90 protein-coding genes and 3 pseudogenes (1 of these 93 running past the window's edge) are annotated in these 115343 nt (G+C 72.9%); 49 read left to right on the top strand and 44 right to left on the bottom strand.

Features of this window, described 5'->3' with window-relative positions:
- Together ACFYX4_RS15560 and ACFYX4_RS15555 are read left to right on the top strand one after the other, a co-directional pair.
- Positions 1–624: the 3' end of a type II CAAX prenyl endopeptidase Rce1 family protein gene (locus ACFYX4_RS15560; RefSeq protein WP_389332037.1), read on the top strand. The gene continues 786 nt to the left of window position 1, outside the view; the window shows 624 of its 1410 coding nt (coding positions 787–1410); its start codon lies beyond the left edge, outside the window; the stop codon is at positions 622–624.
- A gap of 44 nt (positions 625–668) precedes the next feature.
- Positions 669–1805 (top strand): M23 family metallopeptidase, encoded by a 1137-nt coding sequence (locus ACFYX4_RS15555; RefSeq protein ID WP_389332034.1) that lies wholly within the window; start codon positions 669–671, stop codon positions 1803–1805.
- A 13-nt stretch (positions 1806–1818) separates the two neighbouring features.
- On the opposite strand, the gene ACFYX4_RS15550 is transcribed toward ACFYX4_RS15555, so the two are convergent.
- The 7 genes from ACFYX4_RS15550 to ACFYX4_RS15520 form a co-directional block, all read right to left on the bottom strand.
- Positions 1819–2745: a GNAT family N-acetyltransferase gene (locus ACFYX4_RS15550; protein WP_389332031.1), complete on the bottom strand. Its 927-nt coding sequence runs from the start codon at positions 2743–2745 to the stop codon at positions 1819–1821.
- Between the two features lie 103 nt (positions 2746–2848).
- On the bottom strand, positions 2849–4048 hold the full coding sequence (locus ACFYX4_RS15545; protein WP_389332028.1) for a protein kinase: 1200 nt from the start codon (positions 4046–4048) through the stop codon (positions 2849–2851).
- Positions 4048–4839, bottom strand: coding sequence for a PP2C family serine/threonine-protein phosphatase (locus tag ACFYX4_RS15540; protein WP_389332025.1), 792 nt, complete (start codon positions 4837–4839; stop codon positions 4048–4050). Before ACFYX4_RS15540 ends, ACFYX4_RS15545 begins: the two co-directional genes overlap by 1 nt.
- The gene (locus tag ACFYX4_RS15535) at positions 4836–5600 is read right to left on the bottom strand and encodes a VWA domain-containing protein (protein WP_389332022.1); all 765 of its coding nucleotides are present in this window, start codon (positions 5598–5600) and stop codon (positions 4836–4838) included. Before ACFYX4_RS15535 ends, ACFYX4_RS15540 begins: the two co-directional genes overlap by 4 nt.
- Positions 5601–5675: 75 nt before the next feature.
- On the bottom strand, positions 5676–6938 hold the full coding sequence (locus ACFYX4_RS15530; protein WP_389332019.1) for a hypothetical protein: 1263 nt from the start codon (positions 6936–6938) through the stop codon (positions 5676–5678).
- Positions 6935–7393: a hypothetical protein gene (locus ACFYX4_RS15525; protein WP_389332016.1), complete on the bottom strand. Its 459-nt coding sequence runs from the start codon at positions 7391–7393 to the stop codon at positions 6935–6937. Before ACFYX4_RS15525 ends, ACFYX4_RS15530 begins: the two co-directional genes overlap by 4 nt.
- Complete coding sequence (locus tag ACFYX4_RS15520; RefSeq protein WP_389332013.1) at positions 7383–8339, bottom strand: serine/threonine-protein kinase; 957 nt, start codon at positions 8337–8339, stop codon at positions 7383–7385. Before ACFYX4_RS15520 ends, ACFYX4_RS15525 begins: the two co-directional genes overlap by 11 nt.
- A 486-nt stretch (positions 8340–8825) precedes the next feature.
- Between ACFYX4_RS15520 and ACFYX4_RS15515 the strand changes: the two genes are divergently transcribed.
- Positions 8826–9554, top strand: a complete 729-nt coding sequence (locus tag ACFYX4_RS15515; protein WP_389332010.1) for an FAD binding domain-containing protein — start codon at positions 8826–8828, stop codon at positions 9552–9554.
- 85 nt (positions 9555–9639) lie between these two features.
- Here the strand turns inward: ACFYX4_RS15515 and ACFYX4_RS15510 are convergent, their stop codons facing one another.
- Positions 9640–10872 carry a DUF6745 domain-containing protein gene (locus tag ACFYX4_RS15510; RefSeq protein ID WP_389332007.1) on the bottom strand — a complete coding sequence of 411 codons (1233 nt, stop codon included), beginning with the start codon at positions 10870–10872 and terminating at the stop codon, positions 9640–9642.
- Between the two features lie 18 nt (positions 10873–10890).
- Positions 10891–11217, bottom strand: coding sequence for a hypothetical protein (locus ACFYX4_RS15505; protein WP_389332004.1), 327 nt, complete (start codon positions 11215–11217; stop codon positions 10891–10893).
- A gap of 184 nt (positions 11218–11401) precedes the next feature.
- On the opposite strand from ACFYX4_RS15505, the gene ACFYX4_RS15500 reads away from it, so the two are divergent.
- Genes ACFYX4_RS15500 through ACFYX4_RS15475 form a run of 6 tightly spaced genes read left to right on the top strand, consistent with a single transcriptional unit; the run spans position 11402 to position 18332 of the window.
- Positions 11402–12361, top strand: coding sequence for an STM4015 family protein (locus ACFYX4_RS15500; RefSeq protein ID WP_389332001.1), 960 nt, complete (start codon positions 11402–11404; stop codon positions 12359–12361).
- 11 nt (positions 12362–12372) lie between these two features.
- A complete protein-coding gene (locus tag ACFYX4_RS15495; RefSeq protein WP_389331998.1) occupies positions 12373–13566 on the top strand; it encodes an STM4014 family protein in 1194 nt (397 codons plus the stop codon).
- 7 nt (positions 13567–13573) lie between these two features.
- Positions 13574–14389 carry an STM4013/SEN3800 family hydrolase gene (locus ACFYX4_RS15490; protein WP_389333004.1) on the top strand — a complete coding sequence of 272 codons (816 nt, stop codon included), beginning with the start codon at positions 13574–13576 and terminating at the stop codon, positions 14387–14389.
- Complete coding sequence (locus ACFYX4_RS15485) at positions 14386–15723, top strand: STM4012 family radical SAM protein (RefSeq protein WP_389331995.1); 1338 nt, start codon at positions 14386–14388, stop codon at positions 15721–15723. The genes ACFYX4_RS15490 and ACFYX4_RS15485 overlap by 4 nt, the downstream gene beginning before the upstream one ends.
- Before the next feature lie 10 nt (positions 15724–15733).
- The gene (locus tag ACFYX4_RS15480; protein ID WP_389331992.1) at positions 15734–16648 is read left to right on the top strand and encodes an STM4011 family radical SAM protein; all 915 of its coding nucleotides are present in this window, start codon (positions 15734–15736) and stop codon (positions 16646–16648) included.
- A 28-nt stretch (positions 16649–16676) separates the two neighbouring features.
- Positions 16677–18332 (top strand): CHAD domain-containing protein, encoded by a 1656-nt coding sequence (locus ACFYX4_RS15475; protein ID WP_389331989.1) that lies wholly within the window; start codon positions 16677–16679, stop codon positions 18330–18332.
- Between the two features lie 109 nt (positions 18333–18441).
- Here the strand turns inward: ACFYX4_RS15475 and ACFYX4_RS15470 are convergent, their stop codons facing one another.
- The 5 genes from ACFYX4_RS15470 to ACFYX4_RS15450 all read right to left on the bottom strand — a co-directional run bounded on the left by ACFYX4_RS15470 (position 18442) and on the right by ACFYX4_RS15450 (position 26107).
- Positions 18442–20505, bottom strand: coding sequence for an RICIN domain-containing protein (locus ACFYX4_RS15470; protein ID WP_389331986.1), 2064 nt, complete (start codon positions 20503–20505; stop codon positions 18442–18444).
- A 152-nt stretch (positions 20506–20657) separates the two neighbouring features.
- Positions 20658–22700: a beta-galactosidase gene (locus tag ACFYX4_RS15465; RefSeq protein ID WP_389331983.1), complete on the bottom strand. Its 2043-nt coding sequence runs from the start codon at positions 22698–22700 to the stop codon at positions 20658–20660.
- Positions 22701–22779: 79 nt separating this feature from the next.
- Positions 22780–24114, bottom strand: coding sequence for an ABC transporter substrate-binding protein (locus ACFYX4_RS15460; protein ID WP_389331980.1), 1335 nt, complete (start codon positions 24112–24114; stop codon positions 22780–22782).
- A gap of 114 nt (positions 24115–24228) precedes the next feature.
- Entirely contained in the window at positions 24229–25176 is a 948-nt protein-coding gene (locus ACFYX4_RS15455; RefSeq protein ID WP_389331977.1) for a carbohydrate ABC transporter permease, read from the bottom strand.
- Positions 25177–25180: 4 nt separating this feature from the next.
- Entirely contained in the window at positions 25181–26107 is a 927-nt protein-coding gene (locus ACFYX4_RS15450; protein WP_389331974.1) for a carbohydrate ABC transporter permease, read from the bottom strand.
- Positions 26108–26500: 393 nt separating this feature from the next.
- On the opposite strand from ACFYX4_RS15450, the gene ACFYX4_RS15445 reads away from it, so the two are divergent.
- Positions 26501–27490 (top strand): LacI family DNA-binding transcriptional regulator, encoded by a 990-nt coding sequence (locus ACFYX4_RS15445; RefSeq protein WP_389331971.1) that lies wholly within the window; start codon positions 26501–26503, stop codon positions 27488–27490.
- A 76-nt stretch (positions 27491–27566) separates the two neighbouring features.
- Here the strand turns inward: ACFYX4_RS15445 and ACFYX4_RS15440 are convergent.
- A pseudogene (locus tag ACFYX4_RS15440) lies at positions 27567–28217 on the bottom strand (lysophospholipid acyltransferase family protein); the annotation flags it as partial.
- 216 nt (positions 28218–28433) lie between these two features.
- On the opposite strand from ACFYX4_RS15440, the gene ACFYX4_RS15435 reads away from it, so the two are divergent.
- From ACFYX4_RS15435 to ACFYX4_RS15395, 9 genes are all read left to right on the top strand, one after another.
- A complete protein-coding gene (locus ACFYX4_RS15435) occupies positions 28434–28610 on the top strand; it encodes a hypothetical protein (protein WP_389331968.1) in 177 nt (58 codons plus the stop codon).
- Between the two features lie 222 nt (positions 28611–28832).
- The gene (locus tag ACFYX4_RS15430; protein ID WP_389331965.1) at positions 28833–29150 is read left to right on the top strand and encodes a hypothetical protein; all 318 of its coding nucleotides are present in this window, start codon (positions 28833–28835) and stop codon (positions 29148–29150) included.
- Positions 29151–29269: 119 nt separating this feature from the next.
- Positions 29270–30910, top strand: coding sequence for a phosphoglucomutase (alpha-D-glucose-1,6-bisphosphate-dependent) (gene pgm / locus ACFYX4_RS15425; protein ID WP_389331962.1), 1641 nt, complete (start codon positions 29270–29272; stop codon positions 30908–30910).
- A 111-nt stretch (positions 30911–31021) separates the two neighbouring features.
- Positions 31022–31870 carry a PP2C family protein-serine/threonine phosphatase gene (locus tag ACFYX4_RS15420; RefSeq protein WP_389331958.1) on the top strand — a complete coding sequence of 283 codons (849 nt, stop codon included), beginning with the start codon at positions 31022–31024 and terminating at the stop codon, positions 31868–31870.
- A gap of 59 nt (positions 31871–31929) precedes the next feature.
- Positions 31930–32961 carry an MASE1 domain-containing protein gene (locus tag ACFYX4_RS15415; RefSeq protein ID WP_389333001.1) on the top strand — a complete coding sequence of 344 codons (1032 nt, stop codon included), beginning with the start codon at positions 31930–31932 and terminating at the stop codon, positions 32959–32961.
- Positions 32962–33106: 145 nt separating this feature from the next.
- Entirely contained in the window at positions 33107–34822 is a 1716-nt protein-coding gene (locus ACFYX4_RS15410) for a cellulase family glycosylhydrolase (protein WP_389331955.1), read from the top strand.
- A 271-nt stretch (positions 34823–35093) separates the two neighbouring features.
- Positions 35094–36650, top strand: a complete 1557-nt coding sequence (locus tag ACFYX4_RS15405) for an MFS transporter (RefSeq protein WP_389331953.1) — start codon at positions 35094–35096, stop codon at positions 36648–36650.
- Positions 36651–36864: 214 nt separating this feature from the next.
- Positions 36865–39141, top strand: coding sequence for a catalase (locus ACFYX4_RS15400; protein WP_389331950.1), 2277 nt, complete (start codon positions 36865–36867; stop codon positions 39139–39141).
- Between the two features lie 99 nt (positions 39142–39240).
- Positions 39241–39714 carry an MSMEG_6728 family protein gene (locus tag ACFYX4_RS15395; protein WP_389331947.1) on the top strand — a complete coding sequence of 158 codons (474 nt, stop codon included), beginning with the start codon at positions 39241–39243 and terminating at the stop codon, positions 39712–39714.
- A gap of 54 nt (positions 39715–39768) precedes the next feature.
- Here ACFYX4_RS15395 and ACFYX4_RS15390 read toward each other — a convergent pair whose 3' ends face one another.
- The 8 genes from ACFYX4_RS15390 to ACFYX4_RS15355 form a co-directional block, all read right to left on the bottom strand.
- The gene (locus tag ACFYX4_RS15390; protein ID WP_389331944.1) at positions 39769–40461 is read right to left on the bottom strand and encodes a class F sortase; all 693 of its coding nucleotides are present in this window, start codon (positions 40459–40461) and stop codon (positions 39769–39771) included.
- A gap of 196 nt (positions 40462–40657) precedes the next feature.
- Positions 40658–41260, bottom strand: a complete 603-nt coding sequence (locus tag ACFYX4_RS15385) for a hypothetical protein (RefSeq protein WP_389331941.1) — start codon at positions 41258–41260, stop codon at positions 40658–40660.
- Between the two features lie 272 nt (positions 41261–41532).
- Entirely contained in the window at positions 41533–42447 is a 915-nt protein-coding gene (locus ACFYX4_RS15380) for an oxygenase MpaB family protein (protein ID WP_389331939.1), read from the bottom strand.
- Between the two features lie 101 nt (positions 42448–42548).
- Positions 42549–43238, bottom strand: a complete 690-nt coding sequence (locus tag ACFYX4_RS15375) for a hypothetical protein (protein ID WP_389331936.1) — start codon at positions 43236–43238, stop codon at positions 42549–42551.
- Positions 43235–44944: a serine/threonine-protein kinase gene (locus tag ACFYX4_RS15370; protein ID WP_389331933.1), complete on the bottom strand. Its 1710-nt coding sequence runs from the start codon at positions 44942–44944 to the stop codon at positions 43235–43237. The genes ACFYX4_RS15375 and ACFYX4_RS15370 overlap by 4 nt, the downstream gene beginning before the upstream one ends.
- Before the next feature lie 131 nt (positions 44945–45075).
- Entirely contained in the window at positions 45076–45660 is a 585-nt protein-coding gene (locus ACFYX4_RS15365) for a hypothetical protein (protein WP_389331930.1), read from the bottom strand.
- Positions 45661–45766: 106 nt separating this feature from the next.
- Complete coding sequence (locus tag ACFYX4_RS15360; RefSeq protein ID WP_389331927.1) at positions 45767–46051, bottom strand: zinc-ribbon domain-containing protein; 285 nt, start codon at positions 46049–46051, stop codon at positions 45767–45769.
- 114 nt (positions 46052–46165) lie between these two features.
- The gene (locus tag ACFYX4_RS15355; RefSeq protein WP_389331924.1) at positions 46166–46780 is read right to left on the bottom strand and encodes a TetR/AcrR family transcriptional regulator; all 615 of its coding nucleotides are present in this window, start codon (positions 46778–46780) and stop codon (positions 46166–46168) included.
- A 148-nt stretch (positions 46781–46928) separates the two neighbouring features.
- On the opposite strand from ACFYX4_RS15355, the gene ACFYX4_RS15350 reads away from it, so the two are divergent.
- On the top strand, positions 46929–47915 hold the full coding sequence (locus ACFYX4_RS15350) for an alpha/beta fold hydrolase (RefSeq protein ID WP_389331921.1): 987 nt from the start codon (positions 46929–46931) through the stop codon (positions 47913–47915).
- A gap of 47 nt (positions 47916–47962) precedes the next feature.
- Here ACFYX4_RS15350 and ACFYX4_RS15345 read toward each other — a convergent pair whose 3' ends face one another.
- Positions 47963–48487 carry a peptidoglycan-binding protein gene (locus ACFYX4_RS15345; protein WP_389331918.1) on the bottom strand — a complete coding sequence of 175 codons (525 nt, stop codon included), beginning with the start codon at positions 48485–48487 and terminating at the stop codon, positions 47963–47965.
- 139 nt (positions 48488–48626) lie between these two features.
- Here ACFYX4_RS15345 and ACFYX4_RS15340 point away from each other — a divergent pair, with 139 nt between their 5' ends.
- Entirely contained in the window at positions 48627–49613 is a 987-nt protein-coding gene (locus ACFYX4_RS15340) for an ArsR/SmtB family transcription factor (protein WP_389331915.1), read from the top strand.
- 16 nt (positions 49614–49629) lie between these two features.
- On the opposite strand, the gene ACFYX4_RS15335 is transcribed toward ACFYX4_RS15340, so the two are convergent.
- Together ACFYX4_RS15335 and ACFYX4_RS15330 are read right to left on the bottom strand one after the other, a co-directional pair.
- Entirely contained in the window at positions 49630–50259 is a 630-nt protein-coding gene (locus ACFYX4_RS15335) for a hypothetical protein (protein ID WP_389332998.1), read from the bottom strand.
- A 271-nt stretch (positions 50260–50530) separates the two neighbouring features.
- The gene (locus ACFYX4_RS15330; protein WP_389331912.1) at positions 50531–53662 is read right to left on the bottom strand and encodes a tetratricopeptide repeat protein; all 3132 of its coding nucleotides are present in this window, start codon (positions 53660–53662) and stop codon (positions 50531–50533) included.
- Between the two features lie 264 nt (positions 53663–53926).
- On the opposite strand from ACFYX4_RS15330, the gene ACFYX4_RS15325 reads away from it, so the two are divergent.
- Entirely contained in the window at positions 53927–54376 is a 450-nt protein-coding gene (locus ACFYX4_RS15325; protein ID WP_389331909.1) for a DUF2690 domain-containing protein, read from the top strand.
- Between the two features lie 77 nt (positions 54377–54453).
- On the opposite strand, the gene ACFYX4_RS15320 is transcribed toward ACFYX4_RS15325, so the two are convergent.
- The 4 genes from ACFYX4_RS15320 to ACFYX4_RS15305 form a co-directional block, all read right to left on the bottom strand.
- Positions 54454–55581, bottom strand: a complete 1128-nt coding sequence (locus tag ACFYX4_RS15320) for an ABC transporter ATP-binding protein (RefSeq protein WP_389331906.1) — start codon at positions 55579–55581, stop codon at positions 54454–54456.
- Positions 55574–57343 (bottom strand): ABC transporter permease, encoded by a 1770-nt coding sequence (locus tag ACFYX4_RS15315; protein ID WP_389331903.1) that lies wholly within the window; start codon positions 57341–57343, stop codon positions 55574–55576. The genes ACFYX4_RS15320 and ACFYX4_RS15315 overlap by 8 nt, the downstream gene beginning before the upstream one ends.
- Before the next feature lie 29 nt (positions 57344–57372).
- Positions 57373–58500, bottom strand: coding sequence for an ABC transporter substrate-binding protein (locus ACFYX4_RS15310; RefSeq protein ID WP_389331900.1), 1128 nt, complete (start codon positions 58498–58500; stop codon positions 57373–57375).
- A gap of 180 nt (positions 58501–58680) precedes the next feature.
- Positions 58681–59661: a Bug family tripartite tricarboxylate transporter substrate binding protein gene (locus ACFYX4_RS15305; RefSeq protein ID WP_389332995.1), complete on the bottom strand. Its 981-nt coding sequence runs from the start codon at positions 59659–59661 to the stop codon at positions 58681–58683.
- 224 nt (positions 59662–59885) lie between these two features.
- Here ACFYX4_RS15305 and ACFYX4_RS15300 point away from each other — a divergent pair, with 224 nt between their 5' ends.
- Both ACFYX4_RS15300 and ACFYX4_RS15295 read left to right on the top strand, forming a co-directional pair.
- Positions 59886–61520, top strand: coding sequence for an ATP-binding protein (locus ACFYX4_RS15300; RefSeq protein ID WP_389331896.1), 1635 nt, complete (start codon positions 59886–59888; stop codon positions 61518–61520).
- The gene (locus tag ACFYX4_RS15295) at positions 61517–62191 is read left to right on the top strand and encodes a response regulator (protein WP_389331893.1); all 675 of its coding nucleotides are present in this window, start codon (positions 61517–61519) and stop codon (positions 62189–62191) included. The genes ACFYX4_RS15300 and ACFYX4_RS15295 overlap by 4 nt, the downstream gene beginning before the upstream one ends.
- 30 nt (positions 62192–62221) lie before the next feature.
- On the opposite strand, the gene ACFYX4_RS15290 is transcribed toward ACFYX4_RS15295, so the two are convergent.
- The 3 genes from ACFYX4_RS15290 to ACFYX4_RS15280 form a co-directional block, all read right to left on the bottom strand.
- Positions 62222–63700: a glutamate--cysteine ligase gene (locus tag ACFYX4_RS15290; protein WP_389331890.1), complete on the bottom strand. Its 1479-nt coding sequence runs from the start codon at positions 63698–63700 to the stop codon at positions 62222–62224.
- A gap of 430 nt (positions 63701–64130) precedes the next feature.
- Entirely contained in the window at positions 64131–64385 is a 255-nt protein-coding gene (locus tag ACFYX4_RS15285) for an EF-hand domain-containing protein (RefSeq protein WP_389331887.1), read from the bottom strand.
- Between the two features lie 48 nt (positions 64386–64433).
- A complete protein-coding gene (locus ACFYX4_RS15280; RefSeq protein WP_389331884.1) occupies positions 64434–64934 on the bottom strand; it encodes a DUF6629 family protein in 501 nt (166 codons plus the stop codon).
- A 276-nt stretch (positions 64935–65210) separates the two neighbouring features.
- Between ACFYX4_RS15280 and ACFYX4_RS15275 the strand changes: the two genes are divergently transcribed.
- The 4 genes and pseudogenes from ACFYX4_RS15275 (at position 65211) to ACFYX4_RS15260 (ending at position 68329) form a co-directional block, all read left to right on the top strand.
- On the top strand, positions 65211–66707 hold the full coding sequence (locus ACFYX4_RS15275; protein ID WP_389331881.1) for a glycoside hydrolase family 6 protein: 1497 nt from the start codon (positions 65211–65213) through the stop codon (positions 66705–66707).
- A 13-nt stretch (positions 66708–66720) separates the two neighbouring features.
- Positions 66721–67185, top strand: a pseudogene (locus tag ACFYX4_RS15270) (HIT family protein); the annotation flags it as partial.
- Between the two features lie 54 nt (positions 67186–67239).
- Complete coding sequence (locus tag ACFYX4_RS15265) at positions 67240–67611, top strand: VOC family protein (protein WP_389332992.1); 372 nt, start codon at positions 67240–67242, stop codon at positions 67609–67611.
- A gap of 217 nt (positions 67612–67828) precedes the next feature.
- Positions 67829–68329, top strand: coding sequence for a GNAT family N-acetyltransferase (locus tag ACFYX4_RS15260; RefSeq protein WP_389331878.1), 501 nt, complete (start codon positions 67829–67831; stop codon positions 68327–68329).
- A gap of 9 nt (positions 68330–68338) precedes the next feature.
- Here the strand turns inward: ACFYX4_RS15260 and ACFYX4_RS15255 are convergent, their stop codons facing one another.
- A complete protein-coding gene (locus tag ACFYX4_RS15255) occupies positions 68339–68755 on the bottom strand; it encodes an ATP-binding protein (protein ID WP_389331875.1) in 417 nt (138 codons plus the stop codon).
- Positions 68756–68918: 163 nt separating this feature from the next.
- Here ACFYX4_RS15255 and ACFYX4_RS15250 point away from each other — a divergent pair, with 163 nt between their 5' ends.
- The 6 genes from ACFYX4_RS15250 (at position 68919) to ACFYX4_RS15225 (ending at position 73728) form a co-directional block, all read left to right on the top strand.
- Complete coding sequence (locus ACFYX4_RS15250) at positions 68919–70160, top strand: aminotransferase class V-fold PLP-dependent enzyme (RefSeq protein ID WP_389331872.1); 1242 nt, start codon at positions 68919–68921, stop codon at positions 70158–70160.
- Positions 70161–70221: 61 nt separating this feature from the next.
- On the top strand, positions 70222–71016 hold the full coding sequence (locus ACFYX4_RS15245; RefSeq protein WP_389331869.1) for an MEDS domain-containing protein: 795 nt from the start codon (positions 70222–70224) through the stop codon (positions 71014–71016).
- Entirely contained in the window at positions 71013–71969 is a 957-nt protein-coding gene (locus tag ACFYX4_RS15240; RefSeq protein ID WP_389331866.1) for an anti-sigma factor RsbA family regulatory protein, read from the top strand. Before ACFYX4_RS15245 ends, ACFYX4_RS15240 begins: the two co-directional genes overlap by 4 nt.
- A gap of 106 nt (positions 71970–72075) precedes the next feature.
- Positions 72076–73059 carry an alpha/beta fold hydrolase gene (locus ACFYX4_RS15235; RefSeq protein ID WP_389331864.1) on the top strand — a complete coding sequence of 328 codons (984 nt, stop codon included), beginning with the start codon at positions 72076–72078 and terminating at the stop codon, positions 73057–73059.
- Between the two features lie 82 nt (positions 73060–73141).
- Positions 73142–73366, top strand: a complete 225-nt coding sequence (locus tag ACFYX4_RS15230) for a DUF2945 domain-containing protein (RefSeq protein ID WP_389331861.1) — start codon at positions 73142–73144, stop codon at positions 73364–73366.
- Positions 73363–73728, top strand: a complete 366-nt coding sequence (locus ACFYX4_RS15225) for a DUF3140 domain-containing protein (protein WP_389331859.1) — start codon at positions 73363–73365, stop codon at positions 73726–73728. Before ACFYX4_RS15230 ends, ACFYX4_RS15225 begins: the two co-directional genes overlap by 4 nt.
- A gap of 90 nt (positions 73729–73818) precedes the next feature.
- Here the strand turns inward: ACFYX4_RS15225 and ACFYX4_RS15220 are convergent, their stop codons facing one another.
- The 4 genes from ACFYX4_RS15220 to ACFYX4_RS15205 form a co-directional block, all read right to left on the bottom strand.
- The gene (locus ACFYX4_RS15220; protein WP_389331856.1) at positions 73819–75537 is read right to left on the bottom strand and encodes a multicopper oxidase family protein; all 1719 of its coding nucleotides are present in this window, start codon (positions 75535–75537) and stop codon (positions 73819–73821) included.
- 229 nt (positions 75538–75766) lie between these two features.
- Entirely contained in the window at positions 75767–77284 is a 1518-nt protein-coding gene (gene glpK, locus ACFYX4_RS15215; RefSeq protein ID WP_389331853.1) for a glycerol kinase GlpK, read from the bottom strand.
- 71 nt (positions 77285–77355) lie between these two features.
- Positions 77356–78201 (bottom strand): MIP/aquaporin family protein, encoded by an 846-nt coding sequence (locus ACFYX4_RS15210; RefSeq protein WP_389331850.1) that lies wholly within the window; start codon positions 78199–78201, stop codon positions 77356–77358.
- 176 nt (positions 78202–78377) lie between these two features.
- Complete coding sequence (locus ACFYX4_RS15205) at positions 78378–78851, bottom strand: DUF6924 domain-containing protein (RefSeq protein WP_389331847.1); 474 nt, start codon at positions 78849–78851, stop codon at positions 78378–78380.
- A 42-nt stretch (positions 78852–78893) separates the two neighbouring features.
- On the opposite strand from ACFYX4_RS15205, the pseudogene ACFYX4_RS15200 reads away from it, so the two are divergent.
- Positions 78894–79183: pseudogene (locus ACFYX4_RS15200) on the top strand (hypothetical protein).
- A gap of 320 nt (positions 79184–79503) precedes the next feature.
- Positions 79504–79716: a hypothetical protein gene (locus tag ACFYX4_RS15195; protein ID WP_389331844.1), complete on the top strand. Its 213-nt coding sequence runs from the start codon at positions 79504–79506 to the stop codon at positions 79714–79716.
- A 7-nt stretch (positions 79717–79723) separates the two neighbouring features.
- On the opposite strand, the gene ACFYX4_RS15190 is transcribed toward ACFYX4_RS15195, so the two are convergent.
- The 3 genes from ACFYX4_RS15190 to ACFYX4_RS15180 all read right to left on the bottom strand — a co-directional run bounded on the left by ACFYX4_RS15190 (position 79724) and on the right by ACFYX4_RS15180 (position 85694).
- Positions 79724–81226: a family 43 glycosylhydrolase gene (locus ACFYX4_RS15190; RefSeq protein ID WP_389331841.1), complete on the bottom strand. Its 1503-nt coding sequence runs from the start codon at positions 81224–81226 to the stop codon at positions 79724–79726.
- On the bottom strand, positions 81223–84483 hold the full coding sequence (locus tag ACFYX4_RS15185) for a discoidin domain-containing protein (RefSeq protein ID WP_389331838.1): 3261 nt from the start codon (positions 84481–84483) through the stop codon (positions 81223–81225). The genes ACFYX4_RS15190 and ACFYX4_RS15185 overlap by 4 nt, the downstream gene beginning before the upstream one ends.
- 182 nt (positions 84484–84665) lie before the next feature.
- Positions 84666–85694: a LacI family DNA-binding transcriptional regulator gene (locus tag ACFYX4_RS15180; protein ID WP_389331835.1), complete on the bottom strand. Its 1029-nt coding sequence runs from the start codon at positions 85692–85694 to the stop codon at positions 84666–84668.
- A 202-nt stretch (positions 85695–85896) separates the two neighbouring features.
- Here ACFYX4_RS15180 and ACFYX4_RS15175 point away from each other — a divergent pair, with 202 nt between their 5' ends.
- From ACFYX4_RS15175 to ACFYX4_RS15150, 6 genes are all read left to right on the top strand, one after another.
- Positions 85897–87222, top strand: a complete 1326-nt coding sequence (locus ACFYX4_RS15175) for an ABC transporter substrate-binding protein (RefSeq protein WP_389331832.1) — start codon at positions 85897–85899, stop codon at positions 87220–87222.
- A gap of 85 nt (positions 87223–87307) precedes the next feature.
- Entirely contained in the window at positions 87308–88273 is a 966-nt protein-coding gene (locus ACFYX4_RS15170) for a carbohydrate ABC transporter permease (RefSeq protein ID WP_389331829.1), read from the top strand.
- 31 nt (positions 88274–88304) lie between these two features.
- Positions 88305–89126, top strand: a complete 822-nt coding sequence (locus ACFYX4_RS15165; protein WP_389331826.1) for a carbohydrate ABC transporter permease — start codon at positions 88305–88307, stop codon at positions 89124–89126.
- 84 nt (positions 89127–89210) lie between these two features.
- Positions 89211–91133, top strand: a complete 1923-nt coding sequence (locus tag ACFYX4_RS15160) for a glycoside hydrolase family 127 protein (RefSeq protein ID WP_389332989.1) — start codon at positions 89211–89213, stop codon at positions 91131–91133.
- Between the two features lie 46 nt (positions 91134–91179).
- A complete protein-coding gene (locus ACFYX4_RS15155) occupies positions 91180–91752 on the top strand; it encodes a hypothetical protein (protein ID WP_389331823.1) in 573 nt (190 codons plus the stop codon).
- A 90-nt stretch (positions 91753–91842) separates the two neighbouring features.
- A complete protein-coding gene (locus tag ACFYX4_RS15150; RefSeq protein WP_389331820.1) occupies positions 91843–92292 on the top strand; it encodes a hypothetical protein in 450 nt (149 codons plus the stop codon).
- On the opposite strand, the gene ACFYX4_RS15145 is transcribed toward ACFYX4_RS15150, so the two are convergent.
- Positions 92231–94486, bottom strand: coding sequence for an FUSC family protein (locus ACFYX4_RS15145; protein WP_389331817.1), 2256 nt, complete (start codon positions 94484–94486; stop codon positions 92231–92233). The genes ACFYX4_RS15150 and ACFYX4_RS15145 overlap by 62 nt on opposite strands.
- Positions 94487–94725: 239 nt before the next feature.
- Between ACFYX4_RS15145 and ACFYX4_RS15140 the strand changes: the two genes are divergently transcribed.
- From ACFYX4_RS15140 to ACFYX4_RS15120, 5 genes are all read left to right on the top strand, one after another.
- Positions 94726–95298 carry an MSMEG_1061 family FMN-dependent PPOX-type flavoprotein gene (locus ACFYX4_RS15140; protein ID WP_389331814.1) on the top strand — a complete coding sequence of 191 codons (573 nt, stop codon included), beginning with the start codon at positions 94726–94728 and terminating at the stop codon, positions 95296–95298.
- 140 nt (positions 95299–95438) lie between these two features.
- Entirely contained in the window at positions 95439–96365 is a 927-nt protein-coding gene (locus ACFYX4_RS15135) for an ABC transporter ATP-binding protein (RefSeq protein WP_389331811.1), read from the top strand.
- Positions 96362–97342, top strand: coding sequence for an ABC transporter substrate-binding protein (locus tag ACFYX4_RS15130; protein ID WP_389331808.1), 981 nt, complete (start codon positions 96362–96364; stop codon positions 97340–97342). The genes ACFYX4_RS15135 and ACFYX4_RS15130 overlap by 4 nt, the downstream gene beginning before the upstream one ends.
- Before the next feature lie 4 nt (positions 97343–97346).
- Complete coding sequence (locus tag ACFYX4_RS15125; RefSeq protein ID WP_389331805.1) at positions 97347–99413, top strand: iron ABC transporter permease; 2067 nt, start codon at positions 97347–97349, stop codon at positions 99411–99413.
- A gap of 229 nt (positions 99414–99642) precedes the next feature.
- On the top strand, positions 99643–100632 hold the full coding sequence (locus ACFYX4_RS15120; RefSeq protein WP_389331802.1) for an expansin EXLX1 family cellulose-binding protein: 990 nt from the start codon (positions 99643–99645) through the stop codon (positions 100630–100632).
- Between the two features lie 27 nt (positions 100633–100659).
- On the opposite strand, the gene ACFYX4_RS15115 is transcribed toward ACFYX4_RS15120, so the two are convergent.
- A complete protein-coding gene (locus tag ACFYX4_RS15115; protein WP_389331799.1) occupies positions 100660–101457 on the bottom strand; it encodes a hypothetical protein in 798 nt (265 codons plus the stop codon).
- A 170-nt stretch (positions 101458–101627) separates the two neighbouring features.
- Here ACFYX4_RS15115 and ACFYX4_RS15110 point away from each other — a divergent pair, with 170 nt between their 5' ends.
- Complete coding sequence (locus tag ACFYX4_RS15110) at positions 101628–114119, top strand: amino acid adenylation domain-containing protein (RefSeq protein ID WP_389331796.1); 12492 nt, start codon at positions 101628–101630, stop codon at positions 114117–114119.
- 35 nt (positions 114120–114154) lie between these two features.
- Here the strand turns inward: ACFYX4_RS15110 and ACFYX4_RS15105 are convergent, their stop codons facing one another.
- Positions 114155–114586, bottom strand: a complete 432-nt coding sequence (locus ACFYX4_RS15105) for a DUF2809 domain-containing protein (RefSeq protein ID WP_389331793.1) — start codon at positions 114584–114586, stop codon at positions 114155–114157.
- A 431-nt stretch (positions 114587–115017) separates the two neighbouring features.
- Here ACFYX4_RS15105 and ACFYX4_RS15100 point away from each other — a divergent pair, with 431 nt between their 5' ends.
- Positions 115018–115218, top strand: coding sequence for a hypothetical protein (locus ACFYX4_RS15100; RefSeq protein WP_389331790.1), 201 nt, complete (start codon positions 115018–115020; stop codon positions 115216–115218).
- Positions 115219–115343 lie beyond the last annotated feature (125 nt).

Raw genomic sequence — 115343 nt, 5'->3', positions numbered from 1 at the left:
AACCTGTTCGCCTTCGGCGTCTCGGCCGCCGTCGTCGACGGCCTCAAGAGCGAGGACACCGCCGCGGACGCCCCCTGGGAGTACGTGCTCGTCGACGTCGCCGGCATCGCCGTCTTCGCGGCGATCGTCCTCTGGCTGGCCCGCCGCAACCCGCCGACCAGCACCGCCCAGCCCCCGCCCCCGGCACCCGAGTTCCCGCCGTACCCGGCCCCGTACGGCCACCCGCCGTACGCCCACACCCCGGCCCCGGGCGCGTACGGCCCGTACGGGCCCCCTCACGCCCCGGCCCCCGGCTACCCGACTCCCGGCTACCCGGCCTCCGGCCACCCGACTCCCGGCTACCCGGCCTCCGGCTACCCGGTCCCAGGCCTCCCGGCCCCGTACCCCGGCCACTACCCTGCTCCCCACCCGGGCCACCACCCTGCTCCCCACGCCGGACACCAGCCGCCCCCGCCCGCCGGTCACCATCCCGCACAGCATGGGTGGCACCAGCCGTCGCCGCAGCCCGCGCCGCGCCCCGGGGATCAGCCGGCCTCGGAGGGCCGCGTGGGCGGGGGGAATCTGCCCCCGGAGACAGGGGGTTCTGCCTCTCCGGACGATGACGGCGGATCCGCTCCGCGTTAACGTCCGGCCGTGAGCAACCGCAACTCCCCCCGACGGCCGGTGGCGTGAGCGACGACAGCACCGTCGAGGCCCGGCCGCAGGCACCGCACGACGACAGCCCCGAGGCACCGCAAGGCCCGCCCCCCGCGCGGGAATCGACCCCGCCGCCCCGCAAGTCCCGCCGTGGCGCGGGCCCCTTCACCCTGTTGGTGCTGCCGGGCCTGCTGACCCTCTCCGCGGTGGCCGGCGTCCTCGCCCTGACGGGCGGGCTGCCCGTCGACGTATCGCCGGGCGCGGACTCGGGCACGAGCGCGGCGGGCGGCGTCAACGACACGTACGGGCCCTGGCTGCGCAAGGCCGCCGCGGGCTGCACGGTCGTCACCCCGGCCCTGCTCGCCGCGCAGATCGACCAGCTCTCCGGCTGGCGCGACGACACCGGCGCGTCGGGCGAGCAGGGCATCGCCGGCTTCACCGACGCCGAGTGGCGCAGCTGGGGCCGGGACGACGACGGCAACGGGAACTCCTCGCCGCGCGATCCCGCCGACGCCGTCATGGCGCTGGGCCGGAAGGACTGCTCCCTCGCCCAGAAGGTCACCGACCTGCGCACCGAGGGCACGGTCACCGGCGACCTCGTCGACCTGACCCTCGCGGCGTACGCGGTGGGCACGGACACGGTGCTGCGGGCCGGACGCGTCCCGGACGGGGCGCTCACCTACCTCGCCGAGGTCAAACGGCTCCTGCCCCGCTACGAGGTCTTCGACAAGGAACCCCCGAGCGAGGCAGGACCGGCGAGCGCCATCCTCGCCGCGCCCGTGACCGCCCTCACCGTCACCAGCCCGTACGGCTCGCGCCAGCACCCCCTCACCGGCGTGACCAAGCTGCACACCGGCGTGGACTTCGCCGCACCCCAGGGCGCTCCGGTGACGGCCGCGCGGGACGGCCGGGTCGTGTTCGCCGCGATGACGAAGGCGTACGGCAACCGTGTCGTCGTCGACCACGGCACCATCGAGGGCAAGCGGCTGGAGACGACGTACAGCCATCTCTCCGCCCTGGACGTGACCGTCGGGCAGAGCGTGCGGACCGGGACCCTCGTGGGCCGGGCCGGCTCGACCGGTCTGTCCACCGGCCCGCATCTGCACTTCGAGGTCGTCTACGACGGCTACTACGCCGATCCGCAGCCCTGGCTGGGGACCGGCGGCTGAGCGGGCCGGCCGTTCACCGCAGGACGGCCTCCCAGGTGTCCACGGCGTAGTGGACGGTCATCCCGTTGCGGGCGTACAGCTGCGGCGCGCCGGTCTCGTTGGAGGTGTCGACGCCCAGGCCCACCGTGTCCCGTCCCCGGGCGGCGAACGCGGCGAAGGCGTGCCCCAGCAGGAGCCCGGCGAGGCCGTGCCCGCGGGCCTCGCGCAGCACGCCGAGGCTGCGGATCCAGCCCATGGCCTCGCGGTCGTCGCGCGCCATCAGGAACCCGGCGTCCGCCAGCTCGTCCGTGTCGACGATCCACACCAGCGACCGGTCGAGGCCGGTCCCGTCGATGTCGTGCAGCCACCGGTCGTAATCGCGCGGCTGGAAGTCGAAGTGCTCGGCGAACGTCGCCTGGTACAGCTCGTGCACGCGCCGCAGGTCCGCCTCCGAGGCGCAGGTCCTGATCCGTACGCCCTCGGGCAGCTTCGGCGCCTGGTCCGCGACGGCGTCCACGGCCCGGCGCAGCACGTGGTAGCGCCGCACGACGGACCAGCCGCGCGCCCGGATCAGCTCGGTGTCGAGCGTGGGCGCCACGTTCAGGTGCAGATGCACCACGGCCCGCTCGGCCCCGTTCTCCCGGGCCTTGCCCAGCGCACGGGCCTCCATCGCGTCCAGGAGGAGCCGGCCGGCCTCCTGGTGCTCGGGCAGGACGTAGTGGTCGATGTCGACGCGCTCGCCGTCCGACTCGTCCCACAGCAGCCCGTAGGCGACCAGACGGTCCCCGTCGAAGGCGAGCCAGGAGTCCCGCGTCAGATCGGTCTCGGGGTGTTTCAGATCCGCCTCGACGGTGTGCAGGTCCGTCTCCGGCCGGCCTATCTCGATCGTGTCGATGGCGTTGAGCAGGTCGGTGACGGCGGGCGCGTCGGTGAGCGTGGCGGGGCGCAGGACGTAGGACATGGGGTCAGGGTCGGGGGAAGGGCGAGCGGCCGCAACGGATTTTCGGCGCGGGCCTGTTGGGGAGCCGGCTGAACGGGTCGGCTTCGTGGGTCGGGTTCGTCGGTCAGGCGAGGGCCAGCACCAGGACGCCCAGCGTGAGCAGGACGAGGAGCGCGCACAGCAGGAACACGGGTGCGGCGCCGGCCGGGACCGGCGTGGGGTCCGGTGTGGGGGTCGGCGGCGGCGCGGCCCCGGGCGGCGGCGGGGCGGGCGGGTGCGGCGGCAGCGGCACCGGGGTCGACTCGAACAGGTCCGGGTGGCGTTGCGCGATCCGCTCGCACCAGGGGCAGGCGGCGAGGTGGGAGGCGTACGTGTGTTGGGTGCGGACGCCGCACGACGACACCGTGGTCCGGGTGGTCTCCAGCGCCTCGAACCACTCGACCGCGGTGGGCCGGGCCGCCGGGTCGGACGGCACGGTGGTGAACGTCCGCCGCGCCAGCGCGAACAGGGCCGGCGGAAGGACGCCCGGCGGCACGGTGCCCCGCGGCACGACGACCCGCTCGGGCTGGTTGACGTACGAGACGCCGCCGGAGATACGGCTGCGCATCGACACGCTCACCGAGCCGGCGTCCTTGGGGTGGCCCGCGAAGGGATGGGTGCCGCCGGTGAGGAGCTGGAACACGCAGACCGCCAGCGCGAAGCTGTCGCCGGCCCGCGTCGCCGTGCCCCGGGTGAAGCGTTCGGGGGCGCTGTAGGCGGGGGTGTGCATCTCCGACGGGTAGTGGGTGCCGTCCTCGGGGTCGACGAAGGCCATGGAGTCGCAGTCCAGGAACGTCACGAAGCCGTCGCGGTCCACGACGATGTTCCGGGCCGAGAAGTCGCCGACGACGATGCCCTCGCTGTGCAGACGGACCGTCAGGTAGGCCAGGTTCCAGGCGACGCCCAGCAGGAAACGCCAGTCGAGCTCGGGACGGAACCACGCGGCCCTGCTCCGCCGGTCGAACAGCGCCGCGAGCGGCACGTGCGCCGGCTGGTCGAAGCGCTGCATGGCGTAGCCCACGACCGCCCCCTCGGCGTCCCGGGCGAGCGCCGCGGGCCAGGCGAGTTCGGCGGCCTGCCGGCCGTCGGTGGCGCGGCCGGTCAGCGGCGACATCCGGATCATGCCGGCCAGTCTGCGCCGCTGCTCCGGGCCGGGAGCCTCGTGGTAGATCTTCACCACCCGGCGCGGCGTGCCGACGACGGCGTGGACGGCGGCCTGTCCCCCCGAGGCCAGCGGCTCCTCCTCCAGCTCGGTGGGCTCACCGTCGACGTAGACCTGGAGCATCAGCTTCTGACCGCCCTGATGAGCGTCTTGTCGTCGGCGTTGTCCGCGGCCAGCCGCCGCGAGCGGAGCAGCCGGGCCAGTTCGGCCGCCTCCTGCTCGGCGGGCACCTCGGGCCGCTCCATCGCGCCGAGCACCTTGGACACGAAGGCGTGCCTGGCGCGCCGGTTGTCGTTGCCGGGGAACTCCACGGCCGCCTGGGTGAGTCCGTCGGTCGACAGCAGGATCCCGGTGATGCCGTCGTCGACCACGCAGGCGGTCTCCAGCCGGTCGGCGGCGTCCTCGGAGGTCACGAAGAAGGCCTCGTTGCTGTACTCGCTGACCGGGGCCGGCTGGGGCAGCAGATGGAACTGCGGCTCACCGCCCGAGAACCCGGCGCGCAGCATCGCGAACCCGTCGCCGACGCTGAGGTAGCCGAGCCAGTGCGGGGTGTGCACGACGACGGTCAGGGTGGTGGCGTAGTCGTCGGGCCGGGGCCGCGCGTACCGCAGGAACTCGGCACGCAGAGCGGTGAACCGGCCGCGCAGGAACGCCCGCACCGCCCGGGGCTCCCGGGGCAGCGAGGCGGAGGACAGGAACGACACGGGGGCGAGGTCCACGGCCAGTTGGGCCCCCTCGCGCGACATCCGGCGGCTGCCGGCCCCGTCCGCCACGGCGAGCAGGAAGGTCTCGGGTCCGGCCCGGTGGCAGACGAAGGCGTCCTGGCAGGGCATGTTGTCGCTGCGGTGCCGGTGGCCGGGCACGCTCAGCCCGTGCAGCCGCCACGGCTCCGCCGACGGCGTCGTGGCGCTCACCGGTTGTGCCACGCGGACCGCTGGGTGGTGAAGCGGGCGAAGATCTTCTCGTAGATCTCCTCGCCATCGCCCTTGTCCTGCGCCCCGGCGCTCGCCGACATCATCTGGAGCACCTGGCGGAACGGGAAGCCCTGGAGCCGGGCGTAGTACTTGGGGGCGATCGCCCGCAGCACCTCCTCGCCGCGCGGGGTGATCCCGCCGACGCCGATCGCGAACAGCCGGAACTTCTTCTTCGCCTGCTGGTCGGCGAGGAGCGGCACGACCTCGCGCCAGTCGTCGGTGAGACGGCCCTCGCTGGTGGTGGGCTGGCCGTCGGTGATCAGGCAGATCTGCGGGCGGTAGTAGAGATGGCCGGCCTCGCGCAGCGCCGACTTGCGGGCCGCCACCAGCCGGACGGCGGTGCGCAGGGCCTCCGTCATCAGGGTGACGCCGCCGGCCCGAAGGTGCGGCGCGCTGAACGAGTGCGCCGCGACGAAGGCGTTGGGGTCGGCCGGGTCGGACAGCACGGTCGTGCCCCGCCAGGCGCACACCTCGCGTCCTCCGAAGGTGATGAGGGCGACCTCGACGCTGTGGGCGAGGTTGACGTCGGTGCTCAGATCACGCACCCACTCCTGCAACGCGTTGTTCAGCATGGTGATGGGCGCGTCGGCCATGGACATCGAGGTGTCCAGGCACAGCACCAGCGGCTGCCGCTGGGCGTTGCCGTCGGTCACGATGTCGTCGTAGTAGAGCGGAACACTCTGCGAACGGTCGTCGGGCATGGAAGTACCTCTGTGGGTCGCTGGCGCGGTGGTGGCCGGTGGCCGGTGGCCGGTGTCCGGTGGCCTGGGGCCGGGTCAGGCGTGCGGGTCGTCCTCGGCCGTGCGGTGGTCGTGCACGGCCAGTTCACCGGTGCTGTGCCGCACGACGTACACGGGGCTCCCCGGCGGCGGGGGTTCGCCGGGTCCGCCCCAACCGGCCCGGAACAGAAGGCCGTCGACGTCCACGTAGCCCTGCGGGCGGAGGGCGGTGCGGACGGTGGCGGAGTGGTGGGGGGTGGTCGGGGCGGGGGGTTTCTGCGGGGCTGCTGTGGGCTGTGGGGCGGTGGGAAGCGGCGCGGGGGGCTGGGGTGCCGTGGGACGTGGGGCGGCGGGCGTCTCCGGGACGGTCACCGGTCGGCGGTGTTCGTTCGGGGCGGGGCTCGGTGTGGACGCCGACGCGGACGCCGTGGTCGCCGCCGTGGTCGCCTTGGTGCTCGTGCCCGTCGGCGCGGCCCGGGGCGGTGACTCGGCCGGGGCTCCGGTCCTTCGGACCATGAGGCCCAGCGTGGCCACCAGGCAGACCAGGACCGCGCCGACGACGAACAGCACGGCGAGCGCGTCGCCGGACGGGTCGTCGGCGAGGTCCGCCGGGGGCGCTCCGCCGCTGTCCGCGTTGCCGCCGGCGCCGTCGTCGCCGTTGTCCCCGTTGTCGCCGGGATCTTGTGGGGCGGTGGCCCGGTCCGGTCCGGCGGTGAACAGGGAGGTCCGGGCGTCCTGGGCGAGCCGGCGTTCCACGAGGTCCGCGCCGCTGCGGGCCCGGTTCCGGACGGCTTCACAGAAACCGTCGGGCGGGCAGCCCGCGAGGTCGTTGAGCCGCTCGTGCTCCGACGCCGTCAGCGGGCTGATCGTGCTGTGGGCGCCGACGATGCGGTGCGAGGCCAGGGCCAGCAGCAGGGTGCCGCCGGACCCGGTGCGCACGCCGTCCGGGACGATCACGACGAGTCTGTCGCGCAGCTCGGGCACGGCGTCCGCGACCGCGTCCAGACCGCCGTTCTCACGCAGGAACTGGGGCGCGGACACGGTGACGACGATGGACCGTTTGCCGCGCGCGGCGGCGTCCCCCCAGCACAGCACCGTCTCGGTGAAGTCGCTCGACGCGCACCCGGCCGCCGCGAACGCGGTCACCGCGGCGGACGGCTGCGGAGGCTCCGGCTGCATCGCGCCGGAGGGCGGCGCCGAGCCGAGGAGCAGCGACGGGACGAGCAGCGCGGCGCTCAGCAGCAGCCGGCGTACGACGGACCGGGGCGACCGGGGCGACCGGGGCGACCGGCGGGGCGGCGGGGGTGCGGGACGCGTCACAGGCGGAAGACCTCGCGGCATCGGGCGAACATGGTCACGGCCTGGTCGACCCAGCCGGACGCGATCGCGTCGAAGTCCTGCTGGCTCATCCGGCACGACAGGGGCAAGGTGCACACGCCTCCCAGATGCGGCCGGGCGCCGCGGACGTTCCAGACGGACAGGGTCGGGGTCAGCTGCTCGGTGTTCCAGGCGTTGGCCGCCGCCGCGCCGCGCGCGAGTTCGCCGGGCGCCAGACTGCGGCCGTTGGTCATGAATGCCACCAGGAAGCGGCGTGAGGTGGTGAGGCGGACCTCCAGGTCGTCGGGCCCGGCCGGGCGGCGGGTCACGCCGAGCGTCATGTGCGTGGACTCGTCGCGGACGGCCATCCCGCTGCCCGAGGCCCAGCGGTTCGCCAGCCGGTTCCACTCGCTGTCGAGGAGGAAGTGGGCGGTGCGGGCGTCGTGTTCAGCGGTCATGGCCGGCCGCCTCCAGGAGGAGGGCGTCCGTCAGCCCGTCCGCCAGCAGGGCGTGCGCGTTGCGGGCGAGGGCGACGGTGGAGTGCTGGGGCTGGGGCAGCCACAGCGTCGGGGCGTGCCGGTCCGTACCCGCCCTGCCCGTATCGGGCCTGGCCGGATCCGGCCTGTCCGTGTCCGCCCTGTCCGTGCCCGTCGGGCGGCGGCCGAGCGCGTCGAGCAGTTCGGCCGGGGTGGGCCGTTGCCCCGGGCGCTTGGCCAGACAGGCGGTGACCAGGACGCGGAGCCCGTCCGGCAGCGACCGCACATCGGGCGGGGTGTGCACGATGCGATAAAGGAGCTGGGCATTGCTTCCGTCACCGAAAGGGCTGCGCTCGCCGGCGGCGAAGGAAAGGACCAGCCCGAAGGAGAACACATCGCTCGCGGTGGTCGGCGCGCTCCCGGTGATCTGCTCCGGGGACATGAAATGCGGAGTGCCCAGCAGGGCCCCCGGATCGGTCAACGGCGGAAGGTCCGTCACATGGGCGATTCCGAAGTCGATGACGCGTGGACCCGCCGCGTCCATGAGCACGTTGTGCGGTTTGAGATCGCGGTGGACGATTCCGGCGGCATGGATGTCGAGCAATGCCTCGGCCAGTCCGGCCCCCAGCCGCCGTGTCTGTGCGTGGCTGAGGGGGCCGTTCGCGCGGACGGTCTGCCACAGGGAGGGACCGGGGACGAAGACGGTGGCCAGCCACGGCAGTTCGCAGTCGGTGTCGGCGTTCACCACCGGGGCGGTGTACGCGCCGTTGACCGCGCGGGCGGCGCTCACCTCACGGGCGAAGCGGCGGCGGAAGCGCGGCTCCTTGGCGAGCTCGGGACGGATGACTTTCACGGCCACGGGCCGGCCGCCGGGGCTGTGCGCCAGATAGACGGAGCCCATACCGCCCTGACCGAGGAATTGCGCCACCTGATACGGGCCGATACGCGTCGGAATTGTTCTCTGGTCCACGAGTGTCCGGTCCCCCCGAGTGCGTTCACACCTGAATTCCGCGTCACAGCAAGCGACTTGGCGGGTGGGGTGATGAATACCCGCCCAGCCTAGCCGCGTTGGCCGGATTCCTACCCAGCGATACGAAAAGAAGGAAAAGGGGACGGGGGCGTGCGGAGGTGCGGGGGAGCGCATTCTCCGGGGCGCGGCAGCCCCGAGCGCGTATACGAAAATGAGCACGGCCCGTGATCTCGCCCGTGCGGAGCCGTGAACGGGGTTGCCTCGTCACGGACTTGAGGCTCGGGCCGCAGGTCTGCGGGCCGTGTGGCGGGGGCGCATGAATCGGACGGTGAGCCCTGTATGCGCCCCCGCTCGGCTGGGGAGAATCCTTTCGTCAGTGATCATGCGGCGGACCGTGCACCCGGGTGCTGACCGCCGACGTACAGGGAAGGCAGGTCGGTCGTCGTGTGGTTGCGTCTTCCCACCTCCGTGTCCGAAACGCAGGAGTTCCTGGCGGCCGGGGCCGTGCCGATAGGCGGGGCCTCACTCGTGTGGGCGACGTGGCAGCGTGACGGCTTCCCCGAGCAGGCCGTGTCGCTGCGCGAACTGCCGGAGGCCAACGTGAACGGCCCGGGAAAGCTGGGCGCGGCCGTCGTGCTGAGCCGGATCGGGGAGGACGCGCCGGAGGTGCTGCGGAAGGCCGCGGCCACGGTGGGCACCGGGGCCGTGCGGCGGACGGCCACGGTCGGCGGCAACATCGTCGGAAGCACCCTGCGCTGTCTGCTGCCCGCGGCGCTCGTCCTGGACGCCCGGGCCACGGTGCTGGAACCCGACCGCGTCTACGAGACCGATCTCGCCGAACTCGTCGCGAAGCGACCCCTCCTGCTGCACCTGACGTGGAACGACCCGGAGGTGAGCGGCTATCGCAAGCTCGCCGGCGAGGCGGGCGGCCCGCCGCCTTTCGTCGTGGCGGCAGCCGTGCACGCCGACGCCGACGCCGAGAGCGGGCGACGCCTGCGGATCGCCGTCCGCGACGGCTACGAGGTGCTGAGCGAGAGCGCCCCCTGCGAGGGAGCGGCCGAGGACACCGTCGCCGCCCTGCGCCGCACGGACCTGGGCGCACTGGACCCGACCGCCTGGGAGGCTGTACGCGACCAGGTCACCGAAGTCCTCACCCGCCCGTCCGCGGCCTGAACCCGGCCGGGGCCTGAACCCGTCCGCGGCCTGAACCCGTCCGCGGCCTGAACCCGGCCCGGCCGCGGCCGGGAATCCGGCTCCCTCACGTCTCCTGGAGCGGCGCGTACGCCTCCCGTTGCAGGCCGAACGTCCAGGCGACGCCCTCGCGGGCCGTCGTCGTGGACGGCGGGACGCGCAGCCAGTACGTGCGCCGGCTTCCGTCCGGCTCCGGGGTGGAGTTGAGCACCTCCACCATCACGACGGGCTCGTCGCCGAGGAGGTCGATCCGCCAGAGCGTGCCCGTCTCGTCGCGGTGGAGGGGGCGGGCCCCGGAGTCGGCGAGGTAGCGCTCGTAGCCGTAGTGCTCCAGCATCACGCGGCGCAGCTCGGCGTTGTCCTCGTCGCGGATCCGCTGCGGGGTCAGCGTGCGCAGCTCCGCGAGGAAGGCGCCGGGGACCGGCATGCCGCGCCAGGCGTGCAGGGCGAAGCCGTCGGGGTAGGCGAGCGCCGGGCCGTCGCCGCGGTCCAGGCGTCCGGCCTCGTCGCGGTGGAGCGCGACGGGGCGTTCGCACACCACCGCCACCTCGGCGAACGGCCACCACCACCCGGCGTTCCGGGACACCTCGGCCAGTCCGGCGAGCGGCCCGTCGTCCGTGGGGAACGCGGCGAGCCAGGGCGCGTCGTGCTGCCCCAGCACCGCTTCCAGCAGGAGCAGCCGGGTCTGCACCTCCTGTGCCCGGTCCTCGGCCAGCTCCTCCAGCACGCCTTGGCGGATCCGCGCGACCAGGGCCTGCGTGGTCTCCCACAGCCGGCCGCCCGTCGCCGCCCAGTGCGCCGACCAGCCGGCGGCGCCCAACTCCTCGTGCAGCCGCCGCCGTTCGAGCGCCCAGGGCGCGGTGCGGACCGACTCGCGGACGCTCGGGCCCCTGTCCTCCAGACCCCGTATCAGGGTCACCGCCGCACGCGGCGACTCGGCCCACACCACCCGTCGCGGCTCCGCGAGACCGGCCTGCCGGTAGGCACGGCGGACGCCGGCCTCCGCGCGCGCCCGGTCGGCGGGCACGGCCGCCGCCGCGCACGCCCGCCAGAACCCGACGCCGCCCCCGGCCACGCCCTCACCCCCCGACCCCGCCGCCTCGTCCACCACACCCGCCCGCTCCGCCACCGCTCGCCCCTCCACCCCTCGCCCTTCCGACACGCCGCCCAGCCCCTCCGACACCCGCTCCTCCGACACCCGCTCCTCCGACACCCGCTCCTCCGACACCCGCTCCTCCGACACCGGCCCCTCCGACACCCGCTCCTCCGACACCGGCTCCTCCGACACCCGCTCCACCATCACCCGTTCCTCCACCCCTCAGTCCGCCACGATCCGCACCGACCCCGGCACGTACTCCCGCTGCCGGATCACCCGGTACCACCCCTTCGGGAGGGTGATGGCCGCGTGCTCCTCGTGGACCACCCGGCCCCCCTGCGGCAGATGCAGCAGGAACGGCCCGAACGGCCCCGGCTCCCGCACCAGTTCACCCGGTCCGACGACCGCGTGCGCATGCCCGGTGACCTCGCCCAGCGCCAGCACGAGCCGCCCCCGCGCGTCCCGCCGCTCCTTCGGCGCGGCGGCGACATGCGAAGGCACCGCCTCCGCCGCCACGGGCACGATCAGCACGTCTCCCTGCCGGTACACGGCAGCCCTCCCCTCCGGCCGGCGCACGGCGCACCGGCCTCATGACGTCGACCGTAGGACCCCCCACTGACAACGGCCCGGAACCAGGCTCCGCAACCCCGCCCCGCCCCCGGCGCTGTCAGTGCCTGTTGGTAGAACTGCGGTCACCACGGAACGCACCCTCTTCCTCCACAGGAGCAGCCGCATGACCATCGGTGAACACCTCTCGGCGCTGTACCGGCTGCCCGCCCGCACCTTCCCCGGCCCCGACGCGCGGACGGACGACCTGCCCGAGGCGGACGCCGTCGCCTGGCGGATCACCAGCGACGTGTACGACGCCGACGAGAACTGGACGGACGCGTTCGCCCGTTTCTGCTCCGTCGTCGACACCACCCGGGTCCGCGCGCTGATCGTCGGCGCCTGGCAGGAGGCGTACGAAACGGAGCCGTCCGACGTCGTCGAGGCGCTGCTCGCCGCCCGGGACCGGTTCCCCGCCCTGCGGGCGCTGTTCGTCGGCGACATGGTCGGGGAGGAGTGCGAGATCTCCTGGATCAACCAGACCGACGTCACCCCGCTCCTCGACGGCTTCCCCGAGCTGGTGGAGTTCGGCGTCCGGGGCGGTTCGGAGCTGCGTTTCCCGGCCGTGAAGCACACCGGCCTGCGTAAGCTGGTCATGCAGACCGGCGGACTGCCCGCCGAGGTCGTGCGCGGCGTCGGCGCGAGCGAACTGCCCGCGCTGGAGCACCTCGACCTGTGGCTCGGCACGCCCGAGTACGGCGGTGACAGCGAGGCGGCCGACCTGGAGCCGATCCTGTCCGGCGACCGTCTGCCGCGGCTGCGCCATCTGGCCCTGCGCAACAGCGAGATGCAGGACGCGGTCGCCGCGGCCGTCGCCGCCGCGCCCGTGGTGGCCCGGCTGGAGGTCCTGGACCTGTCCATGGGCGTCCTCACCGACGAGGGCGGCGCGGCCCTGCTGTCCGGCCAGCCGCTCACCCACCTCAAGAAGCTCGACCTGCACCACCACTACCTCAGCGAGCCCGTCCAGGAGCGGATCCGCCAGACCCTGACGACCGAGGGCGTCGAGGTCGACCTCGACCGCGACGACGCCGACGAGGACGAGGAAGACGACGGCACGGTGTGGCGCTTCGTCGCCGTGGGGGAGTGAACCCGACGACCGTGCGCCCACCCACCGGCGGCCCCCCCGCCGCGCCCCGCTTCGCCGTCGTGGGCAACCCCGAGAACCGTCGTGTCGCCCTCTTCGCCGACGCGGTGCGCGCGGCGGGACTGCCCGCACCACGGGTCGTCCCCTGGACGGACGTGCTCCGCGACGGCGGGGCGGAGTTCGACGCCGAGGAGGTCGTCCGCGTCGACTCGCCGGGCGAGAACGCCGACGTCGACCGGCTGCTGCGCGGCGCCCCCGACCCCACCCGGGTCGAGGGCTCCGCCCGCTGGTACGCCGGGTTCACCGCGGCGCTGCGCGGCCTGCGCGGCGGCGTGCGCCTCGACGACCCGGACGACCTCGCCGTGCTGTTCGACAAACGCCGCTGCCACGCCGTGCTGGACGCGGCGGGCGTACCGGTGCCCGCCTCCCCGACCTCCGGCCCGCTCGGCGCGCCGGTGCGGGGCTGGGACGACGTACGGGCGCTGATGCGGGAGCACCGCATGCCCAGGCTCTTCGTCAAGCCCGCGCACGGATCGTCCGCGTCCGGAGTGCTCGCCGTGGAGTCGGGCGGCGCGGGCCGGATCCGGGCGACCACCTCCGTCGAACTGACGGCGGACGGCCGCCTCTTCAACTCCCTGAAAGTGCGCCGCTACGAACGGGAGGCGGACATCGCGGCCGTCGTCGACGCGCTCGCCCCGGACGGGCTGCACCTGGAACGCTGGCTGCCGAAGGCCTCCCAGGAGGGCCGCGCCGCCGACCTCAGGGTCGTCGTCGTGGCCGGCCGGGCGACCCACGCCGTGGTCCGCACCAGCCGCTCGCCCATGACCAACCTCCACCTCGGCGGCAGCCGGGGCGACCTCGAGGCGGCCCGGCGGGCCGTCGAGGCGGCGGGCGCCCGCTGGTCCGACCTGCTCGGCGTGTGCGAGCGGGCCGCGGCCTGCTTCCCGCGCACCCTGTGCGTCGGCGTCGACCTGCTCCCGGCGGTCGGCTGGCGCAGGTCCGCCGTCGGCGAGGTCAACGCCTTCGGCGACCTCCTGCCCCGCCTCACCGGCCTCCCCGGCAGCGGCGCCGAGGGACTCGACACCTACGCCGCCCAGGTGGCCGCCGTACTCCGCGAGCGGCACGGAACAGACCGGCACAGCGCTGACCGGCAGAACGCGGACCGGCAGAGCGCAGACCGGCACAGAACAGGAACTCCCCATGCCTGAGCCCGACATGAACGAGATCGTCGGCAGCCACGACCTCCTCCTCGTCACCCTCGACACCCTCCGTCACGACGTCGCCGTCGAACTCGCCGAGGCCGGCCGCATCCCCAACTTGGCCCGCCATCTCCCCGGCGGCCACTGGGAGAAGAGGCACGCCCCGGGCAGCTTCACCTACGCCTCCCACCAGGCGATCTTCGCGGGCTTCCTGCCCACCCCGGCCGAACCCGGCCCGCACCCGCGCCTGTTCGCGGCGAGCTTCGCCGGCAGCGAGACCACCGCCGACGGCACCTTCGTCTTCGACACCCCGGACCTGGTCTCCGGCCTGGCGAAGGCCGGGTACCACACGGTGTGCGTCGGCGGAGTGGGCTTCTTCAACAAGCAGGGCCCGCTCGGCTCGGTGCTGCCCGGCCTCTTCCACGAGTCCCACTGGACACCGGAGTTCGGCGTCACCTCGCCCCACTCCTTCGAGAACCAGATCGCCTGCGCCGAGCAGGTCGTCCGCGAACTCCCCGCCGAACAGCGGCTGTTCCTCTTCGTGAACGTCTCCGCCCTGCACCAGCCGAACTGGTTCCACCGGCCCGGCGCGACCCGCGAGGCCGGCGACAGCCGCGCGACCCACGCCGCCGCGCTGGAGTACGTCGACCGGCACATCGGACGGCTGTTCGCCGCCGCGAGCAGCCGGCGCCGCTGCTTCGCGATCGTCTGCTCCGACCACGGCACCGCCTACGGCGACGACGGCTACACCGGCCACCGCCTCGGCCACGAGTCGGTGTGGACCGTGCCGTACGCCCACTTCTTCCTCGACCCCGCCGAGGCCGCCCGATGACCACCGCCCAACTCACCAACCCCTACCAGCACTACGTCTACGCCTACCCCCACAAGACCGCCTACCGCGGGCTCCCCGACCGCCCGACCCTGCGCTCCCTGTGGGCCGAGGAGCCCAAGAACGCCCTCTCCCTCTACCTGCACATCCCGTTCTGCGAGGTCCGCTGCGGCTTCTGCAACCTCTTCACCCGCATCGGCGCCCCCGACGGCCTCACCGGCGCCTACCTGGACGCGCTCGAACGGCAGGCCACCGCCGTACGGGAGGCGCTCGGGGACAGCGACGACGTCCGGTTCGCCACGGCCGCCTTCGGCGGCGGCACCCCCACCTTCCTCACCGCCGCCGAACTCACCCGCCTCGCCGACATCGCCGAGCACCGCATGGGCGCCGATCTGCGCGCCGTGCCCCTCTCGGTGGAGGCCTCACCGGCCACGGCCACCGCCGACCGGCTCGCCGTGCTGGCCGAGCGCGGGACCACCCGGCTCAGCCTGGGCGTGCAGAGCTTCGTCGACTCCGAGGCGCGGGCCGCCGTACGCCCGCAGCGGCGCGCCGACGTCGAGGCGGCCCTCGCCCGCGTCCGCGACGCCCGCATACCGGTCCTCAACATCGACCTCATCTACGGCATCGACGGCCAGACGCAGGACACCTGGCGGCACTCGCTCGACGCGGCCCTCGCCTGGCGACCCGAGGAGCTCTACCTCTACCCCCTCTACGTCCGCCCCCTGACCGGCCTCGACCGCCGCCGCACCGGCCCCGACCCCGCCTGGGACGAGCAGCGGCTGCGCCTGTACCGCGCCGGACGCGACCACCTCCTCGCGCACGGCTACACCCAGCAGTCGATGCGCATGTTCCGCCGCGCCGACGCCCCGCCCCAGGGCGCGGACGACTACGCCTGCCAGACCGACGGCATGATCGGCCTCGGCTGCGGCGCCCGCTCCTACACCGCCGGCCTGCACTACTCCTTCGACTACGCCGTCGACATGCACGAGATCCGCGGGATCATCGACGACTATGTGTCGCGGCCCGCCGCCGACTTCGCCCGCGCCGAGTACGGCCGGCGCATGGACGCGGACGAGTCCCGCCGACGCCACCTCCTCCAGTCCCTCCTCCAGGCCGACGGCCTGCCCCTCGACGACTACCGCGCCCGCTTCGGCGGCGACCCCGCCGACGACTTCGCCCCCGAACTCGCCCGCCTCGCCGACCGCGGCTGGCTCACGGACGACACCCCGGGCGTCCTCCGGCTCACCCCCGCGGGCCTCGCCCACTCCGACGCCATCGGCCCCGGCCTGTTCTCCCCGGCCGTCCGCGCCGCGATGGCCGCCTACGAGAGGAAGTGACCGTCCCGCCATGGACCTCACCCTGCTCTACCGCGGCCCCCTCGCCTCCTGCGACTACGACTGTCCCTACTGCCCCTTCGCCAAGCGGCGCGACACCGGCCACCAGCTCCGCGCCGACCGCGCCGCCCTCGAACGGTTCGCGCGCTGGGCGGCCGGCCAGACCGGCGACCGGCTGTCGATCCTGTTCACTCCCTGGGGGGAGGGCCTTGTTCGCTCCTGGTACCGGCGCACCCTGGCCGAGCTGTCCCACCTGCCGCACATCCGCCGGGCAGCGATCCAGACCAACCTGAGCTGCCGCACCGACTGGCTCGCCGACGCCGACTCCGACACGCTGGCCCTGTGGTGCACCTACCACCCCGGCCAGACGCCCTACGACCGCTTCCTCGCCAAGTGCCGCGACCTCGGCGAGCGCGGAATCCGCTTCAGCGTCGGCGTCGTCGGCTTCCCCGAACACCTTGAAGCGGCCCGCCGGCTGCGGGACGACCTGCCCGAACACGTCTACCTGTGGATCAACGCGGCCGAGGGGCACACCTACACCGACGCCGAGGCCGAGACCTGGACCGCCCTCGACCCGCTCTTCCCCTACAGCCGCCACCCGCACGCCAGCGCCGGCCTGCCCTGCCGCACCGGCGACTCCGTGATCTCGGTCGACGGCGACGGAGCCGTCCGCCGCTGCCACTTCGTCCGCACCCCGCTCGGAAACCTCTACGACGGCTCCTACCGCGCGGCCCTGCGCCCCCGCCTCTGCCCGCTCACCGTCTGCGACTGCCACATCGGCTACGTCCACCTGGAGACGCTTCCCCTGTACGACGTCTTCGCGGGCGGCGTCCTGGAGCGCGTACCGGCTGCCGTACCGACGGCAGTACCGGCCGGCGGGCCCGTTGACCTGCCGTATCCCGTGCGCGGCGGCGTCACGGAGGTTTGATTCGGCGCATTGTGTCAACCGGGGAGATATGACGCAGTCGACGCGGGAGACGGAACGGAAGTACGAGGTGCCGGACTCGGGCGGCTTCCCGACCCTGTCCGCCCTGTCCGGCACGGACCCGGGCAGGAGCGGAGGCAAGGGCAAGGGCAGCGGCAAGAGCGCAGGCAAGGGCAAGAACGCCCCGCGCAAGAACGGCGCGCGCAAGAACGGCGCGGGCAAGAACGGGGGCAAGGGAAGGGCGGCCCAGGCCCCCTCGCTCGTCGACGGGGGAGCGCACGACCTGGACGCGGTGTACTGGGACACCGCCGACCTGCGGCTGACCCGCTCCGCCGCGACCCTGCGCCGCCGCACGGGCGGCTCCGACGCCGGCTGGCACCTGAAGCTGCCGCTGATCGGCGACACCCGCGAGGAGATCCGCGCCCCCCTCCAGGACGACGTGCCCGACCAACTGCGCGAACTCGCGCTGTCCCGGACCCGCGGGGCCCGCCTCCGGCCCGTCGTCCGCATCCGCTCGAAGCGCTCCGTGCGCGACCTCGTCGACGCCGACGGGGCGGTCCTCGCCGAGGTCGTCCTCGACCGGGTGGAGGCCGACTCACTGCGCCCCGAGGGCGGCCACGCGTCCTGGGCGGAGCTGGAGGTCGAGACGGTCGCCGAGGACGGCGACCCCGCCCTGCTGGACCGCGTCGACAAGGCCCTCGGCGAGGAGGGCTTCTCCCGCTCCGAGGCCCCGTCCAAGCTGGCCCGCGCGCTCACCGAGACCGCCCCCGAGGCGGACCGCGCCCCCCGCGGCCCGGCCGACCTGCCGTCGGGCACGGCCGGCGCGGAGCTCCACGCCTATCTGGCCGCGCAGGTCCGCGCCCTCGTCGAGCTCGACCCGTCCGTACGGCGCGGACTGCCGGACTCCGTGCACAAGATGCGGGTCGCCTGCCGCCGGCTGCGCAGCAGTCTGCGCTCGTACCGCTCCCTGGTCGACCGGAAGGTCACCGACCCGCTCCGGGCCGACCTGAAGTGGCTCGGCGGCGAGCTGGGCGCCGAACGCGACCAGGAAGTCCTGCTGGGACGGCTGCGCGAGGGCCTCGACGGCCTGCCCGGCGAACTGGTCCTCGGGCCCGTCTCGGCCCGCCTCCAGGCCTGGGACGTCACCAGGTCGGCCGAGGCCCGCGAACGCACCCTCGCCGCGCTGTCCTCACCCCGCTACGTGGCCCTCCTGGAGGCGCTGGACCACCTCACCGCCGACCCGCCGCTGCGGGCCAAGGCCTCCGGGAAGGCGAAGAAGGCCCTGCCCAAGGCGCTCGGCAAGGAGTTCGACCGCTTCGCCGGACGGGTCGACCGTGCCCTGGGCACACCGCCGGGCCCCGAACGCGACGCCGCGCTCCACGAGGCCCGCAAGGGCGCCAAGCGCCTGCGCTACGCCGCCGAGGCGGCCCGCCCCGCCCTCGGCAAGCCCGCGAAGCGCCTGAGCAAGAGTGTGAAGGCCGTGCAGCAGACGCTCGGCGACCACCACGACAGCGTCGTCGCGCGCGACGCCCTACGCCGTCACGCGGTGGCGGCCCATATCGCCGGCGAGCCCGGCTTCACCTGGGGCCTGCTGTACGGCAGGGAACAGGCCACGGCGGCCGTCCACGAGGAGACGCTGCCGAAGCTGTGGCGTGAGGCGGCACGAGGCCGCCCGCGCGGGGCCTGAACCACACGACAGGGCCGCGCCCGCACCGGGGGACACACGGTGCGGGCGCGGCCGTCTCAGGTGGTCGGCCGGCGTTGTGGACGCCGGCTCAGGGGCCGTCAGCAGGCGGTCAGGAGGCGTTCGTCCCCTTCGCTGCGTTGGTCACGTCCGTCACGTCCGTCACCCTCCACCGCTGGTTGGCGCCGGAGTTGGGCTGCCAGGTCGTGACGGCGGCACCCTCGTTCGTGGCCTGGCCGCCGACTTCGAGGACCCGGCCGGACGCCGGGTTCACCAGGGTCCAGGTGCCGTCGCCGGTGGTCGACAGGACCCACTCGGTGGCCGCGTCGCGTACGCCGGTGTCGGGCTCCACCACCGGGACGTTGTTGCGGACGGCGAGCCGCTTGCCCTGCGCCGGGTTGGCGAACACGTACCGCTGGCGGGCGCCGTCGGTGTCGCCGTAACGGGCGTCCAGCCGCCACTGCTGCGCGACGGAGCCGTTCGCGGTCCCGATGACCAGGCCGGTGCCGTTGGCGGCGACGGTGACCGCCTTGCCGCTCTGGACGCCGGTCAGCGTGTAGGTGCGGTCCTCGCGGATCAGCGGGGCGTCCTTCGCGGCGTCGGAGACGCCGGTCACGGCGAAGGTGGTCACCGACTGGGCGGGCACGGTGAAGGAGGCCTTGCCGTCGCTCACCTCGACCGGGGCCTTCCGCTGAAGCTTGCCGTCGGCGGAGGTGACGACCGGGGTGACGGTCGCGCCGTCCCTGACCTTGCGGAACTTCGACAGGTCGAGGGTGACCGTGCGGGCCTCGGTGGTGCTGTTGACGTGGACGAGCGAGAGGCCCTTGCCGTCAGCGGTCACGGCGGCGGCGCTGGAGGCGTCGTCGACCTTGATCAGCCGGTCGCCGGGCTTGATGAAGTGCGTGAAGTTGCGCGCGGTGTCGAACTTCGTGTTCGTGTAGATCGGGCAGGTCTCCAGCGTGTCCGTGGAGGTGCAGCTGAACGGCATCTGGATGGAGCCCCAGTTGCCGCCCTTGGCGGACTCGCCGCCCGGCTTCATGTTGTCGTAGTCCTCGACCGGCTGCCAGAACACCCAGGCGGTGGGCTCCAGTTCGCGCAGGTCGTCGACGATCCGCTGGGCGAGCCCGAGACCCGGCCGCATGTCGGTGAAGCTCTGGCCGTCGCCCCAGTCGCCCTCGACCTCGCTCATCCACAGCGTCTTGTCGGCGGCCTTGGCCTGGTCGCGCACGGTGGTGCGCTGCCCGGTGCCGTAGGTGTGGACGTTCATCTGGTCGACCAGATCGCGCGACGCCTGGGAGTAGGCGTTCCAGTTCTGCGCGAAGATGCTCGGGTTCGTCTCGTCCATGGCCGAGATCTTCGCGTTGGTCTTCACCTTCCTCAGCGCCGGCTCCAGCGCCGCGAGGACCTTCTCCTGGAGCGCGGGCCCCATGTGGGCGCCCTCCTGACGGCCGCCGACCGGCTCGCCGTCCGCGCCCAGACGGGTGCTCCAGTAGTTGGTGTTCGGCTCGTTGAACGGGTCGACGGTCTTGACCTTGATGCCGTGCGCCCGCTCAAGCCGCTTCGTCGCGCCGGCCATGTAGGCGGCGAAGTCGTCGACCGACTCGGTCTTCAGCTGGTCCGTCGTGGCGTTGAAGCCGCCCGAGACGTAGCCGCTCACGGTCATGAACCACGGCGGGGAGTTGCTGAACGTCTCCCAGTGGGTGATGTCGTTCTTGATGCGGTCCACCCACCAGCGCTGGGTGGCGTCGGCGTCCTTGTTCCAGTCGGCCGGGTCGTCGGCGCTCCACCAGTCGGTGTCCTCGCGGGTGGTGCCCTCGGGCGCGTTCCACCAGCCCTCGACCGCGCCGCCGGCGCGCAGGTAGTCCTTGACGTCGGGGGCGTTGCCGCCGCCGACGTTGTAGCGGGCGATGTTCAGCGCGAGGCCGTCGTCGTCGAAGAGGAGCTTCGCCAGCTTCTCGCGGATCGCCGGCGGGTAGTCGCCGGTGGCGTTGGCGAACCAGACCAGGCTGGTGCCCCAGCCCTCGAACTTCTCCTGCTGGTACGACGGGTCCGGCTGCACGGTGACCGAGGAGGCGGCCTCGGCCTGCGCCGGGACGCTGAGCAGTGCGGCCCCGGTGGCCAGGGCGGTCAGCGCTGCGGCCCCGAGGGACCGTCTGCTGCGGGTACGGCGTGCCATCTGTGCTCCCAACTGCGGTGCGGTCGCTGCGTGGGCCCCTCCCGCAGTCGGAGCGGGAGGGGATGGCCCCCGGCGCGGACACGGGTGGGCGCCGTCGCCGGGGAGTCATGGGTCGTGCGGGTCTGTGCGGGTGGTTCGGCCGAGCGAGTGGTTCAGCCGAGCGGGCGGCGCAGTACGGCGACCTGGCGCGGGCCCAGGACGAGGGCTCCGCCCTCGTCGGAGGAGCCGAGCAGGATCTCGCCGTCCAGGCCGGTCACCGGCACCGTGTCGTCGGTGCGGTTGACCAGGAACAGGAAGCGCTCCGACGCACCGCGCCGGACGGTCAGCTCGACCCGTCCGCGCACGTCGGCCGGCAGTTCGCTGCGCACCCCGGCCGGCTCCAGCAGCCGCGGCAGCAGCGGGACCAGTCCGTCGACGCCGAGACGCGTGGAGACGTAGGAGGCGGAGCCCCGTTCGGTGACCCGCCGGGTGACGGCGGGCCGGCCGGCGTGCACGCCGCTGCGGTAGCGGACCAGGACCTCGGTGTCGGCGTCGGCGTCGATCTGGTCGGTCCACAGGGTGCCCGTGCCGCCGTCGTCCAGCTCCACGCTCTGCCCGGCGAGCAGCGGCCCGAACTCCTCGACGCGGATGCCGAGCAGCTCGCGCAGCGCGCCGGGGTAACCGCCCAGCCAGACATGGTCGTTCTGGTCGACGACGCCGGAGAAGTACGTGGTGACGAGGTGGCCGCCCTGCTCGGCGTAGCGGGTCAGCTCCTTGGCGAGCTCGGCGGGCACCACGTGCAGCACCGGGGCGATCAGCACCTGGTGCCGGGACAGGTCGGCGCGGGTGGTGACGAGGTCGGCGCGGACGCCCAGGGCGAGCAGCGCCGAGTACCAGTCGAGCGCCTCGCGCCGGTAGTCCAGCAGGGCGGTGGGGTGGGAGTCCTGCTCGCTCGCCCACCACGACTCCCAGTCGTAGAGGATGCCCACGGCGGCGGACTCTCGCTCCGAACCGGCCACCGGGGCAAGGGACTTGAGCGTCGCGCCGAGTTCGGCCACCGCGCGGAACACGTCGCTGTCCGCGCCGGCGTGCGGAACCATGGCCGAGTGGTACTTCTCGGCGCCCGCCGCCGACTGCCGCCACTGGAAGAAGCACACCGCGTCCGCGCCGTGCGCCACGTTCAGCAGCGAGTCGCGGGCCAGATCGCCCGGACGCTTCGCCACGTTGACGTGCTGCCAGTTGACGGCGCTGGTGGAGTGCTCCATCAGGAACCAGGGCCGGCCGCCCGCGATGCCGCTGACCAGGTTCGCGGAGAAGGACAGCTCGTCGCGGTCCTGCGGGCCGGGGTGGACGTAGTGGTCGTTGGAGACGAAGTCGATCTCCTCGGCCCAGTCCGGGTAGTTCATGCCCTTGGTGCCGCCCATCACCATGAAGTTGGTGGTGACCGGCACGTCCGGGGTGAACTCCCGCAGGATGTCCCGCTCCGCCCGCAGATGCTCCTTCAGCGCGTCCGAGGAGAACCGCTTGAAGTCGAGCTGCTGGGTCGGGTTGGGGTGCGAGGCGGCGAGCCGCGGCGGCAGGATCTGCTCCCAGTCGCTGTAGCGCTGCGACCAGAACGCCGTCCCCCAGGCGTGGTTGAGGGCGTCGAGCGTGCCGTAGCGGGCGCGCAGCCAGACCCGGAAGGCGCGGGCCGCGTCGTCCGAGAAGTCGTAGATGTTGTGGCAGCCCAGCTCGTTGGAGACATGCCAGGCCACGAGCGCCGGATGGTCCTTGTAGCGGTTCGCCATCTCCCGGACCAGGCGCAGGGCGTGCTCGCGGAAGACGGGCGAGGTGGGCCGCCAGTGCTGGCGCGCTCCCGGCCACAGCGTCTCGCCGTTCGCCGTCACCGGCAGGATCTCCGGGTGGGCGGTGGTCAGCCAGGGCGGCGGGGAGGCGGTGGCCGTGGCCAGGTCGACGCCGATGCCCCCCGCGTGCAGCAGGTCCATGACCTCGTCGAGCCAGCCGAAGTCCCACTCCTCGGGGCCCGGCTGGAGGCGCGCCCAGGAGAAGATCGCGACGGACACGACGGTGACGCCGGCCTCGCGCATCAGCCGGACGTCCTCCTCCCACACGTCCCGGGGCCACTGCTCGGGGTTGTAGTCGGCGCCGAAGGCCAGACGCGGGGCGGGGTCACCGTCCGCCCCGCGCAGCATGCGGGACTGGAGGGTGGAGATCATGGCGGTCCTTCCGAAGGTGGTGCGCGGGGGCGGCGCGGCCTGTCTGCCGCGCCGCCCGGCGGGTCCTGCTTGGCGGCTGCTACTCGACGGTGAAGCCCTGTTCCTTGCCGTACTTGACGGAGGCGTCCTGCCAGGCCTTCAGACCGTCCGTCAGCTTGGCGCCGCCGACGTAGGCCTTGCCGACGGTGTCGTTGAAGATCGAGTTGGCGTACTGCTGGAAGGGCAGGTACGACCAGTCGCTCGCCACGTTCGCGGCGGAGTCGGCGAAGATCTTGTTCGCCTCCTGCCCGCCGAAGTAGTCGAACTTGGTGGACTGGAACTCGGTGGACTGGAGCTCCGCGGTGGTCGCCGGGAACGCGCCCTGCTTCACCCGGGTCTTCACGCCGTCACCGGCGTTGGCGTACTCGACGAAGGCGTAGGCGAGTTCCTTGTTCTTGCCGAGGGCGGGCAGGGTCAGCGAGCTGCCGCCGTTCTCCGCGCTCGCCTTGTCGCCCTTGGTCCAGGCCGGCATGGGGGCCGCGCGCCAGTCGCCCTTGGCGCCCGGGACGCCGGTCACGAAGTTGGCGGGCATCCAGGCGCCGGTGGCCAGGGTGGCGATGGTGCCGTCGCCGAGGCCCTTGTACCAGTCGTCGGTCCAGCCGTTGATGGGCGAGAGAAGCTTCTCGTCGATCAGCTTCTGCCAGGTGTCGGTGTACTTCTTGGCGCCCGCGTCGGCGAAGTCGACCTTCACCGTGGTGCCGTCGACCTTGTAGGGACGCGAACCGGCCTGCCACAGCATGCTGGTGGTGAAGCCGGCGTCGCCGGCGTCGTTGGCGATGTAGACCTTGGGGTCGGCCTTGTGCAGCTTGCGGGCCGCCTCGACGTACTCGTCCCAGGTGGTGGGGACGGCGACCTTGTACTTGTCGAAGACCGTCTTGTTGTAGAACAGCGCCATCGGGCCGGAGTCCATCGGCAGGCCGTAGACGGCGTCGCCCTCGCTCACCGCGTTCCACGGACCCGGCGTGTACTTGGAGGCGAGCTTGTCGGCTCCGAAGGACTTGATGTCGGTGAGGCCCTTGGTGAGGGAGTACTGGCTCACCGCGAAGTACTCGACCTGGGCGACGTCCGGCACGCCCTTCTCGGCCGAGATCGCGTTGGACAGCGCGGTGTAGTGCTTGTCGCCGGAGCGCTCGCTGACCAGGTTGATCTTGACCTTGGGGTACTTCTTCTGGAAGTCGGCGGCGACCGTCTTCAGCGTGGGCTCCCAGGCCCACACCGTCACGGTGCCGCCCTTCTCCAGGGCGGCCTGGATGTCGCCCGCGGAGACGGCCTTCTGGTCCGAGCCGTCGTCGGAGCCGCCGCAGGCGGTGGCGCCCAGGGCGAGGGTGGAGAGGAGGGCTATGCCGCGCAGCAGGCGGCTTGTCCTTCTGTGCATGGAGGTGCTTCCACTTCTTCGTGGTGGGACAGGTGAGGGTGAGTGAGGGGGGTGGTGCGCGTTGTGGGGCTGAGGGGGCGGCCGTGGGGCCGCGGGGTCATTCCGGCCGCGGGGTCACTCCTTGACGCTTCCGGCGGCGAGACCTGACTGCCAGTACTTCTGGAGCAGCAGGAAGGCGGCGATCAGCGGCAGGATCGTGAGCAGCGAACCGGTGATCACCAGGTTGAAGATCACGTCGCCGCCGATCGTCTCGGCCTGGGAGTTCCAGACGCTCAGGCCCAGGGTCAGCGGGTACCAGTCCGAGTCCTTGAGCATGATCAGCGGCAGGAAGTAGTTGTTCCAGGTGGCGACCGTGGTGAACAGCAGCACGGTGACGATGCCGGGGGAGAGCAGCGGCAGCGCGACCGTGAAGAAGGTGCGGGCCTCGCCGGCCCCGTCGATGCGGGCGGCTTCCAGGAGTTCGGTGGGGATGGCCTCGGCGGCGAAGACCCACATCAGATAGAGGCCGAACGGCGAGACCAGCGAGGGGATGATCACCGCCCACGGGGTGTCGGTGAGGCCCATCTTGCTGAACATCAGGAACGTGGGCACCGCGAGCGCCGTGCCCGGCACGGCGACGGCCCCGATGACGACCGCGAAGATGCCGCGCTTGCCGACGAAGTCGAACTTCGCCAGCGCGTAACCGCCCAGCACCGCGAGGAGGGTCGCGCCGCCGGCGCCGAGCACCACGTACATCAGGGTGTTCAGCAGCCAGCGCGTGAACACGCCGTCGTCGTACGTGAACGTGTCGCGGATGTTGTCCCAGAGGGCGAAGTCGTCGCTGAACCACAGCCCGTTGGAGTCGGCCAGACCGGCCTGCGTCTTGGTGGCGTTGACGGCCAGCCAGATCAGCGGCACCACGGTGTAGAGGACGACCAGCGAGGTCAGCACCGTCAGCAGCACGCTGCGCCGGGGCTTCCCGGCGGTGTGCCGGCGCGGGCCGCGCAGCCGGGGCGTGTTGCCCGAAGTGCCGGAGGACTTCACGGGAGTCGCGGGGGAGGCGGTGGTGAGAGGGGTGCTCATCGGGTCACGCTCCCTTGCGCATGCCGCGCAGCTGCACGACGTAGGCGATCACCATGGTGATGAGGCCCATGATGATGGCCACCGTCGCGGAGTAGTTGTGCTGCTGGCCGTTGAAGGACAGCGAGTACGTGTAGAAGTTCGGCGTGAAGTCCGTCGTGATGGCGTTGCGCGCCAGCGGACGCAGGATGTTCGGCTCGTTGAAGAGCTGGAAGCTGCCGATGATGGAGAAGATCGTCGCGATGACGAGGGCGCCCCGGATCGCCGGCAGCTTGATCGCGGTGATGACGCGGAGCTGACCGGCGCCGTCGATCTCCGCGGCCTCGTACAGCGAGTGCGGGATGACGCGCAGCGCCGAGTAGAAGATCAGCATGTTGTAGCCGACGAACTCCCAGGTCACGATGTTGCCGATGGAGGCAAGGACCAGGTCGGGGGAGAGCGGGTCGGGCAGGGTGACGCCGAACGCGCCGTTGATGTCGCCCACCAGGCCGTACTTCGTGCCGTACATGAAGCCCCACATCAGGGTGGCGACCACGGCGGGCACCGCGTACGGCAGGAAGATCGTGATGCGGAAGAAGCTCTTGCCGTAGAGCCGGCCGCTGTCCAGGGCCAGGGCCACCAGCAGGGCGATGCCGAGCATGATCGGCACCTGGACGGCGAGGAAGAGCGACACCCGGCCGAGGGCGGCCCAGAACTGGTCGTCCTTCAGGGCCTGCGTGTAGTTGTCCAGTCCGACGAAGGTGGTGCCGCCGATGAGCTGGTCGCGGAAGAGGCTGAGGTAGATCGAGTACACGATCGGGGCGAGGAAGACCAGGGCGAACACGGCCACGAACGGGCCTATGAAACCCCACCCCGCCCACGAGCGTCGGTCCCGTCTCGCCGGGGGAGGCGCCGGCCGCGGTTCCGCGGCTGCCGGCGGTTGCAGCGTCGTCATGTCGTTCCTCGTTCGTCCCGTGCTGGAGCCCGCGATGCCGCGCCCACCTGCTGTGCGGCACCGCCACGATGTTTACGCAAACATCAGCCGCCGCAATGCGGCTATGGCCTGTTATGTTTACGTAAACATCTGATGGCGGCATGTCTACACTGCCCCGATAACCATGGTCAAGGGTCCTCAGGGGACACCATGGAACCCACGGTGAAGAAAGGTCGGCTGCGCGTGGAGATGGCTGCAAGACCTCCGGCGAACGGAGCGGGGGGGCCGGCGGGCGGCGCTGCGGGGTCGGCTGGCGGTGCTGCGGCGTTGGCCGGTGGTGCTGCGGGGCCCGTCGGGGGTGAGTCGCGGGGAGTCGGGCGGCGGGGGCGTGGGCGGGGGCGGGCGACTGCCTCCATGGCGGACGTGGCCCGTCTCGCCGGGGTGTCCTCGCAGACCGTCTCGCGGGTCTCCAACGGCTACGCCGGGGTGAACGAGGAGACCCGGCAGCAGGTGCTGGCCGCGATGAAGGAGCTGGGCTACCGCCCCAACAGCGCGGCCCGCGCCCTCAAACGCGGCGAGTTCCGCACCATCGGCGTCATCACCTTCACCCTCTCCACCACCGGAAACGTCCGCACCCTGGAGGCCATCGCCACCTCCGCCGCCGCCGAGGGGTACGCCGTGACCCTGCTCCCGGTCGCCGTCCCCACCCAGGACGAGGTGCGCGGCGCGTTCTCCCGGCTGGAGGAGCTCGCCGTCGACGCCGTGATCGTGATCATGGAGGTGCACCTCCTCGACGCGGCCACCGTCACCCTCCCCCCGCACGTCCAGGTCGTGGTCGTGGACTCCGACGCCGGCAGTCACTACACCGTCGTCGACACCGACCAGGCCGGCGGCACCCGCACCGCCGTGCAGCACCTCCTCGACCTCGGTCACACCACGGTCTGGCACCTGGCCGGCCCCGAGGGCTCCTTCGCCGCCCAGCGCCGCGCGGACGCCTGGCGCGGCGCCCTCACCGAGGCGGGCCGCCCCGCGCCGCCCGTCGTCCGCGGCGACTGGTCGGCGGAGTCCGGCTACCGCGCCGGCCTCGAACTCGCGGCCCACGAGGACTGCACCGCCGTCTTCGCCGCCAACGACCAGATGGCCCTGGGCCTGCTGCGCGCCCTGCACGAACGCGGACGCCGCGTCCCCGAGGACGTCAGCGTCATCGGCTTCGACGACATCCCCGAGGCGGGCTCCTTCCTCCCCCCGCTCACCACCCTCCACCAGGACTTCGCCGAGGTGGGCCGCCTCTGCGTCCGGGCCGTCCTGCGCAAGATGCGCCGCGACGCCCCCGAACACGGCACCACCCTCGTGCCGACCCGCCTGGTCCTGCGCAGCAGCACGGCCCCACCGCCGGCGGGCTGACCCGGGCGTCTCGGACGAGCTGCGTCTCGGACGACCTGCATCTCAGGCGAGCCGCGTCTCGCACGAGCTGCGGTTCCGCCTCCCGCTCGCCGACCGCCCGGGCCGCCGTCCGCCACGCCACCGTGACGGCCTGCCGGGCCGCCGCCGTGCCGGTGTGCGCCTCCGTGGGCAGACGCAGGGGCGCGCCGATGTGGACGTGGCAGCGGGGGCGGCGTACCGGCGCGGTCAGGACGCCCGCCAGCTGCTTCGCCGTCGAGCCCGAGGAGATCCGGCGGGCGCCGACGTGCCCCACGGGCACCACCAGCGCGCCGGAGACCTGCGCGAGCCGCGCGAGCCCGGTGCGGAACGCCTCCGGCGGGCCGGGGGTGGCGTCCAGGCGCTCCGGCAGCCCGCCCTCACCGTAGAGCAGCACGTGCCGCCCGCCCGCGAGCGCCTCCGCGGCGGCGTCGAGCGCGTGCGCGGCGCGCGCCGACCTGCGGTGCACCGGGATGTGCCCCTCGCGGGCCAGCGCCCGGCCGAGCACCGGCACCCGCCAGAGCCCCGCGGCCGCCATGACCACCGGCTCCACGCCCAGTCCGCGCAGCGCGCTCAGGACGACCGCGGGGTCGGCCAGCGAGTCGTGGTTGGCGGCGAAGATGGTCCCCGCCGACAGGCGCATCCTCAGTTCGCTGGTCACGGTGAGGCGCCCGAAGAGGGGCACCAGGACGGAGGCGGCACGAGTGAGCACGACGGGGCCTTTCCGCTCGGGGCGAGGAGCCCCACGGTCTCGTCGGGGCGATGTGTGCCTCAGTCTCGCGGCCACGGCCCGCCCGCGCCTGAGTACGGCTACTCAGGATCCCGGCCAACACAGCGCGTACTCAACCGTGTTCACGGCCCGGTCGGGGGCATGCGGGGAACAAGGAACCGACAGTGCACCCCCACCCCCTTCGAAGGGACGGACATCTTGCTGGCCATCATCGCGGCGGTGGCGTTCTTCATCGCCTTCCTGATCAACGCGGCGGAGATCTCGACCAACGACGCCTTCACCTCGACCAACATCATGCTCATCGGCCTGACCCTGCTCGCCCTCCACGTCGCCGGCATCGGCAGCGGCTGGGCGGTGCGCGGCCGCAGACGGTGAGAGCGGCGGGGGGGGGGGGGGGGGGGGGGGGGGGGGGGGGGGGGGGGGGGGGGGGGGGGGGGGGGGGGGGGGGGGGGGGGGGGGGGGCGGGGCGCCCCCCCCCCCCCCCCCCCCCCCCCCCCCCCCCCCCGCCACCGGCGGCGACGGGCGTTCCGCGCCGCCCGTACGGCACTTGGGGCGCGAATCTGGGTACGCGGGAGAAGATCCGAGGAAAGGACCACCATGACGACCTACGTGATCACCGTGCCCGGCACCTTCACCACCGGCATCGAGGAGGACACCCGAGCGCACCTCAGCCGCAGTCTGCGCCCGGCCGACCCGCACCGCACCCGGATGGGCAACTCCGAGGACCTGGACGCCCTCACCGTGAACGAGGACGGCACCTTCACCATCCGGCTCACCGTCGAGGCCGACAGCGTCCCCCACGCCGAACGGGAGGCGCACGACCTCGCGGGCTCCGCCCTGCGCGACGCCGGTCTCGACGACGCCAGCGCGCCGCTGGGGCCCGCCGTCGTCACCGGGATCGACTCCGAGGTCTGAACCGGGAGGCCGAACGGCGTCCCCTCCGGTCCGGCCGGCCGACCCCCCTCGCGTGCATCCGCCGTGACGAGGAAAGATGAGACGGCGAGCGACGGATCAACCATGCGGAGGAACGGACCATGCAGCACGAACGAGCGGGTCGGCCGGCCGGCCCCGAGGACCTCGTCGACGTCGCCCGGCTGGTCACCGCGTACTACGCGCTGCACCCCGACCCGGCCGACCCGGCGCAGCGGGTGGCCTTCGGCACGTCGGGGCACCGGGGCTCCTCCCTGAACACCGCGTTCAACGAGGACCACATCGCCGCGACCAGCCAGGCGATCTGCGAGTACCGCGCCGCCCAGGGCACCGACGGCCCCCTCTTCCTCGGCGCCGACACCCACGCCCTGTCCGAGCCCGCCCGGGTCACCGCCCTGGAGGTGTTCGCCGCCAACGACGTGACGGTGCTCATCGACAGCACCGACGGCTACACGCCCACCCCGGCCGTCTCGCACGCCATCCTCACCCACAACCGCGGCCGCACCACGGGCCTCGCGGACGGCGTGGTCGTCACCCCCTCGCACAACCCGCCCGCCGACGGCGGCTTCAAGTACAACCCGCCCAGCGGCGGCCCCGCCGGCTCCGACGCCACCTCCTGGATCCAGGACCGCGCCAACGACATCATCACGGCCGGCCTGAAGGACGTACGCCGCATCCCCTACACGCGGGCGCTCGCCGCCCCGGCGACCGGCCGCTACGACTTCCTCGGCACGTACGTCGCCGACCTCCCCGCCGTCCTGGACCTCGACGCGATCCGCGCCGCCGGCGTCCGCATCGGCGCGGACCCGCTCGGCGGGGCCTCCGTCGCCTACTGGGGCCGGATCGCCGAGGAGCACCGGCTCGACCTCACCGTGGTCAACCCGCTCACCGACCCCACCTGGCGGTTCATGACGCTGGACTGGGACGGCAAGATCCGCATGGACTGCTCCTCGCCGTACGCGATGGCCTCCTTGATCGACCAGCGCGACCGGTTCCGGATCGCCACGGGCAACGACGCCGACGCCGACCGGCACGGCATCGTCACCCCCGACGCCGGCCTGATGAACCCCAACCACTACCTGGCCGCCGCCATCTCCTACCTCTACGCCCACCGCGAGCGGTGGCCCGCGGACGCCGGGATCGGCAAGACCCTGGTCTCCTCCTCGATGATCGACCGGGTCGCCGGGGACCTCGGCCGCCGTCTCGTGGAGGTGCCCGTCGGCTTCAAGTGGTTCGTGGACGGCCTGGTCGACGGCTCGCTCGGGTTCGGCGGCGAGGAGTCGGCCGGCGCGTCGTTCCTGCGCCGCGACGGCTCGGTGTGGACCACCGACAAGGACGGCATCATCCTGGCGCTGCTCGCCTCCGAGATCACCGCAGTCACCGGCAAGACCCCCTCGGAGCACTACGCCGCGCTGACCTCCCGCTTCGGCGAGCCCGCCTACGCCCGCATCGACGCCCCGGCGACCCGCGAGGAGAAGGCGCTGCTCGCCAAGCTGTCGCCCGCGCAGGTCACCGCCGACACCCTGGCCGGGGACCCCGTCACGGGCGTGCTCACCGAGGCCCCGGGCAACGGCGCCGCCCTCGGCGGCATCAAGGTGACCACCGACCACGCCTGGTTCGCCGCCCGCCCCTCGGGCACCGAGGACGTCTACAAGATCTACGCCGAGTCCTTCCACGGCCCGGACCATCTGCGCCGGGTGCAGGAGGAGGCCAAGGACGTGGTGATGACCGCGCTCGGCGGCTGACCCCGGCGCGACGGGCGGGGGAGGGCGGAGCAGGACGCCCTCCCCCGTTTCGTCCGTTGAACGTAAAATGTGACGATCGCCCGCAAGGGCCGCCGTCCTCCGGAGTGACCCATGCCCCGCAAGCGCACCACGGACGAAGGCGACGAGCTGCTGGCCCGGCTCGGATCGCTCACCGCCCAGGCGCGCGAACGCGCGGAACTGCAACGCTCCCGCGTCGAACTGGCCATCGCCCTCCAGCGCGGCATGCTCCCCAGGGACCTCCCCACGCCCCGCGGCGTCCGCCTGGCCGTCCGGTACGCCCCCGCCTGCCACGGCCTCAACGTCGGCGGCGACTGGTACGACGCCTTCACCCTGCCCGACGGACGCATCGGCCTGTCCGTCGGCGACGTCCAGGGCCACAACATCGAGGCCACCGCGTTCATGGGCCAGGTCCGCGTCGGCCTGCGCGCCCTCGCCTCCGTCACCGGCGAGCCCGGCGAACTCCTCGCCCGGACCAACGACCTGCTGCTCTCCCTCGGCAGCGAACTCTTCGCCACCTGCACCTTCATGCGCCTCGACCCCGTCACCGGCCTCCTGGAGAGCGCCCGGGCCGGTCACATCCCCTGCGTCTGGGCCACCGCCGACGGCAAGTCCGGCGTCGCCGAGGACGAGGGAGGCCCTCCGCTCGGCGTCCTGGAGGGCGTGGCGTACCCCGTCACCCGCTACCGGCTCACCAAGGGCGGCGTCTTCATCCTCCTCACGGACGGCGTGGTCGAAGGGCCCTCCATGAGCATCGAGGAGGGCCTCGACCAGGTCGTACGCCTCGCGGGCGTCGCCGCCGTCGCGGGCATGGAGGCCGGCGCCCTCGCCGCCGCCGTCATCAAGGGAGCCGAGCGCGTGGGACACGAGGACGACGCGGCCGTCCTCGTCGTCGGACACGACGGCGTCCTCGGCGAGTACGCGCCCCGCGTTCAGCCATAGGGCCGGTCGGCGGGGCGCTCACCTCGCCGTCGGGGCCGGGCCGGTGTCTGATGGCTGCTGTGGTGGGTACCAGCGAGCTGCGACGCGCGGGCGTCCTCGCCGTGGAGACGGCGGCGGTGGCCCTCGCCTACTACGCGGCCGGGCGGCTGGGCCTCGTACGGCAGCTCGTCGTCGAGGGTGCGGTCTTCACCCCCATCTGGCCGCCCTCCGGCGTCGCCGTCGCCTGTCTGCTGGTCCTCGGGCTGCGCTCCTCCCTCGGCATCGCCCTGGGAGCGCTCCTCGTCATCATGTCGCTCGCCCCGCTGCGCCCGGTCGTGGTCTTCAACCTCGCCGGCAACACGGCCGCCCCCGTCTGCGCCTACCTGATGCTCCGCAAGGCCGGCTTCCGCAACGACCTCGCCCGGTTACGGGACGGCGTCGCGCTGGTCTTCCTGGGCGCCCTGACCGCGATGCTGATCAGCGCCACCGTCGGCGTGGGCGTCCTCGTCCTCTTCGACCGGCTGGCCACGGACGCCTTCTGGCCGGTCTGGCTGGCCTGGTGGGTCGGCGACGCGATGGGCGTCCTGCTCGTCACGCCGGTCCTGCTCGTCCTGTACACCGCCCACCGCCGCCCGCTGCTGTCCCGCTGGTGGGAGGCCACCGGGCTCGGCCTCATCACCCTCGCGGTCGTCCCCCTGGCCGCGTACAGCCGCGTCAGCCTGCTCTTCCTCGTCTACCCGCTGCTGATCTGGGCCGCCCTGCGCTTCCAGCTCGTCGGCAGCACGCTGTGCGCCCTGGCCGCGTCCGTCGTGGCCACCGTCGCGGCCACGGACGAGTCCGGCCCCTTCGAACGGCTCACCCGGGTCGAAGTCATGATCAAACTCCAGGCCTTCAACGGCACGATGGCCCTGACCGCCCTCCTCCTCTCGGCGGTGATCACCGAGCAGCGCAACACCAGACGCTCGGTCGAACGGGCCTGCCAGGAACTCGTCGAGGTCCTGGAACACCTCACCGCGGGAGAGCCGCCCAACCGGCCCCCCACCCGGCCCCCCACCCGGCAGTCCGACCGGCCCTCCAAGCGCGAGGGCGGCTCGCCGTCCCACGACGCCTGAGGGCGCGCTCCGCAGCCGACCTCCGCAGCCGTCCTCTGCCCAACTTCTTGACGCGTACTTGGCAATAGTGGTTGATGGGAGCGCTCCCATCGTTCGTTTCCCCCCTCCGATGCCGAGTTTCTGGCGCTCACTCCCTGGAGTCGCAGTGAGAAGAGCAAGAAGCACCACCCGTACGAGGTTCCTCGCCTGGCTGGCCACCCTGTTCGGGTTCGCCGTGGTCGTCGGGCTGCTCGCCCCGGCCGCCGCCCAAGCAGCCGCGCAGGCCGCCGCCCAGGCCGCCCGGCCCGCTCCCGCTCCGGCTGGGGAGCCGCCGTCCCGCGCCCTCGCCACCGGTCTGCACATCGACGACGGCCGGCTGCTGGAGGCCAACGGCAACGACTTCGTCATGCGGGGCGTCAACCACGCCCACACCTGGTATCCGGGCGAGACCCAGTCCCTCGCCGACGTCAAGGCGCTCGGCGCCAACACCGTCCGGGTCGTCCTCTCCAACGGCCACCGCTGGACCAGGAACACCCCCGCCGACGTGGCCGCCGTCGTCGCGCAGTGCAAGGCGAACCGTCTGATCTGCGTGCTGGAGGTGCACGACACCACCGGCTACGGCGAGGAGGCCGCCGCGGCCACCCTCGACCAGGCGGCCGACTACTGGATCGGCCTGAAGAGCGTCCTGGCCGGCGAGGAGAACTACGTCATCGTCAACATCGGCAACGAGCCCTGGGGCAACACGAACCCGGAGGGCTGGACCGCGCCGACCGTCGCCGCCGTGAAGAAGCTGCGCGCCGCGGGATTCGAGCACACGATCATGGTGGACGCCCCCAACTGGGGCCAGGACTGGCAGGGCGTGATGCGCGCCAACGCCCGCACGGTCTACGACGCCGACCCCACCGGCAACCTGATCTTCTCCATCCACATGTACAGCGTCTTCGACACCGCGGCGGAGATCACCGACTACCTCAACGCCTTCGTCACCGCGAAACTGCCCCTGCTCATCGGTGAGTTCGGCGGACCCGCCGACCAGTGGGGCGACCCGGACGAGAACGCCATGCTGGCCGCCGCCGAGCAGTTCGACCTCGGCTATCTGGCCTGGTCCTGGAGCGGCAACACCGACCCGATCCTCGATCTGTCGATCGGCTTCGACCCCGCGAACCTGAGCGCGTGGGGGCAACGCGTCTTCAACGGCGTCAACGGCATCGCCCGGACCGCCGAGGAGGCCACGGTCTTCGGCGGCGGCACCCCGGGCGACACCCAGGCCCCGACCGCCCCCGGCGCGCCGGTCGCCTCCGCCGTGACCGCCGCCTCCGCGACCCTCACCTGGCCCGCCGCCAGCGACAACGTCGGCGTGACCGGTTACGACGTCGTCCGCGTCAGCGGCGGCGCCGAGACGACGGTCGCCTCGTCCACCACCGCCTCCACGACCCTGACCGGCCTCACCGCGAGCACCGCGTACACCTTCGCCGTCTACGCCCGCGACGCCGCAGGCAACCGCTCGCCCCGCTCGGCGACGGTGACCGTCACCACCGGCACGGGCGGCGGCACACCGGGCGCGGCCTGCTCGGTGCGGTACCGCGTGGTGGGGGAGTGGCCGGGCGGCTTCCAGGGCGAGATCGCCCTCCGCAACACCGGCACCGCGCCGCTCGACGGCTGGACGCTCGGCTTCGCCTTCGCCGGCGGGCAGACGATCGGCAACATGTGGGGCGGGACGCCCACCCAGACCGGCGCCGCGGTGAGCGTCACCCCCGCCTCCTACACCGCGTCCGTCCCGGCCGGCGGCACGGTCACCCTCGGCTTCATCGGCGCGAAGGGCACGGCCAACCCGGCCCCGACCGCCTTCACCCTGAACGGAGCCGCCTGCACGACCACCTGAACGAAGGAACGTCTGTTCGGCTATTTGCTCGGCTGTTCCGTGAGAACGACGAGGTGACGCCCGTCTCGCCCGCGCCGCGGAACTTCCGGGAAAGTGACCGGTGTGAGTCCGCGATCGCCGGGCACAAGCTCGGACGGGTGATGTGATGCGGGGGCGGTGCTGCCTGGGGAGGTCTGCACCGCCCCCGTCGCGTTCCGCACCGCGTCACCCCGTCCGAGCACACATCTCCCCGTTGTGAGAAAGGCGCCGAGGTACCGCTGTGTCCGATGTCATGTCCGAAGGGCGACCCGACCCGAAGCCGACGGAGACGGCCGACGACACCGTCGGGGATCTTCCCGTACAGGTCCGCAAGGATTTGCTCAGCAGGCTCCGGCGCACCAAGCGGGCCTTCCGTGAGGACGACGTCCAGGTCGTCGAGCGGCCACTGCTCAAACGCGCGGTCGGCGCCTCGGCGCTCGGCAACTGCATGGAGTGGTTCGACTTCGGCGTCTACAGCTACCTCGCCGCCACCATCGGCAAGGTGTTCTTCCCGGGCGCGTCCCCCGCCGCCCAGCTCATCTCCTCCTTCGCGACCTTCGCCGCGGCCTTCGTGGTGCGCCCCCTCGGCGGCCTCGTCTTCGGCCCGCTGGGCGACCGGCTCGGCCGGCAGAAGGTGCTCGCCACCACCATGATCATGATGGCGATCGGCACCTTCGCCATCGGCCTGATCCCCAGCTACGCCACGATCGGCATCGCCGCCCCGATCCTGCTGCTGCTCGCCCGCATGGTGCAGGGCTTCTCCACCGGCGGCGAGTACGGCGGGGCCACCACCTTCGTCGCCGAGTACTCGCCCGACCGCCGCCGCGGCTTCCTCTCCAGCTGGCTCGACTTCGGCACCTTCGTCGGCTACGCGCTGGGCTCCGCCCTGGTCACCGTGCTGAACCTGGCCCTGACCGACGACCAGATGCTCTCCTGGGGCTGGCGTCTGCCGTTCCTGATCGCCGGTCCGCTGGGCGTGATCGGCCTGTACATGCGGCTCAAGCTGGAGGAGTCGCCGGCCTTCCAGCAGCAGCTGGACGACCACGAGAAGAGCCTCGCCCAGGAGTCGGCGGGCGGCGAGTTCAAGACCATCGTCAAGGACCACTGGCGTCCGCTGCTCATCTGCATGGGCCTGGTGCTGCTCTACAACGTCACGAACTACATGGTCACCGGCTTCCTGCCCACCTATCAGACGGAGACCCTGAACCGGTCCAGCAGCTCCGCCGACGTCCTGGTGCTGGTCGGCATGGTGTGGATCGTCCTGCTGATCACCTTCATCGGACGGTTCAGCGACCGGATCGGCCGACGCCCGATCTACGCCGTCGCCGCCGCCGCGATGATCGTGCTGGCCGTCCCCTCCTTCCTGCTGATCAAGATGGACGGCACCTGGCCGCCCGTCTTCGGCGTGCTGATCCTCTCCACGCTGCTGGCCTGCTTCGCCGCGCCCAGCGCCGCCACGCTGCCCGCGCTGTTCCCGACGGCCGTCCGCTACGCCGCGATGGGCATCGGCTTCAACTTCGCCGTGGCCGCGTTCGGCGGCACCACGCCACTGGTCACGGAGGCGCTGGTCAGCGTCACCGGCGACGACATGATGCCCGCCTACTACCTGATGGTGGCCGGTGTCATCGGCCTGATCACGGTCAAGTTCCTGCCGGAGAGCGCTCAGGTCTCCCTCAACGGCTCCCAGCCGATGGTGGGCTCCAAGGAGGAGCGCAAGGAACTGATCACGACGTCCCAGGAGCTGTACCGGATCCAGCAGCGCTCCCGCGGCGGAAAGCGCCCCCGGGCCCGCGACCGCGAAGTTTCGTAGCGGCGGCTCCGGGGACCCGCTTCCGCAACCCGGCGGCACCGTTCGGTGCCGCCGGTTCACCCTGTCGGGGCACCCCCCGTGCCGCGCCGAGATCGCCGTGGCAGATTGGCATGCCGAGTCGTTCTGTGGTCATTCGTACCTCTTGTCGACTCCCTGCTTCCGTACTTCTTGTCGACCCCCGGCGGGCAATCCAGAGAAGCGAAGGAACGTGCTGATGAGCGAGACCAACCCGATCAAGCGGGCCGCGGAGAAGATCGCCGACACGCTCCACGGCGAGGACCCGGGACCGGAGGAGGGCGTTCCCGGCAAGCCGGCCCCGCAGTCCCCCTCGGTCGCGGAGCCGACCAGGCCCCGGGAGCCGCTCCCGCCGAAGCACGACCAGAGCGGGCCCGACACCGTCTCCCCGACCGGCCAGCCCACCGGCGCGGACCAGGCGCGCACCGCGCAGTCCGGCAGCTATCTGACCACCGCGCAGGGCACCCGCCTGTACGACACCGACCACTCGCTCAAGGCCGGTCCCCGCGGCCCCGTGCTGCTCCAGGACCACCACCTGCGCGAGAAGATCATGCACTTCGACCACGAGCGCATCCCGGAGCGCGTGGTCCACGCCCGGGGCGCGGCGGCCCACGGCGTCTTCCAGAGCTACGGCACGGCCGCCTCCGTCACCAAGGCCGCCTTCCTCGCCGAGGACGAGGAGACGCCCGTCTTCGTGCGGTTCTCCACGGTGCTCGGCTCCCGCGGCTCCGCCGACACCGTCCGCGACACCCGGGGATTCGCGACCAAGTTCTACACCAGCGAAGGCGTCTACGACCTGGTCGGCAACAACATCCCGGTCTTCTTCATCCAGGACGCCATCAAGTTCCCCGACGTCATCCACGCGGGCAAGCCCCACCCGGACCGGGAGATCCCGCAGGCGCAGAGCGCCCACGACACCTTCTGGGACTTCGTCACCCTGCACACCGAGGCCACCCACCACACCCTGTGGAACATGTCCGACCGGGGCATCCCCCGCTCCTACCGGACGATGGAGGGCTTCGGCGTCCACACCTTCCGCCTGGTCAACGCCGAGGGCGCGACGACGCTCGTCAAGTTCCACTGGAAGCCGAAGCTCGGCGTGCACTCCCTGGTCTGGGAGGAGGCGCAGATCGCCAACGGCGTCGACCCCGACTTCCACCGCCGCGACCTCGCCGACGCCATCGAGGCGGGCGCGCACCCGCAGTGGGAGCTGGGCATCCAGACCTTCCCCGACACCCCCGAGCAGACCTTCGAGGGCATCGACCTCCTCGACCCGACCAACCTCGTCCCCGAGGAACTCGCCCCCGTGCAGCCGGTCGGACTGCTGACCCTGAACCGCAACCCGTCGAACTACTTCGCCGAGACCGAGCAGGTCGCCTTCCACGTCGGCCACCTCGTCCCCGGCATCGATGTCACCGACGACCCGCTGCTCGCCGGACGCCTGTTCTCCTACCTGGACACCCAGATCACCCGCCTGGGCGGCCCCAACTTCGCCCAGCTCCCCATCAACCGCCCGCAGGCCCCCGTCAACGACATGCTGCGCGACGGCATGCACCAGACGGCCGTGCACCGGGGCGTCGCCCCCTACCGGCCCAACTCCCTCGACGGCGGCTGCCCGTTCACCGCCGGCGCGGACACCGGGGCGTTCATCGAGACGCCCGTGCGGGTGCCCGAGGCCGCCAAGGTCCGCGAGGCCCCCGAGTCCTTCGCCGACCACTTCAGCCAGCCCCGCCGGTTCTGGCTCAGCATGACCCCCGTGGAGCGCGAGCACATCATCGGCGCCTACACCTTCGAACTGGGCAAGTGCTACGAGCAGGCGATCAAGGAGCGCGGCCTCCAGGTCCTCGCCAACATCGACGCCGAGCTGTGCTCCGCCGTCGCCGAGGGCCTCGGACTGCCCGCGCCCGAGCCCACCGTGCCACTCGCCGACGTCGAGCCCAGCCCGGCCCTCTCCCAGCTCGGCCGCACCTGGCCCACGGACGGCCGGGTCATCGGCATCGTCGCCGGACCCGACAGCGACCTCGACGACGTACGGGCCGTCCGCGAGGCGATCCTCGAAGCGGGCATGGTCCCGCTGGTCGTCGCCCCGACCGGCGGCGTCCTCGGCTCCGGGGAGGCGGCGGTCACCGTCCAGCGGACCTACGCCGCCGCCCGCTCCGTCGAGTTCGACGCGCTGCTCCTCGCCGGCGCCCCCGCGATCGGCGGCGACGCGTACGGCGCCCGCGACGCGAAGGCGTTCCCCGCCGCCCCGCAGCGGGCGGCCGGCGACCCCCGCGTCACCCTGCTGGTGTCCGAGGCGTTCCGGCACGGCAAGGCCCTCGGGGCCTGGGCCGGCGGCGAGAGCGCCCTCGAAGCGGCCGGGATCGCGGTCGACGCGCCGGGCGTGGTCCTCGCGCCCGATGGAACCGACGCCCTGGGACAGCTCGCCCAGCTTCTGGCCGAGCACCGGGCCTGGGAGCGCTTCATCCTCGTCTGACCGCGTCGATCTGATCGCGTCCGTCCGACTGCGTCCGTCCGGCCCCGTCCGACGGAATGGTGTCGGACGGAACCGCGCACGGCGGACCGGGAGGAGACCATGCAGACCTTCCTGCCCTACTCCGACTTCGCCCGGTCCGCCGCCGTCCTCGACCCGCGCCGCCTCGGCAAGCAACGCGTCGAGGCCCTCCAGGTGCTGCGCGGCCTGACGGTCGCCGGCTACGGCTGGCGGCACCATCCGGCGGTGCGCATGTGGGCGGGGTACGAGGAGGCGCTCGTGCGCTACGGCCTGGAGATCTGCGGGGCGTGGACGGCCGGCGGCCGCGCGGACACCTGTGCCGCGTCCCTGGTGACCGACTTCGCCGGGCCGGGCGGGGCCGCCGGCGTACGCACCCAGCGGCGGCTCGCCGCGGAGGGCGACCTGCCGCCGTGGCTGGGCGACCCCGCCTTCCACCGCAGCCACCGGTCGGCGCTGGTGCGCAAGCAGCCCGACTTCTACACGCCGCTCTTCCCGGGCGTCCCCGACGACCTGCCGTACGTCTGGCCGGCCTCGGACCGCGCGTCCGCCGTCTGACGGGCGCGCCCGCGCCGCTCGTCGCAGATGGCCCGCTCGTCGCAGGTGGCCCGCTCAGAGCAGATGGCCGAAGACCACCAGGTTCGCCGTGTAGTCCTTGGCCTCGCGGTCGTAGTCCCCGGCGCAGGTGATCAGCCGGACCTGGGCCTGCGGGGTGTCGCCGTAGACGCGTTTGCTGGGGAAGTCGTCCTTGTCGAACGTCTCCACGTCGTCGACCACGAAGGAGGCCTTGCGCCGGTCGGCTCGCGCGACCTGGAAGACGTCCCCCTTGCGCAGCTCGCTCAGTTCCGCGAAGACCGCCGGGGAGGTCTTGGTGTCGACGTGCCCCGCGATGATCGCGGTGCCCGCCTCCCCGGGGGAGGCGCCGTCGGCGTGCCAGCCGACCAGGTTCGTGTCGTCGGCCGGCGGGGCTTCGAGCTGCCCCGAGGCGGTGATCTCCAGGTCCGTGAAGGGCGCGTCGACGTCGATCTTCGGGATCAGCAACCGCACCGGCTTCGAGCGCGCCAGGCGCTTGCTCGTCGGACTGCCCGCGGCAGCGGTGGGCGCGGGGGCCTTGGCGGCGCTGGCCGGCGGGGCGTGCGGGGGGCGGGAGGCGTCGTCGGGCGGCGTGGACCCGCCGCCGAACAGGTTCAGCCCCAGGGCCAGGACGGCCACGGCGCACAGCGCGGTCATGCCGGCACGGGATCCCTCGCCGGGCGGCGTCGGCTCGGCGTCGGCGTCGGTGGGGGACGAAGGACTGGCTGTCATCGGTAAACCACCTCATCGGGCACGGCGGGCACGGCGGCGGAGCAGGCGGACGGGCGCGGGCGGTGGGGCCTCGTCAGAAAGGGGGCCGCGTCGGAAGGCGCCCCTGGTCAGAAGGGGAGGCCCCGGTCGGAAAGGCGGCCGTGGCCGCCACACGGTGCACGGTGGCGGCCACGGCTGCTATCGCTCCCGGCATGGCTCAGGCCACGCTTCCCGCCGTCCTGCGGCGGCGCATCGCGTAGACGCCGGTGCCGGCGACGGCGAGGACGGCCAGACCGCCCGCGGTCACGCCGGGCGCGGCGAGCGCGCCGCCACCGGTGTGGACGCCACCGCTGGGCTTGTCGTGACCGCCGCCCCACGACTCCTTGTCGTTCTCACTGTCCTTGGACCAGGACTTCTCCTCGTCCTTCGACCAGGACTTCTCCTCGTCCTTGGACGAGCTCTTGTAGGTCTCCGGGTCGTGCTTGGGGTCCTTGGCCGTGGCCCACTCGTCGTCGTTCGTCAGCGCCAGGGCGCCGCCACCCGTGTGCATGCCACCGCGCGGCGAGTCGTACTTGTCGTCCTTGCCGTGCTCCTTGCCGTACTCCTTGTCCTCCTTGTCGTAGTCCTTGTCCTTCTCCTTGTCCTTCTCCTCCTCCTTGTCCTCCTCCTTGCCGTACTCCTTGTCCTTCTCCTTGTCTTCCTTGCTGTAGGAGGAGTCGTCGTGGTCGTACGCGCCGACGGCGAAGGCGGCACCGGGCGTGGTGATGGCGAGGACGGCCGAGGCCGCCGCGGTGGCGAAGAGCATGCGGGCAGAGCGCATCTGGAAATCCTTCCGTCACAGCCGGGCAGCTGGCAGGTAGTCAGCTGACTCGACCCGGCCTGACGTGATCCACCGTCAGTCAGGTGCCACCGGGCCACCACTCAAGGCGCTCACCCGGGTGACGGCCCTCGGCCGCCCGGGGCGGCCGGAGACCCGGCGGCCACGCACAACTGCCGTTTCGTGACGTGCTGTTGATGCCGCCGCAGCCGAGGCGCGCGGGTTCTCCGAACGGCGGACACGGGTGAACCGGCCGGAGGCCCCCGCGCCCTCCGTCAGCCCGGCGGCGCCGGCACCGCGCGCCGCGCCGGCGCCATGGCCCACCGCAGGGTCGCCGTCATGGCGTGGCCGAGCGGCCGTACGCACAGGTCGTCGACGACCGGCAGCCGGGGCAGCCGCAGCTCCCGGGCGGCCCAGCCCGGCAGCAGCGACACCGCGTTCGCGGCGAGCACCCCGTAGGGGAGGCGCACGACGAGCGGGACGGGCGGGCTGAGCAGCAGGAAGCGCGCGGTGTCCCGGGCCTGCGCCGTGGCGCGCAGCTCCGGACGGTACGCGGTCACCCGTTCGGCGAGTTCGCCCCCGCTGCGCGGCGGATCGGGGACGCCCAGCGCGACGGCGACCCGCGCCATGTCCGCGACGTACCCGTCGCACTCCTCCTCCGTCAGCGGACGCGCGCCGTAGCGCTGGTGGGCGCGCAGGAAGCTGTCGACCTCCGCCACATGGACCCAGCCGAGCAGACGCGGGTCCGACGCGCGGTACTCCTCGCCGAGGTCCGTCACCCCCCGCACCCGCTCATGGACGGCGCGGACCCGGTCGCAGGCCTGCTGGGCGTGCGCCGCGGTGCCGTACGTCGTCGTGGCCAGGAAGGTGCTCGTGCGTTGCAGCCGTCCCCACGGGTCGCCGCGGAAGCCGGAGTGGGCGGCCACGGCGGCCATCGCCAGCGGGTGGAGCGACTGGAGGAGCAGGGCCGACAGCCCTCCGATGAACATCGACGCGTCGCCGTGCACCCGGCGCACGGGCCGCTCCGGTCCGAACCAGCGCGGGCCCGGGGTGCCGTGGATCCGGGCGCGGTTGCGGGGGCCGTCCGGCCCTGCGACGCGCGTGAAGAGTCCGTTGCCGAGCCGTTCCCTCGCGCCGGTCCCACCGGTCGCGCCGGCTGCACTCGTCGCGTCCGATCCGGTCCGTCTCATGAGCGCCCAGGCCTCCTCCCGGCCGAGCCGTGGAGCGTCCCCGACTCCCTTTGTACCTCCGTCGGGTCGCCCGGTGCGAAGAGCGGCGGGGGCGAGCCGGGTCAGGGGCAGGCGTAGGTGAAGGTGACGGCGGCCGAGCGCTCGACGGGGGACAGCAGCCGCAGCTCCGCCTCGGCCGTGCGGCGGCCCTGTCCCTGGAAGGTCCACGAGAGCCGGAACCGGGCCTCCCCGCGTCCGCGTTCCAGGGTGGCGTGCCGTACGTCGGAGGCGGTGCCGTCGTTGCGGACCCAGCGGTAGGAGAGCGTGCCGGGCCGCCCGTCGGTGCGGACGACGCCGACGATCTCGGCCGTCATCCCGCAGCCCAGGGACGGCCGTGCGGCCGTCACGCTGACCTCGCGCACGGAGACGGGAGCCGTGTCGTGCTCCCACCAGTACGTGTACGCGACGACGGCGGTGACCACGAGCGCGGGCAGGGCGTGACGGCGCAGCAGCCGCCGTCGGCGGGGCGGCGCGGGAGGCGGCGTGACCGTGGGCAGGGTCGGGGGCGGGCGGTGCGCGAGGGCGGCGGTCACGCCGGGGCCGAAGCGCAGGACGGTTCCGTCGGCGGGGGCGGTGACCGCCGTGTCGTCCGGAAGCCCGGCCGCCGTGGGGTCCACTGCCGTGGGGTCCAGCGGTGTGAGGTCCACCGCCGTGGTGTCGGGGTCGGGGCGCTGGATCCAGTGGCTGGCCAGCGCGGTGGCGCTGTAGTCGTCGTCGTCCGCGGGGCGGCGGTCTTCGGGAGGAGCGGTCATCGGATGTCGCACCGCCTCGTCAGGAGCTGCTGCGACGCGCCGCCGTCGGCGGACGCGGGGCTGGTGGCGGCCTGGACCGTCCAGTAGCAGCCGGTGCCGCGGAAGGCGTGGTCGACCGTGACCGTGTACTGCGTCGCGCCGCTGCGCCGCAGGGTGGTGGCGGCCCCGTCCGCGCCGCCCGGCTGCCCGGCGCTGTTCCCCGAGAACCAGCCGACGGTGAGCGAGAGCGGCCCGGTGCCGTCCGTCGTGACGGTGATCGTCGCCGTCGCGGTGTCCGGGCCCGTCTGGCGGAAGCCGGCCACCGAGACGTCCTTGACGGCGGGCGGGGCCGGCGCGGTGGGCGGGTCCGTGGTGGCGGCGGGGGAGGCCGGCGTGGCGGGAGCACTGGTCGTCGCGCCGCCGCTCGGACTCCAGGAGGGGGAGGGGCCGGGCGGCGAGGCCGGGTCGGTGGTGGTCGCGGACGCCCCGGGCCCGGTGCCGTCGGTCACCGCGCCGGACGGCGAGGCGACGGGGGAGGCGCTCGCGGTGGTCGTGGGCGTCGGAGTGGACGACGGTGAGTCCGAAGCGGACGGGGACGGCAGGCCGTCGTCCGGCCCGGAGGCGGGGGCCGCCGTGGCGCTCGTGGTGGCGAGGGCCCGCGCCGCCCGCCCGGCGTTCGCCCCGGCGCCCTGGACCGCGCCCTGCGTCAGCAGGACCGCCACGAGGACGGCGACCGCCGACACGGCGACGCCCGGCCAGGTCGGCCGCCACTGCCGCAGCCCGCCCCAGCCCGTGCCCGCAGGCGCGGGCGGGGGCAGCACCGTCAGTGCCGTGTCGGCGGGAGCGGGCGGGGCCTCGCGCGCCCCGGACGGCAGCAGGAGCAGCAGGGCCACGGCGGACGCCAGCCGCCCGCGTCCGCGCTCCTCCCAGTCGTCCCCGTAAGCGGCGACGGCGGTCTCCTCCAGCTCCGTCACGAACGCCGCCGCGTCCGTCGGGCGCTCCTGCGGCGATTTGGCCAGCCCGCGCAGCACCAGCGACCGCACCGCCTCGGGCACCTCGTCGACGGGAACGGCGTCCTCGAGATGCCGCAGGGCCAGCTCCGCCAGATGGTCGCCGGTGTAGGGCTTGCGGCCGGTCAGACACTCGAAGAACGTCGCGGTGGCCGCGTACACGTCCCCCGCGGGCGAGGCGGGCGCGCCCGTCCACTGCTCCGGGGCCATGTAGGCGGGGGTGCCGGCGACGCCGGCCCGCAGGCCCGCCTCCACCGCGATGCCGAAGTCGACGAGCTTGGACGCCCCCTCCGGCGAGACCAGCACGTTCTCCGGCTTGTAGTCCCGGTGGACCACCCCGACCCCGTGCGCGTCGGCCAGCCCGAGCAGCGAGCCCTTGAGCACCAGCAGCGCCGCCTCGGGCGACAGCGGGCCCTCCCGTCTCAGCAGGCTGCGCAGGGAGACGCCGTCGACCAGCTCCATGACGATGGCCGCGCCCCGCGCGGCCTCCACGTACTCGTACAGGCCGACGACGTGCGGGCTCCGCAGCCCGCCGAGGAGTTGGGCCTCGGCGCGGAAGCCGCGCACGAAGCCCGGCCGGGTCCGCAGCGACTCGCTGAGGTACTTCACGGCGACCGGCACCCCGGTCCGCTCGTGCACGGCGAGCACCACGCGCCCGCTGGCGCCCGATCCGAGTTCGAGGGACTCGGAGTAGCCCGGTACCGCCCAGGTGTTCATCGTCGCCCCCTGCCGTGGCCTCTCCCGGGCCCCTCCGGCCGAGGAGCGACGCGCCACGCGGACAGAGACACGTTTTCGGCCAGTACGGTTGCGTCCGGCCGGAACCGGTCCGGCCGGACGCTCGATCGGGCTCAGCGGGCGGCGGCGCCCCAGGTGTGGGCGACGTCGACCACGATCTGGCCGTCCAGCCTCAGCACCCGGAACGGCAGCCGGGCCCGCACACCCAGCCCGAGCTGGGTGACGCCCTCGAAACTGCCCGCGTACCGGGTGTCGCGGAACGTGCTGTAGCCGGCGATGTTCACGCCCGGCAGGGGCTGGGCGACCCGGCCGGGATAGGTGGGCGCGCCGGTCTCCACGTCGTAGGCGGGCGCGTTCACCCGCACCTCCAGGACGGCCCCGCCGCCGACGGGGATCGGGCGGCCCGAACCGTCCTGGTAGAGGCGGGTGACGTACTGGACGGTGTAGCCGAGTTCGTTGCTCGCGCCGCCCGGGACGTCCACGACGAACCTGTCGTAGCAGTCGTGACGCCCGGTCCTGACGTTGCGCACCGAGTCCGTCGTGCCGGCGGAGTACGACTTGGCGACGCTGCCCCAGCCGGTGGGGCAGGCGACGGCGCGGGGGGCGGCGGCCGGGGCGGCCTCGGCCGGCACCACGGCCACGGCCAGCGTGGCGGTCATGAGGGCGGCGGCCGCCCATACGGTTCTGCTTCGCACCATGGTGTCCCCCGAAGAGTCCGTGTGACTGATATCAGGTAGGACATTCCGGTTGCCCCGATGGTTGCACGCTTCTCACGTCACCTTTACGGCGGTAACCGCCCGGCGATCACGACTGGTAGGGCTGCTGGTGCTGCGGCTGCCCGTACGCCTGGCCGCCCGCGCCCTGCGCCTGCAACTGCTCCGCCTGCTCCTTGGTCACCTTCTGCTCCGCGCCGCAGAAGGTGCACTGGGTCAGGTACTTCGTCGAGATCGGGAAAAGCGGCACGAAGAACAGCGAGAACTTCGTGACCCGCTTCCTGAGCGTGTGCGCGGCGGGGTTGCGGCACTGGCCGCACACCAGCGTCAGTATGGCGAGCTGGTACAGGTATCCCTTGGTGCCGAAGATGATCACGCTGTCGTTTCCTCCCGTGTCACTGCCCGCGCGGCACGACGCCGGCGGACACGAACTGCGCTTGCGCCTTCCAGTCTGGTGCATCCGGCGGCCGGGGCGTCCAGGAGGCGGCGGTCACGGCCGGAGTCGCGCGGCCAGCCCCTCGAAGTAGCTGCGGTGCACGGCGGTCAGGTCCACCCGCTCGGGATCCAGCAGCCACAGCAGATGGGCCCCCTCGACGAACGCCGCCGTCTCCGCGGCCAGGACCTCCGGGTCCAGCTCGGCGCGGGCCGAACCGTCGGCCGCGGCGCGGGTGAACAGGGCGGTCAGATGAGCCCGCAGCGCCCGGCCGCGGTCGCGGAACCAGTCGTGCAGCGCGGCGCCCGGGGCGAGGTTCTCCGCGGTCAGCGTGGTGTGCAGGGCGGTCAACTCCCGTTCCGTGGCGGCGGTGTGCTCGGCGTCGCGGACGAACCAGTCGAAGGCCTGGTCGAGGGTGGGTTCGGCGTCCGGCGTCGCGGACAGCCGCGCCAGGGCACGCCGGTCGGCCTCCTCCAGCACGGCCCGGACGAGTCCGTCCTTGCTGCCGAAGTGGTGGATGAGGGCGGAGGGCGTCGCGCCGGCGCGCTCGGCGATCGCGGCCACCCCCGTGCCGCGCACCCCCTGCCGCGCGAACAGCTCGATCGCGGCGTCGACCATGGCGCGACGACGCTCCACGCCCCGCTTCTGCACCTGCCCCTTGACTCCGGCCATGGGGATCAGGGTGCCGGGCGGGGGCACGGCGGCCAAATCGGCCCGGGGGGAGATCGGCCCCGGCGCGAGGGGAGCCCCGCGTGCGAGCGCCCCCGGCGGGCGGAAAACCGCGTGCGCCGGCGATCCCGAGCCATTATCTTGAACGACCATGCAGGAAAATAAACTGAGCGGTGAACGGTGGACCGGCCGCGAGCGATTCGTCAGCGTGGGCGAAGTCCGGCTGTGGGCGGAGGAGTTCGGCGATCCGGGGCATCCGGCCGTGCTCCTGGTGATGGGGGCGCAGGCCCAAGGCGTGCAGTGGAACGACGGCATCGTCCGGCGCCTGGTCGACGGGGGCCGCCGGGTCATCCGCTACGACCACCGCGACACCGGGCGCTCCTCGACGGTCGACTTCGCCGTCCGGCCTTATACCGTCGCCGACATGGCGTCGGACGCGCTCGCCGTCCTGGACGCCTTCGGGGTGGAGCGGGCCCATCTGGTGGGCGCGTCCCTCGGCGGCGTGATCGCCCAGCTGCTGGCCGTCGCCCACCCGCGCCGGGTGCTGACCCTGACGGTCCTCTCGTCCCAGCCGCTCGGCACGGACACGTCGGCGGCGGTGCGGCGAGCGCTGGCGGGGGACCCGCCGAAGCCCGGCGAACTCCCGCCGCCCAAACTGGAGTTGCTGGCCGCGCTCACCTCGGCGTTCCCCGGCCCTGAGGCGGACGTCGAGGCGTACCTCGCCGCCCGGCTGCCGCTGTGGCGGGTGCTGCACGGCTCGGTGCTGCCGTTCGAGGAGGACGAGTACCGGGCCATGGAGCGGCGGGTGCACGAGCGGACGCGCGATCCGCGGGCCGCGCTCAACCACGCCCTCGCCGGGGCCGCCGGGGTCGACCCCGCCCTCGATCCGGCCTCCGTCACCGCCCCGACGCTGGTGCTGCACGGCACCGAGGACCCGATGTTCCCGCCCGAGCACGCCGAGGCGACGGCCGCCGCCGTGCCCGGCGCCCGTCTGGTCCTGATCGAGGGCATGGGCCACACCCTGCCCGTGGCGCTGGACGACCGCCTGGCCGGCGAGATCCTCGGCCACACGGCGCGCGGCGAGCGCGAAGTCGGCGGCACGGACGAGGACGATCGCGAAGTCGGCGGCACGGAATAGGACTTGGGCCCCCGTGACGACGTATGGGGCCCGGTCGTCCGACGTCCTCAGCAGGTGTTGTAGTTGTAGCCCGCGATGCGCCCGCTGCCGCCGCCGTCGGGGAAGTGGTAGCGGCCGTCGCTGTCGCGGCTGAGCGTGAACGAGCGGCTCAGGCCGATGTAGGTGTCGACGGCGCCGTTCCCGTCGATGTCCCGCAGCCACTTCCCGGCCTCGGTCCAGGTCTGGCGGCCCGCGGAGCCGTCGACGGACAGGTTCCAGGAGTCCTGCCAGGCGGCGGTCGCGTTGTAGGTGTTGGTGCCGAAGTCGCCGTCGATCCCGGCGGCGGCGAGCTTGCCGTCCGCCCACAGGATCTTCTGCCACAGGCAGGTGGCGTTGGACGTCCGGTTGGTGCCGGTCGAGACGATGCCCTCGTCGTTCCAGTCGTCGGCGAACGCGCCGCCGCCGTAGACGTAGGCCCGGCCGCTGTAGGTTCCGCTGGCGGCGGCCGGGGAGGCGCTGAGCCCGAGGACGGCGGCGGTGAGGGCGCCGACCGTGCCGACGAGGAGTCTCGCTCGCTTGGTGTCCGTTCGCATGGAAGTGTGTCCTCTCCCTGGAGCCGGCCCCGTCGGGGCCGGCTGCGGCTTGACGCGAGACGGATCTTGCCAGTCCAGGATTGACGTGCCCATGATGTTCCGGCCTGCCTTAAAGGCCGAGGTCCTCGGGGGGAATCCGATGCTCCGCATTCATTTCACCGACGCCGACCTTGCCCGCACCCGGGTGGCCCGCGGGCCGGATCCGCTGTGGGAAGTCGCGTTCAGCCTGCACCGCTTCCAGACCCGGCAGGGCCGCTGGGCCTACGCCGACTGGTACCGCGCCACCACCCGCGGACTGCGCGAACGCGGGCTCGCCCGCGCCGTGTCCACCGCGCTGCTGCCGCTGTTCTTCCGCGGCGCCTACTACCCCGACTTCCTCACACCGGCCGAGTCCCGCGACGGCCTCACGGCCGGCCTCGCGGCCGTCGAGGACACCCCGGCCGAACGGGTGAGCGAGGAGATCCGCCTGCTCACCCGCGTGTCCACCGTGCCGTCCTGGATGCTGAGACTGGGGGAGCGGGACGTCTTACGGGACGTCACCCGGACCATCCACGCCTACCACGACCTGGCGATCGCCCCGTACGGGGAGCGCATCCAGTCGCTGGTCGACGCGGACCGCTCGGCCCGCGCGCGCTGTCTGCTCGACGGCGGCACGGAACGGCTGCTGAGTGGCCTCGGGCCGACGATGCGCTGGCTGCCCCCGGTGCTGCACGTCGAGTACCCCGTCCAGGACCGCGACCTGTATCTGCGGGGCCGTGGCCTGCGGCTCGTGCCCTCCTACTTCCTCTGGCACGGACCCGTCGCCCTCGCCGACCCCGCCCTGGACCCCGTCCTCGTCTACCCCCTGCACCACCCGCCCGCCGCCCCGCGAGCCGAACTGCCCGGCTCCGCGCCGCTCGACGCGCTGCTCGGCCGCACCCGCACCGCCGTGCTCCGCGCGGCGGCCTCTGGCGCGACCACCGGCGAACTGGCCCGCCTGGCCGGCGTATCCGCCTCGGGGGCCAGCCAGCACGCCGCCGTCCTGCGCAAGGCGGGCCTGATCACCAGCCACCGCCGGGCCTCGACGGTCCTGCACACCGTGACCCCTCTTGGCGCGGCCCTGTTGCGCGCGGATCACACTGAGTGAGTGCGGCTCGTGGCGATCAGTACCGCTGGGCCTTGGCGACCTCGCCGATCAGCTGGGGCTCGGGCGGCTTGCGGCTGATGGCGAGCGGCTGGGCGGTCTTGCCGGGGGCCAGGTCCTCGGCGCCGACGTAACGGGTTTCCACGACCTCGCCCTCGGCGGTGCGGAAGTCGACCTGGACCGCGTACGAGGCCGTCGTGTCCGTGCGGTTGGTGATGTTGACGACCAGGGCGAGCAGACCGCCGGTCTGGGCGCGGGGCTTGCCGGTGAGGGAGACGTCGGCCACGGCGTTGCCCTTGCCCTCGACGTTCTTCAGCTCCTTCTCGGCGGCGGCGTTGGCGCGTCCCACCTCGGCGGAGACCGAGGCCTCGAACTCCGAGGCGCGGGCCGACGCGGACGCCGCCCGGGAAGAGGCCGCGGCGGAGGCCGACGCCTTGAGGGAGTCGGCGAGCGACGCCATGGCGGACGGGGCCGCGCCCGTGAACGAGGCGGTGCCGGGCGCCGAGGGGCGCGGGCTGGCCGACGCCTCGCCGCCGCCTCCGCCGTCCCCGCCGCACGCGGTGAGCGACAGCACGCTCAGGACCGTGAAGAGGAGCGCCGTGACGATGGTCGCGGTCGTCGTTGCGGTTGCTTTCACGTCCCCGATCATCGGGCGGGCGCGTCCGCCGAGCCACTCGGCGACGGCCGAACGCGCCACGACCGCCGGGACTGCCGGGACCGTCGGGACCGCCGCGACCGTCGGGACCGCCACGACCGCCGGGACCGCCGGGACCGCCGGGACTGCCGGGACGGCCGCGACCGCCACGACCGCCACGACCGCCGGGACTGCCGGGACTGCCGCGACCGTCGGGACCGCCACGACTGCCGGGACGGCCGCGACCGCTGCGGCGGCGGAGGCGCGCACCGCCCGCCCCGCTCCGTCAGCCCTCCTCCTCCGCCCCGGGCTCGGCGGGCGTGCGGGCCGGCGCGTCCAGCAGCAGGAGCGCCTTGCGCACCTCGTCGACGCGGGGCGAGTCGAGCGCCGTGTAGAGCGCCAGCGCCGCCCGGAGATGGTGCGCGGCCTGTTCCGGATCCCGCAGCGCCTGCCGGACCAAGGCCGTGCCGAGGTGGGCGCGCGCCTGCTCCTCCCGCTCCTCGATCCCCGACGCCACGTCGAGCGCGGAGGCGTGCGCGTCGAGGGCCTCGGTGTGCCGTCCGGCCCCGTGCAGGGCCTCGCCCAGGCCGTTGAGGGCGCCGGCCTCGCCGTAACGCTCCCCGGTCCGGCGGAAGAGGTCCAGGGCCTGACGCTGGTGTCCGGCCGCTTCGTCGTACCGGCCGAGACCGTGCAGCGCGTTGCCCAGGTTGGACAGCGCGTGCCCCTCGCCGCCGGTGTTGCCGAGCCGCCGGAACAGGGCGAGCGCGCGCTCGAAGTACCCGGCCGCGGCCGGGTGGTCGCCCAGGCGGGCCACGACGATGCCCAGGTTGCCGAGCGCGCTGGCCTCGCCCAGCGGGTGCCCCGTCGCCCGGTAGAGCTCCAGCGCCCTGCGGTACTTCTCGATCGACGCCTGGTAGTCCTCCAGCAACTCGTGCACGATGCCGAGGTTGTTGAGCACGTCGGCCTCGCCGTGCGCGTCGCCCGCCGCGCGGAACAGCCCGACCGCCCGCTCGTGGTGCTCGGCGGCCTCCCGGTACTGCCCGCGCAGTTCGTGCAGCACGCCGACGTTGGTCAGATGGCGGGCCTCGCCGGTGCGGTAGCCGATGCGCCGGCACAGCGCGAGCGCGGTCTCGTGGTGCCGGTGGGCGCTGTCGTAGTCCCCGAGCCGCCGGTGCACCGCACCCAGGCAGACCAGTACGTCGGCCTCGCCGCGGGTGTCGCCGGCGGAGCGGGCCGCGCGCAGGGCGTGGGTGTGGACGGCGAGGGCGTCGGCGTAGTGCCCGGACCGCTCGTAGTGCCGGTGCAGGGTGGTGGCGAGCCGGACGGTGTGCCCGGACGGGCCGGGCTCCTCGGTCCGTGAGCACAGCGCCACCAGGGTGGGCTGGGCGGCGGCCAGCCAGGCGCGGCACTCCTCGGCCGTCCGCAGCGGCGGCAGCCCGGCCGGCGGCAGGTCGACGGCGGGGCGCAGATGGCGTTCGGCCGGGTAGAGCAGGTCCATGGCCGCCGCGGACGCGCCCAGGCAGTGGTCCAGCAGCCGGGCCACGGCGGCGTCCCGCTCCCGCGCCGGATCGTGCCGGGCGGCCAGCTCGCCGGCGTAGGCCCGCAGCAGGTCGTGCATGCCGTGCCGGCCGGGACCGGTCCGCCCTGCCAGGTGCGCCCGGGCGAGCACGTCGAGCGCCCGCCGGGTGCGGTCGGCGGTCTCGCCGGCCAGGGCGGCGGCGGAGTGCACGTCGAAGTCGGGCCCGGGGTGCAGGCCCAGCAGCCGGAACAGCCGGGCGGGCAGCTCGGGGAGCCGGTCGTAGGACCAGGAGAAGACGGCGCGGACCGCGGCCCGGGGGTCGTCGCCGCCGTCCAGCAGGTCCAGCCGCCGCCGTCGGTCCCGCAGTTCGCCGACCAGGTCGGACAGGGACTCGGCGGGACGCGACAGCACGAGCTCGGCCGCCACCCGCAGGGCCAGCGGCAGCCGCCCGCACTGCTCGGCCAGGGCCGCGGCCCCGTCCGGCTCGGCGTCCACGCGCGGCCCGATCAGCGCGCGCAGCAGCGCCGTCGCGTCGGCGGGGGACAGCGCGTCGAGGATCACCCGGTGCGCTCCGTGCACCGACACCAGCGACGCCAGCGCGTCCCGGCTCGTGATCAGCACCCGGCAGTCGGAGCCGCCCGGCAGCAGCGGTCTGACCTGGGCGGCGGAGGCCGCGTTGTCGAGGACGACCAGCAGCCGCCGTCCGTCGACGGCCGTCCGGTAGCGCGCCGCCCGGTCGTCGAGCCGCAGCGGGATCTCCGGCCCGGGGACGCCGAGCGCGGTGAGGAACCCGGCGAGCGCCTGGGCCGCCGACACCGGCTCCTCCGGGTCGTAGCCCCGCAGGTCGACGTAGAGCTGCCCGTCGGGGAAGGCGTCCCGCACCCGGTGCGCCCAGTGGACGGCCAGTGCGGTCTTGCCGACTCCCGCGGTGCCGGAGACGGCGGAGACGACCACCGCCGCCGTCCGGCAGACGTCCTCCTCGGCGAGCAGATTCCTGGTCAGGTCCGCGAGTTGCTCGTCACGTCCGGTGAAGGGGCGGATGTCCATGGGGAGTTGGGCCGGGACGGGCGCAGTGGCGGCGGCGACGGCCGGGGCGGGCGTGGGGCGCGGTGCTGCGGGCGGCTGCCCGGCGTCGCTCTCGCTCGCCAACTCCTCGTACGCCGAACGCAGTTCGCGCCCCGGGGCGACGCCCAGTTCGTCGGCGAGCTGCTTCCGGATCCCGGTGTAGGCGTGCACCGCCTCCGCCGTCCGCCCGGCCTCGCCCAGCGCGCGGACGAGCATCGCCGCCAAGGGCTCGGACAGGGGGTGCTCGGCCGCCAGGGGCCGCAACAGGCCGGGCACTTCCTGCGGTCTTCGCTCGCGCAGGAGGGCCCCGGCCCAGGCGAGCGCCGCCTCGATCCGCTCGCCGGTCCACACGGTCCGCATGCGCTCGGCCCACGCCCCCGACGGCTCCGGCAGCGGCGTGCCGCGCCACAGCCGCAGCGCCTCCTCCAGGAGGCGGGCCCGCTCGGCCCCGTCGGCGCACGCGCCGCCCCGGGCGACGAGCGCGCGGAAACGCAGCAGGTCGACGGCGTCCTCGTCGGCCTCCAGGACATAGCCGCCGGAGGTCCTGACGACACGGAGCGCCCCGCCCTCCCCGTCGCGCGGGCCCGCCTCGGACTCGGCCGACGCGGCGTCCTCCAGGAGCCGTCGCAGCCGGCTGATGTGCGCGTACAGGACCGACCTGGCCCCGTCTGGCGGGTCGGTGTCCCACACGCGGTCGATCAGGGCGTCCACGGGGACGGGCCGGCCCGCGTCCGCGGCCAGCGCGGCGAGCACCGCTCGCCGGCGCGGCTGCCCCACCTCGCGCGCGCGCCCCGCGACGCGCAGCTCCAGGGGGCCGAGCAAATGCAGTCTCACCGCTGACGCCGGGCTTCCACTAGTCCTCCGATTCGATCCGTCACCCCCGTGACCGGCCGGCTCCGCGCCGGACGTCACAAGGTTTTCGCAAGGTCCACCGTAGATCCTCACGGCGCAGGTCGTCAGGCGTTCCGCCGTACGAACCAGCCCCACGGGACAACAACCTGACGACGTGTCATATCGGCCGCGCGGGTCCCTGTCGTACGGGGTTCGGCAGGGACCCGGGTCGACCTGGACGCAGAACACCCCAAGAGGAGACAGAACATGAACCTTCGGCGCTGGGCCGCGGCCGCGTCCGTCCTGCTGATGGCCGGGGCGGGCACCGCCGTCGCCGCCCCCGCGCACGCGGCTCCCACCGCGAGCTGCTACGGCGCGTCCTGCGAGGGCAAGGACCCCGAGACCTACTGCGGGGACGACGCGACGTCCCCCGTGGCCGGCGTCCAGCTCGGCCAGGCCTACCTGGAGCTGCGCTACAGCCCGAGCTGTCGGGCGGCGTGGGCGCGCATCTCCCGCGCGAGCTACGGCAACGGCCAGTTCACCCCGTTCGCCACCGTCCACCGCAACTCCGACGGGCGGGAGTACACCTGCTCCGTGCCGCGCGGCGCCACGAGCTGCTACACCCGGATGGTCAACGACATCAACGTGACCTCCTTCGCCAAGGGCGAGTGGGACAGCGGCGCGCGGACCTACAACGGTCGCACGTCGAGCTACTGACACGCACCTGCCCCGGTGTGAGGCTGGGCCCGCCGCGACGTACGCGGCGGGCCCTGCCCTGTTGTACTGACGGATCGTCACGCGGAGACGGTCAGCAAGTCCCGCTGCTCCTCCGGGAGTTCCACGGCGTCGGCGTAGAGCAGCGCGTCCGCGGGCTCGAAGACGAGCGCCACCTCGTCCGCCAGGCCGCCCCGATGGCTGAGCACCTGCACGGCCCGGTCGCCGAGCCGGACGTCGTACTCGTAGCGAGAGCCGACGTAGGAGCTGGTGACGACCTGCGTGTCGAGCCGGTTCGCGGCGGACGGCGCGGCGTTCGGCGGGACCACCTCCAGGCGCTCCGGGCGGATCGCCACGGTGACGGAGCCGCCGGCCGGGACGCGCCGCTCGCTGTCCACCCGCACCACGTCGCCGGTGCAGTCCAGGCGGACCTCGTGCCGGTCGCCGTTCTGCGCGGTCACCTTGCCGGTGAGGAAGTTGCAGCGGCCCACGAAGGCGGCCACGGCGGGGGCGGCGGGCCGCTCGTAGATCTCGTGCGGAGTGCCGATCTGGATCATGTTGCCGCCCTCCATGACGGCGATCCGGTCGCTCAGGGCGAGCGCCTCCTCCTGGTCGTGGGTGACGTAGACGGTGGTGATGCCCAGGTCCTCCTGGAGGCGCTTGAGCCAGGCGCGGGCCTGTTCGCGGAGCTTGGCGTCGAGGTTGGACAGCGGTTCGTCGAGCAGCAGGACGGACGGCGAGTACACCAACGCCCGTGCCAGCGCGACGCGTTGCTGCTGCCCGCCGGAGAGCTGGTGCGGGTAGCGTCCGCTGAGGTCGGCGAGGCCGACCTTGTCCAGCGCGTCGTGGATCAGCGTCTTCTGCCGTTCCTTGGGCACCTTGCGGATGTTCAGGGGGAGGGCGAGGTTCTTGGCGATGGTCATGTGCGGCCACAGCGCGTAGGACTGGAAGACCATGCCGAGGTTGCGCTCCTCGGGCGGCAGGAACACCCCGGCCGCGCTGTCGACGAAGGTCCGCCCGCCGACGGTGATGGAGCCCTCGGTGGGCTGCTCCAGACCGGCGATGCAGTTCAGCGTCGTGGACTTGCCGCAGCCGCTGGCCCCGAGCAGGGTGAAGAACTCGCCGTCGGCGATGGTGAAGGTCACGTCCCGCAGGACGGAGTTCTCCCCGAACGTCTTCGCCAGGTTCTTGACGGTCACCTCAGGCATGGTGCTTTCCCTTCATGAGCAGTCCTGCGAGTGAGACGAAGACCGCGGTGATGGCGATCTGGAGGGTGGCCAGCGCGGCGACGGACCCGGCCCGGCCCTGCGTCCAGAGGCTGAGCATGGTGGTGCCGAGGATGTTGTTGTCCGCGGAGCTCAGGAACACGGCAGGCGAGTACTCCTTGAGCATGATCACGAAGGTGAGCACCAGGGCTCCGGCGAACGCCGGGGTGATCAGGGCCCGCAGCACCCGGAAGAACGTCATCAGCCAGTCGGCCCCCGACACCCTCGCCGCGTTGTCCAGTTCGCCGCCGATCTGCATGATCGCCGGGGCGACCGAGCCGAACGCGCTGGGCAGGGCCCGCATCCCGAAGGCGATGACGACGGCGTACACCGTGCCCTGGAGCACCGACCCGATGTCGAACGGGGCGAGGGCGAAGGCCCAGAAGAAGCCGATGCCGATGATGATGCCGGGCAGCGACTGGGGGATCAGCGCCAGGTACTCCACCGCCTTGCCGAACCGGAAGGAGGAGCGGCGCGCCACCATCACGGCGAACACGGCGAGCACGCTGACCAGGACCGAGCCGACGCCGGCGACGATCAGGCTGTTCCACAGCGACTGCACGTAGTTGTCCGAGTCGAAGACGATCTCGTAGTTCTTCGTGGTCGCCGTCTTCAGCGGCGACTGGAGCGGGGTGAACACCAGCGTGAACGACCGCAGCACCAGGCCGGTGATCGGGACCAGGGCGCCCACGACGACGTAGAGCCAGATGAACGCGATGCTCACCCACTTCAGCCAGCCCAGGTCGAGCTTGCGCGGGCGGGTCACCTTGCCGCGCACCGACACGAACCGGGCGGCGTCCTTGAGCAGCTTCGCCTGCACGGCCACCAGGCTCAGCGTGAGCAGCAGGATCAGCGTGGAGGCGGCGCCCAGCATCGTGTAGTCGGGGTCCACCGACTGGAGGCCGTTGTGGTAGAGGAACGTCGAGAACACGTCGACGCCCACGGGCTGGCCGTACAGCAGGGGCACGCTCAGCGTCTCGATCGACACCGAGAAGACGAGGATGGCGCTGTAGACGATGGGCGGCCGCAGCAGCGGGACGACCACCTGGCCGAGGATCCTGAGCGGTCCGGCGCCGCAGACCTGGGCGGCCGACTCCAGGGAGGCGTCCGACTGGCGCAGCGCGTTGGCGCAGAACACATAGGCGATCGGGGCGAGCGCCACGGCCTCGGTGAGCGCCATCCCGGGGATGGAGTACAGGTTCCACGGCACCGAGCCGAGCAACTGCTGCACCTTGACGCTGACGAACCCGGCCGGGCCGTACATGATGATCCAGCCGAAGCCCAGGATCAGCGAGGAGATGAAGAACGGCCACTGCATCGCCAGGGCGATCAGCCGGCCGCCCGGCAGCTGGGTGCGGACCACGACGATCGCCATGGGGATGGCGATGGCCAGGCTCAGCAGCGTGGTCAGCGAGGCGAACAGCAGGGTGTTCAGGGCCACTTCGCCGAAGCCGGCCTCGGTGAAGAGGCTCTTGTAGCCGCTGAGGGTGAAGGCCCCGCCGGCCTCGTACAGCGGGCGGTTGCGCACGCTCTGGTAGAGGGTCGGGACGATCGGCGCGAGGACCAGGACGGCGAGGAACGCGAGGACCGCGTACTGGACGACCTGGTCCCTTCCGATGCCGAAGGGGCGGCGGTAGCGCGGCGGTTCGAACGTGTCCGTCCGGTCGTCCGACGGTGTGCGGGGCGGTGTGGTGAGGGTGGTCATGGGCGCTGGCTCCGATCGTCCCGACAGGCCTACTTGCGGAGTCCGTTGAAGCGGTCGAGCCAGGCGGCGGCGTCGTTCTTCGCGACCGGGGAGTACTCGACGTGGATGATCTTGTCCTCGCCGACCGCGTCCACGACCTCCTGGTAGGTGTGCAGGCCCTCGCCCTTGACGCCCTCCCGGTAGGAGGCCAGGCCGCCTTCGGCGACCGCGCGCTGACCCTCCTCCGCCAGGGCGAAGTCGAGGAACAGCTTGGACGTCGCCGGGTGCGGCGCCTCGGCGGCGATGCCGAGTCCGCGGGGGAGGACCACGGTGCCGTCCTGCGGGAAGACGATCTTCACCAGTCCGGCGCTGTCCTCGACGACCGGGTAGGCCGGGGAGGCGCTGATCAGGAAGCCGGCCGAGTACTCACCGGAGACGATCTTCTCCAGCTGGGTGCCGGAGGAGGTCTCCGGGCGGGTCAGCGGCAGGATCTTCGCCAGCGCGTCCCACGCCCCGGCGTTGCCCTCGGTGAGGGCGCGGGTCACCGTGAAGCCGAACGAGCCCTTCGGGTCACGGACCGTCACCTTGTTCTTGAACTTGCCCTCGTCGGCGGTGACGATCTTCGCGAGGTCGGCGAGGCCGGTCGGCGGCTTCTCCACCAGCGAGGTGTTGTAGGCGATCGTCATCGGGTCCTGCGACATCGAGTACACGCCGGGCAGCAGCTGCGCCTTCTCGCCGAGCTTCGGCAGCTCCGGCGTCTCGTACTGGAGGACGGTGTCCTTGCGTCCGGCGAAGTCGGCCCACGCGCTCGCCGCGCTGGAGATCAGCACGTCCGCCGGCGAAGACCCGGCCGCGTTCTCCGACAGGACCTTCTGGAACAGCTCGTCGCTGTCGAGCTCGTTGACCGAGACGGTCTTGATGAAGTCGTACTTCTTCTTGAAGTCCCGCACGATCGGGGCCATGTTCTCGTCGCCGAGGTTGGAGTAGACGGTGAGCTTGCCGCCCTCCTTCTTGGCCGCCTCGATCAGCGTGGCGTAGTCCTCGGGGTAGTAGGAGGGCACCTGGCCCGCGGAGATCTTGTTCTCGGCCACCTTGGTCTCGTCGCCGCCGCAGGCGGTCAGCGTCCCGAGGGCGAGGGTCAGGGCGACGGCGGTGGTGGCGGGACGGAATGCGGGCATGGGGTTCCTCCTCGTGCGTGCCGACTGGCACCTGTTGCCGGGAGGTTAGGGAGCCGGATCGGCGCGGTAAATGCGTCCGGCGGCTGCGGTCGTAGTGGTCCTTTTGGTCGTTGTGGTCGTGACCTGAGTCACCGTCCACGCACCCCTGAGCCACCCCTGGCTCACCCCGCGAACGGGGGTTCAGGTGAGCCCGAGATCCGCCAGCACCGCCTTGACCTGGACGGCCTGCTGCCCCACGTAGGCGGCGAACGCGTCGCCGGTCAGGAACGCGTCGTCCCAGCCGTTGCGCTCCAGCGTCGCCCGCCACTGCGGCGAGTCGTGCAGACCGGCGAACGCCTTCACGAGCGCCCGGCGGTCCGTCTCGCTGATCCCCGGCGGGGCCACCACGCCACGCCAGTTGGTGAACTCCACGTCCACGCCCGCCTCCCGCAGCGTCGGCGCGTCCACCCCCTCGATCCGCTCCCGCCCGGTCACCGCCAGCACCCGCAGCGTGCCCGCCTCCACCTGGTCGATGTGCTCGCCGATGCCGGACACCCCGAACGCGACCTCACCGCCCAGCACCGAGGCCACCAACTCGCCCCCGCCGTCGAAGGGGACGTAACGCACCTTCCTCGGTTCGATCCCGACCGCCTTCGCCATCAGCATCGGCGCCAGATGGTCCGGCCCGCCCACCGCGGACCCGCCGCCCACCGTCACCTCGCCCGGACGCGCCTTCCAGTCGGCGATCAGCTGCCGGATGTCGGTGTACCGCGAGTCCGCCGGCACCACGACGATCTCCGACTCCTCCAGCAGCCGGGCGATCGGCGTCGTGTCCGCCAGCGTGAACCGCGACGCGTGCGCGTACACGCCGCCGATCACCCCCAGCGACATCTGCATGACGAGCCTGCCGTTGCCGTCCTCGCCGACCAGCCGCCCCAGACCCACCGTGCCGCTCGCCCCCGGCAGGTTGAACACCTCGACGTTGCCGGCGACGCCCACCTCCTCCATCACCTTCGCCGAGATGCGCGCCGTGACGTCGTGCCCGCCGCCCGGATTGTTCGGCGCCATGATCCGCAGCCCGGTCAGAGCGCCGTCCTGCGCGCCCCTGCCCACGGCGGTCCAGGTCCCCAGGCTCACCGCGACGGCCAGCGCCACCGCCACGCCGAGCAGCCTCGGCCGCACCCCCGGCCCTCTGCGCGCCCTCGCCGACTCGGTCACCGTGACTCCTGTTCGTCCGCCCCGGGGGAAATCCTGCGGCAGCCGCCCCCGCCCTGTCTGCCCCGGAGCGCGCCCACGCCCCGCGCCGGGGGGTTGTGGTCGTTGTGTTCACGCCGGGATGTATACGCTCCGGGCCGCGAAAGGTCACACTGTCGGCCAGGCGAAATCCGGCCGGAAGGGGGTGTGACGTGGGCGGAAAGGGTTCGCTGGCCCGTCGGCTCCTGGTGCTCCAGCTGCTCATCGTGCTCGTGCTGCTCGTCGCCGTCGCCGCGATCGCCGTCGAGCAGGCCGACCGCACCGTACGGGCCACGGAGTCCCGCCGGATGCTGGGCGTCGCCGAGGACCTGGCCGCCGACCCCAGCCTGCGCGAACTGCTCACCGACCCGGCGCAGCACCCCAACCTCGCGCCCTTCGCCACCCGGGCCCAGGTGCTCTCCGGGGCGAGTACGGTCGCGGTCGCCCGGCCCGACGGGACGATCCTCACCTCGCAGGACCCCCAGCAGATCGGCAAGCCGATGCGGTTCGGCGGCTCGACGGTGACCGAGGGCCGCGCCTGGGTCGGCGCACTCGACGGCTCGGTCGTCGCCCACGTCCCCGTGATCTCGGCCGAGACCCAGGGCATCAGCGGCTACGTCGCCGTCGAACGGGTCCCGCCGAACACCTGGCAGCTCCTCACCAGCGCCTTCCCCGAGCTGCTGGTGCTGCTCGGCATCGCCAGCGGACTCGGCGTCGCCGGCTCGCTCTCCCTCGCCTGGTGGCTGAAACGCCAGACCCTCGGACTGGAGCCCGCCGAGATCACCGGCCTCGTCGAACACCGCGAGGCCATGCTGCACGGCATCCGAGAGGGCGTCGTCGGCCTCGACCAGCAGCACCGGATCACCCTCGTCAACGACCCGGCCAAGGCCCTCCTGACCCTGCCCCCGGACGTGATCGGCCGCTCCGTGCACGACCTCGGCCTCAACGAGCGCCTCGTCGACGTCCTCACCGGCGCGGCCACCGGCAGCGACCAGATCGGACTGCGCCGCGGCAAGGTCCTCGTCCTGAACCGGATGTCCATCAGACGCGGCGACCGTACCCTGGGCGCCGTCGTCACCCTGCGCGACCGCACCGAGCTGATGCGGCTGCGCGACCAGCTCGACGCCACCCGCCACACCACCGACACCCTGCGCGCCCAGGCCCACGAGTTCAGCAACCGGCTGCACACCATCGCCGGGCTGATCGAACTCGGCGAGTATGACGAGGTCGGCCGCTATGTCAGCAGAGTCTCCGCCCGCCGCGACCAGTGGCACACCGAGGTGACCGCGAAGATCGCCGACAGCTCGGTCTCCGCCCTGCTCATCGCCAAGGCCAGCCTGGCCGCGGAACAGGGCGTCGGCCTGCGCCTGTCGGAGAGCTGCGCCCTCGGCCCCGTCGGCGAGGCGCTCTCCGCCGACCTGGTGACCGTGCTCGGCAACCTCGTCGACAACGCCCTGGACGCCCTGCGCGGACACACCGCGGACGGAGCGGGCTGGATCGAGGTCGCCGTCACCGAGGACGACGGGACCGGTGCCGGTGCCGGTGCCGGTGCCGGTGTTGGGGCCGGGGCCGGGGCCGTGCGGGTCGTCGTACGCGACTCCGGGCCGGGCATCGCCCCCGGCATCGCCGAGGAGGTCTTCCGCCACGGCTTCACCACCAAGGCCGCCGAACAGGGCGGTCAGCGCGGCCTCGGCCTCGCCATCACCCGGCAGACCTGCGTGCGCCGCGGCGGAACCGTCGGGGTCCACAACGCCGACGGCGCGGTGTTCACCGCGACCCTGCCGATCACCCCGGAGGTACGGGCATGATCCGAGTGCTCGTCGTCGACGACGACTTCATGGTCGCCAAGGTGCACAGCGGGTTCGTCGCCAAGACACCCGGATTCGTCGTCGTGGGCGTCGCCCACACCGGCAACGACGCCCTGCGCATGGTCGCCGAACTCGAACCCGACCTGGTCCTGCTCGACATCTACCTGCCCGACATCGACGGCCTCACCGTGCTGCGCCGGATCCGCACCGCGAGCGCCGTCCAGACCGACGTCATCGTCATCAGCGCCGCCAACGACATCGACACCATCCGCGGCACCATGCGCGGCGGCGTCCTGCACTACCTGATCAAACCGTTCACCTTCGGCGCGCTGTACGACCAGCTCCAGCACTTCGCCGCCCTGCACACCCGGCTCGGCGCGCTCACCGAGGCCGGGCAGGGCGACGTCGACCAGGTCTTCGGCAGCCGGCCCCGCGGCGCCGCCCCGCTGCCCAAGGGGCTCACCCCGCAGACCGCCGAACTGGTCGCCCGCGTGCTGCGCTCCGCGGACCCCGACATGTCCGCCGCCGACTGCGCGGTGGCCGCCGCGCTGTCCCGGGTCAGCGCCCGGCGCTACCTCGAACACTTCACCGAGACCGGTCGCGCCGAGGTACGCCTGCGGTACGGCGGCACGGGGCGTCCTGAGCGCCGGTACCGGTGGGTGGAGGACTGAGGCGGGCGGGTTGTGCGGGGGTGCTGCGGTTCAGTCGACCGGCCAGGTGTGGACCGGGGCGTTGAGATGCATGAAGTCGATGTACAGCTGCGTCATCCGCCGCAGCGCCTCGTGCCGGCCCGAGTGGTCGGAGTCCTCGATCCGATGGAACATCTCCTTCTGCCACACCGCGCCGTTGCGGCCGGTCACGCACCGCTGCTCGATCACGCCGAGCAGCGGCTCCCGCCAGGCCGAGTCCATCCCGGACAGCTCCAGCCCGCGGTGCGCCAGCGGCAGCAGCCGCCGCAGGACCAGTTCGGGCGCCGGCACCTCACCCATCCCCGGCCAGTACAGCGGCGCTTCGATGCCGTGCCGGGCCGCCGTGTGGAGGTTGTCCTCGGCGGCGGCGAACGACATCCGCGACCACACCGGCCGTTCCTCCTCCACCAGGGCGCGGGTCAGCCCGTAGTAGAACGCGCCGTTGGCGAGCGTGTCGGCGACGGTCGGCCCGGCGGGCAGCACCCGGTTCTCCACCCGCAGGTGCGGCATGTCGTGCGCGACGGCGTACACCGGCCGGTTCCAGCGGTAGATCGTGCCGTTGTGCAGGGTCAGCTCGGCGAGTTCGGGGATGTCGCCCTCGTCCAGGGTCTGCGTCGGCTCCTGTTCGTCGCACAGGGGGAGCAGGGCGGGGAAGTAGCGCAGGTTCTCCTCGAACAGGTCGAAGACGCTGTTGATCCACCGCTCCCCGAACCAGACCCGGGGGCGCACCCCCTGCACCTTGATCTCCTCCGGGCGGGTGTCGGTGGCCTGCTCGAACAGGGGGATCCGCGTCTCGTGCCACAGCTCCTTTCCGAACAGGAACGGCGCGTTCGCCGCCAGCGCGACCTGTACGCCGGCCGTGGCCTGCGCCGCGTTCCAGTAGGCGGCGAAGTCCTCCGGCGAGACCTGGAGATGGAACTGGGTGCTGGTGCACGCCGCTTCCGGGGTGATCGTGTCCGCGTAGGTGCGCAGCCGGTCGACGCCGTCCACCTCGATCCGCAGATCCTCGCCGCGCGCCGCGAACACCTGGTCGTTCAGGAGGCGGTAGCGCGGGTTCTCCGAGAGCGATGTCTCTCCGACGTCCTCCTGGCGCAGCGTGGGCAGGATGCCGATCATGATCAGATGGGCGTCGACGGTCCTGGCGCGCTCCTCCGCGTGATTGAGCGCGGCGCGGATCTCGGACTCCCAGGACTCCGGGCCGCCCTCCGTCAGCCGGCGCGGCGGAACGTTGATCTCCAGGTTGAACCGGCCCAGCTCGGTGGACCAGGCCGGATCCGCGATCGCCTCCAGCACGTCGTTGTTGCGCATCGCCGGTTCGGCCTCGCCGTCGACGAGGTTCAGCTCGATCTCCAGGCCCACCCGGGGCCACTCGGACTCGAACCGCGACTCACGCAGCATCTGCGCGAGCGCGTCGAGGCACTCCTGCATCTTGATCCGGTACCGGCGACGATCCTCCCGGGTGAAGACCATCGCCGGAACATCCCGTCCCATCGGCCCTCCCCATCTGGACGACACTCCCCTCCAGCGTCGCACCAGCGAGCGGGGTGGACCAGACGGGGGAGGAGGGGTGGGGGGCGGGAGGGGTGAGGCTGAGGGCTGGCCTGAGCTGGCCAGGGCCGTCCGGGGTGGTTCTGGATGGTGGCCGGGTGGGTGTGGGCGTCGGGCGGGTGTCGGTGAGGTCCGGGGCGGGCCTGGGGGGGTGTTGCCCTGCGGACCCGGGCTCCGGTGCCGGACCGGGTGCCGATGGGGCCCGGGTGCCGAAGGGCCCCGGTGCCGGCGCGGGCGGGCCGCCGACGGGCACGCGTCGCGGCGTCGGCCGGGTGTCGGTTGCCGTCGGGCTGCTCCGGCCGAAGCGGCGGCGCGCGTCAGCGTTGGCCGAAGCGGCAGCGCACCTCAGCGTCGGCCGCGGTCGCAGCGGGTGTCAGTGCCAGCCGAAGCGGCGGTCCACTACTGCTGCGAATTCCTCCAGGGTCAGGACCGCGTCCCCGTTCTGGTCGGCGGCGTCGAACAGGGCCGAGGAGGCGTCGGCGTCGCCCAGGCCCCAGAACGGCAGATCGCCCGAGGCCGCCAGGACCGGGCCCTTTCTGCGCAGGGCGACGATCACCTCCTCGCGGGTCAGCTCGCCGTTCTCGTCGAGGTCGAGCGCCTCGAACAGTTTCCGTGCCTTGTCACTCACCACGGCGTCCTCGCCCTCTCACCGGCGGGGCGGGCCGACCCGCCTCCCTCATCCACGGAACGCCTCCCGCCGCGCCCTGGTTCCCGGCACGGCGGACCGCGCGCGCACCCACCCGAACAGCACCATCGAGCACACCGCCGCGACCGCGCACCACGTCGACACGAACTCCATCCGCCACAGCGCCCAGCACACCGCCGCACCCACCGCGACCAGGCCCCCCAGCGCCACCAGCCACCGGTCGCCCGACAGCAGCAGCGAGCCCACGGTGGCCAGCAGATACCCCGCGACGAGCACGGACGGGTAGGAGAGATCGACCGCGTAGCCGACGGTGTGCCCGCGTATCTCCGCCGTCACCGGCCCGGTGGCCAGGGCGTACGCGAGCGTCGCCGAGGTCGCGACGCCGATCGCGAGCGGGAGGAACAGCCGGTGCCGGGCATGCGGCGCGGCGGCGCACACGGTGCCCACCGGCACCCACACCGCCGGCAGGGGCAGCGCGATGACGGCCCAGACGACAGTGGCGGGCCCCCTGCCCCCGTCCGAGGCCCACACCGCCGCCTCGACGAGTTGATGGGCCCCGAGCAGCAGCGACCGCCAGGGGGTCGGGGGAGCGCGTGTCGCAGTTCACAGATCCGCTTCCCTCGGGCACTTGATCCAATCCCGCCGCTGTCAGGAGAGTGGGGCATGTGCGCTCGACGATGACCGAGTGCACGGGGGGATCGAGATCGACGACGTGTACTCCCCTCGCCGTGTTCGACCGGCCCCGCGCCGGCCGACGGAACGAGGATTCCTGACCTCATGCGTGTGATGTCGCAACCGTTGGTGAGTGTGTCCGCAGCGGTCCTGGCCGCCACCCTGTCAGGAGCCGCCGTCCCCTCGGCGGGCCCGGCGTCGACGGCCCGTGCGGCGGAACCCGCCCCGGAACCCACCCCCATATACGGGGAGTTGGCGAAGAACGGCACCTTCGCCTCGGGCGTCGCCGACTGGTGGAACTCCGCGAACACCTCCCTGGCCCCGGCCGACGGAGCCCTGCGGGCCACCGTGGCCGCCGGGACGGCCGACCCGTGGGACGCGGTGATCGGACAGGACGGCGTCGAACTGCGCGATGGGGTCGCGTACACCCTGTCCTTCGACGCGCGGTCCTCGGCGGCGGCCCGCGTCAGGGCCACCGTGCAGATGGGGGCCGCCCCCTTCACCGCGCCGCTGGACCGGACCGTGAGCCTCGGGACCCAACCCCAGCGGTTCAGCTGGACGTTCACCTCCGGCATCCGCACCACGGGCCAGATCACCTTCCAGCTCGGCGGCCAACAGGCAGCGACGGACGTCGTGTTGGACAACGTCTCGCTGACCACCTCCACCGCCCGCGAAGGGTTTTACAACGACCCGAAGAACAACGCCGCCGCCTGGGCCGACGCGAACCCGCTGGACGGCCGGGCCGCGAAGGTCAGGGCGGCGATCGGCGACCACAACACCGTGAAGTGGTACGGCGATTGGGACGCCGACGGCAACCCCGCGACCGACATCGAGGCGGAGGTGAACGACTACGTCGGCGCCGCCGCCGCGAAGGGCCGGCTGCCGGTGCTGGTGGCGTACGACATCCCCGGCCGGGACTGCGGCGGGGCCTCCTCGGGCGGCGCGGGATCCGCGGAGCAGTACAAGGCGTGGATCTCGAAGTTCGCCCGGGGCATCGCGGGGCGTCCGGCGATCGTCGTCCTCGAGCCCGACGCGGTGGCCCAGGCGGCCGACGAGGCCTGTATGAGGGGCGGCGCGGAGGCACGCTTCGACATGCTCTGGTACGCCAACCAACGCCTCGCGGAACAGGGCGAGTTCGTCCGCACCTACCTGGACGCCGGCAACGCGGCCTGGACCCTCGGGGACGCCGGGACCGGAGCCGGCGGGATCGGTCTGCCGAAGATGGCCGAACTCCTCAACCGCTCCGGAGCCGCGATCGCCGGCGGAGTCTCGGTCAACGTCTCCAACTTCGACTCCACCGACGTCTCCAACGACTACGCCCGCCGCCTGGCCGACCGGCTCCGGGCCGACTTCGGTGTCACCGTCCGCTGGGTGATCGACACCTCCCGCAACGGCAACGGCGGTTACGTCACCCCCGGGGTCCCCGCCAGCGGCCACGTCGGCTTCTGCAACCCCGCCGCCCGCAAACTCGGAGCGACCTCCCGCACCGGCGAGGGCGGCGCGGAGTACCTCCTGTGGATCAAGAACCCGGGCGACTCGGACGGCAACGACCCCACCCACTGCCCGCAGGACTCCCCGAGGGCGGGCACGTTCTCCCCGACCCTGGCCGAAGCCCTGATCGACGGCCGCTGACGGAGACACGACCATGGCCGAAGACTGGCGGAACGACCGCATCACCAGCGCCCTCCGCGGAGCCAACCCCACAGTGCTGCGCAGGCTGGAGTCCGGCTTCGCCGTGATCGGGGACGTGCAGTTCCTGCCGGGCTACTGCGTGCTCCTCACGGACGATCCCGGGGTGCGGCGGCTGTCGGAGCTGCCCAGAAGCAGACGGCTCGCCTTCCTGTCCGACATGGACAGGCTCGGCGAGGCCGTCGAACGCGCCTGCGCACGCCTGGATCCGGCGTTCCGACGCGTCAACCTGGAGATCCTCGGCAACACCGACCCGTTCCTCCACGCACACGTATGGCCCCGCTACGCCTGGGAACCACCGGAACTGCTGGGCCGACCGGTATGGCTCTACCCCCGTGAACGATGGACCGACACCCACGACACCCTCGGCCCACGCCACGACCCCCTACGCCGCACGATCACAGAAGAACTCAACCGACTGACCCCACCCGAACTCACCCCACCCACGTCGGCCCGGACCGACAAGGACCTGAGCATGCGGCTGACAGCGATCACGCTGGACTGCCCCGACCCGCCGGCGCTGGCCGCCTTCTACCAGCAGGCCACCGGGCTCCGGCTCCACGACGCGTCCGGCGCCGACTTCGCCGGGCTCGTCGGGGAGGAGGGCGGCCTGCTCATCGGGTTCCAACGGGTCGACGCCTACGTGCCTCCGCGCCGGCCCGACCAGAGCGTGCCGCAGCAGATGCATCTCGACTTCGCGGTCGAAGATCTCGACGACGCCGAGGCGCGGCTGACGGAGCTGGGCGCGGGCCGGCCGGAGCGGCAGCCGGGAGGCGACCGCTGGCGGGTTCTCACCGACCCGGCCGGCCACCCCTTCTGCCTGACCAGGGAGCGAGCGGATGGGTGAGGAGCCGTTGGACAGTCGGGTGTGGGGGCTCTGGGAGGGGTTGGCTGGGGTGTCGGTGGCTGCGGATGTGCGGGGTGGGGGTGTTGTGGTTGGTGTTTCGGCGGGGTCGCGGGTGGGGCCCGTGGGGTGGGTGGGCATTGTCAGGGTGGGGGGTGGGGTGATCGTCACGGTGCCTGATGAGGCGCGGGCCCGGCTCGTTCGGCGGGGGGTGGCCGGGATGGCCGTCGAGGATCTGGTGCGGGCCGACGCCGTCGTGGCGCGGTTGCCTGTCGTCGAGGTGCTCGGGCCCGCTGTTCTCGCCTATCTCCCGGCGGACGGCTTCCGGCCGGTCAAGGCCCGGGTCGCGGCGGTTCCGGCGGGGCACGGCGGCATCCGTGCGCTCATGGAGGCCGCGGGCCCCGACGACGTTGCGGAGAGCGGGGTCGGTGACATCGACTCGCCGGTGTTCGTCGTACGGGACGGGGCCGACGTCGTGGCCGCCGCCGGGTACGAGAGGTGGCCGGCGTCCACCGCACACATGTGCGTACTGACCGATCCGCGCCACCGCGGACGCGGTCTGGCGCGGCAGGCGGCCTCCGCCGCCGTGAGCCACGCCCTCGCGGCCGGTCTGCTGCCCCAGTGGCGGGCCCGCCCGCAGGCGTCCCGTCGCGTGGCTCGGGCGCTCGGCTTTCGCGAGTGGGGCGCCCAGCTCAGCGTCCGCCTCGACGCCGTCGAGTGAGCCGCCACGTCACGACGCGGCGGACGACGACGGCCGGAAGCACGCGGTCACCGTCTTGCCGTGCGGACAGGGCCGCGTCTCCCAGCTGTCCGCGAGCGCGTCCACCAGCATCATGCCGCGTCCGCCGACGCGTTCCGTGCTGGGCGGCCGAGGACTCGGCAGGTCCGGCGAGGAGTCGTGGACGGCGATGTGCAGACACCGGCTGTCCCACGTCATGACGAGCTGAGCGCTGCTGCGCGCATGCCGGTGCGCGTTGGTGACCAGCTCGGAGACGGCGAGCAGGACGGAGTCCACGGTCTCCGGATCACTGCCGGTCCAGCCCAGCGTGTCGAGATGCCTGCGGGCCCAGTCACGGGCCTCCTTGACGGAACTGTCGATGGGCAGAGCGCGGGCCCAGCCCACTGCCCGCACCGCTGATCGGTCCACGGTGTCGCCTCCCTAGGTCGGTGCCGCTGGATCAGCGTCTACCCTGCGGGAGCGCGGTGAAGCGGGGCAGCCGGTCGCACGGCCGAACACGCCCCCGCCGCCTGGGTATCGTGATCCCGCGCCGAAGACCTCCTGGCCTGCGGCGGTCCCCGACAGGAGCCATGTGACCGAGATCGACACCCGCACCGCGCCCCACGCCCTGCTCCTGCCCGACGGGCGGCCCGCCGCGCTCGCCTGGACCCTCGACCCCGGCATGCTGCACCTCAACCACGGCTCCTTCGGCGCGGTCCCCCGAGCGGCACAGGAACGGCAGAACGCGCTGCGCGCCGAGATGGAACGCGCGCCCGTCAAGTGGTTCCCGGAACTCCCCGCCCGCGTCGTCGCCGCCCGCGCCGCCGTCGCCCGCCACCTGGGCGTCGACGCCGGCGACCTGGCCCTCGTCCCGAACGCCAGCGCCGGCGCGAGCGTCGTGTACGCGGCGCTCACCGCGCGCCCCGGCGGCGACGTCGTCGTCACCGATCACGGCTACGGAGCCGTCACCATGGGCGCGGAGCGGCTCGCCCGCCGCCGGGGCGGCCGGGTGCGCACCGCGAGGGTGCCGCTCGCCGCCGACGTCGGGCAGGCGTACGAGGCGGTCATGGCCGAGGTCGACGACGACGTGGCGCTGATCGTCCTCGACCAGATCACCTCCGCGACGGCCCGCCGGATGCCCGTGGAACGCGTCGGAGCCGAAGCGGCCCGCCGCGGCATACCCCTGCTCGTGGACGGAGCGCACGCCCCCGGCCTCCTCGCCGCGCCCTTGGAGGGACTGCGGTGCGACGCCTGGGTCGGCAACCTGCACAAGTGGGGCTGCGCCCCGCGCGGCACGGCGGCCCTCGTCGCCCGGGGAGCGCTGCGCGCGGAACTCCACCCGCCGATCGACTCCTGGAACGCCCGCGAGCCCTTCCCCGAGCGCTTCGACCAGCAGGGCACCCTCGACGTCACGAGCTGGTTGGCCGCGCCCACCGCGCTGGACCTCGTCGACCGCGCCTGGGGCTGGGACACGGCCCGCCGCTACATGGACGACCTGGCCGACTACGGCGCACACGTCGTCGGAGCCGCCCTCGGCGCACCCGGGAGCCACGGCTCCGCGACGGCCGACGTCGGCATGCCCGTACCGGGAATGCGCCTGGTCCCGCTGCCGGAAGGACTGGGGGCCACCCGGATCGAGGCCGACGCCCTGCGCGACCGGGCGGTCGCCGAACTGGACGCCGAGACCGCCTTCACCAGCTTCGCGGGCGCCGGATACCTGCGCCTGTCCGCCCACGTGTACAACACCCCCGCCGACTACGAGGAGTTCGCCGAGCGCTGTGCGCCGGTCGTCCTCGGGTGGGCGGCCGAGGCCCGCGCCGGGCGGGCGTCCTGACCAGCCCCGACAGCCGGGGCAAGAGGCTTATAAGGTGAAGACGTGACTGAGGGGAGCACCGGTGAGAGCGGCGCGTAGCCTGGCCACGCTGGACGAGGTGGAGAGCGGCGACCACGTCTGCCAGCTCCTGGAGCCGGCCGAGACCGCGGGGGAGCGCAGCCGTGCCTTCGTCGCCGACGGCGCGCTCTTCGGCGACAAGGTCGTGATCGTCGGACCCGACGGCGGCACCGCCCGGGACCTCGCCGACGCGCCGGCCCCCGTCGTGCTCGACCCGGCCCGGCTGGAGGGCTCCCTGCTGGCCGCGGTGCGCCGCGAGGCGGCCAGCGCCGGACGCGAGGGCTTCCGCGCCCTGCGCATCCTGCGCCATGTCACCGCCGACCGCGCCGGGGCCCGCCCCGGCAGCATGCTCCAGAGCGAACTGGACCTGGAGGAGTTCGCCGCGGACAGCGGAGCCATGGTGCTGTGCACCTACCGCCCCGCCGACTGGGACCCGCCCACCCTTGATCAAGTCAGGTGTGTGCATCCGCACCACGTGGGCAGCCGACCCGCAGCACCCGAGTTCCGGGTGTACAGGACCGGAGAGGGACACTGGACGGTGACAGGGGTCATCGACTCAGCGGGTGCCGCGGCGTTCGGCGCGGTGCTGCGCCATCTCGTCGCCCACGTCCCGGTCGTGCGCCTGATGTGCCACGAGCTGGAGTTCTTCGACGCGGCGGGCATGAGCGCACTGGCCGACGCCGCCCGGTACCTGCCGGACCGCCAGGTGATCATCGAGGGGGCCAACGAGACCGTGCGGCTGTGCTGGGAGCTTTCGGGGTTCGCCGCACCGGAGGTGCCGGTGGTGATCGCGCCATGACCAGCTCTTCCACCGAGGCCGCCCCGGGCGCGCGCACCGGGTACCGGCATGAGCTGTACCCGTACCGGGGCCGCGAGGCGTTCCTGGACGGCACGCTCGGCTTCATCCGCGAGGCGCTCGACGGCGACGAGGCCGTGGTCGTGGCCGTCCCGCACGACAAGGTGTCGCTGCTGCGCGCCGAACTCCCCGAGCTGTCGACGGTCCGCTTCGTCGACACCGACTCCGTCGCCCACCACCCCGGGCGGCTCATCCCCGCCTGGCAGCGATGGATCCACGAGCACGCCTCCGACGGCCGCCCGGTGCGGGGCATCGGCGAGTCCAGCTGGGACGAGGCGCGCAGCCTGGCCGAGGTCCGGGAACTGCGCTACCACGAGTGGCTCCTCAACAAGGCCTTCGCCGCCAGCCCCGCCTGGTGGCTGCTGTGCCCCTACGACACCGACGGCCGGCACGCCGACCTGAAGGCGATGTCCCGCTGCCACCCCGAGCTGCGCCGGGACGGCCGTACCCACCCCAGCGACGGCTACGACGCGGAGGCCGCGTTCCCGTTCGAGGCACTGGGCGACCCCTGCGACCCGTTCGACGAACTGCGCTACGAGCAGGGCGACCTCGCCGCGGTGCGCGCCAAGATCGCCGAGTGCGCCGAGCGGAACGAGCTGGGCGGGGTGCGGCTGCGCGAACTGAGCATCGCCGCCACGGAGATCGCCGCCAACAGCATCAAGCACGGCGGCGGCCGGGGAGTGCTGCGTACCTGGGTCGACGAGGACCGCATGATCTGCGAGTTCCAGGACCGCGGCCATATCGCCGAACCCCTCACCGGCCGGTTGCAGCCCGACGCCTCCCAGGTCGGCGGGCGCGGCCTGTGGCTCGCCCACCAGCTCTGCGACCTGGTGGAGATCCGCTCCACCCGAGAGGACGGCACGACCGTGCGTCTGCACACCGCGCTGCGCGACTGAGGAGCCGCCGGCCGCGCGCATGAGGTGCCGCCGGCCGGTCCCGGGCGCGGGAAACACCGGGGCGGCCTCCCGTGACAGTGAGGGCGCGGTCCGCGTTAAACCGCGTATGAACGAGCCCCTGAACGGCGAGACGTCACCGATCCCCAGCACACCCGCCGGTCCACGGCCTGCCCACCGCAGCGCGACGCGGCCGGGGCTGCCGGCGGTGGCCGGGCGGGTCCGGGAGCACTGGTCGGAGTTCGAGGGGTTCAAGTTCGTCTGCCGGATCGCTGAGTCGTCCGCGACGGCCACCGAACCCGTCGTCGTCATCGGCGGCATGATGCAGGACCGCAACTCCTGGGCCAACTACGAGAGACTCCTGCGCGAGCACACCTCGCTGGTGACCGTCGAACTCCCCGGCTTCGGATCGGCCGACGCCCTGCCCGACGCCTACGGCTACGACTTCCTCGCCGCGGCCCTGCGCCATCTGCTGGAGGACCTGGACATCGGAGCCGCCAACCTGCTGGGCACCTGTTACGGCGGGGCGATCGCGCTGCGCTGCGCCCAGCGGTACCCGCACCGTGTGGCGCGGCTCCTGCTCGGGGCGATGACCGCCCGACTCCCGCAGGACTACCTGCGGATGATCCCGGTGTGGCGGGCGATGGCGGCGGAGGGCCGGCGCGAGGAGCTCGCCGACAGCCTGTTGTCGACGTTCGTGACGCCGCCCGACCGCCGTATCCGCCGGCACACGGTGATCTGGCGGATGCTGAGCCACCAGTTCCGCACCCAGAGCGAGGACTCCCTGCTCAAGGCCTGCGACCACAACCTGCGCATGACCCGGCACGAGTGGTACGTGCCGGAGCCGCTCCGCGTCCCGGCGTTGGTCTACACCGGCGAGCACGACCACCTCACCACGCCGGACCTCGGCCGCCGACTGGCCGGTGAACTGGCCGCCCCCTTCGCCACGTTCCGGGACGCCGACCACATGTTCACCCTGGAACAGGACGTGGCCCACGCCGACCTCATCGTCCGGTTCTGCACCGGCCGGCCGCTGACGGACCTGCCCTACCTCCAGCACCTGGAGCACCCGGCCGACGCCATGCCTGTCTAGCTGCTGGTGTCGGAGGTGCGGCCCGGGGCGGCGGCCCGCAGGGTGGAGGGAAGGGCGTCACACCAGGGTGAGGAGCGCCGTCATGGCGAAGGGCCGCAAGAAGCAGCCGTCCAAGGGCGACAAGGTCGCCTGGAGCACGCACGGCACCGAGACCACGGGGACCGTGGAGAAGAAGATCACCGACCGGACCGAGGCCGCCGGCCGGACCGTCGACGCCTCACCGGACGATCCCCAGTACGAGGTGCGCAGCGACAAGTCGGGCCGCTCGGCCGTGCACAAGCCGTCCGCGCTCAAGAAGAAGAAGTGAGCGCCGTGCCGTCCGACGACGACCGGCGCGAGACCTGGGACTCCTTCCGCGAGCTCGTCAACATGACGCCCGCCGAACTGGAGAAGTGGCTGGCCTCCGAGGAGTCGAGGTCGGCCGGTCAGCGCGAAGGCGGCGGCGAGTCCACCGGCCACGCCTCGGGCCGCAGGATCGTCGGCATCCTGCGCACGAAGAAGGGCGACCTGTCCGACGCGGACTACGCCCATATGCGCAAGGTGATCGGCTACATCCGCCGCCACTCCGCGCAGCGGCCCTCGGCCGGCGTCGAGGACTCGCGCTGGCGGCACTCGCTGATGAACTGGGGCCACGACCCGCTGGCCGAGGCGTCCCGGCGGTCCGGCTGACACGGGGGAGGGCCGGTGCGACCGGCCCTCCCGCGTCCGGCGGCGGCGCTCGTCAGGCGCATCGCCGGCCCGCTCCCTCGCGGACGGCCGTCACCTGCGGTAACCGATGTTGGTCATCATCCCGGACTCCGAGTGGTACTGGTTGTGGCAGTGCAGCATCCACAGCCCCGGATTGTCGGCGTTGAAGTCGAAGACGAGCTTGCGGTGCGGCAGCACCAGCGCGGTGTCCTTGCGCGCCCCGGCCGAGTCGATGCCGGTGAGGGCGAAGGTGTGGCCGTGCAGATGCACGGGGTGCCACATGTCGGTGGCGTTGACGACGGTCACCCGGACCCGTTCCCCCTCGCGGACCGGGTGGCGCTGTTCGACGGAGTACCGCTGGTGGTCGATGCTCCAGTCCCACTTCGCCATGCTTCCGGTCAGCCGGAAGCGCAGCTCGCGGTCGGGTTCGCGCTCGCAGAAGGCCACCGACTCGTGCGGCACGAGCCGTCTGGCCGGCACGACCTTGCCGTCCAGTTCGTCGGGGTGCACGGAGGGCCCGGGGGCCCGCCCGCCGCCGGTGCGCAGCACGGCCAGCGCGCGGGCGTTCTTGCCCTCGGCCAGCGCGACCAGCGGGAACACCCCGTCCTTGGCGGTGACCAGGACGTCGTAGCGTTCGGCCATGCCCAACAGCAGCGCGTCCGTCTTCTTGTGCTCCACGGGGTAGCCGTCGGTGTGGGTCACCGTCATCGTGTGGCCGCCGAGCGCCACCCGGAACGCCGTGTCGCCGCCGGCGTTGATGATCCGCAGCCGGATGCGGTCGCCGGGGCGGGCCCGGAACACCGAAGGGGCCTGCGGCAGACGGCCGTTGACGAGGTAGTACGGGTAGTCGACGTGGCCGCCCTCGCTGCGCAGCGTGCGGCTGCGGGAGTGCCGCAGGATGCGGGACGGCCCGGACGGTCCGTCCTGCCGTGCGGCCGCGCCGTGGTGGGTGCCGTTGTGCGTGCCGTTGTGCGTGCTGTGGTGAGGGAGGTCCTCGCCCATGTCCATCGGCGCGATCTTGCCGCCGCCGAGCCGCGAGAGCACGTCGTCGGGGGTGGAGCCGCCCACGCCGTCCAGCCAGTCGTCCAGGACGACGACCCACTCCTTGTCGTAGGACAACGGCTCCTTGGGGTCCTCGACGATCAGCGGGGCGTACAGCCCGCGGTCGAGCTGCATGCCCGAGTGGGAGTGCAGCCAGTACGTCCCCGGGTGCGACACGGCGAAGCGGTAGTGGAAGTCCGCGCCGGGCCTGATCGAGTACTGGGTCAGCCCCGGCACGCCGTCCATGTCGCAGCGCAGCCGCAGACCGTGCGAGTGCAGTGTCGTCGCCTCGGGGAGGTGGTTGGCGAGCGTGATGGCGAGCATGTCGCCGGAGGCGATCCGGATCTCCCGGCCGGGCAGTGTGTCGCCGTACGCCCATGACTTGACCGTTCGCCCGCCCAGGTCGAGGGAGGTCTCGATGGCGGTCAGCGCGACCTTGCGGACGGGGCCGGAGCCGCGGGCCGCCTCGGCGGCGAGCACCTCGGGATCGGACGGGTTCACATAGCCCCGGGGCCCCTTGGGGACGAAGCCGCCGCCGTGACCGCCGGTGGCGGCTCCTTCCCCCGCGCGGGAGCCGGCCTTGGAGGGCGAGCCGGACGCCGAGGGGTGGTCGGCCCCGGGGCGGGGGCCGGACGCCGACCGGGAGCCGGGCGGGGAGTCGGGGCCGGTCCCGGAGCAGCCGGCCAGGGCTCCCGAGCCGGCGGCCGCGATCGATGCACCGAGCACGGTGCGCCGCGTATGTGTGTGCATGACCAAATAACACATGTCTTATAGTCATATTTGGGTGAACCGGGGCGGCGTGTCCGGCCGTCAGTGCACGGCGAAGCGCCTAGAAGCGCGGCCGCACGGAAGGACCGGACGGGCGTCGGACTGACGCCGGACGGACGCGGGACGGACGTCGGACGGACGCGGGACTGGCGAAACCGCCGCTCACCGGGAGCGGCGGTTTCGGCATCGGCCTCCTGACCCGGTTCCGGCGCTACTCGACCTTGGCCCAGTCGAGGGTGCGCTCCACCGCCTTCTTCCAGTCCGCGTAGCCCTCCGCCCGCCGTTCGTCGGACCACTGCGGCTCCCACCGCTCGGACTCCTGCCAGTGGGTCCGCAGTTCGTCGGTGTCCCGCCAGAAACCGGTGGCGAGCCCCGCCGCGTAGGCGGCCCCGAGCGCGGTGGTCTCGGCGACGACGGGACGGCTCACCGGTACGCCGAGCACATCGGCCTGGATCTGCATGCACAGGTCGTTGGCCGTCACGCCGCCGTCGACCTTGAGCACGTCGAGATGGACCCCGGAGTCCTGCTCCATGGCCTCGACGACGTCGCGGCTCTGGTAGCAGATGGACTCCAGCGTCGCCCGCGCGAGATGACCGTTGTCGTTGTACCGCGCGAGGCCCACGATCGCGCCGCGCGCGTCGGAACGCCAGTACGGGGCGAACAGGCCCGAGAACGCCGGCACGAAGTACACGCCGCCGTTGTCCTCGACCGTGCGCGCCAGGCTCTCGCTCTCCGCCGCGTTGCTGATGATCTTCAGCTGGTCGCGCAGCCACTGCACCGCCGACCCGGTCACGGCGATGGAGCCCTCCAGCGCGTAGACGGCCGGGCTGTCGCCGAACTGGTACGCCACCGTGGTCAGCAGCCCGTGCTGCGAACGCACCAGCTCCGTACCGGTGTTGAGGACGAGGAAGTTGCCGGTGCCGTAGGTGTTCTTCGCCTCGCCCGGCGCGTAGCAGACCTGTCCGACCGTGGCCGCCTGCTGGTCGCCGAGCACGCCGGTGATGGGGATGGCGGCCCGCAACGGCCGGGAGCTGCGGGTGACGCCGTATGCCTCGGCGTGGGAGGAGGGCTTGATGGTGGGCAGCATCTCCCGGGGGATCCCGAAGAAGCCCAGCAGCTCGTCGTCCCAGTCGAGGGTCTCCAGGTCCATCAGCATGGTGCGGCTGGCGTTGGTCACGTCGGTGGCGTGGATGCCGCCGTCGGGACCGCCGGTCAGGTTCCACAGGACCCAGGCGTCCGTGTTGCCGAACAGGGCGTGTCCCTGCTGCGCGGCCTCGCGGACGCCGTCGACGTTCTCCAGGATCCACTGGATCTTGCCCCCGGAGAAGTACGTCGCCGGCGGCAGGCCCGCCTTGCGGCGGATGACGTCGCCCTTGCCCGAGCGTTCCAGGGCGGCGGCGATGGAGTCGGTGCGGGTGTCCTGCCAGACGATCGCGTTGTAGTAGGGGCGCCCGTTGCGCGGGTCCCACACCACGGTGGTCTCCCGCTGGTTGGTGATGCCGATCGCCGCGAGGTCCTCCGGTGACAGGTTCCCGTGCCGCAGGGCGTTCTGGATCACCGAGTTGGTGCGTTCCCAGATCTCCACCGGATCGTGCTCGACCCAGCCGGACTGCGGGAGGATCTGGGCGTGCTCCAGTTGGTGCTTCGCCACCTCGTTGCCGGAGTGGTCGAAGATCATGAATCGGGTGCTGGTGGTCCCTTGGTCCACCGCGCCCACGAAGTCAGCCATGGATTACCGCCTCTGTTGCGGGGATCAGCACCTCACGGGTGCGGGGGATCGGTCCTCGGACGCCGGGACCTTCACTCCTCGGGCGTGGGGACACGGCCGGGGGGCTCCGGCTCCGCCGTCGGCAGGAACCGGCCGACCAGGAACTTGTACAGACCCGCGCCGAGCACGCCGCCGATCAGCGGGGCGATGATCGGCACCCAGAAGTACAGATTCCCGTACTGATCTCGCCATGCGGTGCCGTAGCCCGTGATGAAGCTGGCCAGTCTGGGTCCGAAGTCACGCGCCGGGTTGATCGCGTAGCCCGCGTTGGTGCCCCAGGCCATGCCGATCGCGACGACGACCAGACCGATGATGAACGGCGCCAGGTTCGCGCCGGGGGGCGTGTTCAGCAGGTCCGTGATGGCCAGGATCAGCAGCAGCAGGATCGCGGTGCCGATGATCTGGTCGCGGAACGCGCCCCACTCGTGGACCGGCAGGTTCGGGTTGCCGTTCGCGGGGAGCGTGGAGAAGACGCCCTGGGTCTTGATGGTGTGCCCGGGGTCGGCCTTCGCCAGCGCCTCGGTGTAGTTCCAGCGCACGATCAGCGCCGCGACGAAGGCTCCGGCCGTCTGGGCCAGCGCGTAGGGCGCCACCTTGTTCCACGGGAACCCTTTGAACGTGGCCAGCGCGACCGTCACCGCAGGATTGAGGTGGGCGCCGCTCAGCCGCGCCGCGACGTACACGCCCAGGGTGACGCCGATGCCCCAGGCCCAGGCGATGCTGTCGTGGTCCCCGAGCCCGCCCGGCGGCGTCGTCAGGGCACCGCCGGCGACGACCTGCGCGACCACGCCGCAACCGAAGAGAATAAGAATCATGGTGCCGGCGAATTCGGCCGACAATTCGCCGATCAACCCCGATTTTTTGAATCGCTCAGCCATGGAAGCCCGCTTCCCGCCGGTTCCTCACCGGCTTTCGAGTGCCCGAGCTCTCACCAGATCAGCATAAGGCGATCATGAAGTGAGCGCAGATCACACGAGAAGGTTCGCTTTTCCAGCACAGGGCATAGAATGCGCACGCATTCGAATTCCGCGCGCGCTGCCTTCACCGCCGGCGATCACTGTCGAAAGACCCCCTCAGAATCATCACCGGCCCCGGCCGCGTACTCCTCGAAGCCCAGATTGCCGATGCTCAGATTCGCGTAGACGCCATGGACCCCGGCGGGGACGGTGCGGAAGTCACGACCGAACTCGATCAGTTGCGCGTAGTCCTCGTCGTCCTCGCAGTCCTCCCGCGTCAGCGTGGTGACCGCGAGCAGCGGATGGATCGCCGACCGCATGGTCGTACGGTCGGCGATGAAGACGACGGACACGTCGTCGTCGGCACGGACGGCGGCCAGCACCTCGTCGACCGTCGCCCCGGACCAGACCGGATCATCAACGAAATGAACATCCGCGTCATACGGCTTGTCCCCCCACGGCTGCATCAACGCCGTCACCACCGCCCGCCAGGCCTGATCGTCCTCGAAGTCGGTCCTGACGACCAGAGCGTCGAACTCGTTACGGCCGGTGACGGCGGGCAGCGCTCTCACGTGCGGGGTCCTCTGCTGGGCGGCGGCGGTACGTTCCTCAGCATGGCTGATGAATGTTTCGGGGATCCACGGTTGGCTGCGATCTACGATCCGCTCGATCCCGATCGCGGTGATCTCGACGCGTACGTGGCGATGGTGGAGGAGTTCGGGGCCACGAGTGTGCTGGACATCGGGTGCGGGAGGAGGTGTTGACGTCCGAGTCGACCCTCCGGTTTCGGGAACGGGCCGAGGTCGAGCGGCACTTGGTCGCGGAGGGGTATGTGGTGGACGGCGTTCGGGGTGCTCCGGATCGGCCGGGGAAGGAGTTCGTGTTCGTGGCTCGGCGTCCCTGAGGGTGGTGATTTGTCACTCGTGTCGGTGATCGTTCGGGGTGTGTGGGTGGAGTTGGGGGTGTTGGCGGCAGGGTGGGGGGATGCGTTGGTCGGTTCGGTTTGTCGTTGTGTTGGTTTTGGGTTTTCTGGTCGGGGGGTGTGTCGCCGTGCCTCGTGGTGAGCCGGGGCCCGATCCGCGGGTCGCTGAGGTTGAGGCTCGTACGGCCTCGGCCGTGCCGGTGCCGGTGCCGGTGGGGAGGCAGCCTGACGGGCGGGCCTCGCTCGTCGACACCGGGAGTGCGGCGCCCGGCCCCGTTCGCGCGCCCCGGCCGCGGAGAAGCGTGCGTGCCGTCGCTCCGCGGCCGCCGGCCGCGCCGCCCCGGGTGCGGCAGCAGCGGACCGCCGCACCGGGGGCGGCCCGGCCCCGGGCCGGTTCGGCGCGTACCGCGGCGCCGCCGTACGCCGGGTACGACCTGCGCACCGTGTGCGGATGGTCGCACCAGGCGCCCGTGTCGCCGTCCGTGCGGCAGCTCTGCGACACCTACGTCCGCTGAGTGAGCGCTACTCGCCCGACGGGGCCGTCAGCGGCACGCCCAGCGCCACCGGCGTGCCGAAGTTCGGTGTGCCGTCGGCGTTCCAGGTGAACTTCTGCGCCCTGGTCGAGCGGTTCATGTCGCAGCCTCCGCCCGCGGAGCTGTTGGCGTGGTAGACCATCCAGTCCTCCGTCCCGTCCGGCGACTTGAAGAAGCCGTTGTGGCCGGGGCCGTACACACCGCTCGCGTTGGACCGTTGGAACACCGGGTTCGGGGACTTCACCCAGGACGAGGAGTTGAGCGGGTCACCGCCGTTGTAGGTGAGCATGCCCAGCTTGTAGTCGGGCGTCGAGCAGTGGCTCGCCGAGTAGACGATGAACGTCCTGCCGCCCCGCTGGAGCACCTCCGCGCCCTCGTTGACCGCGCCGCCCACCGTCTCCCAGCCGTAAGTCGGGGTGGACAGCACCCGCCTGGTGCCGCTCGCGGTCCACGGGTTGGACAGCGGCCGGATGAACATCGGCTGCGAGCCGTTGTAGAAGGTGCCCAACAGGTATAGCTGCCCGTTGAGTTGAAGGATGCCCGGGTCCAGCTCCCAGGTGTTGTCCTGGGTCGGGTCGAGCAGATCGGCCTTGAAGGTGTAGGGGCCCATCGGGTCGAGCCCGGCGCTCTCCAGCACATGGATCCGCTGGGTGCCCAGGTCGAACGGCTCGCGTCCGGCGGTGTAGTAGAAGTACCAGCGCTTGCCGTTCGGACCGTCGAGCAGATGGAACTCGGGGGCCCACATGGTGCCGGCCCCGTTGGGCCGGGTCAGGTTGAAGAGCACCTGCTCGGTCGCCGTGGAAAGCCCCCCGAGCGTACGGGACTTGCGCATGGTGATCGTCGAGTTCCACGTCGTGGTGGCGAGGTAGTAGTACCCGTCGTGGTACGTCAGCCAGGGATCGGGGCCGCGCTGGGCGAGCGGGTTGGTGAACGTGCCGGGAGTCGTGCCGCCGCCGGTGAAGGAGGGCAGCCGCCACACCCTCCCGTTCGCCGCGGAGCACGGCAGCTGCACCAGGTTCGTGTTCGAGGACGACGAACCCCCGCTCGGCGAAACGCACTTGCCGGAAGCCACGGAGACCAGGTTGAAGGTCTTGTCCGTACCCGTCACCGACACCGGCTGGAGCCGCCACTGCTGGTTCGTCGCACCGTGGCAGGGCCACTGGATGATCGCCGCGTTGTCGGCGGCAGAAGCGCCGCTGACGTCGACGCACTGGCCGGACGAGGTGGTGATCGTGTACGTGTCGCCGGACCCCGAGAGCGGGGTGAAGGCGAGGTTCTGCTGTGCGCCGCCGCCGCAGTTCAGGGCGCGCAGCTGCGTTCCGTTGGCCGTCGAACTCCCGGGCAGGTCGAGGCAGTTGCCGCCGTTCTGGTTCACCGCCGTGGAGGTGAAGTTCAAGGCAGCCACAGCGGCGGCGGGCCGCGGTGCCGTCAGGGCGGTGACCGCGAGGGCCACCGAGGCGATGAGCGCGGAGAGGTTTCGGGTGTGCGTCACGGGCCGTACACCTTCGCTTCCAGGAGGCCGACGGAGTTCGTGCCGTTGCTCGTGAGCAGCACCCGCAGCCGCGTGGTGTTCGTCGCGGTGAAGGTGACGCTGTTGTACTGGTTCTTGGCCAGGGGATAGCCGCTCGCGCCGGGCACGTCGACGTAGGCGCTGCCGTTCCAGTACTGGAGCTTCCAGGAGGCGGGCATGTCGATGCCCTGGTCGTCGTCGAAGAAGTACACCTCCGCCCGGTCGAGGGTCCGCGCCGAAGGCCAGGTCAGCTCGGCCCACTGCCGGCCGCTCTCCGGCCAGGTCCCCCAACGGGAGTTGACGGTGTCGTTGGACGACGGCGGGTCGACCCCGTCGTTGACCGCGGTGACGTTCTCCCAGGGTGAGGTGTACGAGGCGGACGCCGTCGCGGAGGCCGCCTGGTTGGCGGGCGGCTGCACACCGCCCCGGTTGAAGATCTTCACCTCGGTGAGACCCGTCTTCGCCGCCGACGCGTTGGTGGCCAGGACCCGCACCCGTTGGGCGTTGACCGCCGGGAACCGCACCAGGTTGTAGTTGGCCCGCGGCGCCGACGGACTCTTGGCCTGGCCGGGCACGTTCACCCAGGAACTGCCGTTGTAGTACTGGATGGTGTACGCCGACGGGGCCCGGTAGACGGCGCTCGCCGGGCGGCTGTCCTTGAAGTGCAGACGCACCTCGTTGAACGTGCGGGCGGCGCCGAGGTTCAGCTCGTACCAGTCCTGGCTGTTGGGAGACCCGCCGGCGCCCCAGAACGGCTCGTTGGTGGGGTAGCCGTCGACCGCGCCGGCGGCCGTGCTGCCGGATCCGGTGTGGGAGGCGGAAACCGTCGCCCCGGAGGCCAGGTTGGTCAGGTCGGCGGTCAGGTCGACGCCGGCCTTGGCGAGCAGGTCGACCATGCGGGGGCTGTTCTGCACGACCTGGTGCGGGGCCTTGAGGCCGGGGGCGGCGGCGCGGTGGGTGACCGTGCCGCTGGTGGTGACGTCACCGGTGGCCGGGTCCCAGGTGAGCGGCACCAGCGAGCCGACGGTGGCGACGCGGTTGCCGTTGACGTAGACCGAGTAGCCCTCCGGGACGCCGGGGTAGCGCACCACGCCGTCGGCCGGGTCGTCCCACACGATGGACAGATCCGCGCCCCGGTAGCGGAGGTTGTTGACGGTGAAGTGACTCCAGCCGATGTCGATCGGGGACAGCTCGACCTTGGCGTCGCTGCGGGGCCGCAGACCGGCGACGTCCTCGATCACGGTCCAGTTGCTGCTGCCGAGGATGTTGTGATGGATCCAGGAGCGGTAGTCGATGCCGCTGCCGTTCCAGTCGGCCCAGAACTCGTTGGCGTCGGGCCACTGGGTGTTGCCGCCGACGTACTGCGCCCAGACGTTCCAGTACAGGAGCTTCTTGTAGTCGGTCGCGGTCATCCAGGAGTTGGGGTAGTTGCGCAGCACCGAGGAGTAAAGCCGGAACTGCACGGTGGAGTTGATGGTGGAGAAGTTGTTGGAGCCCGGCTCCCCGGCGTCGGCCGCCGCCTTCTTGTCGACCTGGTTGGCCGTGTAGAAGGGGAAGACGGGGTACTGCGCCGGGTCGTCGTACAGCCGCAACGCCTGTTTGTACGTCGCGGTGTTGGGCACCGCGCCGACGGAGAACGGGTAGTAGTTGTTGATCTCCTTCCACGGCACCCATTCGTTGGTCGACTTCAGCCGGTGCTCGAAGAGCTGGCGGTTCGGGTTCCACAAAACGTCGACGATGGCGTTCTTGATCTGGGTGGCGAGGGTGCGCATCTCGGTGGCCTTGGCGGTGTTGCCGGTCGCCTCGTAGGCCTGCGCGGCGGCGAGCGCCCCGCTGTACTGGTAGGCGGACTCGGCGCGGTCCATGCCGCCCGGCTTCCAGTGGAAGGAGACGGCATCGGCGTCGTTGCCGGTCAGCGCGCCCCAGTCGTACTCGATCAGCTTGTTGTCGTCCCGGTCGTAGTAGGAGAGTTGGCCCTTCACGTCGCCTTCGGCGTAGTGGGCCAGGCTGCCCGCGATCGACGGCTGTCCGCCATGGATCTGGTAGCTCTTCCAGGCCGCCTCGGCGATGTACTGCGTGTAGCTGTTGGACCAGTTCTCCGGATCGCCCGGGTTGTCGAGGAAGCGGCCGCCCTTGGAGGTCTGGCCGACGCCGATCCAGTCGCCGTACGCGTAGGCCGGGTTGCGCAGGTACTTGAGGTCGTCGATGTGCATGGGCTGGGTGAGCGCGATCGCGTTGTTGTAGCCGAGGACGCCCTCGGTCGACGTCGGGAACTGGTAGGTCTGCCCGGGGATGTCGGCGTCGAGGCTGTTGAAGCGCATCAGCCACCAGCGGTAGTAGACGTTCTTCTTGATCGCGGGCTCGGGCACGTCGATGTAGGGCACGTTCTCCGCCCACCACCGGTTGTAGGCCCGCACATGCGTGGCGAAGGCCGTCGCCGCCGAGTAGCCCGCGTAGGCGTTGTACTCGGTGAGCGACTCGGGGATCTCGTCGGTGACGAAGCCCATCACCACCTTGGCGGTCACCGTGGCGCCGGCCGCGACCGTCACGGACCGGTTCAGCCCGCCGCTCGACGCCGTGAACCCGTCACCCGTCAGCCGCGGCCGGATGGTGGTGAGGTTGTTGTACGCGTTCACCTGCCCCGTCAGCTCGCTGCCGGACCCGGCCGTGGCGTACGGCGACGTCGCCCGCAGTTGCAGCGTGGTGGAGGCGCTGCCGTTGTTCTTGACCGACAGGTTGGTCACGGCGACGTTGTTGTCGGTGATGAACTTGGTCTGGGTGACCGTGACCGAGCCGCTGGTGTGCACGCTCTGCCAGTTGCTGGGCGTCTGGCGGCGCTGGGCGACCTGCTCGGTGAAGGAGCCCGGGGTGATCGCGACCGTGTACGCGTTGTTGTTGCTGATGCTCTCCCAGTAGGCGGCCTGGCCGCCGAAGCCGAGCACCGAGGGGTTGTGGGTCTTCATGAACAGGGCCCGGCCCCGGCTCATCAGCCAGGGGCCCGCCGGGTCGTCGCCGGTACGGGCCAGCAGCCGGTCCATCCAGAAGTCGGTGCCCGCGCTCTCCGCGTCGTAGATGCCGCGCATCATGTCGCCCGGTGTGTAGGCGACGGGCGGTGCCGGCAGGGCCGGGCCGCTGAACGTGGGGAACCCGATGGTCTGCGCGGCATGCGCGGGCGGTGCGGTGAGGAGCGAGCAGAAGGTGAGCAGCAGAGCGATGAGCAGGGCGTGCGGTCTTCTCATCGGAGGCTCCCTGAGGCGGGGTGACGAGAGGAACGGAAACGGACCTGAAAGGTTTTCGCAACGTAGGAGCGCGCTGATGAAGTGTCAAGAGAACGCGAGGAGAGCCCTGTTGGAGGAGGAGGCGAGAGCCCTGTCGGGGCAGGGGACGAGCGCCCTGTCGGGGGAGGGGACGGCGGGACGGTTCAGGACAGCGGCGCCGTCGATCCCCGGATGGCCACCCGGCACCGCACGGTCTCCACACCCGAGCGGCGGGCCCCGCCGATCGCCGCGAACAGCGCCTGCGCCGCCGCCCGGCCGACCTGCTCCAGGTTCATGTCGACGCTGGTCAGCGGGGGCCGGGAGGAGGTGGTCAGCACCTGCCAGTTGTCGAAGCCCATCACCGCCACGTCCTCCGGCATCCGCAGCCCGCGCTCGCGCAGGACGTCCATCACCCCGCGGGCGATCTGGTCGCTGCCGCACAGCACCGCGTCCACCTCGGGGTGCCGGTCGAGCAGCAGCGCCGTGGCCGCCCGCCCCCACCCCTCCGACCAGGCTCCGAACCGCGGTTCGCCGACCGTCGCCAGTCCGGCGTCGGCGAGCGCGGCCCGCGCGCCCTCGGCCCGGTCGTGCGCCGCCGCGTATCCCGGGTCGCCGGTGATGTGCGCGATCCTGGTCCGCCCGCAGGCCAGCAGATGCTCCACCGCGATCCGGCCGGCGTCCACGCTGTCCGGCACGATCGACAGGTCCTGCGGATCCTCGGACGGCGCGTACGCGTAGACCACGGGCACCGGCAGCTCACGGCCCAGGGACGGGCGGGGATCGGTGCGGCTGCCCACCACGATGAGCCCGTCGACCCGGCGCCCGAGCAGGGCGCGGACGTGGTGCTGCTCGCGGATCGCGTCGCCGCGCGCGTCGCAGAGGAAGACCGCGACCTCGCCCGCTCCGAAGGCGTCCTCGGCGCCCATGAGGATCGGGATGCTGAACCGGCCCTCCAGGTCGCTGGTGAGCAGCCCCACCGTGCCCGAGCGGCCCACGAGCAGCCCGCGCGCCAGCTGGTTGGGCCGGAACGACAGCCGCTCGGCAGCGTCGATCACCCGCTGCCGGGTCTCGGCGCGCACCTGGCTGCGGCCGTTGAGCGCCTTGGAGGCGGTGGCGACGGACACGCCGGCCAGCCGGGCGACGTCGCTGAGCGTGGCGGGATGCGAACGAGCGGGGCCGGCGGCCTGTGCCATGGGGATCTCCTGTCACGCGTCGCGTGCGTAAGTCGCGTGCGTAAACGGTACGCGAGAAGTTTCGGTGCGGGTGGCCGGATGGGATTTCACGGCTTTCGGCGATGCTCGAGAAGACCGTGTGTGCAAGGGGATTGACGGGCAGTGAGCTGAGACCTAGCTTTCAGAAAGCCTTTTCGGTTCATTTCTGTCGAGGGGGATCGTCATGCGGAGCACGACCGGATCACGAGGACAGACACACCGACTCGTCACGGGCGCGATCGCGTTGCTCACCGCCGCCGGCCTCGTCACGGCCTGCGGTTCGGGCGACGGCGGCTCGGACGACGGACGAAAGGGAGGCGGGGGCGCGGCGGCGACGGCCACGGGCGTCGACGACGGGACCAAGCTGACGATGTGGACGCGTGCGGCCACCAGACCGCAGAGCGAGGCCCTCGTCAAGGCGTACAACGCGGGCCACAAGAACAAGATCGAGCTCACCGTCATCCCCACCGACGACTACCAGGCCAAGGTCGGCGCGGCCGCCGGCTCGCGCGACCTGCCCGACCTCTTCGCCTCCGACGTCGTGTTCGTCCCCAACTACACCTCCAGCGGGCTCTTCGCCGACCTCACCGACCGCGTCGACGCGCTGCCCTTCGCCGACAAGCTGGCCCAGTCGCACATCAAGGCCGGAACCCACGACGGCAAGAAGTACGTCGTCCCGCACACCCTGGACCTGTCGGTGCTCTTCTACAACAAGGAGCTCTACCGCAAGGCGAAGCTGGACCCCGGGAAGCCGCCGACCACCCTCGCCGAGTGGGACCGACAGGCACGCGCCGTGGACGCGCTCGGCGGTGACGTCAGCGGCACGTTCTTCGGCGGCAACTGCGGCGGCTGCGGCGTGTTCACCTGGTGGCCGTCCATCTGGGCCGGGGGAGCGGAGGTCCTCAACGAGGAGGGCACCGAGGCGAAGCTCGCCTCCCCCACCGCCAAGAAGGTCTACGACGTCTACCGCGGCTGGGTGAAGGACGACATCGTCGCCGCCGGCGCCCGCGACGAGACCGGCACCACCTGGACCGGGGTCTTCCCCAAGGGCAAGGTCGGCGTGATGCCCATGCCGTCGACCACCCTGGGCCTCATGCCCAAGGACCTCGACCTCGGGGTGGCGGCCATCCCCGGACCCGACGGCGGCAAGTCCACCTTCGTCGGCGGCGACGCCATCGGCGTCTCCGCCACCAGCAAGTCCACCGACCAGGCATGGAACTTCCTCGCCTGGTCCCTGGGCGACGAGGCACAGGTCGACGTGGTCGCCGCGCACAAGGACGTCGTCGCGCGCACCGACCTCGCCGCCAACAAGCACTCCGCCGCCGACCCGCGCCTGGTCACCGTCAACCAGCTGGTGGAGCACGGCCGCACCCCGTACGCGCTGAAGTTCGGACAGACCTTCAACGACCCCAACGGGCCCTGGCTGACCCTGATGCGCAACGCCGTCTTCGGCGACGGGGCCTCCGTGGAGAAGGACGACAAGGCGGTCACCGCGTCGCTCACCGACTGACCGGACAGGTGACCGGAGGTCCAACCGGAGAGCCACCGGACATCCGACCGGAGAGCCACCGGACATCCGACCGGAGAGGAGAGCCATGCAGGTGAAGGCGCCCCACCGCACGGCCGCCGAGCACCGGCCCCCGCCGCACCCGCCGGCCGACCGCGCCCGGCCGCCCACCGCCCGCCGCTGGCGGTCCCGGACCGTCCAGGGCCTCGGCTACGCCGCGCCCACCGCCCTGTTCGTCGCCGTCTTCTTCGTGCTGCCCCTGCTCCTCGTCGGACAGATGTCGCTCAGCGACTGGCCGCTGCTCGCCGGGGACCGGGGCGGCAACGCCCCCGAGAACTACACCGACATCACCGACAGCACCCTGTTCTGGCCGGCCGTCCGCTTCACGCTCCTCTACACCGTGATCGTCACGGTCGTCCTCCTCGGCCTCGCCCTGCTGCTCGCCCTGCTGGTGCAGGAGTCCCGCCCCGGCGCCGGCTTCTTCCGCACGGTGTACTTCCTGCCCGGCGCCCTGGGCCTGGCCTCCGCCTCCCTGCTCTTCTGGGGCCTCTACAGCCCCACCACCGGCCCCCTCAGCCGCACCCTGGAGAAGCTCGGGCTCGTCGACGACCCGGTGTCCTTCCTCGGCACGCCGACCTCCGCCCTGCTGTCGACGGTGTTCCTCGTGGTGTGGAAGTTCGCCGGCTTCTACATGCTGATCCTCCTCGTGGGCCTCCAGCGCATCCCGCACGAGCTGTACGAGGCGGCCCGCATGGACGGCGCGAGCCGCGCCCAGATCTTCCGCTCCGTCACGCTGCCACTGCTCAGGCCCTCACTCGCCCTCTCCCTGCTGCTGTGCGTGACCGGATCGCTCCTCGCCTTCGACCAGTTCTTCGTCCTCACCAAGGGCGGACCCGACAACAGCACCGTCACCGTCGTGCAGTTGATCTACCGCGAGGCCTTCCAGCGGCTGGACCTCGGCACCGCCGCCGCCCTGTCGATCATCGTGCTGGCCGCGCTGCTCCTGCTCAACGTCCTCCAGTTCCGCGGTCTGCGCCGCGCCGACGAGTCTTGACACCCGCCGCCTCCTGAGAAGGGACACCACGGTGCTCACCCGCGCGCTGGGCCGCACGCCCCACTACGTCGTCGCCGGCGGTCTGGCCGTCATCTTCCTCTTCCCGCTGGTGTGGAACGCCTGGGCGTCGGTCAGCGCACAGCCCGGCACCGCCCAGGAGTCCGGCTACGGCCTCGGCAACTACCGCACCCTGATCGCCTACGACGCCGGCCTGTGGCGGTACCTCCTCAACAGCACGATCGTCTCGGCGCTGACCGTCGCCCTGACCCTCACGGTGTCCCTGCTGGGCGGCTACGCCTTCGCCCGCTTCGACTTCCCCGGCAAGAACCTGCTGTTCCTGCTGACCCTGGCCATCCTCATGGTCCCGTACGCCACGCTCCTCATCCCGCTCTACGTCCTGCTCGGCAGGCTCCACCTCCAGAACTCGCTGATCGGGCTGAGCCTGGTGCTGGCCGTGTTCCAACTGCCGTTCGCCACCTTCATGATGCGGATCTCCTTCGAGGCGGTCCCGCGCGAACTGGAGGAGTCGGCGCTCGTCGACGGCTGCGGCACCGCCGGAGCGCTGCGCCGCATCCTCCTCCCGGCGGTACGGCCGGGACTGATCACCGTCGGGCTGTTCGCCTTCCTCGCGGCGTGGAACGACTTCATCGCGCCGCTGATCCTCATCTCCGACAGCGAGAAGGCGCCCCTGCCGCTCGCCGTCGCCAACCTGCGGCAGCAGAGCATGGGCGCCGTCGACTACGGCGCCACCGAGGCGGGCGTGGTGGTCCTCGCCGTGCCCTGCCTCCTCCTCTTCCTGCTCCTGCAACGGCACTACGTACGGGGCTTCATGTCGGGCGCGCTCAAGGGCTGACCGCGCCCACTTACACAGACACGGACGATCGAAGGGACGAACCGAAGGCATGAACCGGTGAGGGAGAACACGACGCGCTCGCAGATGCTGCCGACGGCGCCCACCCGAGGGCGGCTGCGACCGCTGGGCCTGGACGAGGTCCGGATCACCGGCGGCTTCTGGGCCCGGCGCCGACGCACCAACGCCACCGCCACACTCGCCCACTGCCGCGACTGGATGGAACGCGTCGGCTGGATCGGCAACTTCCGCGCCGCCGTCGAAGGCCGCGTCCACCGGGACCGGCAGGGACGGGAGTTCGCCGACTCCGACGTCTACAAACTCCTCGAAGCCATGGCCTGGGAGGCCGGACCCAGCGGCGACGCCGCGCTCGACGCCGAGATCGCCGCGCTCACCGACACCATCTCCGCCGCCCAGGAACCCGACGGCTACCTCAACACCGCGTACGGCCGCCCCGGACAGCAGCCCCGCTACAGCGACCTCGAATGGGGCCACGAACTCTACTGCTACGGCCACCTGATCCAGGCGGGCGTGGCCCAACTTCGTGCCCTGGGCGAGGGAGAGCTGACGAAGACCGCCCGACGCGCCGCCGACCACGTCTGCGCCGCCTTCGGACCAGGCGGCATCGAACGCGTCTGCGGACACCCAGTGATCGAGACGGCCCTCGTCGAACTGGCCCGGGCCACGGGGGAGCAGCGCTACCTCGACCAGGCGGCCCTCTTCGTCGGCCGTCGAGGCCACGGCACCCTCGCCGACGGCGAGTTCGGCCGCGCCTACTACCAGGACGACACTCCCGTCCTCGACGCCACCGTGCTGCGCGGCCACGCCGTACGCGCCCTCTACCTCGCGGCCGGCGCCGTCGACGTGGCCGTGGAGACCGGCGACGAGGCCCTGCTCGCCGCCGTCGTACGGCAGTGGGAGGCCACGGTCGCCCGACGGACCTACCTCACCGGAGGGATGGGCTCACACCACCGGGACGAGTCCTTCGGCGACGACTTCGTCCTGCCGCCCGACCGCGCCTACTCGGAGACCTGCGCCGGCGTCGCCTCCGTGCTGCTCGGCTGGCGGCTGCTGCTCGCCACCGGCGAGCCCCGCTACGCCGACCTCGCCGAGCGCACCCTGTTCAACGTGGTCGCCGCCTCCCCGGCCGAGGACGGACGCGCCTTCTTCTACGCCAACACCCTGCACCGCCGTCACCGGGGCACCGTGCCCCCGGCGGACGCCGTCAGCCCGCGCGCCGAATCCAGCCTGCGCGCGCCCTGGTTCGCGGTGTCCTGCTGCCCGACCAACGTGGCCCGCACCCTCGCCCAACTGCCCGCCCATCTCGCCACGGTCGACGACCACGGCCTCCAACTCCACCAGTACGCCGACGCGGACATCGCTACCGGCGGCGTCCGGCTGCGGATCCGCACCGACTACCCCTCGGACGGGCGGATCACCGTGCGCGTCGACCGCTCCCCGGACCACCCGTGGACCCTGTCACTGCGGATCCCCGCCTGGACGGAGCACGCCACCGTCCGGCTGACCGAGCCGGACGGGACCGCGCGGACGGTGCCGCCGGGCACGGCCACCGTCACCCGGGTCTTCCGCCCCGGCGACGAGATACGCCTCGAACTGCCCGTCGCACCACGCTGGATCGCCCCCGACCCGCGCGTCGACGCCGTACGCGGCACGGTCGCCGTGCAACGCGGGCCGCTGGTCTACTGCGCCGAGTCGGTCGACCTGACGGACGGTCATGAGGTCGACGCGGTACGGGTGGACCCGTCCGCGCCGCCCGAGGACGGGGAGGGGGACGCCGTCGTGGTCGCCGGGGAGACCCGGACGCACCAGGACGGAGCCTGGCCGTACCGGCCGTTCGAGGAGGAGGCCGCCGCCGACGCCGCCCCCGAAGCCGAGCGCGCCTCGGGGATCGTCCTCGTGCCCTACCACTCGTGGGCCAACCGCGGTCCCTCGACGATGCGGGTGTGGCTGCCGACGACGGGGCCGGACCGCAGCGGGACGGGGAGGTAGCCGTGCGCCGTTCGCGTGGACGTCTCCGCGGGAGGCCCTGGCCGGGGTGCTGGCCCTGGGCCTGCTGGTCCCGCTCGCCGCCGCCTCGCCCGCCACGGCCGACAACTCGGCCGTCGGCTACCCCGTCTACTCCGGATCCGCCGACCCTGTACCGGAGTTGCCGGCCGGGTTCGGCGTCCACCGCACCCTGCGCGCCCAGTTCGAGGCGGACCGGCGGACGGGCGACGGCACCGACTTCTGGATGGACCGCATGCTGGCACGCAAAGGCGAGGACCCGTCGGGGGACTGGCTGTTCACACGGGGCCGCGCCGTCTTCATGAAGGAACACGACCCCGCCCGACTCGGCTTCGCCGGCGAGGTCGCCTACTGGGAGAGCATCGACAACCGGTCCGCGTACACCGTGGTCCTGTCCGTGGACGGCGCGCCCCTCACCCTCCGCGAGGATGTCAACGCCCGGACGCAGACGCCCAGTTACTGGCGCAGTGAATTCACCCACGAGGCCACCGGGCTGACGGTGACGCAGACCAAGTTCATCACCGACGCGAACGTGGCGGTGACCGACCTGGCCGTCCGCAACGCCGGTACGGCGACGTGCCGGCCGTGCCGGGCAACTACCTGACCCTGAGCAGGAGTTGGCGGCGCGGCGATCAGGTCAGGGTGTCCGCGCCCTACCGGCTGCGCGTCGAAACGGGCCCTCGACGATCCCACCGTGCAGTCGGTGTTCCACGGTCCGGTGCTGCTGGTCGCGCGGAGCGCGGAGCCGGGGTTCCGCGCGTTCTCCTTCTACAAGGACTTCACGCTGCGCGGCGACCTCGCCGACGCGATCCGCCCTGAGGGCCGCCCGCAGCACTTCACCACCCACGGGCTGACCCTCGCCCCGTTCCACATCGCGGACGACGCCCGCTACCACGCCTACTTCAGGCGTACGGAACCCTCCGTGGTGTTCGGCGCGAGCGACTCGGGGGTGCCCAACCGCGCCCGCGGCGACGGCCTGACCTTCCTGGACGTGCTGTGGGCGCAGGCGCCCTTCACCGGCTCGGGCCCCTTCGTGACGGCGGTGCGCACGCTCGCCGACGCCTGGCTGTCCGAGGGTCGGTTCACCCGTGCCGAGCGCGACCGCGTGGTGGCGGCCGCGGTCGCCGCGAATCTGAGGCGCTGAGGCCTGGCACCGGCGCCGACTCGGGCTCGGGCGCGGGCGTGGGCATGGGCGTGGGCGTGGTCGTGGCCGTGGGGTGGTGGCCCGTGGTGGCTTCGAGGTCGGTGGCCATGGCCCTGAACCAGACCTCCATGTCGGTCAGCAGCGGCAGCAGGCTCCACGGGGTGCGTTCCGCGACGTCCGGCGGCAGGGGCGTCAGCCGGAGCCGGACGCCGTCCGTCGGGAAGTCGGCCGCGCGGACGGCCGCCGCCTCCACGTCGTCCGCGGCCCCGCGCAGCCAGCGCAGGGCCGCGGGCGGCAGGTCCCGCATGCTGTCGGTGCGCGGCAGCCAGTGCGCGCCGACCAGCACACGGGCCCCGAAATTGAGGGCGGCGAGCCAGTCGGGACCGTCGCCGGAGGGGCGGGCCGAGTGCTCCGTGCGGTACTGCGCATACACGGCCTCCGTGATCCGCAGCCGGTGCTGAGCCAGACGCAACGCCTCCCCGGCGTCTCCGGAGCCCCTGGAGTCCCCGGAGTCCCCGGGCCGGGGGACGCGAACGGCCTCTCCGGTGGCGGCGTCGGTGGTCGCCCGCACCAGCGGCGCGGCGGCCCGGAACAGCGCCGCCACACTGCGCCGGATCTCCGCACGCGCCCCGGAGGGCCAGGCGAGCACCCCGCACAGCAATCCCACCGCGCTCCCGGCCAGCACGTCGACGATCCGGGCCTCCGCGAGCCGCCACGTCACGGGGGCGAGCTGGGCGAACGCCGTCGAGACGACCAGGGTGAACAGCCCCTGCGCCCAGGCCGGTCCGCCCAAGGGGCCCACCGTGAACGCCACCAGCATCATCGGCACGAGCAGATACGCGTACACCTCGGTGGCGTCGCCCGCCCCGATGAGGAGCCCGCCGGCGGCGAGCGCGCCGACCAGGGTGCCGGCGACGGCCGAGCGGACGGCGGACCAGGTGGCGCCCGCCGTGGTGCGCTCCAGGGTCAGCACCGTCAGCAGCACCCAGAAGCCGTGCGTCAGATCGAGCGAGCCCGCCACCACACGGGCCAGGCCGAGGCCGAGCGCGGTGCGGACGGCGTTCTGGAAGACGACGGAGCGTGTCGTCACATTGCCGGTGACCCGCAGCGCCCAGAGGCGCACCGTCGGCATCGCGGCGTACCAGAACTGCGCCTGGGGCAGCCCGTACACGGGACGGGGCCCGCCGAGCGCGAGGGTGACGGCGGTGCGCACGGTCACGGCGGAGACCGCCGACGTCAGCACCGTCGACTGCCGCAGCAACAACCCGCGCGGCGGCGCGGCGCGGGCGTCGGGCGCGGTGCCGCGGGCGGCCAGGAACTGGAAGGTCATCTCCTCGATCAGTTCGGGTCCGGCGGCGTACCGCCTGCCGCGCAGGGCGGACGCCGTCCCGGAGCACGTCGACGCGATGCCGCGCAGGAGTTCCTGCCCCGCCACGTCCCGCGGTGCGGGGGAAGCCCCGGCGAGGTGGGCCAGTTGGTCGAGGAGACGCCGGGTGGCGGAGCCGGCCTGGGCGAGGGCGCGGTCCGTACGCCCCGCCCCGGTCGGGCGTTCCCCGGGCGGCTGCTGAGAGAAGCGCAGGCCCCGGCCTGTCGTTCTGAGCCGCGCGGCGAGGCCCGGGTCCGTGCGACCGGCGCGGACGAAGGAGCCGGCGGCGTGGGCCGCGAGGTCCAGCGCGTCGGCGAGCCGGCCCCGGTAGGACGGCTTTGGCGGCTCCGGGAACAGCAGCAGTTCGCCGAGGACGAGCAACACCGTCCCGAGGGCGAGGCCGGCCAGCCGCCAGGGCAGGGTGTCGGGGGCGTAGGGAGGGAAACAGGCGAGGATGTAGAACAGTTGGAGGCCGGGGGCGGTGCCGGCCAGGCGGGGGCCGCAGGCCGCGCCGAAGGTCAGCGCGAACCCGACGAGCAGCATCCCGGCGACGGCCGGCCAGGTCGCCACGGCGAGCGCGGTGCCGAGCGCGGTGAGGACGGCGGCGGCGGGCAGGGCGCAGAGCAGGGTGAGGGCGCGTCCGCGGCCCGAACCCGGCACGGGCGACAGGACGCCGAACGCGATGGGTGCGAACAGGGCGTAGATCGCCATGACGGGCTGGTCCAGCAGGTGCAGCGCCGGGTAGAACCCGGCCGCCGCGGCGGCCGTGACCCGCACCGCGCGCCGGCCGGCCCTGCGGGATTCGGGGAGCGAGGGCCGCTTCACCATGAGCGCTCCTCTCCACGCGCCCACCGGAGTGCGTCGATCCACGCGCCCACCGGAGCGCGTCGATCCACGCGCCCACCGGAGCGCGTCGATCCACGCGCCCACCGGGTTCGCTGAGTCATCCCAGTGTCGCGCGCGGCCGGTGCTCCCGCAGGTCGCAGGCAGGGCGTCCAGGTTAGGCGACCCTAAGATCAGATAAAGTGCAGCGGGCAACCAAGTGCCCCCCTACTCCAGGAGCCGGCTTGTCCCAGACGATCGACACGAGCGCGCAGCCGTCCGCCGCGACCGACGCGGTCGACAGGCAGGGCTTCGTCGAACTCGGCTCGCCGGAGGAGCTGCGCGCCCTGCTGGGCGAGCCGATGCCGCTCGTCATCGACAAGGTGCACGACCGGCTCACCGAGGGCGACCTGGACCTGCTCGCCCGCTCGCCGTTCTGCCTGCTGGCCACCTCCGACGCGCACGGCGACTGCGACGTCTCGCCGCGCGGCGACGGACCGGGCTTCACCCATGTCCTCGGGCCCTCGACCATCGCGCTGCCCGAACGGCCGGGCAACCGACGCGCCGACAGCTTCCACAACATCCTGTCCAACCCGCACGCGGGACTGCTCTATCTCGTCCCCGGCAGCAAGGACGTGCTGCGGGTCAACGGACGCGCCCGCATCCTCACCGACGCGCCGTTCTTCGACGACATGACCCGGGACAACAGGCGTCCGACGCTGTCCCTGCTGCTCGACATCGACGAGATCTACCTGCACTGCGCGCAGTCGCTGCACCGCTCGGGCCTGTGGAATCCCGCGGCCTGGCCCGGCGTCTGACCTGCGTGACTCTGCGCAAGACCTGCGCACGGTCCGCTCGACACCCGCGCCCGGCCCCGAGATCCGGCTGCCGCAATGCGTTATACGTCCGAGACGACCCGTAGGTTTTGAGCCAATAAGGCTAGGCTAACCTTATCCCCGTGAGTTCAGGTGAAGATTCTGCCGAGGAGCCCCGCATACGCGGTCAGCGACTGACCGCCCGGGGCGTGACCGTGTCGTACGACGGGACGGACGTCGTTCACGACGCCGCGCTCACCCTCCGCCCCGGAGAGGTGACCGCCCTCGTCGGCCCCAACGGCAGCGGCAAGTCCACACTGTTGCGCACCCTGGCCCGGCTCCAGCGGGCCCGCACCGCCACGCTCACCCTGGCCGCCGACGCGAGCGCCGCCGACGCGGACGCCGCCCACGACGACGCCGCGGACGCCCACGACGCTCCCGACGCCGCCGACGCCCTCGCGCTCACCTCCCGTCAGTTCGCCCGCCAAGTGGCGCTGCTGACGCAGGGTCGCCCCACCCCCAGCGGGCTCACCGTGCGCGACCTCGTCGAGTTCGGCCGCTACCCCTACCGGGGACGCTGGGGCAAGGCCGACCCGGACGGACCGGCCGCGGTCGGACGCGCCCTGGCCATGACCGACGTCGAGTCCCTCGCCGAACGGGGAGCGGAGAACCTCTCCGGCGGCCAACTGCAACGCGTCTGGCTCGCCAGCTGCCTCGCCCAGGAGACCGGCGTCCTCCTCCTCGACGAACCCACCACCTACCTCGACCTCCGCTACCAGGTCGAACTCCTCGACCTCATCCGGGACTTGGCGGACGACCACGGCATCGCCGTCGGCGTCGTCCTGCACGACCTGGACCAGGCCGCCGCCGTCGCCGACCGGATCGCCCTGCTGCACGCGGGACGCATCGTCGCCGACGGCCGCCCCGAGGACGTCCTGACCGCCGGCCGGCTCACCGAGACGTACGGCATCCGCATCGACGTCGACACCGACCCCTCCACCGGCCGTCTGCGCACCCGCGCCATAGGCCGTCACCATGCCCGCACCGAAAGGCTCAGCACCACTCCATGAGAAGACGACTCGTCACCCTCGCCGCCGTCTCCGCCGCCGCCGTCGTCCTCGCCGGCTGCGGGACGACCGAGCCCGCCGCCGACGCCACCGCCTCCCCGAGCGCCGCGAAGGACATCTCCCTCACCGACGCGACCGGCACGAAGGTCACGCTCAAGGGCCCCGCCAAGAAGGTCGTCGGCACCGAGTGGGACGTCGTGGAGCACCTCGTCTCGCTCGGCGTGCAGCCGGTCGGCGTCGCCGACATCAAGGGCTACACGGCGTGGGACGCCTCGGCCAAGCTGACCGGATCCCCCAAGGACATCGGCACCCGCGGCGAGCCCAGCATGGACACCGTCGCCTCGCTCTCCCCGGACCTGATCGTCGCCAACACCGACCTGCCCGCGGCGGCCGTCAAGCAGCTGCGCGCGATCGCCCCGGTCCTGGTCGTCGACTCCGCCGACGCCGCAGGCCAGATCGCCCGGATGAAGGGCAACCTGGACCTCATCGCCGAGGCCACCGGCACCACCGCCAAGGCCGGCGAGCTGAAGACGGCCTTCGACGCCAAGGTCGCCGAGGGCAAGAAGGAACTCGCCGACGCCAAGCTCGCCGGACGCGCGATAGCCTTCGCCGACGGCTACGTCGCCTCCAACCAGGTCTCGATCCGCCCCTACACCAGCGGTTCGCTGATCGGCAACGTCAACGAGGCCATCGGCCTGAAGAACGCCTGGAAGGTCCAGGGCGACAAGGACTACGGCCTCGGCACCACCGACGTCGAGGGCCTCAGCGGCCTGGGCGACGTCGAGTTCGCCTACATCGGCAACGACAGCGAGCCCACCGACCCCTTCGCCAAGGACCTCGCGAAGAACTCCGTCTGGAAGAACCTGCCGTTCGTCAAGCAGGGCAACGTGCACAAGCTGCCCGACGGCATCTGGATGTTCGGCGGCCCCCTGTCGATGGAGGCGTACATCGACGCCCTCGTCGCCGCACTGACGAAGTGACCGCATGACCGTCACCGCAACTGCACCCGCCACCGGCTCCACGGCGACGGCCTCCCGGACGGGCGCGGCCGCGGTGACGGCCGTGCTCGTCCTCCTGGTCGCCGCGCTCGCCGTCGTCGACATCACCCAGGGAACGGCGGCCGTCGGCCCCGGCGAGGTGTTCAAAGCCCTCACCGGCCGGGCCGACCCCGCCGACGCGTCCGTCGTCATCGCCTCACGCCTGCCCCGCATGACCGCCGGACTGCTGGTCGGCGCCGCGCTCGGCACGGCCGGCGCGGCCCTCCAGGCCGTCAGCCGCAACGTGCTCGCCGCGCCCGACACCCTTGCCGTGAACGCCGGTTCGTACTTCGCGCTCGGGCTGCTCACCGTCACCGGCCTGTCGCTGCCGCTGCTGGCCTCCTCCGGCGTGGCGTTCGTCGGCGGGCTCATCGCGGCGGCCGTCGTCCTCGCCCTGTCCGGCCTCGGCTCCGGCACCGTCCGGCTCGTCCTGGCCGGCAGCGCCCTCACCCTCGGCCTGTACTCCCTCACCGAGGGACTGCTCCTGCTGTTCCCCCAGCAGACCGACGGCCTCTACCAGTGGAGCCAGGGCAGCATCAGCCAGAACGGCTTCGACGGAGTGGTGCAGATGGCGCCCCTCGCCGTCGTCGGTCTGGCCGGGCTGCTGCTGATCGGCCGTCGCATCGACGCCCTCGCCCTCGGCGACGAGGCCGCCCGGGGCCTCGGCGTCCCGGTGCGCGCCACCCGGATCACCACCGTGGTGCTGGCCGCGCTGCTCTCGGCGGCGTCGGTCACCCTCGCCGGACCCATCGGCTTCGTCGGCCTGTGCGCACCCGCCCTCGTACGCCCGCTCGCCCGTCGCTTCCGGCCCTTCGTCCGCGTCCGAGGGCATCTGCCCGCCGCGGCCCTCGTCGGCGCGGGACTCGTCCTCGGCTCGGACGTCCTGCTGCGCGCCCTGGTGTCCGCCGATGCCGCCGTCGCCGTCCCCACCGGCGTCGTCACCAGCCTCGTCGGCGCGGTGTTCCTCGTCGGCATGGCGCTGCGGGTCCGCGACACCGCCGCCGCGAGCGCAGCGGAACGGCTGCGCATCCCGAGCCGCGCCGTGTTCCTCGCGACGGTCGCCGCGTGCGTCCTCGCGGTGGTCGCGGTCACCGTCGCCGGAGTGCTCCTCGGCGACACGAAACTGCTGCTGGGCGACGTCGTCAACTGGGCGCAGGGCAGGGCCGCGCAGTCCATCACCTTCGTCCTCGACACCCGGGTGCCGCGGGTCGTGGCGGCGCTCCTCGCGGGCGCGGCCCTCGCCCTGTCCGGGACCCTGGTGCAGGCCGTCACCCGCAACCCGCTCGCGGAACCCGGCATCCTCGGCGTCTCCGGCGGAGCGGCCCTCGGCGCGGTCCTGTGCGTCACGACCGTCCCCGTCGTCGGCTCCTGGGGTATCGCGGGCGCGGCGTTCGCGGGCGCGACGGTCGCCTCCCTCATCGTCTTCGGACTCGCGGCGCGCGGCGGGTTCGGCCAGAATCGGCTGGTCCTCGTCGGCGTCGGTGTGGCAGCCGCCACGACCGCCCTCATCAGCCTGTTCATCGTCCTGACCGACCCGTTCAACGCGACGAAGGCCCTGACCTGGCTGTCCGGCTCCACCTACGGGCGGACGCTCCCCGACGCGCTCCCGGTCGGCATCGCCCTCCTCCTGGGCCTCGTCGTGGCCGTCCTGCGGCGCACCGAACTCGACCTGGTGTCCCTCGACGACGACACCCCTGGACTGCTCGGACTGCGCCTGCCGCCCGCGCGGTTCGGCTTCCTCGTCGTCAGCGTGCTGCTCAGCGCCACCGCCGTGGCCGCCGCCGGCACCATCGGCTTCGTCGGCCTGGTCGCCCCGCACGCGGCCCGAGCCCTGGTCGGCCGCCGCCACGTACGGGTCGTGCCGGTGGCGGTCCTCCTGGGCGCCGCCCTCGTCGGCACCGCCGACGTCCTCGGCCGCACGGTCATCGCCCCCGCACAACTGGGCGCGGGACTCATGACGGCGGTCATCGGGACGCCGTACTTCCTGTATCTGCTGGTGCGCAGCCGCCGGTAGCGGCGTGCGCGACCTGCGGCAGCGACGCGGGAAGCGTCCGTACGACGGCGTGGGGGGGGGGGGGGGGGGGGGGGGGGGGGGGGGGCCGCGGGGGGCGGGGGGGGGGGGGGGGGGGGGGGGCGGCGGCCCCCCCCCCCCCCACGACGTTTCTCCGGATCGGCGGCAACCTTTGTGGCGTGTGCGGCGACTGAGCACCGAGACGTCTACACGCACTTCCGATCGGACGGACATGAAGGCTACGAGGCATGCCGCGCGACGCCGCCCAGGCAGACGCGGACCGTGGATCACGACGACCGCGGCGCTGGCCGCCATAGGCGTGCTGGTCTACCTGGTGATGACGCTGCGCGCCGGCGACGGCGCCGACGCGGTCACCGCGACCGACACCCGAGCCGGCGCCGACCCGGGCCGGGCGGCGGCCGTCACGGCCGGCCCGCGGACCGGGGCCACGCCCACCGCGCCGCAGCGCACGCCCTCCCCGGCAGCGTCCCCGTCCTCGACTCCGCCGTCGGTGACGGCTTCCGCGACCCCGTCGAAGCCGAAGCCCCCGAAGGCCCGCGCGTCGGCCACGGTCGCCGCGCGCTCCGACGCCACGCAGGCGCCGTCCGCCGGCCGGATCCGCCCCGGAGTCACCTACCGCGGGCTCGCCACGCACTACGACGCCGCCGACGGCGACGGCGCGTGTCTGTTCGGCCCGGCCGACGACATGATGATCGCCGCGATGAACCACACCGACTACGAGACGGCGAAGGCCTGCGGGGCGTACATCGCCGTCCGCACGGCGAACGGCGCGTCCGTCACCGTCCGGATCACCAACGAGTGCCCGCTGCCCTGCGCACCCGGCCAGATCGACCTCAGCCGGCAGGCGTTCGCGAAGCTCGCCGATCTCTCCAAGGGTGAACTCTCCATCACCTGGAGCCTGTTGAGCCCCAGCACCGCCGAGAAGATCTCCGTCCGCTACAAGACCGGCTCCAGCCCCTACTGGTGCGGCATCCAGGTCGTCGGCCACCGCAACCCGGTCGCCCGCCTGGAGGTCGCCGCCGACGGCGGCTGGCGCGCCCTGCCCCGCGCCGAGTTCAACTACTTCCTCTCCGAGCAGGGCGCCGGATGCGGCAAATCTCTGCGGATCACCGACATCTACGGCGAACGACTCGTGCTCGACGGCATCGCGATCCGCCCCGACGCCCTTCAGTCGACCGGAGTCCAGTTCCGGCAGCGCTGACCCCGCGCCGGCGGCGACCTCACCCGGTCAGAGCGTGAGCACCGGCCGGGTGGAGAACTCGTCGTACATGTCCTCCCCGTCGGGGCCGTACACGAACTCGGCCATCGAGGGGTTGCGGTGGGCGGTGGCGAGCGGCAGCCACGCCAGCAGGCTGCCGTAGCCGCCGCACACCGACTCGCCGCCGTCCCCGCCGTGGACGGCGGACACGTCACTCGTCAGCTCCGCGCGGTACGTGTCGTAGGCGATGCGCAGACCGAAGGCGTTCGGCTGACGGTGGGGCCCGGCGGAGTCCCCGTAGGGATCGCGGTCCAGGGGGCAGTCGTCGCCCCAGCGGAACAGGGTGCCCGCGCCGGCCCCGCAGGCGTGCTCCCACTCGTCGGAGGTCGGCATCCGCAGACCGCGGGCCGCCAGCACGGCCGGCATGGCGGCGGGCGGTTCGGTCAGCTCCTCGTCCTCCACGGCCATGAGCACGGTGGGCAGTTCGACCGTGCGGGGCGGGCTCAGCACCTCGGCCAGGTGGGCCCGCAGACCGGGCGCGCTGCCGAAGCCCTGTTCCACGCTCCCGGCGTAGTCGGCGAGCTGCTCCGGCGTCGGCCGCCAGGCGTCGAGGTCGAAGCCGAGCGACACCGCGCCGCCGGGGACGAGCGCGAACTCCCGTCCGTTCCGCTCGATCCGGACGCGGTGCAGCGGAGCGCCGAGGTGCTCCGTCGTCTCGACGCCGGCCACCCGGCCGCCGACGAGGCCCGCGGCCTCCTCGGCGACGCGGAGCGCGGCGGACGGCTCGAAGGAGCGCCACTGGTCGAGCGTGAGATCAGCGAGTGACATGGGGCGCAGTGTGGCACGGGGGTGTGACATCGCCGGCTTCGCGGCGGATGCCGGCCGTCCTGCGCTGGTCAGGCGTCGTGCGCCGGTCAACCTCGGTCGTGCCGTTCTCGTCTCAGCGGAGGGGGACCGGTGCGGTGCCCGGTGGGAGCGGCAGGAAGAATGAACGGACGATGAGCGAGAACACCTTGTGGAGCGTCCTGCTGAGCGCTGCCCTCGAAGCGCCGGACCAGATCGTGGTGCACGTCCACGGCGACGGCAGCGAGGTGCGGGTGACGCATCGTCAACTGTTGCGTGCCGCACGGCAGGTCGCGGGCGGGCTGCGGGCGGCCGGGGTGCGGCCGGGCACCTGTGTGCCGTTGGTCGCCGACCGCAGCGAGGACTTCCAGCCCATGTTCTGGGGGCTGATGGCCGCCGGTCTGGTGCCGGTTCCGCTCGCCGCCGACGCCCGCCGGGTGCTGCCCGTGTGGGAGCACCTCGGCCGCCCGCCCGTGTTCGTCGACGCCGCATGTGAAGCGCTCACGCGCCAACTGCCCTCCGAGGCAGTCGTGTTGCGGCTGGACGACCTGCGGGACTCTCCGGAAGCGACCGAGCTCCCGGCGTGCGGGCCCGACGATCTGGCCTTCGTGCAGTTCTCCTCGGGCAGCACCGGCGTGCCCAAGGGCGTCGAGCTCACCCACGCCGCCGTGACCGCCAACCTGGGCCAGATCGTGGCCGCCTCCCGCCTCACCGACCGCTCGGTGATGGTGAGTTGGATGCCCTACTTCCACGACATGGGCCTCATCGGCACCCACCTCGCCCCGCTCGCCGCCCGCGCCAAGCAGGTCAAGACGGGCCCCCTGGCCTTCGCCCGCCGGCCCGCCGTCTGGTTCGAGACGGCCACCGCGCACCGGGCCACCCATCTGTCCGCCGCCAACTTCGCGCTCGCGCTGGCGGCCCGCCGGATCTCCGAGGAGGAGATGGCGCGCTTCGATCTCAGCAGCGTCCGGATGGTCGTCGTCGGGGCCGAGCCGATCTCCGCGTCCGTGTGGCGCGACTTCGCCCGGCTCACCCGCCCCGCGGGCCTGCCGCCGCAGGCCCTGCAACCCGTCTACGGACTGGCCGAGGCCACCCTCGCGGTGACGTTCCCGCCGCCGGGCGAGATCGCCGTGCCGGTGACCGTGGACCGCGTCGCGCTGAGCCGGGGGCAGGTGGTGGACGTATCGGCGGCCGGGGTGACGGCCGGGCTTTCGGCTGGGGTGACGGCCGGTGCTGCGACCGTCGAGATCATGGACACGGGCCGTCCCGTGCCCGGCTGCTCGGTGCGGATCGTCGACGACTCCGGCCGCTTGCTGGGCGACCGCCGGGTCGGGCACATCGAGGTGCGCGGACCCCAACTCGCCCGTGGCTACCACGCGTTGCCCGACGCCACCGCCGACGCCTTCGTCGACGGCTGGCTGCGCACGGGCGACCTGGGCTTCCTGCGGGACGGCCGGCTGTGCGTCAGCGGACGCCACAAGGACGTGCTCTTCCTGAACGGCCTCAAGCACCATGCCGCCGACCTGGAGGACGTCGCCGCCACCACCCCGGGCCTGCCGTCCGGCGTGACGGCGGCCGTCGTGGGCTCCACCGACCCGGCCACCGGCGGCGAACGCGTCGTCGTCTTCGTCTCCTGGGCCAGACCGCCCCGCACGGCCGCCGAGGTGCTCGAACGCGTCGCGGCCCGCGTCGGCGAGGCGCTCTTCCACGACGACGTCCGGGTCGTCGCCCTGCCCCCGGGCGGCTTCCCCCGCACCACCAGCGGCAAGCTGCGCCGACATGTGCTGAGGGAGCGGTTCGAGGAGGGCCGGTATCAGCGGGTCGTCGTACGCAGGGTCGGTGGGGAGGGCGTCGCGCCGCTGGAGGGACCTTCGGGGGTCGGTCCGGGTGGGGGCTCGGGTGACCCGCGTGTGGCTGACCCGCGCCCGAGCGGCCCGCGTTCGCGTGCGGAGGCGGAGCGTGGGGTGCGGGCGGTCTGGGCGCGGGTGCTGGGGCTGCCCGAGTCGGGCTTCGGGGTGCGGGACTCGTTCCGCGCGCTGGGCGGCACCTCGCTGAAGGCCATGCAGGTGCTGGCCGAGCTGGAGGACGCCTTCGGCGTGCCGCTGGAGACGGCGGCGCTGCGGGCGGGGGAGGACACGGTGGCGGCGCTGGTGGATGAGCTGCTTGCCGGCGAGGTTGTCGGTGGGGGTGGGGTCGAAGGCCGGACCGGTGGCGGGGCCGAAGGTGGGGCCCGTGATGGGCGCGGGGCGGGTGCGGACGCCGACGCGGGCGTGGGTGTGAGCGCGGGTGCCGGGGTGGGCGCGAGCGCGGGTGTCGAGGCCGACGCCATCGCCGTCGTCGGCCTCGCCTGTCGTTTCCCCGGCGCCGACTCGCCCGAGGCGTACTGGCGGCTGCTCGTCGAAGGCCGGGACGCCGTCACCCCCGTCCCACCGCACCGCCGGTCCACCTGGGACGACGAACCGGACAAAGCCCAGGCGGGCGAGGCCCGTTGGGGCGCGTTCCTGAAGGATCCGGCCGCCTTCGACGCCGACCGCTTCGGCATCGGCGACGCGGAGGCCCGCACCCTCGATCCGCAGGCCCGCCTCCTGCTGGAGCTCGCCCACGAGGCCCTGGAACGGGCCGGATACGCCGGACCCCGCCGCCGGGCCCACCGCATCGGCGTCTACACGACCGGCGGGGACAGCGGCTACCGGGAGATCCTCGCCCGCGCGTCCGCCCATGACGGCGTCGGCATGCCGCCCTCGGCGCTGACCGGGAACCTGCCCAACCTCCTCGCCGCGCGCATCGCGCAGACCTTCGACCTCGACGGCCCGGCCCTCGTCGTCGACACCGCCTGCTCCTCCGCCCTGGTCGCCCTGCACCTGGCCCGGCGCGCCCTCGCCGCCGGCGAGTGCGACATAGCCCTCGTCGGCGGGGTCAACCTGCACCTCACCGCGACCGCGCACCGCATGCTGCACGCCGCGCAGGCGCTGTCGCCGACCGGCCGCAGCCGGGCGTTCGCCGCCGACGCCGACGGCTTCGTGCCAGGTGAGGGCGGCGCGATGCTCGTCCTGCGGCGGGCCGAGGACGCCCGGCGGGCCGACGACGACGTGCTCGCCCTGGTCCGCGGCACCGCCGTCAACAACGACGGCACCTCGCTGAGTCTGCTGGCCCCCAACCCTGCCCGTCAGCGCGAGGTCATCACCGCCGCGTACGCCGCAGCGGGCATCGACCCCGCCCAGGTGACGTACGTCGAGGCCCACGGCACCGGCACGGCGATCGGCGACCCCGTCGAACTGAAGTCGCTCGCCCACGCGTTCCCGCCCCGCGCGGACGGGCGGCCCCGGCTGCTCGGCTCGGCCAAGACCAACATCGGCCATCTGCTGAACGCCGCCGGTCTGCCGAGTCTCGTCAAGGTCGTGCTGGCGCTGCGCCACGGCCAGGTCCCGCCCTCGCTGCACGCCTCCCGGCCGTCCCCGGCGACCGCCCGGTCAGGGTTCGAGGTGCCCGGCGAACTCGTCGCCTGGCCCGCACCCGCCGAGCCCGGCCCGCGCCTCGCCGGCGTCAACGCCTTCGGCTTCGGCGGCACCAACGCCCACGCCGTCCTCGAACAGGCCCCCGCCGTCGGTGAACAGGCCTCCGCCGGACGTGAGCAGGCCCCCGCTGAAAGGCCCTTGGATGCGGGTGTCCTGGCCGGCGAAGAGTCCGGTCCTCACCTCCTCGCGCTCTCCGCCGCCACCGCGCCCGCCCTGCGCGCCGTGGTCCGCGGCCTCTCCGCTCACCTTGACGCACATCCCCGGCTCACCGAGCCCGACGTGTGCCTCACGGCCGGGACGGCCCGGGACGACGACCGTCACCGGCTCGCCCTCGTCTGCGACGGCGACCTGCGCGAGCGACTGTCCGTCCTCGCCGCGTCCGCCGCCGCCGACGGCACGCGGCAACTGCCCGCTGACAAAGACACATTCACCGGCACGGTCGCGGCACGTCCCCGCCTCGCCTTCCTCTTCCCCGGGCAGGGCGCCCAACGTCCCGGCATGGCAGCGGAGTTGTACGCCACCGCGCCCGTTTTCCGGGACACCCTCGACGAGGCGTCCGACATTCTCGGCCCGCTGTACGGCCGTACCCTGACCGACTGGTCCACCGACGCCCGCCTCGACCCCGCCGAACAGGCCCGCACGGAGATCGCCCAACCCGTGCTGGTCGCCTTCGGCGTCGCGCTGGCACGGCAGTTGGGCGCGTGGGGCGTCGTACCGGACGCCGTCGCCGGCCACAGCGTCGGGGAACTCGCCGCCGCCTGCGCCGCCGGCCTGCTGTCCCTGCCCGACGCGGTCCGCTTCGCGGCCGAACGCGGCCGTCTGATGGCCGAGTCGACCGAGCCGGGCGCGATGGCCGCCGTGCGGGGCGGCGAGGACGTGGTCGACGCCCTGGTCGCCGCGTCGGACGGCGCTCTCGCCGTCGCCGCCCGCAACGCCCCCGGCCGCCTGGTGCTGTCCGGGACGCGCGGGGCGGTCGAGCACGCCATGGCGGAGCTGACCGTGCGCGGAGTCGCCGTACGCGGGCTGCGGGTGAGCCGTGCCTTCCACTCGCCCCTCATGGAACCGGTCGCGGACGCGCTGTACGCCGCCGGCGACGCGCTGTCGCCCGTCGCGTCCCGCATCCCGCTGCTGAGCACCCTGACGGCGGACTGGCAGCCCCGCCCGGACGCGGCCCACTGGCGCGAACACGCCCTGCGTCCCGTCCTGTTCGGCGCAGCGGCACAGCGGCTGGTCGAGGACGGGTACGACACCTTCGTCGAGATCGGGCCCGGCACGGACCTGCCCGCCGCCCTGCGGGAAGCGGCCTCCGCGGCCTCCATGGCTTCCGAGGCTTCCGCCGCAGCCGGGCACGCCGGGCGCGGTGGCCCGGTGACGGATCACCTGCGCCCGCTCACGACGCTGTCCGCGCTGCCGCCCGCTGCTGGCTCCTCCGCCACTTCCGCCGCGTCCGCCTTCGCGGGGGACGCATCGTCGAGCGCCGGGGGTTCTGCCGCGCTGCTGCGCACGGTCGGCCGGTTGTGGGTGCACGGCGTCGCCGTGGACCACGCCGCGACGGCCCCCACCGGTCGCCGCGTCCCGCTGCCCACCTACCCCTTCCAACGGCGGTCCTCCTGGCCCGGCCCCGACGTCACCCGGCTGCTGCACCGGGTCGCCTGGACGCCGGCCCCGCTCCCGGCTGCCGATGGGTATCCCGAGACGCTGGTCACCGGGCCTGACGCCGATGCCGTGCGGGAGTTCGGCTTCCGGCTGGCCGCGCGCGGAGTCCCGGTGCTCTACGCGGGTGCCGACCGCGCGCACACCGTCGTCCACCTCGCGCACGGGAAGAGCACCGACACGTCGTCCGCGTCGGCCCACTTCCGGGGCGCACTGCGGGAGTTCGACCGGGCGGGGGCCCGGCGTCTGCTGCTGCTCACCGAGGACGCCCACCACACCGGTACCGGCGACGGCGAACGGCCGCGTCCCGAACAGGCGTTGCTCACCGGTCTCGCCCTCGCCCTGCCCGAGGAGACCCCGGGCGCGACACTGATCTGCGCCGACCTGTCCTCTCAGGAGACGCAGGACCAGAGGCTCGCGGCCGTGCTCGCCGAACTGACCGCCGCCGCCGACCAGGATCCTTCAGCCGTCGTCGTCGCGTGGCGCGCGGGAGTTCGCCTCGCCCGGACGATTCAGCCGCTGCCCACTTCCTTCGTCCCTGTCCCCGTCGACGTCATCGACCCCTTGCCCGCCGACGGCGTTTACCTGATCACGGGTGGCGCGGGCGGCGTCGGTGCCGCACTCGCCCGGGACCTGGCCGGTCGGGGTCGCCCCACGCTCGTCCTCACGGGCCGCTCCGCACCACCCCCCACCGCACTGCTCGCCGAACTCACCGACCTCGGAGCCAAGGTTCGTTACCTGCCCGCCGATGTGACCGACGAGCGCCAACTCGACGCCCTGCTGGCTGAGATGCCCGCGCCGGACGTCGTCGTCCACGCGGCCGGAGTGGTGGTACCCGGGTCGCTGCGGGCCGCCGATCCTCGGGACTCGGAGCGTGCGCTGGCCGCCAAGACCCACGGCAGCCGTCTGCTGTCCCGGGCCCTGCGCCGCCACGGTCACCGGCCGCGTCTGTGCGTGGCCCTCTCGTCGGTCGCCTCCGTGCTCCCCGGCGCGGCGGGCGCACTCGGCGACTACGCGGCGGCCAACGCCTACCTCGACGCCTTCGCGGCGGCCGAACGCGCCGAGGGGCGCACCTGGTTGGCGCTGAACCTCGCCGCCGTCGCCCGCACCGGCCTCGCCGCCGCCTTCGACGGCCACACCCCCGTACGGGTCGGCGGCACACCCCTGTCCGTCGCAGACGCCCTGGCCGCCCTGCGCGCCGCCTGCGCCGTCACCGACACCGCCCAACTGGTGGTGGCCGACCTGACGTCACCGGAACCGAAGCCGCACACCTCCACGCCAACACCTGTGTCGGCAAGGCCACTTGTGTCGCCTCCCAAGCAGACGGAACCCGCCGCCCTCGCCCCCCGTCGGGACGGCACCCCGCACTCACCCGGCGAGACCCCCGACACCCGCACCCTGGTGCGCAACCTCCTGGCCGACGCACTGCACTTGACGCCCGACGCCGTCGACGAAAACCGGGCGTTCCTCGCGCTCGGCCTCGACTCGCTCGCCGCCGTCGACCTGGTCAAGCGGCTGGAACGTGCCCTGGGCCGCGACCTGCCCACCACACTCTTCTTCGAGTACCAGACCGTGCGCGAGCTCGCCGCCCACCTCGACTCCCCGCCCACCGCCGACGACGCGCCCCCCGTCGACACCGTCACCCTCCCGGCGTCGGAGAACACCCCGTTCCCTCTCACCCCCGTCCAACTCGCCCTGCACACGAGCAGCTTGCTGTACCCGGACACCCCTGCCCGCGGATGGGTGCGCCAGACCGTCCGAGGCCCCCTCGACGAAGACGTCCTGCGCCGCGCGCTCACCGCACTCGCCGAACGCCACGGCATGCTCCGCATCAGGATCCGGACCCGGGCCCGGACGACGCACGACGGCCACGAGACACACCAGGTCGTGACGCCCGCGACCGCGCAGGAGACCTGGTTCGAGACCCGGCCCTGCCCCGGAGGCGGCGAGTCACTCGAAGCGCTGGAGGCGGAACTCGCCAACCGCCCCCTGGACCTCACCGCCGAACCCCCGCTGCGGGCGCTGCTCGCCGTCGAACACGCCGAACTCGCCCACCTCGTCCTGGCGGTGCACCACGCGGCGGCCGACGGCTACAGCCTGAACGTCCTCTGCACGGAACTCTGGACGCTCTACACCGACCTCGCCCTCGGCCGCACCCCCGAACCGTTGCCGCCCACAACCGACTTCGCCGCGTACGTCGCCCAAGCCACCCCCACCGCCCAACCCCCGCACCCCGCCCACGCCGACGACACCGCGTACTGGACGGCCCGCCTGGCCGACCGCCCGCCCCTGCCCCTGCCCTACGACGACGACCTCGACGCCGAGCAGGGCCCCGGACCGCTCGCGGCCCTGAACGGCGCGCTGGACGCGGACCTCGTCGCCGCCCTGCGCGACCGCGCCGCCCGGTGGAACGTCTCCCTGTTCCACCTCCTCCTCGCCGCCTACGTCCGGTGCCTCGCCCGGTGGACCGGGCACGAGGACGTCACCGTGAACGTCGCCAGGGCCGGCCGGGACGCCCGGATCCCGGGACTCGACCGGCTGGTCGGCCCCCTGGCCGACACCCTGCCCCTGCTGTGCGCCGCCGCACCGGACGAGCCCCTCGCCGACCTGGCGGAACGGGTGCGCCGGGCCTGGCTGGAGAGCGAGCGGCACGCCACGGTGAGCAGCCTGGACCTCGCCCGGCTGCTGCCCGGCGACGCCTCGGGGCCGCGCACGGCGAGCCCGGCGAGCTTCAGTTTCGCCCGCTTCCCGGCCCCCCTGGACCCGGACTGCCCGGTCACCGTACGGGCGACCGCGGCGGGCACCGGCTCGTCCGCCACCCGGCTGAGCCTGCTGTGCTGGGAGGACGGCCCCCTGCTGCGGCTGTCCTGGAACGTCCCCGAGCGCCTCCTCACTCGCGCGACGGTCACCCGTCTGGCCGCCGACTACCGGCGCGAGCTGCACGACGCGACCACCGTGCCGACCACGTCTCCCGGCGGGTCCGCGAAGGCGACGGTCGTCGGCCGCGTCCTCGACCGCTTCCGCGCCGCCCCCGAGGCCGTCGCCGTCGACGACGGCCGTACGACCCTCACCTACCGGGAGCTGGACACGGCGTCCCACGCCCTCGCCCGCCGCCTGCGCGCGCGGGGCGTGCGGCACGGCGATCTCGTCGGGCTGCTCACCTCGCCGGGCCCCGACACGGTCGTGGCCGTCGTCGGCATCCTGAGGGCGGGAGCCGGATGGGTGCCGCTGGACGCCGAGTACCCCACGGCCCGGCTGACGGAGCAGACGGCCCGGTGCGAGGCACGCGTCGTCGTGCACGACGACCGCACCCGACCGGCCGCCGAGGCCCTCGCCGCCGTGACCCCCGTTTCCGTCGCCGACGAAACCGACCACGCCGAGACCGGGATCGATACTGGGACTTGGACGGTTGATGCCGATGCCGACGCGACCGCGTACGTCATCTTCACGTCCGGCTCCACCGGCCGCCCCAAGGCTGTGCCCATCACCTTCCGGGCCATGGAGAACTACCTCGACTGGGCCGTGGACACCTTCGGTTACGGCCCCGGCGACCGTCTCGCGAACACCGCCTCGCCCTGCTTCGACGCCTCCGTACGGCAGTTGCTCGCACCCCTGCTGACCGGGGCCACGGTCGTCACCGCCGACCGGGACCTGGTGCGCGACCCGGAGTTGCTGCTGCGGCACGTGGAACGCGCCCGCATCACCGTGTGGAGTTCGGTCCCGTCACTGTGGGAGCGGATGCTGACGGCCGCCGAGGACATCGTGCGGCGCGGTGAGCCGCTGCCCGACCTGTCCGCGCTGCGCTGGGTCCATGTCGGCGGCGAGGCGCTGTGGGCGGACCGGGTGCGCCGCTGGTTCGACCTGTTCGGCGACGGCCGGCGCATCGTGAACCTCTACGGCCCGACCGAGTCCACCATCAACGCCACTTATCACATCGTGGACGAACGCCCCGCCGACGACGCCACGGCCCTGCCCATCGGCCGCGCCGTCGCCGGCGCCGAGTTGCTGGTCGTCGGCCCCGACGGCGAACCGCTCGGTCCCGGCGGCACGGGCGAACTGCTCATCGGGGGCGTCGGACTGACCGCCGGCTACCTCGGCGAACCCGAGCTGACCCGGGCCGCGTTCGTGTCGCGGGACGGCCGTCGCCTGTACCGCAGCGGCGACCGGGTGCACGTCCTTCCCGACGGCGCGCTGCGGTTCGTGGGCCGGCTGGACGACCAGGTGAAGATCCGCGGTCACCGCGTCGAGCCCGGCGAGGTGGAAGCCGTACTGCGCGCCCATCCGGACGTCGCGCAGGCGGTCGTCCTTGCGGACGAGGACCGCCTCCTCGCCTTCGTCACCCGCACGAACGCGTCGACGGAGTCGGTCGCGTCGGCGGCCGGGCCGGACGCGGTACAACTGCGGCGGCATCTCGCCGCGACGCTGCCCCCGTACATGCTCCCCGCCCGCATCACGCTCGTGGACGCCCTGCCGCTCACCGGCACCGGCAAGGTCGACCGGCGGGCGCTGCTGCACCGGACGACCACGCCGGCCGTGGTCGCCGCACCGACGACGATGCCGACTGTCAGCCCCGTGCCGACGACGATGTCCGTCACCGAGGAACGCCTCGGCCGTATCTGGTGCGAGGTCCTCGGCGTCGACGAAGTACAGCGGCACGACGACTTCTTCGACCTCGGCGGCGACTCGCTGCTGGCCCTCCAGGTCTTCGACCGGCTCGCCCGCCACGGCCGACCGCTGCCCAGGCCCACCGCGGTCTACCGCCATCGCACCCTCGCGGCGCTCGCCGGGGCCGTGGACGCCGCGGACATGAGCGGAACGGGTGGCAATCTCGGGGTCGAAACCGAAGCCGAAGCCGGGACCGAAACCGAAGCCGGGACCGAAGTCGAGGCCATCGAACCGGCACAAGCCGACGGCACGTCCCCCGCCCCGTACCCCGTCACCCCCAGCCAGCGCGGCTTCCTCCTCGCCGAAGCGCTCGCCCCCGGCACCGGCGGATCCTGGCTGACCCGGCTCCGGCTCAACGGCCCGCTGGACCGGGACCGTTTCCAGGCGGCGGTGGACGTCCTGGTGGTCCGGCACCCCATGCTCCGCACGGTCTTCCCCGCCGGGGCCAGACCGCCGGTGCAGCAGGAACTGCCCGTGTCGCTGCGGCTGCCGGTCGACTTCGAGACCGTCAGCGGACCCGAGGAACTCGACGAGCGGATCGAGACCGAACGCCGACGCCGCTTCGAGCCGTGGGCCTGGCCGCTGCTCAGGCTGCGCGTGCTCACCCTCACCCCGGGCGAGCACATACTCGTAGCGCACGCCCACCACCTCATCGGCGACGGCTACAGCGCCGCCCTCCTGCTGAAGGAACTCACCTCCGTCTACGACGAGTTGGGCCGCGGTGAGTCACCCGCGCAGTCCGGGCCGCGCGGCACGTTCCGCGAACACGCCCTGCGCCTCGCCCAGCAGGCCCTGCGTGCGGAGCCCACGACGGACGAGGAGCGACGACGTCGCGCCGCGCTCTCCGCCCCGTACGCCAAGCCGGTCCTGCGGGCCGGCACACCCACCGCCCCAGCGCCCACCGCCCCCGCACACGGCGACCCGCGGCCCGGAAGCTTCCGCACCCACGGCTTCGTGCTCGACGCCCCCACCGTGCGGGCGCTGCGCAAGATCGCCGCCGACGCGGGCGGCACTCTGTACGCTCCTCTACTGGCCGCCTACCACCGGGAGTTGGGCTCCCTGACCGGCCGGCAGGACCTGGTCATCGGCCTGGCGGTGTCCGGCCGCGACCACCCTCTGCCCGACATCCACCGTGTCTTCGGCCCGTTCGCCACCGCCGTGGCGGTCCGTCCCCCCGCCCCCGAAGTCGGCGCGCTCACACCGGAAGTGGACGCGTTCGCCGAACACGTCCGCCGTATCGTCGAGGAGACGATCGCCGCCCGCACCCACGAGGACGTCGTACCGCGCGACGCCGGCGGGCTGCCCCTCACGTCCCAGTTCTTCTTCACCTTCCTCGACTTCACCGCGCTCGGCCCGCTGAGCGGCGACAGCGGCAATTTGACATTCAGTCAGGAAGGTCTGGAAGGAAGCGAGTTCACGCCCCCGCCCTCCGGTACGGACGTCTTTCTCGCTGCGCGGCCCGAGGCGGACCGACTGCGGATCACCGTGCGGGGCGCGGCGACGGCCTTCGACGTGTCCTCGCTGGCCGCCTTCGCCGACGCCTTGCGCGACCGGCTCACCGCCGCCGTCGGCCCCCGCCCGGCACGTCGGACCGCACGGCTGCACGCCGGTGAGGCCGACCGCGCGGAACCCGGCGGCAGAGAGCTGGACGCCGCGCTCGTCGGCTATCTGCCCGCCCCCGCCCACCTGGCCCGGCTCGTCGGCGCGCCGATGGCGGAGTCGACGCGCGAGGACGTACGCCGACTGCTGTTCCCTTCCGGCGGGCCGCGCCTGCTGGAGACGACGAGCACACCGCTGGGCCGCTCGGGCTTCGTGGCCGTACCGCTGTTCGCGGACGAACTCGCCACGCACGGCACGCTGGTGGGGCACACCGTGCGCGCCGTGGAGGCCGCCGCCGCGCTGGGCGCGCGCTGTGTGTCGCTGGCCGGCATGATCCCCTCGCTCACCGGCTACGGCTTCGACGTCCTGCGCGCCTCCCAGGCCGCTTCTCATGCCTCCCACGCCTCGCTCGCCTCCCACGCCTCCGTGGAGGTCACCACCGGGCACGCGGCGACCGTCGTCTCCGTCGTGCGCACCGTGCACGCCGCGCTGGAGGCCGCCGGCCGGGACCTGGCCGACGCGGAGCTCGCCGTCGTCGGACTGGGCTCCATCGGGGCCTCGGCCCTGGAACTGCTGCTCACGCTCGCCGAACGCCCGCCCGCGCGGCTCCTGTTGTGCGACGTTCCGGGCAGCGGTCCGCGGCTGAGCGACCTCGCGGACCGGCTCAGGGCGCGCGGGCCGGCCGGGCGGACCGCCGTCCACGCCTGCGACCCGGCGCTCCCCGACGCCGTGTACGAGGCGGACCTGATCGTCGCGGCGGTCAGCGGCGGCGGGACCGTCCTCGACGTCGACCGGTTGCGGCCGGGCACGATCGTCGTCGACGACAGCTTCCCGCACTGCTTCGACACCGCACGCGCCCTCGCCCGTATGCGCGAGCGCGAGGACGTCCTCGTCGTCGGCGGCGGACTGCTCTCGATCGGGGCCACGCGGCGCACTCTGGCGGACGGCCTGCCGTCCGTCGTCGCCTCGGCCGACGGGGCGGCGCAGCACTGGCTGGAGGGCACGCTGGCGTCCTGCCGCGCAGAGTCCCTGCTGTACGCCTCCGGGGCAGACGTCCCGTTGGTGCGCGGCTTGGTCGACGCGCCGACCGCCCTCGCCTACTGGCGGGCGGTCGAGCGCACCGGGGCCGCCGCCGCGCCGCTCCACCTGCTCGGCGAGGTCCTCGCCCCGGGCCTGCCGGCGGCACTGCGCCGACACCAGTACCGGCGTCGCTGACGGCACCGGCGGCACCGAGCAGCCCGCCCCGCGTTCTACGCGCCCACGCTCGGTGCCGCCGCCCGTCCCCGCACGGCAGCGTGGACGAGGAACCCCGCGCCCGCCCCGACCGCGTACCAGAACAGGTCGGGCGGGTCGAAGGTGGAGCCGAGCACCAGGCGGGCGACGACGCTGCGCCGGGAGAGTTCCGCCGGCACCGCGCTGAGCTGGAGGAACTCGACCGCCCAGCTGACGGCCAGGGCGCAGCCGGCGGCTCTCAAGGGCGTCGTCCTCGGTGCCACGAGGACGACGAGGGCGAGGACGAGGACGGTGTACAGCGCGTCCCCGCCGTACTTGGCCACGTCGCCCGCCGCCACGGCCCTGAGCCCCAGCCCCGCGCCGACGGCAGCCGACGCGGCCACGGCCGCCGCCCCTCGGGTACGGGCCGTACCCGCACGGAACTCGTCATCTCGGAAGGTCTCCTGCACGGAGGCATCCTGCCCCGGACGGCGTCCGAGAACGGCGTCCGACGGGGGCGCGCACTTCATGGGAGCGGAAAATCCGGGAACCCTGCACACCACGTCGCGCCAGGAGGACGAGACCTGAACCGCTCGTGACGAGCGGATCGAGAACGGCGGCGCGGGGACGCGACGAACGCCCGCCGATCCGCTCGTGGGCGGTCCCGCGGCCCATGAGCGGGGAGGCTCTGTGAAGGGCGGGGCCGCATTCGGTCACCGGGGGGTCACACCCGTGGAGCCCGCTCCGTCGGCGGGCCCGGCCGGGCCCGGGAGCCGCTGGTCGGCGCTCCGTCCGGCGTGCTTGGATCCATCGCGTCGTGGAGTTCCCGGAACCGGTTCCGTACCTCGGGACCCCGGTGGACTCCGTCCGTGGCACAGCCTTATGAAGGGAACCGCGCGTGATGAACCTCGCCCCCCAGGTGGAAACCGTCGAGCTGTCCGAATCCGACCTGGACAGCGTCACCGGCGCCGGCGTCACCGCCGCCGGGTCCGGCGGGCTCCAGTTGGAGACGCCGCTCGTGGGCCTCTGCGCCGACGTCGCGGCCGTCGCCTCGGCGGAGGGCGTCGGATCTGCCGCCGCCGTTCACACCACCGCTGCCTGACGACAGCGCGTACCGGCCGGGGGGCCCCCCTAGCGGGAAAACACAAAAGGGACGCCGCGGCGGGCACCCCGCGTTGGGAGGCCCGGGCGCCCCCAGGGGAGCGGGGGGGGCGGGGCGCCGCCCCC

The sequence above is a fragment of the Streptomyces sp. NPDC002328 genome, from assembly GCF_042890065.1.
Lineage (GTDB): Bacteria > Actinomycetota > Actinomycetes > Streptomycetales > Streptomycetaceae > Streptomyces.
This window is presented reverse-complemented; position numbering and strand designations above follow the sequence as displayed.

Excerpts from the sequence above, each read along its gene's own strand:
- ACFYX4_RS15370 (WP_389331933.1), bottom strand. The coding sequence starts at position 44,944 with ATGAACACCTGGGCGGTACCGGGCTACTCCGAGTCCCTCGAACTCGGA.
- ACFYX4_RS15340 (WP_389331915.1), top strand. The coding sequence starts at position 48,627 with ATGCTCCGCATTCATTTCACCGACGCCGACCTTGCCCGCACCCGGGTG.
- ACFYX4_RS15325 (WP_389331909.1), top strand. The coding sequence starts at position 53,927 with ATGAACCTTCGGCGCTGGGCCGCGGCCGCGTCCGTCCTGCTGATGGCC.
- ACFYX4_RS15510 (WP_389332007.1), bottom strand. The coding sequence starts at position 10,872 with ATGGTGGAGCGGGTGTCGGAGGAGCCGGTGTCGGAGGAGCGGGTGTCG.
- ACFYX4_RS15170 (WP_389331829.1), top strand. The coding sequence starts at position 87,308 with ATGCAGGTGAAGGCGCCCCACCGCACGGCCGCCGAGCACCGGCCCCCG.
- ACFYX4_RS15385 (WP_389331941.1), bottom strand. The coding sequence starts at position 41,260 with ATGCGCTCTGCCCGCATGCTCTTCGCCACCGCGGCGGCCTCGGCCGTC.
- ACFYX4_RS15185 (WP_389331838.1), bottom strand. The coding sequence starts at position 84,483 with ATGAGAAGACCGCACGCCCTGCTCATCGCTCTGCTGCTCACCTTCTGC.
- ACFYX4_RS15295 (WP_389331893.1), top strand. The coding sequence starts at position 61,517 with ATGATCCGAGTGCTCGTCGTCGACGACGACTTCATGGTCGCCAAGGTG.
- ACFYX4_RS15235 (WP_389331864.1), top strand. The coding sequence starts at position 72,076 with ATGAACGAGCCCCTGAACGGCGAGACGTCACCGATCCCCAGCACACCC.
- ACFYX4_RS15445 (WP_389331971.1), top strand. The coding sequence starts at position 26,501 with ATGGCGGACGTGGCCCGTCTCGCCGGGGTGTCCTCGCAGACCGTCTCG.
- ACFYX4_RS15460 (WP_389331980.1), bottom strand. The coding sequence starts at position 24,114 with ATGCACAGAAGGACAAGCCGCCTGCTGCGCGGCATAGCCCTCCTCTCC.
- pgm (WP_389331962.1), top strand. The coding sequence starts at position 29,270 with ATGCAGCACGAACGAGCGGGTCGGCCGGCCGGCCCCGAGGACCTCGTC.
- ACFYX4_RS15395 (WP_389331947.1), top strand. The coding sequence starts at position 39,241 with ATGCAGACCTTCCTGCCCTACTCCGACTTCGCCCGGTCCGCCGCCGTC.
- ACFYX4_RS15230 (WP_389331861.1), top strand. The coding sequence starts at position 73,142 with ATGGCGAAGGGCCGCAAGAAGCAGCCGTCCAAGGGCGACAAGGTCGCC.
- ACFYX4_RS15450 (WP_389331974.1), bottom strand. The coding sequence starts at position 26,107 with ATGACGACGCTGCAACCGCCGGCAGCCGCGGAACCGCGGCCGGCGCCT.
- ACFYX4_RS15130 (WP_389331808.1), top strand. The coding sequence starts at position 96,362 with ATGAGAAGACGACTCGTCACCCTCGCCGCCGTCTCCGCCGCCGCCGTC.
- ACFYX4_RS15380 (WP_389331939.1), bottom strand. The coding sequence starts at position 42,447 with ATGAGACGGACCGGATCGGACGCGACGAGTGCAGCCGGCGCGACCGGT.
- ACFYX4_RS15160 (WP_389332989.1), top strand. The coding sequence starts at position 89,211 with ATGCTGCCGACGGCGCCCACCCGAGGGCGGCTGCGACCGCTGGGCCTG.
- ACFYX4_RS15455 (WP_389331977.1), bottom strand. The coding sequence starts at position 25,176 with ATGAGCACCCCTCTCACCACCGCCTCCCCCGCGACTCCCGTGAAGTCC.
- glpK (WP_389331853.1), bottom strand. The coding sequence starts at position 77,284 with ATGGCTGACTTCGTGGGCGCGGTGGACCAAGGGACCACCAGCACCCGA.
- ACFYX4_RS15535 (WP_389332022.1), bottom strand. The coding sequence starts at position 5,600 with ATGCCCGACGACCGTTCGCAGAGTGTTCCGCTCTACTACGACGACATC.
- ACFYX4_RS15265 (WP_389332992.1), top strand. The coding sequence starts at position 67,240 with ATGCGGCTGACAGCGATCACGCTGGACTGCCCCGACCCGCCGGCGCTG.
- ACFYX4_RS15550 (WP_389332031.1), bottom strand. The coding sequence starts at position 2,745 with ATGTCCTACGTCCTGCGCCCCGCCACGCTCACCGACGCGCCCGCCGTC.
- ACFYX4_RS15315 (WP_389331903.1), bottom strand. The coding sequence starts at position 57,343 with ATGACCACCCTCACCACACCGCCCCGCACACCGTCGGACGACCGGACG.
- ACFYX4_RS15290 (WP_389331890.1), bottom strand. The coding sequence starts at position 63,700 with ATGGGACGGGATGTTCCGGCGATGGTCTTCACCCGGGAGGATCGTCGC.
- ACFYX4_RS15120 (WP_389331802.1), top strand. The coding sequence starts at position 99,643 with ATGAAGGCTACGAGGCATGCCGCGCGACGCCGCCCAGGCAGACGCGGA.
- ACFYX4_RS15400 (WP_389331950.1), top strand. The coding sequence starts at position 36,865 with ATGAGCGAGACCAACCCGATCAAGCGGGCCGCGGAGAAGATCGCCGAC.
- ACFYX4_RS15525 (WP_389332016.1), bottom strand. The coding sequence starts at position 7,393 with ATGACCGCTGAACACGACGCCCGCACCGCCCACTTCCTCCTCGACAGC.
- ACFYX4_RS15355 (WP_389331924.1), bottom strand. The coding sequence starts at position 46,780 with ATGGCCGGAGTCAAGGGGCAGGTGCAGAAGCGGGGCGTGGAGCGTCGT.
- ACFYX4_RS15210 (WP_389331850.1), bottom strand. The coding sequence starts at position 78,201 with ATGGCTGAGCGATTCAAAAAATCGGGGTTGATCGGCGAATTGTCGGCC.
- ACFYX4_RS15310 (WP_389331900.1), bottom strand. The coding sequence starts at position 58,500 with ATGCCCGCATTCCGTCCCGCCACCACCGCCGTCGCCCTGACCCTCGCC.
- ACFYX4_RS15125 (WP_389331805.1), top strand. The coding sequence starts at position 97,347 with ATGACCGTCACCGCAACTGCACCCGCCACCGGCTCCACGGCGACGGCC.
- ACFYX4_RS15175 (WP_389331832.1), top strand. The coding sequence starts at position 85,897 with ATGCGGAGCACGACCGGATCACGAGGACAGACACACCGACTCGTCACG.
- ACFYX4_RS15240 (WP_389331866.1), top strand. The coding sequence starts at position 71,013 with ATGACCAGCTCTTCCACCGAGGCCGCCCCGGGCGCGCGCACCGGGTAC.
- ACFYX4_RS15375 (WP_389331936.1), bottom strand. The coding sequence starts at position 43,238 with ATGACCGCTCCTCCCGAAGACCGCCGCCCCGCGGACGACGACGACTAC.
- ACFYX4_RS15405 (WP_389331953.1), top strand. The coding sequence starts at position 35,094 with ATGTCCGAAGGGCGACCCGACCCGAAGCCGACGGAGACGGCCGACGAC.
- ACFYX4_RS15100 (WP_389331790.1), top strand. The coding sequence starts at position 115,018 with ATGAACCTCGCCCCCCAGGTGGAAACCGTCGAGCTGTCCGAATCCGAC.
- ACFYX4_RS15465 (WP_389331983.1), bottom strand. The coding sequence starts at position 22,700 with ATGATCTCCACCCTCCAGTCCCGCATGCTGCGCGGGGCGGACGGTGAC.
- ACFYX4_RS15115 (WP_389331799.1), bottom strand. The coding sequence starts at position 101,457 with ATGTCACTCGCTGATCTCACGCTCGACCAGTGGCGCTCCTTCGAGCCG.
- ACFYX4_RS15490 (WP_389333004.1), top strand. The coding sequence starts at position 13,574 with ATGAACGAGATCGTCGGCAGCCACGACCTCCTCCTCGTCACCCTCGAC.
- ACFYX4_RS15500 (WP_389332001.1), top strand. The coding sequence starts at position 11,402 with ATGACCATCGGTGAACACCTCTCGGCGCTGTACCGGCTGCCCGCCCGC.
- ACFYX4_RS15485 (WP_389331995.1), top strand. The coding sequence starts at position 14,386 with ATGACCACCGCCCAACTCACCAACCCCTACCAGCACTACGTCTACGCC.
- ACFYX4_RS15320 (WP_389331906.1), bottom strand. The coding sequence starts at position 55,581 with ATGCCTGAGGTGACCGTCAAGAACCTGGCGAAGACGTTCGGGGAGAAC.
- ACFYX4_RS15545 (WP_389332028.1), bottom strand. The coding sequence starts at position 4,048 with ATGCTCCAGGTCTACGTCGACGGTGAGCCCACCGAGCTGGAGGAGGAG.
- ACFYX4_RS15180 (WP_389331835.1), bottom strand. The coding sequence starts at position 85,694 with ATGGCACAGGCCGCCGGCCCCGCTCGTTCGCATCCCGCCACGCTCAGC.
- ACFYX4_RS15475 (WP_389331989.1), top strand. The coding sequence starts at position 16,677 with ATGACGCAGTCGACGCGGGAGACGGAACGGAAGTACGAGGTGCCGGAC.
- ACFYX4_RS15220 (WP_389331856.1), bottom strand. The coding sequence starts at position 75,537 with ATGCACACACATACGCGGCGCACCGTGCTCGGTGCATCGATCGCGGCC.
- ACFYX4_RS15480 (WP_389331992.1), top strand. The coding sequence starts at position 15,734 with ATGGACCTCACCCTGCTCTACCGCGGCCCCCTCGCCTCCTGCGACTAC.
- ACFYX4_RS15390 (WP_389331944.1), bottom strand. The coding sequence starts at position 40,461 with ATGACAGCCAGTCCTTCGTCCCCCACCGACGCCGACGCCGAGCCGACG.
- ACFYX4_RS15110 (WP_389331796.1), top strand. The coding sequence starts at position 101,628 with ATGAGCGAGAACACCTTGTGGAGCGTCCTGCTGAGCGCTGCCCTCGAA.
- ACFYX4_RS15260 (WP_389331878.1), top strand. The coding sequence starts at position 67,829 with ATGGCCGTCGAGGATCTGGTGCGGGCCGACGCCGTCGTGGCGCGGTTG.
- ACFYX4_RS15145 (WP_389331817.1), bottom strand. The coding sequence starts at position 94,486 with ATGGTGAAGCGGCCCTCGCTCCCCGAATCCCGCAGGGCCGGCCGGCGC.
- ACFYX4_RS15350 (WP_389331921.1), top strand. The coding sequence starts at position 46,929 with ATGCAGGAAAATAAACTGAGCGGTGAACGGTGGACCGGCCGCGAGCGA.
- ACFYX4_RS15470 (WP_389331986.1), bottom strand. The coding sequence starts at position 20,505 with ATGGCACGCCGTACCCGCAGCAGACGGTCCCTCGGGGCCGCAGCGCTG.
- ACFYX4_RS15345 (WP_389331918.1), bottom strand. The coding sequence starts at position 48,487 with ATGCGAACGGACACCAAGCGAGCGAGACTCCTCGTCGGCACGGTCGGC.
- ACFYX4_RS15365 (WP_389331930.1), bottom strand. The coding sequence starts at position 45,660 with ATGGTGCGAAGCAGAACCGTATGGGCGGCCGCCGCCCTCATGACCGCC.
- ACFYX4_RS15420 (WP_389331958.1), top strand. The coding sequence starts at position 31,022 with ATGCCCCGCAAGCGCACCACGGACGAAGGCGACGAGCTGCTGGCCCGG.
- ACFYX4_RS15335 (WP_389332998.1), bottom strand. The coding sequence starts at position 50,259 with ATGATCGGGGACGTGAAAGCAACCGCAACGACGACCGCGACCATCGTC.
- ACFYX4_RS15430 (WP_389331965.1), top strand. The coding sequence starts at position 28,833 with ATGACGACCTACGTGATCACCGTGCCCGGCACCTTCACCACCGGCATC.